106 protein-coding genes, 3 tRNA genes and 1 riboswitch (2 of these 110 only partly in view) are annotated in these 112,512 nt (G+C 70.7%); of the genes, 44 read left to right on the top strand and 65 right to left on the bottom strand.

From position 1 onward, the window contains the following. Positions 1–1,454: the 5' portion of a LuxR C-terminal-related transcriptional regulator gene (locus tag FVE25_RS54000; protein WP_181019776.1), read on the bottom strand. 955 nt of this gene lie to the left of the window's left edge; the window shows 1,454 of its 2,409 coding nt (coding positions 1–1,454); its start codon is at positions 1,452–1,454; its stop codon lies off the left edge, out of view. Positions 1,455–1,597: 143 nt separating this feature from the next. On the opposite strand from FVE25_RS54000, the gene FVE25_RS32590 reads away from it, so the two are divergent. Continuing rightward, a complete protein-coding gene (locus FVE25_RS32590) occupies positions 1,598–3,472 on the top strand; it encodes an ABC transporter ATP-binding protein (RefSeq protein ID WP_157250942.1) in 1,875 nt (624 codons plus the stop codon). Here the strand turns inward: FVE25_RS32590 and FVE25_RS32585 are convergent. Beyond that, complete coding sequence (locus tag FVE25_RS32585) at positions 3,469–4,389, bottom strand: aldo/keto reductase (protein WP_157250941.1); 921 nt, start codon at positions 4,387–4,389, stop codon at positions 3,469–3,471. The two genes, FVE25_RS32590 and FVE25_RS32585, sit on opposite strands and share 4 nt — an antisense overlap. Before the next feature lie 72 nt (positions 4,390–4,461). Here FVE25_RS32585 and FVE25_RS32580 point away from each other — a divergent pair, with 72 nt between their 5' ends. After that, the gene (locus FVE25_RS32580) at positions 4,462–4,830 is read left to right on the top strand and encodes a MerR family transcriptional regulator (RefSeq protein ID WP_157250940.1); all 369 of its coding nucleotides are present in this window, start codon (positions 4,462–4,464) and stop codon (positions 4,828–4,830) included. 36 nt (positions 4,831–4,866) lie between these two features. Further along, positions 4,867–6,345: a peptidoglycan D,D-transpeptidase FtsI family protein gene (locus FVE25_RS32575; RefSeq protein ID WP_157250939.1), complete on the top strand. Its 1,479-nt coding sequence runs from the start codon at positions 4,867–4,869 to the stop codon at positions 6,343–6,345. Between the two features lie 3 nt (positions 6,346–6,348). Here FVE25_RS32575 and FVE25_RS32570 read toward each other — a convergent pair whose 3' ends face one another. Next, entirely contained in the window at positions 6,349–6,996 is a 648-nt protein-coding gene (locus FVE25_RS32570) for a TetR/AcrR family transcriptional regulator (protein ID WP_181019775.1), read from the bottom strand. Positions 6,997–7,067: 71 nt separating this feature from the next. Here FVE25_RS32570 and FVE25_RS32565 point away from each other — a divergent pair, with 71 nt between their 5' ends. Further along, positions 7,068–8,366, top strand: a complete 1,299-nt coding sequence (locus FVE25_RS32565; protein ID WP_157250937.1) for a GH1 family beta-glucosidase — start codon at positions 7,068–7,070, stop codon at positions 8,364–8,366. Here FVE25_RS32565 and FVE25_RS32560 read toward each other — a convergent pair. The 3 genes from FVE25_RS32560 to FVE25_RS32550 are packed head-to-tail and all read right to left on the bottom strand — an operon-like array spanning position 8,348 to position 11,242. Continuing rightward, positions 8,348–9,448, bottom strand: coding sequence for an NAD(P)/FAD-dependent oxidoreductase (locus FVE25_RS32560; protein WP_157250936.1), 1,101 nt, complete (start codon positions 9,446–9,448; stop codon positions 8,348–8,350). The two genes, FVE25_RS32565 and FVE25_RS32560, sit on opposite strands and share 19 nt — an antisense overlap. Positions 9,449–9,506: 58 nt before the next feature. Next, on the bottom strand, positions 9,507–10,349 hold the full coding sequence (gene sigJ, locus FVE25_RS32555) for an RNA polymerase sigma factor SigJ (protein WP_157250935.1): 843 nt from the start codon (positions 10,347–10,349) through the stop codon (positions 9,507–9,509). Continuing rightward, complete coding sequence (locus FVE25_RS32550; protein WP_157250934.1) at positions 10,349–11,242, bottom strand: coiled-coil domain-containing protein; 894 nt, start codon at positions 11,240–11,242, stop codon at positions 10,349–10,351. Before FVE25_RS32550 ends, sigJ begins: the two co-directional genes overlap by 1 nt. Positions 11,243–11,432: 190 nt before the next feature. On the opposite strand from FVE25_RS32550, the gene FVE25_RS32545 reads away from it, so the two are divergent. Both FVE25_RS32545 and FVE25_RS32540 read left to right on the top strand, forming a co-directional pair. After that, positions 11,433–14,450 carry a M14 family metallopeptidase gene (locus FVE25_RS32545; RefSeq protein ID WP_157250933.1) on the top strand — a complete coding sequence of 1,006 codons (3,018 nt, stop codon included), beginning with the start codon at positions 11,433–11,435 and terminating at the stop codon, positions 14,448–14,450. A gap of 198 nt (positions 14,451–14,648) precedes the next feature. Further along, positions 14,649–16,082 carry an aldehyde dehydrogenase gene (locus tag FVE25_RS32540; protein ID WP_157250932.1) on the top strand — a complete coding sequence of 478 codons (1,434 nt, stop codon included), beginning with the start codon at positions 14,649–14,651 and terminating at the stop codon, positions 16,080–16,082. Between the two features lie 239 nt (positions 16,083–16,321). Here FVE25_RS32540 and FVE25_RS32535 read toward each other — a convergent pair whose 3' ends face one another. Genes FVE25_RS32535 through FVE25_RS32520 form a run of 4 tightly spaced genes read right to left on the bottom strand, consistent with a single transcriptional unit; the run spans position 16,322 to position 20,685 of the window. Continuing rightward, the gene (locus tag FVE25_RS32535) at positions 16,322–17,071 is read right to left on the bottom strand and encodes an alpha/beta hydrolase (RefSeq protein ID WP_246267750.1); all 750 of its coding nucleotides are present in this window, start codon (positions 17,069–17,071) and stop codon (positions 16,322–16,324) included. A gap of 10 nt (positions 17,072–17,081) precedes the next feature. Next, entirely contained in the window at positions 17,082–17,432 is a 351-nt protein-coding gene (locus FVE25_RS32530; protein WP_157250931.1) for an AMP-binding protein, read from the bottom strand. A 55-nt stretch (positions 17,433–17,487) separates the two neighbouring features. Continuing rightward, positions 17,488–19,905: a LuxR C-terminal-related transcriptional regulator gene (locus FVE25_RS32525; RefSeq protein WP_157250930.1), complete on the bottom strand. Its 2,418-nt coding sequence runs from the start codon at positions 19,903–19,905 to the stop codon at positions 17,488–17,490. Positions 19,906–19,947: 42 nt separating this feature from the next. After that, positions 19,948–20,685, bottom strand: coding sequence for an AMP-binding protein (locus FVE25_RS32520; RefSeq protein ID WP_157250929.1), 738 nt, complete (start codon positions 20,683–20,685; stop codon positions 19,948–19,950). A gap of 84 nt (positions 20,686–20,769) precedes the next feature. Between FVE25_RS32520 and FVE25_RS56490 the strand changes: the two genes are divergently transcribed. Then, a complete protein-coding gene (locus tag FVE25_RS56490) occupies positions 20,770–20,901 on the top strand; it encodes a hypothetical protein (protein WP_281367933.1) in 132 nt (43 codons plus the stop codon). 58 nt (positions 20,902–20,959) lie between these two features. Beyond that, positions 20,960–22,813, top strand: a complete 1,854-nt coding sequence (gene typA / locus FVE25_RS32515; RefSeq protein ID WP_157250928.1) for a translational GTPase TypA — start codon at positions 20,960–20,962, stop codon at positions 22,811–22,813. A 48-nt stretch (positions 22,814–22,861) separates the two neighbouring features. Here the strand turns inward: typA and FVE25_RS32510 are convergent, their stop codons facing one another. Then, positions 22,862–23,434 carry a hypothetical protein gene (locus FVE25_RS32510; RefSeq protein WP_157250927.1) on the bottom strand — a complete coding sequence of 191 codons (573 nt, stop codon included), beginning with the start codon at positions 23,432–23,434 and terminating at the stop codon, positions 22,862–22,864. Positions 23,435–23,612: 178 nt separating this feature from the next. Here FVE25_RS32510 and FVE25_RS32505 point away from each other — a divergent pair, with 178 nt between their 5' ends. Continuing rightward, the gene (locus FVE25_RS32505) at positions 23,613–26,093 is read left to right on the top strand and encodes a hypothetical protein (RefSeq protein WP_157250926.1); all 2,481 of its coding nucleotides are present in this window, start codon (positions 23,613–23,615) and stop codon (positions 26,091–26,093) included. A gap of 81 nt (positions 26,094–26,174) precedes the next feature. On the opposite strand, the gene FVE25_RS32500 is transcribed toward FVE25_RS32505, so the two are convergent. The 6 genes from FVE25_RS32500 to FVE25_RS32475 form a co-directional block, all read right to left on the bottom strand. Next, positions 26,175–27,626: a DUF2079 domain-containing protein gene (locus FVE25_RS32500; protein ID WP_157250925.1), complete on the bottom strand. Its 1,452-nt coding sequence runs from the start codon at positions 27,624–27,626 to the stop codon at positions 26,175–26,177. A gap of 53 nt (positions 27,627–27,679) precedes the next feature. Next, the gene (locus FVE25_RS32495) at positions 27,680–28,330 is read right to left on the bottom strand and encodes a DUF2461 domain-containing protein (RefSeq protein ID WP_157250924.1); all 651 of its coding nucleotides are present in this window, start codon (positions 28,328–28,330) and stop codon (positions 27,680–27,682) included. Positions 28,331–28,360: 30 nt separating this feature from the next. Next, positions 28,361–29,866: a helicase HerA-like domain-containing protein gene (locus FVE25_RS32490; RefSeq protein ID WP_157250923.1), complete on the bottom strand. Its 1,506-nt coding sequence runs from the start codon at positions 29,864–29,866 to the stop codon at positions 28,361–28,363. Then, a complete protein-coding gene (locus FVE25_RS32485; RefSeq protein WP_246267748.1) occupies positions 29,863–30,591 on the bottom strand; it encodes a polysaccharide deacetylase family protein in 729 nt (242 codons plus the stop codon). The genes FVE25_RS32490 and FVE25_RS32485 overlap by 4 nt, the downstream gene beginning before the upstream one ends. An 83-nt stretch (positions 30,592–30,674) precedes the next feature. Next, positions 30,675–30,980: a hypothetical protein gene (locus FVE25_RS32480; protein WP_157250921.1), complete on the bottom strand. Its 306-nt coding sequence runs from the start codon at positions 30,978–30,980 to the stop codon at positions 30,675–30,677. A gap of 147 nt (positions 30,981–31,127) precedes the next feature. After that, positions 31,128–31,703 carry a helix-turn-helix domain-containing protein gene (locus FVE25_RS32475; RefSeq protein ID WP_157250920.1) on the bottom strand — a complete coding sequence of 192 codons (576 nt, stop codon included), beginning with the start codon at positions 31,701–31,703 and terminating at the stop codon, positions 31,128–31,130. Positions 31,704–31,791: 88 nt separating this feature from the next. Here FVE25_RS32475 and FVE25_RS32470 point away from each other — a divergent pair, with 88 nt between their 5' ends. Continuing rightward, positions 31,792–32,625 (top strand): DMT family transporter, encoded by an 834-nt coding sequence (locus FVE25_RS32470; RefSeq protein WP_157250919.1) that lies wholly within the window; start codon positions 31,792–31,794, stop codon positions 32,623–32,625. A gap of 28 nt (positions 32,626–32,653) precedes the next feature. After that, positions 32,654–33,610, top strand: coding sequence for a sensor histidine kinase (locus FVE25_RS32465; protein WP_181019774.1), 957 nt, complete (start codon positions 32,654–32,656; stop codon positions 33,608–33,610). Here the strand turns inward: FVE25_RS32465 and FVE25_RS32460 are convergent. Beyond that, positions 33,587–34,171, bottom strand: coding sequence for a sigma-70 family RNA polymerase sigma factor (locus tag FVE25_RS32460; RefSeq protein ID WP_157250917.1), 585 nt, complete (start codon positions 34,169–34,171; stop codon positions 33,587–33,589). The genes FVE25_RS32465 and FVE25_RS32460 overlap by 24 nt on opposite strands. A 246-nt stretch (positions 34,172–34,417) precedes the next feature. Here FVE25_RS32460 and FVE25_RS32455 point away from each other — a divergent pair, with 246 nt between their 5' ends. Next, positions 34,418–35,503 (top strand): PLP-dependent cysteine synthase family protein, encoded by a 1,086-nt coding sequence (locus FVE25_RS32455; protein ID WP_157250916.1) that lies wholly within the window; start codon positions 34,418–34,420, stop codon positions 35,501–35,503. Here the strand turns inward: FVE25_RS32455 and FVE25_RS32450 are convergent. After that, complete coding sequence (locus FVE25_RS32450; protein WP_157250915.1) at positions 35,480–36,442, bottom strand: ABC transporter substrate-binding protein; 963 nt, start codon at positions 36,440–36,442, stop codon at positions 35,480–35,482. The genes FVE25_RS32455 and FVE25_RS32450 overlap by 24 nt on opposite strands. A 95-nt stretch (positions 36,443–36,537) precedes the next feature. On the opposite strand from FVE25_RS32450, the gene FVE25_RS32445 reads away from it, so the two are divergent. Genes FVE25_RS32445 through FVE25_RS32435 form a run of 3 tightly spaced genes read left to right on the top strand, consistent with a single transcriptional unit; the run spans position 36,538 to position 39,397 of the window. Next, the gene (locus FVE25_RS32445; RefSeq protein ID WP_157250914.1) at positions 36,538–37,569 is read left to right on the top strand and encodes a FecCD family ABC transporter permease; all 1,032 of its coding nucleotides are present in this window, start codon (positions 36,538–36,540) and stop codon (positions 37,567–37,569) included. After that, positions 37,566–38,618: a FecCD family ABC transporter permease gene (locus FVE25_RS32440; RefSeq protein ID WP_246267746.1), complete on the top strand. Its 1,053-nt coding sequence runs from the start codon at positions 37,566–37,568 to the stop codon at positions 38,616–38,618. The genes FVE25_RS32445 and FVE25_RS32440 overlap by 4 nt, the downstream gene beginning before the upstream one ends. Further along, entirely contained in the window at positions 38,615–39,397 is a 783-nt protein-coding gene (locus tag FVE25_RS32435) for an ABC transporter ATP-binding protein (protein WP_157250913.1), read from the top strand. The genes FVE25_RS32440 and FVE25_RS32435 overlap by 4 nt, the downstream gene beginning before the upstream one ends. A gap of 4 nt (positions 39,398–39,401) precedes the next feature. Here FVE25_RS32435 and FVE25_RS32430 read toward each other — a convergent pair whose 3' ends face one another. The 6 genes from FVE25_RS32430 to FVE25_RS32405 form a co-directional block, all read right to left on the bottom strand. Further along, positions 39,402–41,096: a tetratricopeptide repeat protein gene (locus FVE25_RS32430; protein ID WP_246267744.1), complete on the bottom strand. Its 1,695-nt coding sequence runs from the start codon at positions 41,094–41,096 to the stop codon at positions 39,402–39,404. Positions 41,097–41,399: 303 nt separating this feature from the next. After that, positions 41,400–42,578 (bottom strand): signal recognition particle-docking protein FtsY, encoded by a 1,179-nt coding sequence (gene ftsY / locus FVE25_RS32425; RefSeq protein WP_246267740.1) that lies wholly within the window; start codon positions 42,576–42,578, stop codon positions 41,400–41,402. 50 nt (positions 42,579–42,628) lie between these two features. Next, positions 42,629–46,414, bottom strand: coding sequence for an AAA family ATPase (locus tag FVE25_RS32420; RefSeq protein WP_157250911.1), 3,786 nt, complete (start codon positions 46,412–46,414; stop codon positions 42,629–42,631). Positions 46,415–46,633: 219 nt separating this feature from the next. After that, positions 46,634–46,828: a hypothetical protein gene (locus FVE25_RS54475; RefSeq protein ID WP_157250910.1), complete on the bottom strand. Its 195-nt coding sequence runs from the start codon at positions 46,826–46,828 to the stop codon at positions 46,634–46,636. 190 nt (positions 46,829–47,018) lie between these two features. Next, a complete protein-coding gene (locus FVE25_RS32410) occupies positions 47,019–47,297 on the bottom strand; it encodes an acylphosphatase (RefSeq protein WP_157250909.1) in 279 nt (92 codons plus the stop codon). 22 nt (positions 47,298–47,319) lie between these two features. Further along, complete coding sequence (locus FVE25_RS32405) at positions 47,320–48,210, bottom strand: LysR family transcriptional regulator (protein ID WP_157250908.1); 891 nt, start codon at positions 48,208–48,210, stop codon at positions 47,320–47,322. 118 nt (positions 48,211–48,328) lie between these two features. On the opposite strand from FVE25_RS32405, the gene FVE25_RS32400 reads away from it, so the two are divergent. Further along, positions 48,329–49,423 (top strand): MFS transporter, encoded by a 1,095-nt coding sequence (locus FVE25_RS32400; protein WP_246267738.1) that lies wholly within the window; start codon positions 48,329–48,331, stop codon positions 49,421–49,423. On the opposite strand, the gene mutM is transcribed toward FVE25_RS32400, so the two are convergent. The 8 genes from mutM to FVE25_RS32360 form a co-directional block, all read right to left on the bottom strand. Further along, positions 49,371–50,213: a bifunctional DNA-formamidopyrimidine glycosylase/DNA-(apurinic or apyrimidinic site) lyase gene (gene mutM, locus FVE25_RS32395; protein ID WP_157250906.1), complete on the bottom strand. Its 843-nt coding sequence runs from the start codon at positions 50,211–50,213 to the stop codon at positions 49,371–49,373. The genes FVE25_RS32400 and mutM overlap by 53 nt on opposite strands. Beyond that, entirely contained in the window at positions 50,214–50,933 is a 720-nt protein-coding gene (rnc, locus tag FVE25_RS32390) for a ribonuclease III (RefSeq protein ID WP_157251002.1), read from the bottom strand. It lies immediately after the preceding gene. 209 nt (positions 50,934–51,142) lie between these two features. Then, on the bottom strand, positions 51,143–51,322 hold the full coding sequence (rpmF, locus tag FVE25_RS32385; protein ID WP_157250905.1) for a 50S ribosomal protein L32: 180 nt from the start codon (positions 51,320–51,322) through the stop codon (positions 51,143–51,145). A 1-nt stretch (position 51,323) separates the two neighbouring features. Next, positions 51,324–51,842 (bottom strand): YceD family protein, encoded by a 519-nt coding sequence (locus tag FVE25_RS32380; RefSeq protein WP_425489516.1) that lies wholly within the window; start codon positions 51,840–51,842, stop codon positions 51,324–51,326. Positions 51,843–51,947: 105 nt separating this feature from the next. After that, complete coding sequence (gene coaD, locus FVE25_RS32375; protein ID WP_157250903.1) at positions 51,948–52,424, bottom strand: pantetheine-phosphate adenylyltransferase; 477 nt, start codon at positions 52,422–52,424, stop codon at positions 51,948–51,950. A gap of 15 nt (positions 52,425–52,439) precedes the next feature. Continuing rightward, positions 52,440–53,006, bottom strand: a complete 567-nt coding sequence (gene rsmD, locus FVE25_RS32370) for a 16S rRNA (guanine(966)-N(2))-methyltransferase RsmD (protein ID WP_157250902.1) — start codon at positions 53,004–53,006, stop codon at positions 52,440–52,442. Between the two features lie 1,083 nt (positions 53,007–54,089). Next, entirely contained in the window at positions 54,090–56,267 is a 2,178-nt protein-coding gene (gene recG / locus FVE25_RS32365) for an ATP-dependent DNA helicase RecG (RefSeq protein ID WP_157250901.1), read from the bottom strand. Positions 56,268–56,301: 34 nt separating this feature from the next. After that, on the bottom strand, positions 56,302–57,846 hold the full coding sequence (locus FVE25_RS32360) for a DAK2 domain-containing protein (RefSeq protein WP_157250900.1): 1,545 nt from the start codon (positions 57,844–57,846) through the stop codon (positions 56,302–56,304). A 199-nt stretch (positions 57,847–58,045) separates the two neighbouring features. On the opposite strand from FVE25_RS32360, the gene rpmB reads away from it, so the two are divergent. Continuing rightward, the gene (gene rpmB, locus FVE25_RS32355; protein ID WP_049556934.1) at positions 58,046–58,231 is read left to right on the top strand and encodes a 50S ribosomal protein L28; all 186 of its coding nucleotides are present in this window, start codon (positions 58,046–58,048) and stop codon (positions 58,229–58,231) included. 75 nt (positions 58,232–58,306) lie between these two features. Here the strand turns inward: rpmB and thiD are convergent, their stop codons facing one another. The 3 genes from thiD to FVE25_RS32340 all read right to left on the bottom strand — a co-directional run bounded on the left by thiD (position 58,307) and on the right by FVE25_RS32340 (position 62,301). After that, on the bottom strand, positions 58,307–59,137 hold the full coding sequence (thiD, locus tag FVE25_RS32350) for a bifunctional hydroxymethylpyrimidine kinase/phosphomethylpyrimidine kinase (protein ID WP_157250899.1): 831 nt from the start codon (positions 59,135–59,137) through the stop codon (positions 58,307–58,309). 16 nt (positions 59,138–59,153) lie between these two features. Further along, entirely contained in the window at positions 59,154–61,175 is a 2,022-nt protein-coding gene (locus FVE25_RS32345) for a cellulose binding domain-containing protein (RefSeq protein WP_157250898.1), read from the bottom strand. Between the two features lie 175 nt (positions 61,176–61,350). Then, positions 61,351–62,301: a thiamine-phosphate kinase gene (locus tag FVE25_RS32340; protein ID WP_157251001.1), complete on the bottom strand. Its 951-nt coding sequence runs from the start codon at positions 62,299–62,301 to the stop codon at positions 61,351–61,353. Between the two features lie 210 nt (positions 62,302–62,511). Here FVE25_RS32340 and FVE25_RS32335 point away from each other — a divergent pair, with 210 nt between their 5' ends. Together FVE25_RS32335 and FVE25_RS32330 are read left to right on the top strand one after the other, a co-directional pair. After that, the gene (locus FVE25_RS32335) at positions 62,512–62,745 is read left to right on the top strand and encodes an Lrp/AsnC family transcriptional regulator (RefSeq protein WP_157250897.1); all 234 of its coding nucleotides are present in this window, start codon (positions 62,512–62,514) and stop codon (positions 62,743–62,745) included. 14 nt (positions 62,746–62,759) lie between these two features. Continuing rightward, the gene (locus FVE25_RS32330; RefSeq protein ID WP_157250896.1) at positions 62,760–63,194 is read left to right on the top strand and encodes a DUF3515 domain-containing protein; all 435 of its coding nucleotides are present in this window, start codon (positions 62,760–62,762) and stop codon (positions 63,192–63,194) included. On the opposite strand, the gene FVE25_RS32325 is transcribed toward FVE25_RS32330, so the two are convergent. The 3 genes from FVE25_RS32325 to FVE25_RS32315 are packed head-to-tail and all read right to left on the bottom strand — an operon-like array spanning position 63,177 to position 66,025. Next, entirely contained in the window at positions 63,177–64,271 is a 1,095-nt protein-coding gene (locus FVE25_RS32325; protein ID WP_157250895.1) for a D-alanine--D-alanine ligase family protein, read from the bottom strand. The genes FVE25_RS32330 and FVE25_RS32325 overlap by 18 nt on opposite strands. Before the next feature lie 28 nt (positions 64,272–64,299). Then, the gene (locus FVE25_RS32320) at positions 64,300–65,310 is read right to left on the bottom strand and encodes an NAD(P)H-dependent glycerol-3-phosphate dehydrogenase (RefSeq protein ID WP_157250894.1); all 1,011 of its coding nucleotides are present in this window, start codon (positions 65,308–65,310) and stop codon (positions 64,300–64,302) included. Between the two features lie 4 nt (positions 65,311–65,314). Beyond that, positions 65,315–66,025 (bottom strand): lysophospholipid acyltransferase family protein, encoded by a 711-nt coding sequence (locus tag FVE25_RS32315; protein ID WP_157250893.1) that lies wholly within the window; start codon positions 66,023–66,025, stop codon positions 65,315–65,317. 79 nt (positions 66,026–66,104) lie between these two features. Between FVE25_RS32315 and cofC the strand changes: the two genes are divergently transcribed. Continuing rightward, positions 66,105–66,770, top strand: a complete 666-nt coding sequence (gene cofC / locus FVE25_RS32310; protein ID WP_157250892.1) for a 2-phospho-L-lactate guanylyltransferase — start codon at positions 66,105–66,107, stop codon at positions 66,768–66,770. A 4-nt stretch (positions 66,771–66,774) separates the two neighbouring features. Here the strand turns inward: cofC and FVE25_RS32305 are convergent, their stop codons facing one another. The 3 genes from FVE25_RS32305 to FVE25_RS32295 all read right to left on the bottom strand — a co-directional run bounded on the left by FVE25_RS32305 (position 66,775) and on the right by FVE25_RS32295 (position 69,473). Beyond that, positions 66,775–67,623, bottom strand: coding sequence for a tyrosinase family protein (locus FVE25_RS32305; protein ID WP_219825730.1), 849 nt, complete (start codon positions 67,621–67,623; stop codon positions 66,775–66,777). Continuing rightward, on the bottom strand, positions 67,611–68,009 hold the full coding sequence (locus tag FVE25_RS32300; RefSeq protein ID WP_157250891.1) for a tyrosinase family oxidase copper chaperone: 399 nt from the start codon (positions 68,007–68,009) through the stop codon (positions 67,611–67,613). The genes FVE25_RS32305 and FVE25_RS32300 overlap by 13 nt, the downstream gene beginning before the upstream one ends. 243 nt (positions 68,010–68,252) lie before the next feature. Beyond that, the gene (locus FVE25_RS32295; RefSeq protein WP_157250890.1) at positions 68,253–69,473 is read right to left on the bottom strand and encodes an MFS transporter; all 1,221 of its coding nucleotides are present in this window, start codon (positions 69,471–69,473) and stop codon (positions 68,253–68,255) included. Positions 69,474–69,528: 55 nt separating this feature from the next. Between FVE25_RS32295 and FVE25_RS32290 the strand changes: the two genes are divergently transcribed. After that, entirely contained in the window at positions 69,529–69,729 is a 201-nt protein-coding gene (locus FVE25_RS32290; RefSeq protein WP_157250889.1) for a hypothetical protein, read from the top strand. Positions 69,730–69,811: 82 nt separating this feature from the next. Here FVE25_RS32290 and FVE25_RS32285 read toward each other — a convergent pair whose 3' ends face one another. From FVE25_RS32285 to leuC, 4 genes are all read right to left on the bottom strand, one after another. Next, a complete protein-coding gene (locus FVE25_RS32285) occupies positions 69,812–70,111 on the bottom strand; it encodes an HU family DNA-binding protein (RefSeq protein ID WP_157250888.1) in 300 nt (99 codons plus the stop codon). 91 nt (positions 70,112–70,202) lie between these two features. After that, positions 70,203–70,445, bottom strand: coding sequence for an SCO5555 family protein (locus FVE25_RS32280; RefSeq protein WP_157250887.1), 243 nt, complete (start codon positions 70,443–70,445; stop codon positions 70,203–70,205). Then, positions 70,424–71,011, bottom strand: coding sequence for a 3-isopropylmalate dehydratase small subunit (gene leuD / locus FVE25_RS32275; RefSeq protein WP_157250886.1), 588 nt, complete (start codon positions 71,009–71,011; stop codon positions 70,424–70,426). Before leuD ends, FVE25_RS32280 begins: the two co-directional genes overlap by 22 nt. 12 nt (positions 71,012–71,023) lie before the next feature. Continuing rightward, on the bottom strand, positions 71,024–72,409 hold the full coding sequence (leuC, locus tag FVE25_RS32270) for a 3-isopropylmalate dehydratase large subunit (RefSeq protein ID WP_157250885.1): 1,386 nt from the start codon (positions 72,407–72,409) through the stop codon (positions 71,024–71,026). Between the two features lie 65 nt (positions 72,410–72,474). Between leuC and FVE25_RS32265 the strand changes: the two genes are divergently transcribed. Then, the gene (locus FVE25_RS32265) at positions 72,475–73,191 is read left to right on the top strand and encodes an IclR family transcriptional regulator (RefSeq protein WP_157250884.1); all 717 of its coding nucleotides are present in this window, start codon (positions 72,475–72,477) and stop codon (positions 73,189–73,191) included. Between the two features lie 92 nt (positions 73,192–73,283). Next, positions 73,284–75,011 (top strand): hypothetical protein, encoded by a 1,728-nt coding sequence (locus FVE25_RS32260; protein ID WP_157250883.1) that lies wholly within the window; start codon positions 73,284–73,286, stop codon positions 75,009–75,011. A 10-nt stretch (positions 75,012–75,021) separates the two neighbouring features. On the opposite strand, the gene FVE25_RS32255 is transcribed toward FVE25_RS32260, so the two are convergent. From FVE25_RS32255 to FVE25_RS32225, 7 genes are all read right to left on the bottom strand, one after another. Continuing rightward, the gene (locus FVE25_RS32255; protein WP_157250882.1) at positions 75,022–75,318 is read right to left on the bottom strand and encodes a hypothetical protein; all 297 of its coding nucleotides are present in this window, start codon (positions 75,316–75,318) and stop codon (positions 75,022–75,024) included. A 12-nt stretch (positions 75,319–75,330) separates the two neighbouring features. Continuing rightward, on the bottom strand, positions 75,331–76,278 hold the full coding sequence (locus tag FVE25_RS32250; RefSeq protein ID WP_157250881.1) for a heparinase II/III domain-containing protein: 948 nt from the start codon (positions 76,276–76,278) through the stop codon (positions 75,331–75,333). A gap of 260 nt (positions 76,279–76,538) precedes the next feature. Next, entirely contained in the window at positions 76,539–77,366 is an 828-nt protein-coding gene (locus tag FVE25_RS32245; protein ID WP_219825729.1) for a class I SAM-dependent methyltransferase, read from the bottom strand. A 221-nt stretch (positions 77,367–77,587) separates the two neighbouring features. Beyond that, positions 77,588–77,660 (bottom strand) — tRNA-Glu (locus FVE25_RS32240). Between the two features lie 21 nt (positions 77,661–77,681). Continuing rightward, positions 77,682–77,757, bottom strand: a tRNA-Glu gene (locus FVE25_RS32235). A 78-nt stretch (positions 77,758–77,835) separates the two neighbouring features. After that, positions 77,836–78,417: a hypothetical protein gene (locus tag FVE25_RS32230; protein WP_157250880.1), complete on the bottom strand. Its 582-nt coding sequence runs from the start codon at positions 78,415–78,417 to the stop codon at positions 77,836–77,838. A 43-nt stretch (positions 78,418–78,460) separates the two neighbouring features. Further along, a tRNA-Gln gene (locus FVE25_RS32225) sits at positions 78,461–78,532 on the bottom strand. Positions 78,533–78,696: 164 nt separating this feature from the next. Here FVE25_RS32225 and FVE25_RS32220 point away from each other — a divergent pair. Together FVE25_RS32220 and FVE25_RS32215 are read left to right on the top strand one after the other, a co-directional pair. Next, the gene (locus FVE25_RS32220) at positions 78,697–80,664 is read left to right on the top strand and encodes a M3 family metallopeptidase (protein ID WP_157250879.1); all 1,968 of its coding nucleotides are present in this window, start codon (positions 78,697–78,699) and stop codon (positions 80,662–80,664) included. Positions 80,665–80,766: 102 nt separating this feature from the next. After that, positions 80,767–81,792, top strand: a complete 1,026-nt coding sequence (locus FVE25_RS32215) for a hypothetical protein (RefSeq protein ID WP_157250878.1) — start codon at positions 80,767–80,769, stop codon at positions 81,790–81,792. Here FVE25_RS32215 and FVE25_RS32210 read toward each other — a convergent pair. Beyond that, positions 81,731–82,300: a PadR family transcriptional regulator gene (locus tag FVE25_RS32210; protein ID WP_157250877.1), complete on the bottom strand. Its 570-nt coding sequence runs from the start codon at positions 82,298–82,300 to the stop codon at positions 81,731–81,733. The two genes, FVE25_RS32215 and FVE25_RS32210, sit on opposite strands and share 62 nt — an antisense overlap. Before the next feature lie 55 nt (positions 82,301–82,355). On the opposite strand from FVE25_RS32210, the gene FVE25_RS32205 reads away from it, so the two are divergent. Beyond that, positions 82,356–83,639 carry an MATE family efflux transporter gene (locus FVE25_RS32205; protein ID WP_157250876.1) on the top strand — a complete coding sequence of 428 codons (1,284 nt, stop codon included), beginning with the start codon at positions 82,356–82,358 and terminating at the stop codon, positions 83,637–83,639. Here FVE25_RS32205 and gltX read toward each other — a convergent pair. After that, positions 83,533–84,906: a glutamate--tRNA ligase gene (gltX, locus tag FVE25_RS32200; protein WP_157250875.1), complete on the bottom strand. Its 1,374-nt coding sequence runs from the start codon at positions 84,904–84,906 to the stop codon at positions 83,533–83,535. The genes FVE25_RS32205 and gltX overlap by 107 nt on opposite strands. After that, a complete protein-coding gene (locus FVE25_RS32195) occupies positions 84,899–85,675 on the bottom strand; it encodes a fumarylacetoacetate hydrolase family protein (RefSeq protein WP_157250874.1) in 777 nt (258 codons plus the stop codon). Before FVE25_RS32195 ends, gltX begins: the two co-directional genes overlap by 8 nt. A gap of 238 nt (positions 85,676–85,913) precedes the next feature. Between FVE25_RS32195 and FVE25_RS32190 the strand changes: the two genes are divergently transcribed. The 6 genes from FVE25_RS32190 to FVE25_RS32165 all read left to right on the top strand — a co-directional run bounded on the left by FVE25_RS32190 (position 85,914) and on the right by FVE25_RS32165 (position 88,436). Beyond that, on the top strand, positions 85,914–86,321 hold the full coding sequence (locus FVE25_RS32190) for an Asp23/Gls24 family envelope stress response protein (RefSeq protein WP_157250998.1): 408 nt from the start codon (positions 85,914–85,916) through the stop codon (positions 86,319–86,321). Beyond that, positions 86,318–86,707 carry an Asp23/Gls24 family envelope stress response protein gene (locus tag FVE25_RS32185; protein WP_181019773.1) on the top strand — a complete coding sequence of 130 codons (390 nt, stop codon included), beginning with the start codon at positions 86,318–86,320 and terminating at the stop codon, positions 86,705–86,707. Before FVE25_RS32190 ends, FVE25_RS32185 begins: the two co-directional genes overlap by 4 nt. Further along, positions 86,704–86,889, top strand: a complete 186-nt coding sequence (locus FVE25_RS32180) for a hypothetical protein (RefSeq protein ID WP_157250873.1) — start codon at positions 86,704–86,706, stop codon at positions 86,887–86,889. Before FVE25_RS32185 ends, FVE25_RS32180 begins: the two co-directional genes overlap by 4 nt. Then, the gene (locus FVE25_RS32175) at positions 86,886–87,251 is read left to right on the top strand and encodes an Asp23/Gls24 family envelope stress response protein (protein ID WP_157250872.1); all 366 of its coding nucleotides are present in this window, start codon (positions 86,886–86,888) and stop codon (positions 87,249–87,251) included. The genes FVE25_RS32180 and FVE25_RS32175 overlap by 4 nt, the downstream gene beginning before the upstream one ends. Next, positions 87,248–87,805: a DUF6286 domain-containing protein gene (locus FVE25_RS32170; protein WP_157250871.1), complete on the top strand. Its 558-nt coding sequence runs from the start codon at positions 87,248–87,250 to the stop codon at positions 87,803–87,805. The genes FVE25_RS32175 and FVE25_RS32170 overlap by 4 nt, the downstream gene beginning before the upstream one ends. A 76-nt stretch (positions 87,806–87,881) precedes the next feature. Beyond that, positions 87,882–88,436 (top strand): alkaline shock response membrane anchor protein AmaP, encoded by a 555-nt coding sequence (locus FVE25_RS32165; RefSeq protein WP_157250870.1) that lies wholly within the window; start codon positions 87,882–87,884, stop codon positions 88,434–88,436. Here FVE25_RS32165 and FVE25_RS32160 read toward each other — a convergent pair. The 3 genes from FVE25_RS32160 to FVE25_RS32150 are packed head-to-tail and all read right to left on the bottom strand — an operon-like array spanning position 88,433 to position 90,191. After that, a complete protein-coding gene (locus FVE25_RS32160; RefSeq protein WP_157250869.1) occupies positions 88,433–88,783 on the bottom strand; it encodes an antibiotic biosynthesis monooxygenase family protein in 351 nt (116 codons plus the stop codon). The genes FVE25_RS32165 and FVE25_RS32160 overlap by 4 nt on opposite strands. 24 nt (positions 88,784–88,807) lie before the next feature. Continuing rightward, on the bottom strand, positions 88,808–89,581 hold the full coding sequence (locus FVE25_RS32155) for an SAM-dependent methyltransferase (RefSeq protein WP_157250868.1): 774 nt from the start codon (positions 89,579–89,581) through the stop codon (positions 88,808–88,810). Between the two features lie 10 nt (positions 89,582–89,591). Continuing rightward, the gene (locus FVE25_RS32150) at positions 89,592–90,191 is read right to left on the bottom strand and encodes an HD domain-containing protein (RefSeq protein ID WP_157250867.1); all 600 of its coding nucleotides are present in this window, start codon (positions 90,189–90,191) and stop codon (positions 89,592–89,594) included. A 111-nt stretch (positions 90,192–90,302) separates the two neighbouring features. On the opposite strand from FVE25_RS32150, the gene FVE25_RS32145 reads away from it, so the two are divergent. Together FVE25_RS32145 and FVE25_RS32140 are read left to right on the top strand one after the other, a co-directional pair. Next, positions 90,303–91,922 (top strand): heparinase II/III family protein, encoded by a 1,620-nt coding sequence (locus tag FVE25_RS32145; RefSeq protein WP_246267735.1) that lies wholly within the window; start codon positions 90,303–90,305, stop codon positions 91,920–91,922. Between the two features lie 84 nt (positions 91,923–92,006). Continuing rightward, positions 92,007–93,524, top strand: a complete 1,518-nt coding sequence (locus tag FVE25_RS32140; RefSeq protein WP_157250866.1) for a golvesin C-terminal-like domain-containing protein — start codon at positions 92,007–92,009, stop codon at positions 93,522–93,524. Positions 93,525–93,583: 59 nt separating this feature from the next. Here the strand turns inward: FVE25_RS32140 and cimA are convergent, their stop codons facing one another. Together cimA and FVE25_RS32130 are read right to left on the bottom strand one after the other, a co-directional pair. Then, the gene (cimA, locus tag FVE25_RS32135; RefSeq protein ID WP_157250865.1) at positions 93,584–95,158 is read right to left on the bottom strand and encodes a citramalate synthase; all 1,575 of its coding nucleotides are present in this window, start codon (positions 95,156–95,158) and stop codon (positions 93,584–93,586) included. A 198-nt stretch (positions 95,159–95,356) separates the two neighbouring features. Next, positions 95,357–96,004, bottom strand: a complete 648-nt coding sequence (locus FVE25_RS32130; RefSeq protein WP_157250864.1) for a DsbA family protein — start codon at positions 96,002–96,004, stop codon at positions 95,357–95,359. A 131-nt stretch (positions 96,005–96,135) separates the two neighbouring features. On the opposite strand from FVE25_RS32130, the gene FVE25_RS32125 reads away from it, so the two are divergent. Further along, positions 96,136–96,735, top strand: coding sequence for a Uma2 family endonuclease (locus FVE25_RS32125; protein WP_157250863.1), 600 nt, complete (start codon positions 96,136–96,138; stop codon positions 96,733–96,735). 14 nt (positions 96,736–96,749) lie between these two features. Then, positions 96,750–97,394 (top strand): O-methyltransferase, encoded by a 645-nt coding sequence (locus tag FVE25_RS32120; RefSeq protein WP_157250862.1) that lies wholly within the window; start codon positions 96,750–96,752, stop codon positions 97,392–97,394. A 69-nt stretch (positions 97,395–97,463) separates the two neighbouring features. Here the strand turns inward: FVE25_RS32120 and FVE25_RS32115 are convergent, their stop codons facing one another. Together FVE25_RS32115 and FVE25_RS32110 are read right to left on the bottom strand one after the other, a co-directional pair. Then, positions 97,464–98,561, bottom strand: a complete 1,098-nt coding sequence (locus FVE25_RS32115) for a branched-chain amino acid aminotransferase (protein WP_157250861.1) — start codon at positions 98,559–98,561, stop codon at positions 97,464–97,466. An 889-nt stretch (positions 98,562–99,450) separates the two neighbouring features. Further along, positions 99,451–100,506, bottom strand: a complete 1,056-nt coding sequence (locus tag FVE25_RS32110) for a 3-isopropylmalate dehydrogenase (RefSeq protein WP_157250860.1) — start codon at positions 100,504–100,506, stop codon at positions 99,451–99,453. A 97-nt stretch (positions 100,507–100,603) separates the two neighbouring features. After that, positions 100,604–100,750, top strand: a riboswitch (cyclic di-AMP (ydaO/yuaA leader). A 36-nt stretch (positions 100,751–100,786) separates the two neighbouring features. Here FVE25_RS32110 and FVE25_RS32105 point away from each other — a divergent pair. Continuing rightward, positions 100,787–101,365: a C40 family peptidase gene (locus FVE25_RS32105; protein WP_157250859.1), complete on the top strand. Its 579-nt coding sequence runs from the start codon at positions 100,787–100,789 to the stop codon at positions 101,363–101,365. 233 nt (positions 101,366–101,598) lie between these two features. Here the strand turns inward: FVE25_RS32105 and FVE25_RS32100 are convergent, their stop codons facing one another. Then, on the bottom strand, positions 101,599–102,819 hold the full coding sequence (locus FVE25_RS32100) for an ROK family transcriptional regulator (protein WP_219825728.1): 1,221 nt from the start codon (positions 102,817–102,819) through the stop codon (positions 101,599–101,601). Positions 102,820–103,034: 215 nt separating this feature from the next. Here FVE25_RS32100 and FVE25_RS32095 point away from each other — a divergent pair, with 215 nt between their 5' ends. The 4 genes from FVE25_RS32095 to FVE25_RS32080 are packed head-to-tail and all read left to right on the top strand — an operon-like array spanning position 103,035 to position 106,931. Beyond that, complete coding sequence (locus tag FVE25_RS32095) at positions 103,035–104,135, top strand: sugar ABC transporter substrate-binding protein (RefSeq protein ID WP_157250858.1); 1,101 nt, start codon at positions 103,035–103,037, stop codon at positions 104,133–104,135. Next, on the top strand, positions 104,136–104,846 hold the full coding sequence (locus tag FVE25_RS32090) for an ATP-binding cassette domain-containing protein (protein WP_157250857.1): 711 nt from the start codon (positions 104,136–104,138) through the stop codon (positions 104,844–104,846). It begins immediately after the preceding gene. A 22-nt stretch (positions 104,847–104,868) separates the two neighbouring features. After that, a complete protein-coding gene (locus FVE25_RS32085) occupies positions 104,869–106,044 on the top strand; it encodes a sugar ABC transporter permease (protein ID WP_157250856.1) in 1,176 nt (391 codons plus the stop codon). Continuing rightward, entirely contained in the window at positions 106,041–106,931 is an 891-nt protein-coding gene (locus FVE25_RS32080) for an ROK family protein (protein ID WP_157250855.1), read from the top strand. The genes FVE25_RS32085 and FVE25_RS32080 overlap by 4 nt, the downstream gene beginning before the upstream one ends. A gap of 454 nt (positions 106,932–107,385) precedes the next feature. Here FVE25_RS32080 and serA read toward each other — a convergent pair whose 3' ends face one another. Then, positions 107,386–108,975 (bottom strand): phosphoglycerate dehydrogenase, encoded by a 1,590-nt coding sequence (serA, locus tag FVE25_RS32075; protein WP_157250854.1) that lies wholly within the window; start codon positions 108,973–108,975, stop codon positions 107,386–107,388. A gap of 344 nt (positions 108,976–109,319) precedes the next feature. On the opposite strand from serA, the gene FVE25_RS32070 reads away from it, so the two are divergent. The 3 genes from FVE25_RS32070 to FVE25_RS32060 form a co-directional block, all read left to right on the top strand. Beyond that, positions 109,320–110,186, top strand: a complete 867-nt coding sequence (locus FVE25_RS32070; protein WP_157250853.1) for a hypothetical protein — start codon at positions 109,320–109,322, stop codon at positions 110,184–110,186. An 817-nt stretch (positions 110,187–111,003) separates the two neighbouring features. After that, the gene (locus tag FVE25_RS32065; RefSeq protein WP_157250852.1) at positions 111,004–112,383 is read left to right on the top strand and encodes an MFS transporter; all 1,380 of its coding nucleotides are present in this window, start codon (positions 111,004–111,006) and stop codon (positions 112,381–112,383) included. Continuing rightward, positions 112,341–112,512 carry the 5' end (the start) of a class I SAM-dependent methyltransferase gene (locus FVE25_RS32060; protein ID WP_157250851.1) on the top strand. The gene runs 584 nt beyond the window's last position, so the window shows 172 of its 756 coding nt (coding positions 1–172); it begins with the start codon at positions 112,341–112,343; the stop codon falls past the right edge of the window. The genes FVE25_RS32065 and FVE25_RS32060 overlap by 43 nt, the downstream gene beginning before the upstream one ends.

Here is a 112,512-nt window from a genome sequence, read left to right as displayed (position 1 = left end):
GCGAACGCCTCGCTGACCGGGTTGCCGCTGACCCGGCCCAGCCGGATCGCCGCCGCGCCGTTGCGCTCCACGCCGGCGACGTCGCCGCCGAAGAAGCAGACCAGCGACCGGACCGCCAGCGTGTGGGCCACCAGGTCCGGCGCGGCCGTCGCCGACTTCTCCAGCAGCGCGTCGATGTGCCTGGCCGCCTCGTCGAACCGGCCGCCCGCGACGATCACCCACTGCAGGTCGGTGCAGATGCGCATCCCCCGCTCCACCAGTCCGGTACGGCGGGCGTGCCCGAGCGCCGCATACAGGTTGGGCTGCATCGCGTCGACGATCAGCGCGCGCCGGGTGATCTCCGGCCAGTGCCGCCGGTCGCAGGTGGCGATCAGGTCGCCCAGCCGGCGGGCGACCAGCCCGATGCACTCCAGGTGGCGCAGCCTGAGCTCCTCCTCCTCGCCCGACTCCTGCAGCCGCTGCCGGGCGTAGTCGCGCACGGTGTCCAGCATCCGGTAGCGGGCCTCGCCCCCCGCCTCGCCGTCGGCCAGCACCAGCGACTTGTCGACCAGCTCCGCCATGGTCACCAGCACCTCGTCGGCGGCCAGCCCCGGGCAGGGACAGGTCAGCTCGGCGAACTCCAGCGTCCAGCCGCCGCGGAAGACGGTCAGGCGCTGCAGCAGGAGCTGGGCCGGGGCGCTGAGCATGCGGTAGCTCCACTCGACCGTGGCCAGCAGCGTGCGCTGGCGGGCGGGCGCCGAGCGCGAGCCGCTGGTCAGCAGCTTGAACCGGTCCGACAGGCGGGACCTGATCTGCTCCACCGACAGCACCCTGGTCATCGCCGCCGCCAGCTCGATCGCCAGCGGGATGCCTTCGAGCTCGGCGCAGAGCGCGCTGACCGCCGCGTCGTCCTGCGCGGTCCAGGTGAGGCCGCCGCCGGCGACAGAACGGTCCACGAACAGCCGGACCGCGTCGCTGCCGCCGCCGCCCACCGGCAGCAGCGACAGCGGCGGCACCCGCCAGACCGTCTCGCCGGCCACCCGCAGCGGCTCGCGGCTCGTGGCCAGCACCCGCAGGTCGGGGCAGGCGCCCAGCAGGTAGGTGCAGAGCTCGGCGCAGTGCTCGATCAGGTGCTCGCAGTTGTCGAGCACCAGCAGTTGCTTGCCGCCGCCGACCGCCGCCGCGACCGCCTGCGATGGGTCGCCCTCGGGCGCCACCTGCACGCCCAGCACGGACGCGACCCGCTCGGCCAGCAGGGCGCCGCTGTCGAGGTCGGCCAGCTCGACCAGCCAGACACCGTCGCTGAACACCTCGACGGCCTCGTGGGCGACGCTCAGGCACAGACGGGTCTTGCCGATGCCGCCCGTGCCGCACAGCGTCACCACGCGCACCGCCATGAGCAGGCGCAGCAGTTCGTCCAAGTCGGACTCCCTGCCGATGAACGCGTTCGGAACCGTCGGAAGGTTCGTGGGCACCGTCGTGACTCCTCGCGGGGGGTGCGGGCAACAGCACTACCGACAGTGTTACACCCGTCACACAGAATTCGCTGCCAGCAAGCGCAGGCTCGTCTGCCCCGGCGCCAGATCGGATTGTCAGTGCGGGCGCGCACACTTCTCTCATGGCCGACGAACCGCTCGAGATCGGCGAGATCACGGTCTCCGACTGGTATGCCCACACCGACAAGATGGCCGAGGCGTCCTTCCTCACCATCGCCAGGCGGCTGCCCTCGCTCATCGGGCAGGCGATGCGGCTGGCCTGGCGGGCGGGGCCGCGTGACACCGTGGCCACGATCGTGCTCAATCTGCTGGGCGGGGTGTTCACCGCGTTCGGGCTGCTGGCCACGACCGGCGTGCTGACCGCGCTGTTCAGCGAGGGTCCCACGCCCGATCGGGTGACGGCCGCGCTGCCCAGCCTCGCGCTGGTGGCCGGGGCGGCCGCGTTGCGCACCGCCGTGCAAGCCGGGGCGGGATGGGCGCAGTCGCGGCTGGACCCGCAGGTCAGCCGGCTGACCGAGGAGCGGCTCTACGGGCTGACCAGCCGCGTGGAGCTGGCCGCCTACGACGACCCCGACTTCCACGACGCGCTGCAGCGGGCCAGGCTGCGCGGCGTGTCCATGGCGGACTCGGTGGTCACCTCGGCCATCGACGTGGTGACGGCGCTGGTGGGCCTGGCCGCGGTGGCGGGGGTGCTGGGCGTGCTGCATCCGGTGCTGCTGCCGCTGTTGCTGCTGGCCGTCCTGCCCGACGCGTGGGCGGCCGTGCGCAGCGCGCGCATGCGCTACACCACGCTCTTCTCGCTGATCCCGGCCAACCGCCGCAAGTGGATCATCGCCGATCTGCTGGCCAACCGGGAGCCCGCGGCCGAGGTCCGCTCGTTCACCATGCGCGGATTCCTGCTGCGGATGTACGACGCGGTCGCCAGGGCCGAGCAGGAGGTGCTGCTGCGCCTGGCCAAGCGGCAGACGATCACCCGGCTGGCCGGCGAGGCGCTCGGCGGGCTGGGCAGCGGGCTGGTCTACGTGGCGCTGGGCGTGCTGCTGGCGGTGGGCTCGATCCCGCTGGCGGTGGCGGGCACGGCGGTGCTGGCCATCCGGCAGGGGCAGTCGTCGCTGGGCAACCTGATGTACGCCACCAACCGGCTCTACGAGGAGGGGCTGTACTTCACCGACTTCCTCGACTTCTGCGCCGACGCCGAGCGCCGCCTGTCCACGCCGCGGCCGGCCGAGCCGCCCGAGGGGTTCGCCAGGATCCGCGCCGACGACATCACGTTCAGCTATCCGGGTTCCGGCCAGCCGGCCCTGCGCGGCGTCTCGGTGGAGATCCGCGCGGGCGAGGTCATCGCCTTCGTGGGCGAGAACGGCTCGGGCAAGACCACGCTGGCCAAGATCCTGTCGGGGCTGTACGAACCCGACGGCGGCCGGGTGACCTGGGACGACGTGGATCTGCGTGACGTCGAACCTGAGGCGGTGCGCCGCCGTACCGCCGTCATCGCCCAGGACCACACGCGATGGCCGCTGACCGCCCGCTACAACATCACGATGGGCACCGAGAGAGGCGAGGAGGCGCTGGAGGCGGCGGCGCGGGTGGCCGGGGCCGACGAGGTCGTCGCCGAGCTGCCCCACGGCTACCGCACGCTGCTCGACCGGCGCTTCAAGGACGGCCAGGAGCTGTCCGGCGGGCAGTGGCAGCGCATCGCGGTCGCGCGGGGTTTCCACCGCGACGAGCCGCTGCTCATCTGCGACGAGCCCACGGCGGCGCTGGACGCCAGGGCCGAGCACGCCCTGTTCGAGCGCATCCGCGACCATTCCGACGGGCGGACCGTGCTGCTGATCACCCACCGGCTGGCCAGCGTGCGCTACGCCGACCGCATCTACGTCCTGGACCACGGAAAGGTGATCGAGGAGGGCACCCACGCCGCCCTGATGGCCCTGGACGGGCTGTACGCCGAGCTCTACACCCTGCAGGCCGCCGCCTACCAGGACTCCCGCGCCTAGGCGGCGGCGTCCAGGCGCTCTTTCTGCGCGGGGTCGAGCTTGAGGCCGGCGGCGGCGACGGCCTCCTCGAGCTGGGCGAGCCGGGTGACGCCGACGATGGGCACGTGGCCGTCGGCCAGGAGCCAGGCGAGCACGACCTGGCCGGGGGTGGCGCCGAGTTCCGCGGCGACCTCGTGGAGTACGGCGAGGCGGCGCGTGGTCCCGGGGTGGTCGTAGGACTCGGGCAGGGGGCGGTCGGCACGGGTGTAGGAGCCGGACATGAGCGTGTTGTAGGCCCACAGCTCGATCTTCTCGGCGGCGGCGTACTCCAGCGTCTCGTCACCGGCCAGGACGTGCGCGCTCTCGGCGAGCGTGGTCATGGGCCGGGGCCGTAGGTAGGTATGGCGAAGCTGCAGGTGGCTGTAGGCGATCCAGCCGTGGGCGGCCGAGAGGTTCCTGGCGCGCTCCAGGCGCCAGGTGCGCATGTTGCTGGCGCCGAGCCTGCGGATCGTGCCGGCTTCGGCCAGTGTGCCGAACGCGCCCAGCGACTCCTCGAGCGGCACGGAGGCGTCATCAATGTGCGACCAATACACATCTATGTAGTCCGTCCGCAATCTCGTCAGGCTGCCTTCCACGGCCTTCGCGATCGCCGGAGCCGACAGCCCTTCGATCGAGCCCATCGTCCGGTCCCCCGGCACGGTCGGCCGGGCGCCCGCCTTCGTGCTCAGGACGACCTGGTCGCGGTTGCCCCGGGCGGCCAGCCACGCCCCGATGACCTGCTCGCTCTCGTCGCCGGTGCAGCCGTCCACCCAGAAGGGGTAGTTGTTGGCCGTGTCGACCATCGTGCCGCCCGCCTCGGTGAAGCGGTCGAGGATGGCGAAGGTGTCGTCGGCGGAGACGGCGGTGCCGAAGCCGATCGTGCCCAGTGCGAGTCTCATGGCGACGACTGTCGGACCTGGAGTGCACTCCATGTCAAGCCGGTTGACCTGGAGTCCGCTCCAGGTGGGAGGATGACGCCCGTGAGCGTGTACACACCTGCCGAGGTCGTCGAGGAGACCGGCTTCAGCCTCGACACTCTCCGCTACTACGAGAAGATCGGCCTGCTGGTCGACATCGAGCGCAACGCCGCGGGCCAGCGCCGCTTCAGCCAGGCCGACGTGGGCTGGCTCGGGCTGATCCGCTGCCTGCGCGACACCGGGATGCCGATCGCCGAGATGTTGCGCTTCGCCGAGCTGGTGCGCCAGGGCGATCACACGGTCGCCGACCGGATCCGGCTGCTGGAGGAGCACGACCGCCGGGTCGAGGCGCAGATCGCCAATCTCGGCGAGCGGCAGCGCTACATCCACAACAAGATTTCCTACTACCGAAGCGTCCTCTAGCCCTGGCTTTGGGAACCGGTTGTTAGACCGGGAGGCATGGCCGGACCCAGGGCAAAACGGATCAACATCCCTCTGCGCCGCGTCGCACTGGTGTGCTCGGCGATGTTGTTCGCGTTGCTGGTCAACGTCACCTACATCCAGGCGTTCGGGTCCCGGAGCCTGAACGCCGATCCGCGCAACCAGCGCGCCCTGATCGCGAGGTTCGACCACCCGAGAGGCGATATTTCAACCTATGACGGTGTGGTCATCGCCCAAAGCACGCGCGCGGACGGCGGGCCGTACCTCTATCAGAGGGTTTATCCGGAGGGAGAGGTGTACGCGCCCGCGACCGGCCACGTCTCCCTCTACCAGGAGACCGGGATCGAGCAATCCGAGGACGCCGTGCTGTCCGGGACCGACCCCAAGGTCAAGGTGCGCGCCCTGGTCAGGGACGGGGCCGAGGCCGGGGCGGACGTCCGGCTGACGATCGTCGACCGGGTGCAGCGCACCGCCTACGACGCGCTGCGGGCCACCGGGCTGCGCGGCGCGGCCGTCGCGCTCAACCCGCTGACCGGGGCGATCCTCGCCATGGCGTCCTACCCGTCCTACGACCCGAACGCCTACACGGGCTTCGACGCCGGCGAACTGGCCAGGGCCCACGAACGGCTGCGCGCCGACCCCGCCCGCCCGCTGCTGAACCGCGCGCTGGCCCAGAACTACGCGCCCGGCTCCAGCTTCAAGATCGTCACTGCCGCGGCCGCGCTGAACTCCGGCGCCTACACCCCCGCCTCCCAGGTGGACGCCCCGATCCAGCTGCCGCTGCCGGGCACGTTCGGCTACCTGCGCAACAGCGGCGGCGTGGCCTGCGGCGACGGGCACCCGCCGCTGGCGTACGCCTTCCAGGCATCGTGCCACACCGCCTTCGCCAACATCGGCCTCGACCTCGGGCAGGACACCCTGCGCGAGGCGGCCGAGGACTTCGGCTTCAACGCCGACGACCTGACCGTCCCGCTCCAGGTGGCCGAGAGCGTCTATCCCAAGGGCATCGACCGCACCCAGACCGCGATGTCGGCCATCGGCCAGTTCGACGACCGGGCGACACCGCTGATGCTGGCCATGATGTCGGCGGCGGTCGCCAACCGGGGCACGCTGATGCGCCCCTACCTGGTCGAGGAGGCCCGGCTGCCGGACGGCTCCCTCATCAACCGCGCGGGGCCAGCGGAGTACCGCAGCACGATGCCCGCCCCGATCGCGGCCGACCTGACCGAGATGATGGTCTCCGTCACCCAGCCCGGCGGCTTCGGCGCGGGCGCGGCGCTGCCCGGCCTGGCGGTGGCCGCCAAGACCGGCGCCGCGGAGAGCCTGCCCGGCACTCCCGGGCACGCCGTCATCACCGCCTTCGCCCCGGCTGACGCGCCGGAGGTGGCGGTGGGGGTGGTGGTGGAAAATGCCGGGCCGGGCGGGGAAGTCGCCGCCCCGATCGCCCGTGCCGTGATCCGTTCCGCCCTCCCCCAGGGCGCCGTCCCCGTTGACTAGCGGTTAGGGCAGGTGGTCGGCCAGGTAGCGGCGGGCCAGTTGCTTGCACTCGGCGATGAGCTCCGGGTCACCGTCGGGATGCACGCGGAAGGCCAGCTTCAGCACCGCGTCCGTGGCCTCCACCGCGACCAGCAGGGCGCGGTCGAGCCCCCGGCCCGCGGGCGCGTCGAGCAGGTCGAGGGTCAGCGTACGCAGCCGGTCGGCCACGATGACGTTGTTCTCCAGGGCGGCGTCGAGCGTCCGGTTGGTGCCCTCGATGGCCGGGCCGCCCGGCGCCGAGAGCACCTCGCCGAAGTCGACCACGGCGAACCCCGGCGTGGTGCGTTTCATGGCGACGAACTCGTCGATGGCCAAGTCGACCAGGTCGGTCCAGTGTTCAAGGTCGGCATCGGCGATCCGCTCGGTCACGCGCTGGAGGAAGGCTTCCAGGTTGCGTATGGCCAGCGCCCGCACGAGGCCCTGTTTGTCGGGGAAAAACTGGTAGAACGTGCCGATCGGGACTTCCGCCCGGCGCGCGACCTCCTTGGTGGTCAACGCGTCGTACCCGACCTGGTCGAGCAGCAGCGCACACTCGTCGAGCATCCGCTCCACCCGCTCAACGCTGCGGCGTTGAGCCGGGCGGCGGCGCAAGGTACTCGTCATGTTCTCCATCCTGGCGCATTACCAGCAAGTACAGTCTTGGTCTTTCCGGCAGATGGCAACATGAGTGATACTCATCTCTCATGAGCACCTTCTTGTGGGGTACGGCTACCGCCGCCTACCAGATCGAAGGCGCCGTCACCGAGGACGGCAGGGGCCCGTCGATCTGGGACACCTTCACCCACGAGCCCGGCCGGATCCGCGACGGCCACACCGGCGACGTGGCCTGCGACCACTACCACCGCACCGCCGAGGACATCGCGCTCATGTCCGGCCTCGGCGTCAACGCCTACCGCTTCTCCCTCTCCTGGCCACGCGTCCTGCCGGCGGGCACCGGCCCGATCAACCCCCGCGGCCTGGCCTTCTACGACCGCCTCGTGGACGACCTCCTGGCCGCCGGCATCACGCCCGTCCCGACCCTGTTCCACTGGGACCTGCCCCAGCCGCTCCAGGACCGCGGCGGCTGGCTGAACAGGGACACGAGCGCCGCCTTCGCCGACTACGCCGGCGCCGTCGCCGCCCGCCTGGCCGACCGCGTCGAGACGTGGATCACCCTCAACGAGCCGTTCGTCCACATGGCCTTCGGCTACGCCCTCGGCCTCCACGCCCCCGGCCAGACCCTGCTCCTCGACGCCCTGCCCGCCGCCCACCACCAGCTCCTCGGGCACGGCCTGGCCACCCTCGCCCTCCGGGCGGCCGGGGCACGGAAGGTGCTCATCAGCAACAACCTGACCCCCGTCTGGCCCGCCTCCGCCGACCCCGCCGACCTGGCCGCCGCCGACGCCTACGACACCCTGCACAACCGCCTGTTCAACGACCCGATCCTCACCGGTGCCTATCCCGACCTGTCGGCCTTCGGCAAGGACGCCCCCGGCGACGACCTGGACGTCATCTCCACCCCCATCGACGGCCTGGGCGTCAACTACTACAACCCGACCCGCATCGCCGCCCCCACCGAACCCGGCTTCCCCTTCTCCGACGCGGGCGTCCAGGGCTACCCGGTCACCGCCTTCGGCTGGCCCGTGGTCCCCGACGGCCTGCGCGAGCTCCTGACCGGACTCAAGGACCGGTACGGCGAGCGGCTGCCGCCCCTCTACATCACCGAGAACGGCTGCTCCCAGCCCGACACCGTCGGGCCCGACGGCACCGTCCACGACCCGGAGCGCATCGCCTTCCTCGACGGCCACCTCAAAGCCGTCCAGCGGGCCCGCGACGAAGGCGTGGACGTGCGCGGCTACTTCGTGTGGTCCCTGCTGGACAACTTCGAGTGGGCCGAGGGCTACAACCAGCGCTTCGGCCTGGTCCACGTGGACTTCGCGACGCTGCGCCGTACCCCCAAGAGCTCCTACCACTGGTTCAAGGCTCACCTGGGCCAGACGTAGGAGCGCGGCAGCCGGCGGGCCAGGCGCACCGAGACGAAGGCGTAGCGGCAGACCAGCTCCTTCACCCACGCGCCGAGGCGGCCGGGCAGGACGAGCTCGATCGGCGCGTCGTCGCGGCGCACCGCCTGGATCACGCCGTCGCGCCGGCCCAGGCTCACGCACTGGACGAGGTACCGGAACCGGAACGGCGCGGCTGCCCGGCCCCGGGCGCGGGCGTTGACGGCGTCGGCGGCGTGCGCGGCTATCGGCATCCCGATCGCGCACGACATGCGCGAGACCCCGGCGCGGGGAACGTTCACCGCGGCGGCGTCGCCGACCACGTAGACGTCGGGGTGGGACACCGAGCGCATCGTCTCGTCGACCAGCGCCCGGCCGCGTTCGTCCACCGCCAGCCCGGCCCGCCGGGCCACGCCGGAGACCGCGAACGAACCCGCCCACACCACGACGTCGGCCGCGATCTCGCCCCGCGAAGTGCGCAGGCCGCCGGGGGTGACCGCCTCGGCCCGCGTGCCCATCGTGACCTCGACGCCCAGCCTGGCCAGCGTTCCGTCGACGTGCGCGCGACCCCGCCGCGAGAGCCCGGGGACGGGCCTGCCGCCCGCGACCAGGCCGACCCGCCAGTCCGGGTAGGTCTCGGCCAGCTCGGTCGCCAGCTCGACGCCGGTCAGGCCGCCGCCCACGACCGTCAGCCTGCCGCCGCCCGCGCGCAGCCGTACCGCGAGCTTGTCGGCGTCCTCGGCGGTGTAGGCGTGCTCGGCCACCCCGGGCACGCTCGTGTCGGTGAAGCTGCCCAGCGCGTAGATCAGCGTGTCGTAGCCGAGCTCCCTGCCGTCCTCCAGCACGATCCTCTTGCCCGCCGGATCGAGCTCCGTCACCCGGCCGGTGACCAGGTGGATGCCGGTGCCGCGGGTCAGCTCGGCCAGCGGCGTGCTCACCGAGGGGCGGCCGGCGGCCAGCTCGTGCAGCCTGACCCGCTCGGTGAAGTGGTCGGTGGCGCTGACCAGGGTGATCCGGTGGCGCCGGTCCAGGCGGAGGGCCGCCGTCATGCCCGCGTACCCGGCTCCGATGACGATGATGTCCATGATTGGCCTCCTAGTTCTGCAAGGGAGACCGGAGGGACGCCGGGAATGTCTGAGTGAGTTACTTCACATGCGTGAGCTTGGCCGGGTTCCTGACCACGTCGATCTCGGTGATGCGGCCGTCGGCGACGGCGAAGGCCAGCACGCAGTCCACCGTGTCACCGGCGCGCACGACCACGCCGGGCCCGCCGTTGACCTCGACGAAGTCCGCGGTCATGCCGGTGTACCACTGCTCGACCAGGCCGAGCACCAGCCTGGCCACCTTCTCCGCGCCCACGATCGGCACCAGCGCCGCGGTGACCGCGCCGCCGCCGTCGGTCCGCCAGACGACCTCGGGGTCGAGCAGGGCGAGCAGCGCGCGCAGGTCGCCGGTGGTGGCGGCGGTCGCGAACGCCTGCACCGCCGCGTCGTGCTCGCCGCGGTCGGGTGAGCGCCGCGGCGCGTAGTCGCGCACCCGCAGCCGCCCGCGCGCCGCGAGCTGGCGCACCGCCCCGGGACTGCGGCCGAGGATCCCGGCGATCTCCTCGTACGGCACCGCGAACACGTCGTGCAGCACCAGAGCCGTCCGCTCGGCCGGGCTCAGCCGTTCCTGCACGGCCAGAAGCGCCATGCCCACCGACTCGTCGATGGCCGCCCGGTCCTCGGGCCCCGGCTCCTCGACCACGGGCTCGGGCAGCCAGGGGCCGACGTAGGACTCGCGCCGGGCCCTGATCGCGCCGAGCATGTCGTAGCAGACCCGGCTGACGACGGTGGTCAGGTAGGCGCGGGGGTCGGCGACGTGCTCCCGGTCGGCCTGCCGCCAGCGCAGCCAGGTCTCCTGCACGGCGTCCTCGGCGTCGGCCACGCTGCCGAGCAGCCGGTAGGCCACGGCCCACAGGTGGCCGCGGTGCTCCTGGAAGTCCATCAGAACACGGAGACGTGCACGTGGTCCCAGTGGTTGGCCGTGACTCCGCCGCGGTCGGACATGGGGTCCCAGCCGCCGCCGGAACGGATGTCGTAGTAGCGCTGCTTCCAGATGAGGTACATGACGCCCATCCGGGAGCCGTTCTGGATGAGGAACTGGGAGATGGCGTCGCCCCACTCGGCGGCGCTGCCGCTGGCCATGGTGCCGCCGGTGGTCATCATGAAGTCGCAGGCGCGGCCCTTGCCGTGCTCGCCGGGGTCGCCGGGGCGCAGGCAGCCGACCGCCTTGACGGGGAAGTTGCGCATGATCTCGTCGCGGACGGCGACCATGCGGGGCGTGAGGCCGTCGGCGCCGCCGGGGGTCTGGAAGCCGTACTTGGCCAGCAGGCGCTCGACGTCGCGGCGCTTGCCCTTCATCTCCTTGATCTTCTTCTCCAGGTCCTTGATCTTGGCGTCCGCGGCCTTCTTCGCCGTCTCCGCCTGCTTGATCAGGGTCTGGATGCGCAGGACCCGGTTGGTGCGCTCGTCGGACATGTACTGCAGGGTCGCCGCCTGGCCGAGCAGCAGGGCCGGGTCGCCGACGCCGAACAACTGGGTGCCGTCGAGCGGCCCGGTCATGTAGGTGCTCTGGGCGATGCCGGCGACCTCGCCGCGCGCGGAGTCGAGCTGGGCGCGCAGACCGGAGGCGCTGTCGGTGGCCTTCTTGGCCAGCAGGCGGGCGTCTTCGAGAAACTCGATCTGGCCTCGGTAAAGCTTGTTGAGCTGGGCCGCCTGCTTGGTTAGCTTGCGGAGTTGGGCCGGGCCGCCGGGATCGGCGACGGCGGCCCGCGGGAGGGGTACGGCGAGCAGCGCGACGAGGGCGGCGGCACTGGCGGCGAAACGCCCGATTCTCACGCTCGTCCCTCCCCTTCTAGACGTGGCGACTATAGAAGATGATCTTGGTGCTTGCCACCGGAACCGGCGAACCCATGCACCATTGGCGAAGTATCTACCACTTTGTGAGCTGGCCCGGAACTTTGGGCCTTGCCGAGGTCACAGCGCCGGGCGAGATTTCGAGCGAATCGTCTCTGCGAAGGGGCAGACCGTGTCTCGTTCATTAGCGCTCCTCTCCGCCGTCTTACTCGGCTTAGCCACCTCCCTCGTCGCCGTGGAGGCCCAGGCGGCGGTCGTCGACCCGCTCCCGCCCGCCGACCGGATCGAGCTCTACCAGCTCGAAAGCCCCCTGGGCACCGGCGAGAAACTGAGGGAAGCCGGCTACGACGTCGTCCAGCAGCAGGTGACCGCGGGCAAGGAGCACATCGAGCTGACCGCCGACCAGGCGGGGCTCGCCGGGCTGGCCAAACTCGGCCACAAGCCCGAGCCCGTGCGCAACCAGCAGGGCCAGACACAACTGGAGGCGGCCAGGGCCCAGGCCGCCGCCGGGTACAACGTCTGGAAGTCCTACTCCGAGCCGGGCGGCATCGCCGACCAGCTCAGGGCCATCGCCGGCGCCAACAAGGACGTCGTCAAGCTGATGTCCATCGGCAAGACCGTCCAGGGCAAGGACATCCTCGCGGCCAAGGTCACCAACCTGGCCCGCATCCTGCCCGACGGCGCCAAGCCCGCGGTGCTCTACTCCGCCACCCAGCACGCCCGCGAATGGATCGCCGCCGAGGTCAACCTGCGGCTGCTGAAGCACGTGGTGGCCAACAAGAACGCGCTCAAGCGCCTGCTGGGCACCAGCGAGCTGTGGTTCCTGCCGGTGGCCAACCCCGACGGCTACGACTTCACCTTCACCGAGGGCAACCGCCTGTGGCGCAAGAACCTGCGCGACAACAACGGCGACGGCGCCATCACCCGCGGCGACGGCGTGGACCCGAACCGGAACTTCCCCACCAACTTCCACTACGACGAGGAGGGCTCCTCCTCGATCCCGAGCAGCGACACCTACCGCGGCCCCGGCCCGGCCAGCGAGCCGGAGACCAAGGCGTTCGACGGGCTGATGAAGCGCATCCGCTTCGCCTTCAACGTCAACTACCACTCCTTCGGGCCGCTGATCCTCTACCCGATGGGCGTGCAGATCGCCACGGAAACCGCGGACAACCCGATCTACGAGGCACTGTCCGGCGACGACGCCAACCCGGCCATCCCCGGCTTCGACCCCGATCTCGGCGCCGAGCTGTACATCACCAACGGCGACACCAACGACCGCGCGCACGGCGAGTACGGCACGCTGTCCTGGACCCCCGAGCTGAACGAGGGCTGTGAAGGCTGCGGCTTCGTCTTCCCCGACGACGAGGCGCTGGTCCAGGCGGAGTTCGAGAAGAACATCCCCTTCGCCCTCGACGTCGCCAAGTCCGCGCCGAACCCCGTCGAGCCGTCCAGCCACCTGGGCAACACCACTCCCGACTTCGTCCTCGACCCCTTCGAGACCAGCAACGGCCGTGACCAGGTCGTCCAGGTCAACGCCAAGCGCAAGCTGGGCCCGATCTGGATGCACTACCAGGTCAACGGCGGCAGGACCAAGATCGCCCTGGCCGGCGAGTGGAAGGGCGGCGAGCGCTACGGCAAGGGCTACAACCGCTACTACCACTGGATGCGCGGCAAGATCACCGGCACGAAGCCGGGTGACTCGGTGAAGGTCTGGTTCAGCTCGCTGACCAAGAAGAGCGACTCGTTCACCTACAAGGTCAACACCGACATCGGCGGCAAGGTGCTCGTACTGGCCGCCGAGGACGTCACCGGCATCAGCCCCGCCCAGGGCGTGACCGAGGCCAAATACGCCGACGAGTACGTGACATCACTCGACGAGGCCGGCCACAGCTCCGACGTCTACGACATCGACAAGCTCGGCCGCAAGGCCCCGCACCCGCTGGGCAACCTGAGCCACTACCGGGCCGTCGTCTGGGAGACCGGCGACGACATCATCCCGAGAAGCACGGGCCAGGTCGCCGGCACCACCTCCAAGCTCGGCGTCGACACCGAACTGGCCGTGCGCGACTACCTCAACGAGGGCGGCAAGCTGCTGCACGCCGGCAAGTACCCGTCGTTCGCCGCCAACAACAACGGCGCCTACTACTACCAGCCCAACCAGCCCGCGCTGCCCGAGTGCACGGTCCCCGACGACCCGCCGTGCATCCCGATCTTCAACGACTTCCAGCAGTACTGGCTCGGCGCCTACGTCTTCTTCGACGACGCCGGCACCGACCACGGCACCGGCAACCCCTTCGCACTCCAGGGCAAGGGCGGCGCCTTCGAGGGCTTCACCGGCACGCTGGAGCCGAGCCACACCAACTCCTACGTGGCCACCTCCGCCATCCTGCCCGCCGCGCAGTTCCCGCTGTTCGCCAGCTCCGCCCAGGTCAAGTGGGTACGGCCCGGCGGCCCGTTCGACCCGCACACCGGCGCCTGGGACGTCTACAGCGGCATCGCCGACGTCTCGTGGAAGCGCCTGACCAAGACCATCGACCTGACCGGCAAGTCCAGCGGCTCCCTGTCGTTCTGGACCTCCTTCGACACCGAGGCCGCCTGGGACTTCCTGACGGTCGAGGCCCGCACCGCCGGCCAGGACGACTGGACCACCCTGCCCGACCTCAACGGCCACACCACCCAGGACACCGGAGAGAGCTGCAAGACCGAGAACTCCGGCGGCTGGCGCGTCATCCACCCGTTCACCCAGCGCTACCAGGGACCCAACTGCGAGCCGGCCGGCTCCAGCGGCGCCTGGCACGCCGCCTCGGGCAACGGGGCCGGCTGGCAGCAGTGGAAGGTCGACCTGACCCCGTACGCGGGCAAGAAGGTCGAGCTGTCGATCTCCTCCATCAGCGACTGGGCCACCCAGGGCGCCGGCGTCTTCCTGGACGACTTCGCGGTCACCCTGGACGGCGCCACCACCGAGCAGACCTCCTTCGAGTCCGACCTGGGCGGCTGGACCGCCACCGACCCGCCGGCCGGCTCGGCGCCGTCGGTGAACACGTGGTTCCGCACCAACCAGGTCTTCGAGGAGGGCGGCGGCATCACCACCCGGGACACCGTCTACCTCGGCTTCGGCGCGGAAAGCCTGACCACGCAGGCCACCCGCACCGACCTGGTCAAGCGGGCGCTGAAGCACCTGCTCGGCTGACGGTTTCCCACCCGTGAGGGGTACGGCGCGGCGCCGCCGTACCCCTCGCTCTTTCCCGTCCCTGGCCGATCACCCTTTCCCCGCCTCTCGCCGATCCCTTGCCGATCTCCACAGAACATGGTTCGGTTTCCCTGGACACCGCTCTCCGGCGGAGCGAGACTTACCAAGCAAGCATTCGGTCGGTAGGAGGCTCACGACATGCGCCAGCACGACACGCTGTTCATCGGGGGCGAATGGGTGGCCCCCGCGGGCACCGGTGTGATCGACGTCATCTCCCCCCACACCGAAGAGGTCGTCGGCCGCGTCCCCGACGGCACCCCGGCCGACATGGACCGCGCGGTCGCCGCCGCCCGCGCGGCCTTCGACCACGGGCCCTGGCCGCGGATGACCTTCGCCGAGCGGGCCGCCGTCATCGACCGGCTCGCCGGCATCTACGCCGCCCGGCAAGGCGAGATGGCCGCGCTGATCACCGAGGAGATGGGCTCGCCCATCACGTTCTCCAACCTCGCCCAGGCGCCGCAGCCGCTCGGCATGCTGCAGTTCTACGCCGAGTACGGCAAGACCTTCGCGCAGGAGGAGCAGCGGCCCGGCCTGTTCGGCCCGACCACGGTCCGCCGCGAACCCGTCGGCGTCGTCGCCGCCATCGTCCCGTGGAACGTCCCGCAGTTCGTCGCCATGACCAAGGTCGCCCCGGCGCTGCTGGCCGGCTGCACGATCGTGCTCAAGCCCGCCCCCGAGACGCCGCTCGACTCCTACCTGTTCGCCGAGATGGTGAAGGAGGCCGGGATCCCCGACGGCGTCCTCAACATCGTCCCCGCGGGCCGCGAGGCCGGCGAACACCTCGTCTCCCACCCCGGCGTCGACAAGGTCGCCTTCACCGGCTCCACCGCCGCCGGCCGCCGCATCGCCGCCATCTGCGGCGAGCAGCTCAAGCGCGTCAGCCTCGAACTCGGCGGCAAGTCCGCCGCCATCATCCTCGACGACGCCGACCTGCCCGCCAGCATGGGCATGCTGGCCATCGCCTCCCTCATGAACAACGGCCAGGCGTGCGTCGCCCAGACCCGCATCCTCGCCTCGCGCAACCGGTACGACGAGGTCGTGGAGGCCGTCGCCGGCATGGTGACGTCCCAGCCCGTGGGCGACCCCGCCGACCCGGCCACCGGCATCGGCCCGCTGGTCGCCAAGCGGCAGCAGGAGCGCGTCGAGGGCTACATCAAGACCGGCATGGACGAGGGCGCCAAAGTGGTGGTCGGCGGCCTGTCCAGGCCCATGGACCGCGGCTGGTACGTCGCCCCGACCGTCTTCGCCGGCGCCACCAACGACATGCGCATCGCCCGCGAGGAGATCTTCGGCCCCGTCCTGACCGTCATCCCCTACGACGACGAAGCCGACGCCATCCGCCTGGCCAACGACAGCGAGTACGGCCTGTCCGGCACGGTCTGGACCGCCGACGCCGACCACGGCATGGACATCGCCCGCCAGGTCCGCACCGGGACCTACGGCGTCAACTGCCTGATGCTGGAGGCCAACGTCCCCTTCGGCGGCTACAAGGCCAGCGGCCTCGGCCGCGAACTCGGCCCCGAGGGCCTCAACGCCTACCTGGAGTACAAAACCATCGCCCGCCTCGGCTAACCCCCATCCCCCTTGGGTGTTGGGACTGGGTGAAGGGGATGGGGAATACGAAAAGGGCCCGCTTGCCAGTGCGGACCCTCTTCGCATGCCGAGATGGGCAACCCAGCGCGCCCCCGCAACGCTGGGCGACCACAGGACTACCTGAAGTATGTCCCAAGGTCCCACCGGGGATGTTTTCCTTCCCCAAGGTCTTTCTCCCGGCGGTTTCTTTCCATCCGCCCTAGGTAGACGACTATTACTCAGGAAAGGTTCGAAACAATCCACTTCCCGATCCGCCGCACCAGGTCAGGCCGGGCGGCCGACTCGGCGTGGCCGTACCCGGGCTCGACCCACAGCTCCTTGGGTTCCCGGGCGGCGGAGTGGAGTTGGTGGGCGTGGTCGAGCGGGAAGAAGGTGTCGGCGTCCCCGTGGACCACGAGCAGCGGCGTGGGCGAGATGAGGGCGGCGGCTTCGTGCGGGGGCATGGGCACGGGGTCCCACTGGCCGCGGGCGATGCGGGTGCGCTTCACCACGCGGGCGGCCATCCGGCCGATGGGGCGCTCGATCGCCCAGTGGACCTGGCGCATGGGCTTGGTGCCCCGGTAGTACCAGCGCGCCGGCCCGCTGACCGCCACGACCGCGTCCACCCCGCCGTGCAGGGCCGCATGCCGTACGGCGATGGCCGCCCCCATGGAGAAGCCGACCACGGCCACCTTGCGGTATCCGATGACCCGGGCGTGCCGTACCGCGGCCTCCACGTCCAGGACCTCCAGGTCGCCCACGGTGGTTTCGCCGCCCGAGCGGCCGTGACCGCGGAAGTCGAAGGACACCACGCCGCCGAACCGGCTGAAGACGTGGGTGATGCGCCGCGTGTCCGCGCACCGCCACGACCCGGTGAACCCGTGGGCGAGCACGATGCCGATGTCAGAGGCGCCCGGCGTGTGGGCGCCTTCGAGGCGGATGCCGTCCGTGGTTCTGAGCATGACGGGGAAATTTGCGGCAAATGGCATGAAACCGAGCTTATGCACCCAGTTCTGCGACGCTCATCACGACCCTGATCCGCGAGTCCGCGGCGGCTTCCCAGGCCCGCGGGTCGTCGGAGATCATCAGCCGGGCGGAGCTGCCGGCGATCCGTTCGCGCATGCCGTCGCCGTCGGGTGCCAGCGGCGAGACGACGGCTCCCGCGGCCATCACCGCGTCGGCGGTCACCAGAAGGTCGGACCCGACCGGCAGGCAGACCAGGACGGTGTCACCCGCCCGCACCCCTCGGCGCCGGAGCAGCGCGGCCGCCGTGGCCAGCCGCTCATCGTGCTGCTCTTCGGTGAGCGTCTGTCCCGTCCCGGGGTCGATCATGACGATCCGCTGCTCCATGCGACCACGGTAAAGACGCGGCCTTCCCGGCACATGGGGCGGATTATGCAGATCGTTATGCAGAAGGCACCCCGTGATCGGCCGCCCACACGGCGATCTGCGCCCGGGAGGTGTAGCCGAGTTTCTCCATGATGTTGGCGATGTGCCGGGCGACCGTGGCGGGGCTGATCACGAGCTCCCCGGCGATGGCCTTGTTGGACAGGCCCCGGGTGAGCAGGCCGGCGATCTCCCGCTCGCGGGTGGTCAGCAGCGCGGCCGGCGGCGCCTCCACCTGGAGCGGACCGGCGTCCACCGGCTCGGGCCGACGGCCTTCCAGCACCAGCGTGGCCACCTCGAACGCGGGCCGGGAGCGCCCGCGGGACCACAACGCGGTGGTACGGCCCTCACCGAGCTGGGCCCGGGCCGCCGCCAGCAGCTCGTCGACCTTGACCGAGCCGGTCCGCTGCCCCATCGACTCGCGCAGGGCGGCCACCGCCGCCGAGGCCAGGACGGCGCCCTCCAAGTCGCCCTCGGCCCTGGCCAGCGCGCTCAGCGACACCATGCACCGGTTGAGCGCCTGCCGCAGGCCGCACTCGCGGGCCACCGACAGCGCCTCGGCCAGTTGTTCCCTGGCGGCCTGGACGTCGCCCAGTTGCGCGCGGACCCGGCTGCTCCTGGCGAGGTTCTGGGCCAGGTCGCCGCGGTTGCCGAGTTTGCGCAGCCAGGAGATGGCCGCGCCGTACTGCTCGGCGGCCGTCTCCAGGTCGCCTCTGGTCTCGGCGGCGAGGCCGAGGTGGGAGGTGGCCATCGCGAGGATCCACGGGTGGGCGTGCGCGGTGGCCGCGGCGTGGGCCTCCTCGGCGCCGCGCTGGCCTTCGCGCTGGCGGCCGCGCTGCAGCGCCTGGATGGACCCCTCGATGAGCGCCCCGGTCTCGTTGAAGCGGTCGCCCTGCTGCCGGGCCACGGCCAGCGCGGTCTCGATGTGCCCGGCCGCCTCGTCGCCCCTGCCCATGCGCAGCAGCGCGCCGGCGGCGACGGTGTGGGCGGTGGCCAGCACGAACGGGTCGCCGGCCATGCCCGCGAGGCCCTCACGCGCGGCGTTCAGGCCGCTGTCGAGGTCGTCGCGGGTCAGCAGGCCGTAGGCCATGTACCCCTTGGCCAGCGCGACCTGCTCCGGCGGCACGTGGCTGAGGTCCTGGCCGAGCAGGCGCTCGATCCAGCCGACCACCTCCGCGGCGCTGCCGCCGAGCGAGAGCAGCCCGCTGCTGCGCATGCACAGGCGCAGGCCCATGGTGAGGTTGCCCGAGCGCAGCGCCCACTCCAGCGCCGCCCGCTGGTCGTCGAGCCGCTCGCGGCTGCCGGTGTGGGCGGCCAGGCGCTCCTGCCAGGTGAGGCCGGGGGTGAGGAACTCCGTCTCGAAGGCCCGCTCCTGGAGCTTGCACAGCACCCGCAGGTGCAGGTCGCGCACCATCCGCTCCTCGTCGGAGTCGGCCAGCCGCTCGGCGGCGAACTGCCGGATGGTGTCGAGCAGGCGAAACCGGCCCCGTCCCGCGTCGCAGATCACCAGCGACTTGTCCACGAGCGCGCCGAGCAGCGTGACGATCCGCGACTCCGACAGCGGTGGCTCCGCGCACACGCGTTCGACCAGGTCCAGGTCGAAGCCGCCGGCCAGCACCGACAACCGGCGCAGCAGCGTCCTCTCCGCCTGCGAGAGCAGGTCGTGGCTCCACTCGACCGCCGCGGCCAGCGTGCGCTGGCGGGCGGGAGCCGTACGGTCGCCCGTGGTGAGCAGGGCGAAGCGGTCGTCGATGCGGTCGGCGATCTGGCCGGGGCTGAGCATGCGGGTGCGGGCGGCGGCGAGTTCCAGGGCCAGCGGCAACCCGTCGAGGGCGTGGCAGAGCCTGGCCACGTCCCTCAGGCTCTCCTCGCCGAGCCGGGTGCCGGCGGCCCGGGCGCGGTTCAGGAACAGGCGCACGGACTCGGCCCGCGCCGGGTCGTCGCCGGGCAGGTCGAGCGGCGGCACGTGCCACATCAGCTCGCCGGGGATGCGCAACGCCTCCCGGCTGGTGGCCAGCACGCGCACGCCGGGGCAGCCGGCCAGCAGCGCCGCGGCCACATGGGCGGTGGCCTCGACCAGGTGCTCGCAGTTGTCCAGCAGGATCAGGCACCGGGCGCCGGCCAGCCGGGCGACGACGGCGTCGAGGAGGTCCTGGCCGCGCTCACTCTCCAGCCCGAACACCTCGGCGATCTCCTGCGCCACCAGCTCGGGCCGGGTGATCGAGGCCAGCTCGACCAGCCACACGCCGTCGGCGAAGCCGCCGACCAGCCGGTCGGCCACGCGCATGGCCAGCCTGGTCTTCCCGATGCCGCCGACGCCGCAGAGGGTCACCGCGCGCGTCTCGTCGAACAGCGCGCACAGGTCGGCGATGTCACGCTCCCGGCCGACGAACCTGTTGGGCTCGACGGGCAGATTGTGCCGCGGGGCATCCGCCATGCTTTCACCCTCGCTCACTTGGCGCTCTCTGTCACCGGTTTCTCACAGAGCGAGTGAGCTCACGACCGCCCGGTCGTCGATCACGCGCAGCAGCGGATCGCCCAGCAGCCGCCTGGCCAGTTCGTACGGCGCCACGACCAGCGTGGCCGCGTGCTCGCTGGCCAGCACCCGGCAGCCGATGAGCGTCGGCTCGTGCGCCACCACGACCTGCGCGCCGCAGGCGAAGACGAGGTCCATCGTCCGCAGCGCCTTGAGCGGGTCGTTGACGGCGACGAGGACCACGTCGTCCTTGACGATGTGCAGCCGGGTGGCCAGCCTGCGCAGGTCGCCGGTGAGGTCCTCGTGCGTCAGGACGTGCCGCCCGTCGAGGCTCAGGGCGGGGCCGGCGAGCGGGCCGAAGTCGACCGACGCCTCGCCGATCAGCGAGGAGAACCGGTCGGCCCCCTGGCCGGGCTCGAAGGTGAACACCTTCTCCGCCCGCGTCTCGCGCCTTCGGTTGACGATGGCCAGGCCGGCGGCGGTGCTCGTGGGGCCGAGCACCGCGACGCCGCCCGACCACGCGACGGCGTGCACGGCGCAGGGCAGCGCCGCGCCGGGCGGCAGGTCGACCAGCACGCGGTCGCCGTACCGCAGCCCGTGGCGGCGCAACCCTGCCGCCGCGTGCGTGACTCGGCGGACGAGAGTGGCATAAGTCATGACTTCACCGGTGCGCACGTCGGTGACGGCGGGCCGGTCGCCGCGCGCCGGCGCGGCCTGCATGACCATCTCTGTCCAGGTCATGCCGCCAATGTAGGGAGCATCGCGCGTCCCGGCATCATCACGAATGTGCATGCGGCTATGTATCTCTGCGTCCGCGGTAGGGAAATGACGCTCAAGGAATCAGAAGTGGTCGCCGAGATGTTCACCACAGTGACCCTGTCGTTCCTGCTCACGCCTGACGGCGCGGTTTCACTGGGCAGCGACGAGCCCGCACCTGCCATGAGCGGGATCAACTAGACTTAAACGGCCGCGGTTCGCGCGGTCAGCCTCCACGATCACAGAGCGAGACGTCATCATGCCTTTGAACAGCCGCGACGACCTGCGGAACATCGCGATCATCGCGCACGTCGACCATGGCAAGACCACGCTGGTCGACGCCATGCTCTGGCAGTCCGGGGCCTTCCGCGCCAACCAGGACGTCGACGACCGCGTCATGGACTCCAACGACCTCGAGCGCGAGAAGGGCATCACCATTCTCGCCAAGAACACCGCCGTCAAGCACGGCGACATGACCATCAACATCATCGACACCCCCGGCCACGCCGACTTCGGCGGCGAGGTCGAGCGCGGGCTGTCGATGGTCGACGGCGTGGTGCTGCTGGTGGACGCCTCCGAGGGGCCGCTGCCGCAGACCCGGTTCGTGCTGCGCAAGGCGCTGGCCGCCAAGATGCCGGTCATCCTGTGCATCAACAAGGTCGATCGGCCCGACGCCCGCATCGCCGAGGTCGTGGACGAGGTCTACGCGCTGTTCATGGACCTCGACGCGACCGACGACCAGATCGAGTTCCCGATCGTCTACGCCTCGGCCAAGGCCGGTCGCGCCTCGCTGGCGCGGCCCGCCGACGGCGGCATGCCCGACTCCGAGGACCTCGAGCCGCTGTTCGACATCATCAAGTCGACGATCCCGGCGCCCACCTACGACCCGAGCGCGCCGCTGCAGGCCCACGTCACCAACCTCGACGCCTCCTCCTACCTGGGCCGGATCGCGCTGTGCCGCATCCACCAGGGCACGATGAAGAAAGGCCAGCAGGTCGCCTGGTGCAAGACCGATGGCACGATCCAGCGTGTCAAGATCACCGAGCTGCTGATGACCGAGGCGCTGGAGCGCAAGCCCGCCGAGGAGGCGGGCCCCGGTGACATCATCGCGATCGCGGGCATCCCGGAGATCATGATCGGTGAGACCCTCGCCGACCCCGACGACCCGCGCCCGCTGCCGCTCATCACGGTGGACGAGCCGGCCATCTCGATGACCATCGGCACCAACACCTCGCCGCTGGTCGGCAAGGTCAAGGGCGCCAAGGTCACCGCCCGCATGGTCAAGGACCGCCTGGAGAAGGAGCTCGTCGGCAACGTCTCGCTGCGGGTGCTGCCCACCGAGCGCCCCGACGCGTGGGAGGTCCAGGGCCGTGGCGAGCTGGCGCTGGCCATCCTGGTCGAGCAGATGCGCCGCGAGGGCTACGAGCTGACTGTCGGCAAGCCGCAGGTCGTCACCAAGGAGATCGACGGCAAGGTGCACGAGCCGGTCGAGCGCCTGACGGTCGACTGCCCCGAGGAGTACCTCGGCGCCGTCACCCAGCTGCTGGCCGTCCGCAAGGGCCGCATGGAGCACATGACCAACCACGGCACCGGCTGGATCCGGATGGAGTTCGTGGTCCCGGCCCGCGGCCTGATCGGCTTCCGCACCGAGTTCCTCACCGAGACGCGCGGCACCGGCCTGGTGCACCACGTCTTCGAGGCGTACGAGCCGTGGTTCGGCGAGCTGCGCACCCGCAACAACGGCTCGCTGGTGGCCGACCGCTCCGGTCCGGTCACCGCGTTCGCGATGCTCAACCTGCAGGAGCGCGGCACGCTCTTCGTCTCCCCCACCACGGAGGTGTACGAAGGCATGATCGTCGGGGAGAACTCCCGCTCCGACGACATGGACGTCAACATCACCAAGGAGAAGAAGCTCACCAACATGCGCTCCTCCACGGCCGACGTCACCGAGACGCTGACGCCGCCGCGGGTGCTCTCGCTGGAGCAGGCGCTGGAGTTCATCCGCGACGACGAGTGCGTGGAGATCACGCCGGAGACGGTCCGCATCCGCAAGGTCGTCCTCGACGCGGCCACCCGCGCCCGCACCGCCGCCCGCGCCAAGCGCGGCAGCTGACACACGCACAGGGGGTACGGCGGAGCGCGCCGTACCCCCTTCGTCGTGCTATCGGAGAACCAGGCGCCGCTGCTCCCCCACGGGCGGCCGGGCCCAGGTGACCTCACCGTCGTCGATGAGCCGCTGGACCACCTCCCGCATGGGCTCACCGGCACGGTGGCGATCGGCCACCTTGCCCAGATCGATCATCAGGGTGTTCTCGTCGTCCCCGGGCGCCACCACCGACACGTAACCGAGGGCGGCGTCGCCGTACCAGCTGCCGAGCTCCCCGGTGACCTCGCGGACGGCCGCGAGGACCTCGGCGCCGACGGGTCCGCTCAGGTGCAGGACCCCGGGCTGGCCGACCTCGACCAGTACCTTCATGAGGCCCGCGACCGCGCCGGCGGGGTCGCGCAGGGCGTTGTGGCTGAGCGCGGCGAAGCGCGCGGCCAGCACGTACAGCGAGATCGCCCGGGGCGGTCCGGACAGCGTCAGGACCCCGTGTTCCCCGTGGATGGTGAGTTCGCCGCCGGCTTCGTCGTAGGCGCGCAGTCCGGCCATGAGGGCCGTCTCCGCCTGGGCGGTCAGCTGTAGTTGCCAGGCCCACTTCCGCTCGACCGGGAAGCGGCCGTCGTCAGGCACTCCCTTCTCCTTGTTGCGGCGAAGTCGCCGGGTGATCCACACGATTTCGCAGTCCCCTCTCTGCTCATCGGCACAAAGGGGGCAGACTAGTGCGATCTAGAAATCCGGCGGACCGGTGTAATCACACCGTTACCTACTCGCGTGGAACATCAGCCGCCACAGATGAATCATCCAAGGTGTGGGCCTGATCCGAATGATCGTCGCGTACGGGCTTGCCGCGATCTCGGCGGCGGCGATCATCTGGAGTACCGTCCTCGCGACGCCCGTCGACCGGCCGCTGTCCCCCGTGGTGCCGGACCCCTCGCGCCCCCTGCCCGCCGACACCGCCGGGGAGCGCAAGGTCACCACCGACGTCACCATCGCCCGGGCCACCTCCGAGGACCTGCGCCAGGTCCCCAGGGCCCGCATCGACGAACGGCTGGACCAGGCCCGGGTGACGATCACGCACACGTTCCGCATGGACGAGGAGGACCCGCTCGCCGCCTGGCTCAGGAGCGCCCAGCCCGCCGATCTGCGCACGGTGATCGACAAGGGCCTCGGCGTGACCGCGGTCAGCGGCGGCTGGCTGGCGCCCACGGTGCGTTACCCGGCCGAGCTCGTCACCTCCGCGGGCAAGACCACCGCGCGCTTCCAGGTGATCGTCCTGCGCCAGCTCGCCCGCGGCCAGGAGCTGAACCTCGAGTTCAACAGCCCGACCGCCCACCCGCTGCTGACCCCGCAGCGCACGATCACCCTGTTCCCGACCGAATGGACCGTCCTGCGCACCTCGGGCATCGAACCCGAGCGCGAGGAGGCCGAGCGGCTGCAGTTCACGGTCAACTTCCGCGTCACCGTCACCCTCGTGCACGACTCCTACGGCTTCGCCGACCAGGAGCAGGAACCCGCCTTCTCATGGGGCACCGAGCTGGCCATCGGCACCGCGCTGGCGCTCATCGCCCTCCTGCTGCGCTCGCTCGGCCCGGCGTGGTGGCGGCAGCCGCGCAACCGCGAGCTCGCCTTCGTGCTGGCCCTCGCCCTGCCCATCCTGGCCAGCCCGTTCTACGCCACGGGCCTGGAGGGCATCGCCTACGTGGTGATGTTCGGCGCCCTGCCCCTGTTCGCGCTGCGCCACGCCACCCGCGTCGTGCCCACCCCCGCGCCCTGGACCACCCGCGACGCGCTCATCGTCACGGCGCTCGGCGTGCTGCTCGCCTTCGGCATGCTCCTCTGGTCGGGCCGCCACGTCCAGCTCCCGTATCCCGTGCTGATCGCCGCCACCGCCGTCACGGTCCTGGCCGCCGCGGGCTCGGCGATCGTCTTCAGCTCCGACCTCGGCATCCGCTTCGTGGTCGTACGGCTGGCCACCGTGGCCGCCGGGACCGCCGTCGGCGCCCTGGCGCTGGCCCTGTGGTTCAAGGCGCTGCTGCACGGCGTCTACCCGCCCGACAGCATCCGCCTGGTGCTGGGCCTGTTCTGGTCGCTGATCCCGATCGCCGCGGTCGCCGTCGTGTGCCGGACCTGGTCGCGCCGCGCCGTGGCCGCCGCGGTCGTCCTCAGCCTGCTCATGCAGGGCTCGCCCACGGAATGGCTGGACGACGGCTCCTGGAGCACCGCCGCCGGCCACCCCGACCCGGTCTTCGGCTCCCTGGCGCTCACCCCGCTGGTGCGCGGCGTCCTGGGACTGCTCCTGCTCGGCTTCGCCCTGCTGGTGCTGCGCCTGCGCCGGCTCGGCGCCCGCCAGGAGGCCATCCACCACCCCTCCGCCGTGGCCGGCGTGACCGTCTGCCTCATGGTGCTCTACCTGTCCCCGCGCGGCAGCGGCGACCTGCCCGACCTCGACGTGAGCGTGCCGCTGCTGTCGATCACCTCGATCGTCGCCTGGGTCAGCGCGTGGTGGCTGCTCGGCCCCGCCCCCGAGGGCCTGGTCGAGCCGCAGACCCCGGAGGAGCACCGGGCGATGGTCAGGGCCGCCCTGCACAAGCGCCTCCTGCTCGACTCCGAGCAGGAGCTGTACCGGTCCGGCCGCGGCAGGATCGGCACCGGCGAGATGTCCATGGCCGACTTCGAACAGCAGCGCGCCGAACTCGAAACCGCCCTGGCCGACCACGGCCGCCACCCCGAGACCGCCTTCGCCACCGGCGCCGCCTGCCCGCCCTGGCACAACGGGGTGCAGGCGTTCGTGGTCTGCCTGCTGCTGAGCCTGCCGTTCGTGTTCATGTACGGCCTGCCCAACGGCCCCGACCTGGCCCACTACCTCTTCGACGCCCGCTACCTGCTGACCCTGCCCGCCTTCGGCTTCCTGTACGGCTACTTCTACCCGCGGATCAAGGGCACCCAGCCCATGACCAAGGTGCTGCACGTGATGGTGGCGGCCCTGCTCACCGGGTTGTCCGCCTACATCCCCGCCTTCGTCGAGCCGGACGTGTCCATCCCGGACAAGCTGCGGCTGCTGGCGATCGTGGTGGGACAGGTGGCGCTGGTCTTCATCGGCCTCGGCCTGTTCTGGGAGTGGCGCCACATGCACCTGGCCGGCGAGCCGTGGGCCCGGGTCAGGAACGTGCGCAGTCTGCGCAGCCTGGCCGCGCCGCTGGTGGCCGTGCTGATCGCCGTGGCCACCGCCGTGGCCACCTCGGCCGCCAGCCAGACGGTGGACCGCATCCTGACCGGCGGCGGCCCCTAGACCGCGGCTCCTAGGCTGCGGCTCCTAGACCGCGGCTCCTAGACCGCGGCTCCTAGGCCGCGGCTCCTAGGCCGCGGGACCCTAGAGCCGGGGCTCCGGCCCGGGCCGGTGCAGCACGGTGTAGCCCTCGCGGGCGAAGCGCACCTGGTAGCCGTTGGCCCGCAGCATGCGCAGCCGTTCTGACTGCTCCGCCGTACTCTTGAACGGGAAGGTGAGCCTGCCGGTGTCGGCCACCACCCAGGGCGCCCACCGGGGCGTGCGATCCCACAGCAGCACCCGGGCGCGCGCGGTCAGCTGCGGCCCCACGTAGTTGGCGCTCTCGACCAGCGCTCCGTCAGGCACCACGGCGGCCGCCTCGACGGCGGCGCGTTCCCTGGCCGACCACCGGTAGGAGTCCGGGTTCCCGAGCTCGGCCAGCGCGAAGAACGGCACGGTGGCCACCGCGAACACCACGACCCCGGCGGCCCAGACCCGGCGCAGCCGGGCGAGGCGCCGTATCCCGTCCGCCCCCGCCGCGAACAACACCACGACCAGGAAGGCGTTGTAGTGGTGATCGGGCGCCCACCAGTTGGGGAAGGAACTGGCCAGCATGCGCTCGGCCAGCAGGGGCAGCGCCATGAGCACCAGCGGGGAGGCCAGTGCCGCCAGCAGGGTGAGCGCCAGCAGGAGCAGCATCGTCACCAGCTTGATCGGCGGCGTCCCGAGCAGGCCGATCGCGGCGAGCGGGTCGGTCACGACGGTCCGGAGCGCGCTGGACACCCCGTCGCCGAGCGCCCCGTAGGCCCAGTAGTAGTCGCGCCGCCCGCCGAAGGCCGGGATGAGCACCTGGGAGGCCAGCCCGGTGAAGGCCACGCCGCCGGCCACGAAGACCGCGCCCAGCTTGACCGACCGCTGAACCAGCAGCACCAGGCCGAACCCGGCGACCAGCAGGCCCATGTCCTCCTTGACGAACAGCAGCGCCAGCGCGGCCGCCACCATGCCGAGCCTGCGCCCGGCCTGCCGGCGCTCGAGCATGACCGCGGTGAGCAGCGGCACGAACGCCACCTCGTGGAAGTCGAAGGCGACGGCCTCGGCGACCGGCCAGGACAGCGTGTAGGCCGCCGCGACCGCGTAGGCCGCCCCCGGCCCGAGCGCCCGCCGGGCGAAGACCCACAGCGGCACCGCCGCCGCCGCCATCAGCACCGCCTGCGCGACCAGCAGCGTCTCCGGCCCGTCGTGCACCCAGTACAGCGGGGCGAGCAGGGCCAGGATCGGCGACCAGTGATCTCCGAGCACCGAGAACCCGGCCCCGAAGTCGTTGTGCACGCCCTTGACGATGGCGATCGGCAGCCGGAACTCGGAGTACGACCTGATCGCCTGGTCGAAGATCACCAGGTCGTAGGAGCCGGCCTCGACGTTGCGCAGCCGCACCAGCGACAGCGCTGCGTAGACCGCCGCGGCCACGCCCGCGAGCGCCCAGATCCACGCCCATTCCCGTCGCGTCGCGGGCGAGGCGGACTCGACCGGCGCCGCCTGCTCAGCCAGCCGCACCACTGCCGCCCTCCTGCCCGTCGACCCGTTTGCCCTGAAACGGTACCGGCCCGCGGTCAGCGCCTGGGCAGCTCCGAGCCGCGCACATGGGTGGCCAGCCACTGCACCAGCGGCGCGAAGTCGCGCCAGGCCCCGCGCACCCGGCCGGCGACCTCCGGCGTGTGGACCCACGGCTCCGGCTCCGAGCGCAGGCCGGCGTAGAGCGAGCGGTGGCGCAGCAGGTCGAGCCGGGGATGGTCCTCGGGCACCCCGCGCGGCCGGGTCTTGAGCCGGTCGCCGCCGATGTCGTACCCGCTGGCCCGCAGGTCGTCGACCAGCCGCTCCAGCGGCTTGCCGGTCAGATCCTCGGCCGCCGCCTCGCGGTAGCGGGCGACCTGGTCGCTCGCCTGGGTGTAGATGCCGCCGGCCACGAACAACCCGGCGGCGCTGACCTCGACGTAGAGCCCGATGCCCGGCTGCACGTCGACGAAGGCGCCCTGGTGGGTCTTGTAGGGGGACTTGTCCTTGGCGAAGCGCACGTCACGGTAGGGGCGGAACAACTGCGCGGCGCCGAACTCCTCGGCCAGCGCGTCGGTCAGGGCGAGCATCGGCGCCCTGACCGCGTCGTCGTACAGGTGCTTGTGGCGGGTGAAGTACGCCTTGGAGTTGTCCGCCTCGAGGCCCTCGTAGAAGATGAACGCCTCGTCGGGAAAGCCGGTGAAACCCATGCGGTCCAGGGTCCCATGCCGGACCGACAGTCAGCGGCGGCGGCGGGCCGTACCGAAGATGGATCTGCTGATCTCGCGGCCGAGCGAGCTGGCCGCGGATCGGGCGAACGACTTGAAGACCGACGATCCCAGCACGCTCTCCAGCAACGACGGCTCCTCCCGCGCGGGAGGGGCGGCGGGCGGGGGCTCGTAGGAGGGCTCCGGCGGCGTGACCACCTTGGCGGCCAGGATCTCGTAGGCCGACTGCCGGTCGATCGCCTGCGCGTACTTGGGCCGCAGCGGCGAGGCCGCGATCACCCCCTGCACCACGGCCGCGTCGGCCGGGGCCATGCGCGACTGCGGCGCCCGCAACCGGGTCCAGGCGACCGGCGTGGGCACGCCCTTGTCCGACAGCACGGTCACCACCGCCTCGCCGATCCCGAGCTGCGTGAGCACCTCCTCCAGGTCGTAGCCGGAGTTGGGGAACGTCGAGACGGTCGCCTTCAGCGCCTTGGCGTCCTGCGGGGTGAAGGCGCGCAGCGCGTGCTGGACCCGCGCGCCGAGCTGGGCCAGCACGTCGGCCGGCACGTCCTTCGGGGTCTGGGTGACGAAGAAGACGCCGACGCCCTTGGACCGGATGAGACGCACGGTCTGCGTGATCGAGCGCAGGAACTCCTTCGAGGCGTCGCTGAAGAGCAGGTGGGCCTCGTCGAAGAAGAAGACCAGCTTGGGCCTGTCCGGGTCGCCCACCTCGGGCATGCCGCTGAACAGGTCCGCGAGCAGCCACATGAGGAAGGTCGAGAACATCGCCGGCCGATCCTGCAGGGCGGGCAGTTCCAGGATCGAGACCACGCCGCGCCCGTCGGGCATGACCCGGAGCAGGTCGGCGGTGTCGAACTCCGGCTCCCCGAAGAACTGGTCGGCGCCCTCGGCGGCGAAGTTGGTGAGGGCCCGCAGGATGACCCCGGCGGTCTGCTTGGACAGCCCGCCCACGCCCTTGAGCGCGTCCGGGTTGTCCAGCAGGTACTGGATGACCGCTCGCAGGTCTTTCAGGTCGAGCAGCGGCAGCGCCTGCTGGTCGGCGAAGTGGAAGATCAGCCCGAGCGAGGATTCCTGGGTCTCGTTGAGCCCGAGCACCTTCGACAGCAGCGTGGGCCCGAACGCGGTCATCGTGGCCCGCAGCGGGATGCCGTCGCCGATGCCGCCGAGCGCGTAGAACTCGGCGGGGCAGGCGGCGGGCGACCAGATCTGCCCGATGCCGGCGCAGCGTTCCATGAGCTTGTCCGAGGGGTCGCCGGGCTGGGCCATGCCCGACAGGTCGCCCTTGATGTCGGCCAGGAACACCGGCACGCCGGCGGCCGACAGCTGCTCGGCCATGACCTGCAGCGTCTTGGTCTTGCCCGTGCCAGTGGCGCCGGCGACCAGGCCGTGGCGGTTGAGCATGCGCAGCGGCAGCCGGATCTGGGTGTCCGGGCGGCCCTCGCCGTCCGCGACCAGGGCGCCGAGGTCGAGGGTGGGCTCGTTGAAGGTGTAGCCCCGGATGACGTCGTCGATCATCGTTCGGTGTACTTCCTGCCAGGTGCCGGCGGCTTGCCGTACAGCTCGGAGACGGTGACGAAGGTGAAGCCCCGGTGGGAGAAGGTGTCGAGGATCCTGGGCATGGCGTCCACGGTGGTGCGGTGGATGTCATGCATGAGGATGATCGATCCGGGTTTGGCGCTAATCGCGCGCTTGGCCACGGTCGTGGCGTCGCGGTCGCGCCAGTCGAGGGTGTCCACGTTCCAGAGGATCTGGGCCAGGCCCTCGCGCCTGGTCTCGGCGGCGACGGCGGCGTCGGTGGAGCCGTAGGGCGGGCGCATGAGCGTCATCCGCACGCCGGTCTCCCGCTCGATCACGTCCTGGGTGTGGTGGAGCTGGTAGCGCAGCCCGGTGCCGGACAGCGTGGTGAGCTGCTCGTGGCTCCAGGAGTGGTTGCCGAGCTCGTGCCCGTCGTCGACCATGTGGCGGACGTTGTGGTGTTTGTCGGCGGCGACCATCTGGCCGACGACGAAGAAGGTCGCCTTGGCCGCGTGCCTGCGGAGCATGTCGAGCAGGCGGGTGGTGTGGTCGCCCGGCCCGTCGTCGAAGGTGAGCGCGACGCACTTGGCCTTCCTGCAGTCGATCCTGGCGCGTTCCGGCCAGTCCGCCTGCATCGCGGCCAGCCGCCTGGCCAGGTGCACCGGGTCGATGGGGACGGATGGCCGCGCCGGCAGTGCCGGCGCGGCTCCGACGATCGGTTGCACCCCTCCGCAGCCTGCCGTCAGCGAGATCACCAACGGCCACCCCCACCAGCGCATGTTCCCCCCGGAACCACCACGGGGGGTTGCTACGGGTAGTCGCCGGCCGAGTTCCCCCGCAACTCCTTGGCCAGCTCATCCCACCAGGGTGGGATGTTGGCCTGGAGTTCGGTGTAGCGACGCGCCACTCTTATGGCACATCCAACCGGATCCGTACCCAAATGCCGACGTTTCACCGCTCCTTCCTGCCAGCGGTAAAAACCATCTCTCAAACGCACGACGAGGCCGATCCACACCGACACCGTCACGCCGTCGCCGATTTCGTAGGCCGTTGTCACGCCGAGACCTTGCAGTTCCGCACGGAGTTTGCCCGCGCCTTCTGGGGTCTCATTCACGCGCACCTCCCATCAGGTCCGCGCGGAGCCGGAGGAGTTATGAGACAAGTGCGTTGCACAACAGGGATGTACCCCCCAAGGACCCCCTGACCATAGGACATGGAGTAATCATGAGACTCCACACGGTGATCTGTGAGGTGTTCGCCGTTATTGGTCATGAACGATCCGAGGTTCGGCCACAACCATGATCATCCTCACGTCTTCGGTGCCCTCGTTGGCGTAGCGATGCGGCCGGTCGGCGGCGAAAAGCGCGGCATCGTCGACGCCCACGCGGTGGGGCTTGCCGTACACGGTGAGGGTCAGCTCGCCCCGCAGGACGGTGATCATCTCGCGGGTGCCGGGCGGGTGGGCGTCGCCGTCGTGATGCTCTCCGGGGGCCAGGTGCCAGTCCCAGAGTTCGAGGATCATCGGCTCGTCGGCGCCGACGAGCAGCCTGGCGCGCGAGTCTCCCATGTCGAAGCTGACCACGTCGGCGCGGTCGATGACGCGCACGACCGGCACGTCGGCCACCTCGACCAGGCGGGCCACGGTGACCCCGAGCGCGGAGGCGATCCGGGTGAGCGTGGAGACGCTGGGGTTGGTCCTGCCCTGCTCGACCTGGACCAGCATGCCCCTGCTCACGCCCGAGCGGGCGGCCAGCGCGTCGAGGGTCAGGCCCCGGTGGGCCCGCTGGGCTCGGACGTTGTTGGCGATGGCCGCGGTGATCGTCTCCGGATCTTCCATGGAGTTCATTCTAGTGAACCCTTTGTGTACCCTGTTGCACCTACTGTGTTGTACTGAGAGTGCAACCGAATGAACTGGAGGGTGTGACGTGACGGCAGTGATCCTCGCGACGGTCTGCGCGGTGGTCTACGGGACGGCCGACTTCTGCGGCGGGCTGGCCACGCGACGATCGCGCGTGTTCTCCGTCGTCGCGCTCTCCCAGATCGCCGGGCTGGTCCTCATCCTCGCCCTGCTACCCGTGCTGCCCGGCGCGCTCGACCCCCGGGCGCTGTGGTGGGGCATGGCCGCGGGCCTGGCCGGGGCCACCGGGCTGGTCCTGTTCTACCGGGCGCTGGCCACCGGGGTGATGTCCGTGGTGGCGCCCACGACCGCGGTCACCTCCGCCGCGCTGCCCGTGGTGTTCGGGCTGGCCGCCGGCGAACGCCCGGCGCCCCAGGCGCTGGTCGGCATCGTGCTGGCGCTCGCCGCGGTCATGCTGGTCAGCCGGGACCGCACCACCGGCAAGAGCGGCTCGGCCGGGTCGGTGCTGATCGCGCTGGCGGCCGGCGCCGGCTTCGGCGGCTTCTTCATCCTGCTCGCCCAGGCGCCCGGCGGCACCGGCCTGTGGCCGCTGGTCGGCGCCAGACTCTCCTCGGTCACCCTGGTCGTCCTGCTCGCGATCGTCACGAAGCGTTCCCTGCGCCCCACCGCGGGCTCGCTGCCCATCATCGCCGCCGCCGGCCTGCTCGACATGGCGGCCAACGTGCTGTTCCTGCTGGCCAAGCAGGAGGGCCTGCTCAGCCTGGTCGCCGTCCTGGTCTCGCTCTACCCGGCCAGCACCCTGCTCCTGGCCAGATACGTGCTGGGCGAGCGGCTGCGCAGCCTCCAGGTGGCGGGAGTCGCATGCGCGCTCGGCGCGGTCGCGCTCATAGCCGTTGCGTAGCGTAGCGACCGCTTGGTACGTTTCGGCTGTGCACCCTGCGCGGGCACATCCCAGTCTGGAGTCGTTACGGCACGTCGCGCTGCCCTTCGACTCCGATGCGGCCTTCCTCGGAGCCGTCCTCCCCCGCGTGCGCGCCGGCCTCGACGAGGGCCGGCAGGTGCTCGTCGTCACCGGAACCCAGCGGCTGCGCCTCCTGGCCGACGCCCTCGGCCAGGACGCCGGCCGGATCGACCAGCGCATCGCCGCCTCCTGGTACGCCCATCCGCAGCGCACCCTGGCCGCCTTCCACGACTACGCGCGGCACCGCCGTACCCTGATCGTCGGCGAGCCCGTCTGGCAGGGCAGGAGCGAGCGCGAGGTGCGCGAGTGGATCCGCTACGAGTCGGTGCTCAACGCGGCCCTCGGCCCCGCCGCCGCGGTCGTGATCTGCCTCTACGACGTGCGCACCGCCCCGGCCGCCGCGCTCACCTACCGCGCCGTGACCCACCCCTTCGTCGGCAGCCCGTACGGCGAAGCCGCCAGCCCCGCGTTCATCCAGCCGCACGAACTGGTCCTGGACGGCGACCACGGCCCGCTGCCCGACCCGATCGGCCAGGTCACCTCGGTCGGTTTCTCGGCCGACGAGCTGAAGAGGTTCCGCCAGCAGGTGAGCGACTACGCCAAGGCGGCCGGGATGGACCGCGACCTGGTCGCTTCGCTGGTGCTGAGCGTCTCGGAGATCGCCGCCAACTGCGTGGAGCACGGCTCCGGCCGTGGCTCGATCCGGATGTGGGTGACGGGCCGGGAGGTGGTCTGCGAGATCGCCGATCCGGGCGGCGTCCTGGACGATCCGTTGCCCGGCTATATACCACCGGAGCCCGAATCCCCTCGGGGATACGGGCTCTGGATCAGTCGTCAGCTGTGCGATCTGGTGGAGATGCGGGACGATGCCGGGGTGCTCCGGGTCCGCCTCCACATGGGGTTAGGCGGCGCGCTGGGCCGGTAGCCTGACGGCGCCTTCCTCGACCGCGTACTCCTCCAGCATGGTCCGCAGCTGCTTGCGGCCGCGGTGGAGGCGTGACATCACGGTGCCGATGGGCGTGCCCATCCGGTCGGCGATCTCCTTGTAGGCGAAGCCTTCGACGTCGGCCAGGTAGACGGCGACGCGGAAGTCCTCGGGCAGCGCGCGCAGCGCGTTCATCACCGCGCTGTCGGGCAGCCGCTCCAGGGCCTCGGTCTCGGCGGACTTCAGGCCGGTGGAGGTGTGGGACTCGGCGGCGTGCAGCTGCCAGTCCTCGACCTCTTCCGCGGCGGAGAGCTTGGGTGAGCGCTGCTTCTTGCGGTAGTCGTTGATGAAGTTGTTGGTGAGGATGCGGTGCAGCCACGCCTTGAGGTTGGTGCCCTCGCGGAACTGGTGGTAGGACGTGTATGCCTTGGCGACGGTCTCCTGGACGAGGTCTTCTGCGTCGGCGGTGTTGCGGGTGAGGCGCATCGCGGAGGCGAACAGCTGTGTCGTCACGGGCACGACATCGCGCTCGAACCAATCCTGACGCTGCTCTTCGGTCATTGTGATCAAATCATTCCCCCTCGTGCTATCCCCCGTTCGGCACAGGCCGCCAGACAGCAGCTCCATGCTCGCAAAGCCCTCGTAAGGGCCGCGTTAAACGGTTCTGCCTGGTCAGGGAGTCTTTTAGCCCCTCTGCTCGCGGCGTGCGTCGGCACGTCCACGGCCGGACTAGTCTCATTACCATAACACTATTCACCCATTTCCGCAGATAAAGTGGCCAGTGTCACATGGGATAGCGTATGGACCATGGAATTCGTCGACCGCCACGATCCCGGCGCCCGGCACTGGGTGGCCGAGGCCGTCCGCACGGTGGAGGCCGACACCAATCGCAGCAGTGACACTCACCTCCATGTCTTCCCGCTGCCCCCACGCTGGGGCGTGAACCTCTATATGAAAGACGAGTCGGTGCACCCGACGGGTTCGCTCAAGCACCGGCTCGCCCGCTCGTTGTTCCTCTACGGCCTGGCCAACGGCTGGATCGGCCCCGGCACCACGATCGTCGAGGCGTCCAGCGGGTCCACCGCGGTCAGCGAGGCGTACTTCGCCCGGCTGATCGGCCTGCCGTTCATCGCCGTCATGCCGGCCGCCACCTCGCCCGAGAAGATCGCGCTCATCGAGTTCTACGGCGGCAAGTGTCATCTGGTTCAGGACCCGGCGGCCATCTACGAGGAATCGCACCGCCTGGCCGCCGAGACCGGCGGCCACTTCATGGACCAGTTCACCTACGCCGAGCGGGCCACCGACTGGCGCGGCAACAACAACATCGCCGAGTCGATCTTCGGTCAGCTCGCCCTGGAAACACACCCGGAGCCCGCCTGGATCGTGGTCGGCGCCGGCACCGGCGGCACCTCGGCCACGATCGGCCGCTACATCCGCTACCGCCGCCACCACACCCGCCTGGCCGTCGCCGACCCCGAGGGCTCGGCCTTCTACCCGGCGTGGAAGGCGGGCGACTGGGCCACCACGGGCGCCGGCTCGCGCATCGAGGGCATCGGCCGCCCGCGGGTGGAGCCGTCGTTCCAGCCGGACGTCATCGACCGCATGATCCACGTTCCGGACGCCCGGTCGATCGCCGGCATGCGCTGGGTGCGGGAGGTCACCGGCCGCCCGGTCGGCGCGTCCACGGGCACCAACGTCGCCGCCTGCGTCGATCTCATCAGGGAGATGCGCGCGGAGGGCGACCAGGGCAGCGTGGTGACGCTGATCTGCGACGGCGCCGAGCGCTACACCGGCACCTACGGCAACGACGCATGGCTCGAGGCCCAGGGTCTGGACATCCAGCCGCATCTCGACGACCTCCGCGCTTTCCTAGGCCCTGACGGGGTCCACTGAGAAGATCTTCGCCACGTCGTCCAGCATCGCGTGCGCGCCCTGGACGCCGACCGCGCTCATCCAGATCAGGTCGGCCACGTCGTGCTTGGCGCCCTTGAGCTTGTTCCACAGCGGGTTGGCCAGGAACTTCTTCTTCGGCTCCTCGGCCGACGGGTCGGCGTAGGTGGAGACGAAGATGTGGTCGGCTTCCAGCTCGGCGATGCGCTCCTGGCTGATCGGGACCATGATCTGGCTCGGGTCCTTCGGCTGGCTCTCGGGACGGGTGAAGCCCACGTCCTTCAGCACGATGCCGGAGTAGGAGTTCTCGTTGTAGGAGCGGACCTCGGGCTCGCCGGCGAAGCGCACCACGGAGATCGTGGGCATCTTGCCCTCCTTCTCCTTGACCGCCGCGCCGATCTTGCCCGCGCGCTCCTCGAACTTCTTGAGCGTCTCGTCGGCCAGCGCCTCCTTGCCCAGCGACTGGCCCATGAGGCGCAGGTTCTCCTTCCAGATCGCGCCGGTGGTCTCGGTGAACACGGTCGGGGCGATCTTGGCGAGCTTGTCGTAGAGGTCCTTGTGCCGGACCTTCGCCGAGACGATCAGGTCGGGCTTGAGCGCCATGATCTTCTCCAGGCTCGGCTGCTCCAGCGTGCCGACCGCCGTGGCCTCCTTGCCGTACTGCCCGGCGACGGCGCCCAGGTACTCGGGCAGCTTGTCGTCGATGGAGCGGTAGGTGGTGTACCCCACGACCGGCGTCTGCAGGGTCAGCACCGCGTCCACGAAGCTCTGGTCGAGCGCGACCACGCGCTTCGGCTGCACCGGGATCCTGGTCTCGCCCATGGCGTGCTTGATGACCCGGAAGGGTTTGGCCTCGGCCGCCGGGGTGGCGGTCGTCCCGCCGCCGCACGCCGCCAGGCCCATCGCCAGTACGGCTACCGCGACCGCACGGAACGTTCTCATGTTTCCCTCTCATGGGTAAGGCAACCCTAAATTAGGTTAGCCCTGCCTAAGCTGGCATACTTCACCCGGATCGGGCAAACGCTGAGGAGGCTTGCATGGTGGCGACTACCGCCGTGAAGCTTCCCCGAATCCGTCAGCGCCGCCTCACCTGGCTCACCGCCCTCACCTGTTCCCTGGCGATCGCGGTCGTCCTGAGCGTCACCGTCGGGGCCAAGGCCGTGCCCCTGCTCGACGCCTGGCACGCGCTGACCGCGCCCACCGGCACCGAGAGCGACATCATCATCCGCTCGCTGCGCGTCCCGCGCACCGTGCTCGGCATCCTGGCCGGCATCGCGCTGGGCGTCGCCGGCGCGCTCATGCAGGGCCACACCCGCAATCCGCTCGCCGACCCCGGCCTGCTCGGCGTCACCCAGGGCGCCGCCTTCGCCATGGTCGCCTCGATCATCCTCCTGGGCACCTCCAGCCTCCTCGCCTACATCTGGTTCGGCCTGGCCGGCGCGCTCATCGCCAGCGCCGGCGTCTTCGCCCTCGGCATGGCCGGCGGCCGCGGCGGCCCCACCCCCGTCACGCTGGCCCTGGCCGGCACCGCCGTCAGCGCCTTCCTCTACGCCCTCACCTCGGCCATCGTCCTGCTGGACGAGCAGGCCATGGACGTCTTCCGCTTCTGGCAGTCCGGCTCCATCGCCGCCCGCGGCGCCGACGTGGTCTGGCAGGTGCTGCCGTTCATCGCCGCCGGCCTCCTCCTGGCCCTGGCCAACGCGCCCGGCCTCAACGCCCTGTCCCTCGGCGAGGACGTCGCCCGCAGCCTCGGCCAGAACATCGCCCTCACCCGGGGCGTCGGCATCGCCGCGGTCACCCTGCTGACCGGCGCCGCCGTCGCCGCCTGCGGCTCGCTGTCGTTCATCGGCCTGATCGTGCCGCACCTGGCCCGCCGCGTGTCCGGGACCGACCACCGGTGGCTGCTGCCGTACTCGGGACTGATCGGCGCCACGCTCCTCCTCCTCGGCGACGTGATCGGCCGCGTCGTGGCCCCGCCCGGCGAGCTGGAGGTCGGCGTGGTGCTCGCGCTGCTCGGCGCCCCGTTCTTCGTGGCGCTGGTCCGGCGCAGGAAGCCGGTGCGCCTGTGACCACCTTCCCCATGCGCGTGGCGGGCCTGTCCTGGCAGGTACGGCTGCGCGGCGTCACCGTCACCTTCGGCGGCGGCATCCTGCTCATCCTGCTGATGGCGCTCAACATGCGCATCGGCGACCTGCCCATGACCCTGGCCGACGTCGTCCGGGGCACCCTCGACGCGAGCAGCCCGCTCAACTTCGTCATCATGGAGCTGCGCCTGCCACGCGCGCTCACCGGCGCCCTGGTCGGCGCCGCGCTCGCGCTGTCCGGCGCGATCATCCAGTCCATCGCCCGCAACCCGCTGGCCAGCCCCGAGATCCTCGGCGTCACCACCGGCGCCTCGGTCACCGTGGTCGCCGGCGTGGTGCTCAGCGGCAGCGTGCACGGCGGCGTCAGCGGGCTGCTGTCCACCGTCGGCATGCCCGTGCTGGCCCTGCTCGGCGGCCTGCTCGGCGCGGCGATCGTGTACGGCCTGGCCTGGCGGCGCGGCCTGGACGGCTACCGCCTCGTGCTCGTCGGCATCGGCGTGGCCGCCGTCTTCACCAACGTCAAGTACTGGCTGATGACCGTCGGCGACGTCAACGACACCGCCCAGGCCATGGTGTGGATCAGCGGCTCGCTCAACGGCCGCGGCTGGGAGCACGTGATCCCGGTCGCGCTCGCGCTGGCCGTGCTGATCCCGCTCACCCTGGTCGGCACCCGCTCCCTCAACGCCCTGCGCTTCAGCGACGACACCGTCACCGCGCTCGGCGTGCGCATGAACCTGTCCAGAGCCCTGATGATCCTGGCCGCCGTCCTGCTGGCCGCCGTCGCCACCGCCTCCGCCGGCCCGGTCGCCTTCGTCGCGCTGGCCGCCCCGCAGATCGCGCTGCGGCTCATCCGCTCGCCGCAGCCGCCGCTGCTGTCATCGGCCGTCGTCGGCGCCCTGCTCACCGCCGGAGCCGACCTTCTGTCACGCACCGCCTTCTCCCCCGTCGAACTGCCCGTCGGCGTCGTCACGGCGGTGCTCGGCGCGCCATATCTGATCTACCTGCTGATCCGCATCCGTAAGGGGCGCACATGAGACTCCAGGCCGTCGACGTCAAGCTCGGATACGGCGACCGCGTCATCGTCAACGGGCTCGACCTGGGCATCGAGGCCGGCACCGTCACCACGATCATCGGTCCCAACGGATGCGGCAAGTCCACGCTGCTGCGCGCCCTCGGCCGCCTGCTCAAGCCCTCGGGCGGCGAGGTGCTGCTCGACGGCAAGAAGATCTCCTCGATCTCCACCAAGGAGGTCGCGCGCGTCCTGACCGTCCTGCCCCAGTCGCCCTCCGCCCCCGAAGGGCTGACCGTGGCCGACCTCGTGGCCAGGGGCCGCCACCCGCACCAGACCTGGTACCGCCAGTGGTCTTCCGACGACGAGAAGGCCGTGGGCACCGCCCTGCACATGACCGGGCTGTCCGACCTGGCCGAGCGGCCCCTGGACGAGCTGTCCGGCGGGCAGCGGCAGCGGGCGTGGATCTCCATGGCACTGGCCCAGGGCACCGACCTGCTGCTGCTGGACGAGCCCACGACCTTCCTCGACCTGGCCCATCAGGTGGAGGTGCTGGAGCTGGTGCGCCACCTGCACGTGCAGGCCGGCCGTACGATCGTGATGGTCCTGCACGACCTCAACCTCGCCGCACGCTACGCCGACCGGCTGGTGGCCATGCGCGACGGCCGCGTGATCGCCGCCGGGACGCCGCACGAGGTGCTGACCGAGGAGCTGATCCGGGACGTGTTCGACCTGGACTCCAAGGTGATCCCCGACCCGGTGGCCGGGACGCCGCTGGTCGTGCCCATCGGGGCGCACCGCTAGCGCGTCAGCCGCGCCCCAGTTCGCGGCGGACGTCCTCGTCGCCGGGAGCCAGCTCCGCCGCCCGGACCAGGTCCCGCCGCGCCTCCTCGCTCCGCCCCGCCGCCCGCAGCGCCAGCGCCCGGTTGAACAGCAGCTCGGCGGTCTGCGACGTCTCCAGCGCCCGGGTCAGATCGGCCACCGCCGCCTCGTGCGCGCCCTCCTCGAACGACAGCGCCGCACGGCCCGCCCACGCCGCCACCAGCCCGCCGTCCAGCGCCAGCGCGCCGTCGTAGGCCGCCCGCGCCGCCTCCCGCCGCCCCTCGGCCTGCTCCACCTGCCCCAGCACACACCACAGGTACGGCTCCCGCGGCGTCAGCGCCAGCCCCGCCTCGGCATCCCGCCTGGCCTGGCCCGTCTCCCCCATGGCCGCGTGCAACCCGGCGCGGTTGACGTAGGCGGGGGCGAAACCCGGGTCGAGCTCCAGGGCGTAGTCCAGGTCGGCCAGCGCTCCGGCCAGGTCGCCGCGCGCATAGCGGGCCTCGGCGCGGTTGTAGTACGGCTCGGGGAAGGGCGGGCTGACCCGCATCGCGCTCTCGTAGTCGGCCACCGCCTCCTCCAGGCGGCCCAGCCGGTGCAGCAGCGTGCCGCGGTCCAGGTAGTAGTCCGGGTAGCCGGGGTCGGCGGCGATGGCCGCCGCGTAGTCGGCCAGCGCCTCCCTCGTACGGCCGGCCGCCCCCAGCAGCTGGGCGCGGTTGGCCCGCAGGACCAGCCGGTGGATCGGGTGCTCATCCGGGGCCAGGTCGCGATCGGCCAGGTCGAGGGCGCTCTCGACGAGGGTCAGCGCCTGGGCGGGACGGCCCCGCCGTACCTCGATCAGGGCTTTGGCGTTGAGGTCGAAACCCAGGTGGAAGGCGCGTTCGCGGGGGTCGGGCAGCAGGGAGGTGATGGTGATCGCCTCGTTGATCCAGGCCAGCGCCTCCTCCGGGTCGCGCCGGGCGGGGTCGTGGTGGCGGACCAGCAGCGTCGCCAGCGAGCAGGCCACGGTGGCGCGGTGACGGGGCTCGGTGGCCACGCGCCGGGCCGTCTCGTACAGCTCGCGGGCCTCGGGTTCGCGGGCGATGGCCTCCAGGGCGGCGGTGGTGCGGTGCAGGAGCGTCCACCAGCGGTCCGGGTCGTCGTCGTGGGTCAGGCGGGACAGTTCCGCCGTGCCGGCCTCGGCCATGGCGTGGTGGAATCCCTCGTCGCGGAAGCGGTCGTAGTCGGCGGCCGGCGGCCCCTGCCGCGGGACGCCCTCGACCTCGGTGATCTCCAGCTCGGGCACGCGGCGGCGCAGCACCTCCACGAGCTGCGTGTCGGTGGGGTCGGCCGCGGCGAGGTTGGCCACCGTCACCCGCAGCGGCCCGGCGCCGGCCAGCCGGTCGCGGACGAACTCGGCCAGGCCGTTGGCGATCCGCCGCGTGCGCCCGGCGCCCGGGATGAGGATGCGCTGCTCACGGGGCAGGTCGTCGGCCCGCGACCGGCGGCGTCGCGGCACCCGGGAGGCCAGGTGCGGAGCGGCGGCCCTGATCTCGATGTCGTGCGCGGCCAGCAACTCCGTCCTCGCCCCGGGGACGAGGACGTCGAGGAGCGCCGCGCCTAACGTGTAGGGGCCGTGCAGATGCCGGTCAGCGTCGAGCGTCAGGACGTCCACCAGGTCCTTTCCAAGCCGAAGGGCGGCCATGCCTCCCCTGGCGAGGAGATTCGGCCGCCCTCAGAGCTCAGTTCTTGTGCCGCGGCGCGTCGGCGCCTGCGGGCTTGACCGTTCCCGGCTTGTGAACGACGACCTTTTTCATGCTTGCCCTTCCGCTCCGCACACCCCGGACGCGGACGCTCCGAATACGCCCGCGGTCTCTAGGTGACCGACTCATGTGACCACAGGGCCAAGTGGGAGATCAAGCGTTGCGAGATAAGGGACATTCCCCAACAAATAAGGAGATGCCCCATGGAACTCCATGGGGCATCCGAAAAGGTGTCAAAGGGACGATCAGTCCTCACCGAGGATGGCGTCGACGAACACCTCAGGGTCGAAAGGAGCCAGATCGTCCGGCCCCTCACCCAGGCCCGCCAGCTTCACCGGCACACCCAGCTCACGCTGCACCGAGATCACGATGCCGCCCTTGGCCGTGCCGTCGAGCTTGGTCAGCGCGATGCCCGTGATGTTGACCACCTCGGCGAACACCTGCGCCTGCCGCATGCCGTTCTGCCCGGTCGTGGCGTCGAGCACGAGCAGCACCTCGTCGACCGTGGCCTTCTTCTCGATGACCCGCTTGACCTTGCCCAGCTCGTCCATCAGGCCGGTCTTGGTATGGAGGCGACCGGCGGTGTCGACGATCACGACGTCCGCCTTCTGCTCGATGCCCTTGGCCGTCGCGTCGAAGGCCACCGAGGCCGGGTCGCCGCCCTCGGGCCCGCGCACCACCTCGGCGCCGACCCGGTCGCCCCAGGTCTGCAGCTGGTCGGCCGCGGCCGCGCGGAAGGTGTCGGCCGCACCCAGCACGACCTGCTTCCCGTCACCCACGAGCGAACGGGCGAGCTTGCCGGTCGTCGTGGTCTTGCCGGTGCCGTTGACGCCGACCACGAGCACCACCGCGGGCCGCTCGCCGTGCTTGGCGATGCGCAGGCCGCGGTCGAGATCGGGGTTGACCTGGGCCAGCAGCTGCTCACGCAGCAGGCCGCGCACCTCCGCCGGCGTGCGGCTGCCCAGCACCTTGACCTTGGTCCTCAGCTCCTCGACCATCGCCTGCGTCGGCGCGACGCCGACGTCGGCCGAGATCAGGCTCTCCTCGATCTCATCCCACACCTCGTCGTCGAGCCGGTCGCGGGACAGCAGCTCCAGCAGGCCCCGGCCCAGCGCGCTCTGCGAGCGGGCCAGCCGCGAGCGCAGGCGCACCATGCGGCCCGCCGACGGCGGCGGCACCTCGATCTCGGGCGCCGGCTTCACGGCCGGAGCGGGCGGCGGCGGAACCGTCGTCGTGGCGGCGCCCTCGGACTCCTCGCCGGCCCCGGCGGGCCGCGGCTCCTTCTCCTCCGGCAGCGGGGCCGGCGCCGGCGGCTCAACCGGAGGAGCGGCCTTGCCTCCCGGCCTGAACAGCAGGAAGAGGCCGCCCGCCGCCACCAGGGCGACGACGACCACGATCAGGATGATGCCGAGATAACCTTCCACAAGATGCCAGTTTTCCAGATGACCCGGCATGCTCGCGCCCGAGGCACGGCTCAGGCGTGCTCACGCTCGCGCAACCGCTGGCTGACCACCTGGGTCACGCCGTCACCGCGCATCGAGACGCCGTAGAGCGCATCGGCGATCTCCATCGTCCGCTTGTTGTGCGTGATGACGATCAGCTGCGAACTCTGCCGCAGCTCCTCGAAGAGCGTCAGCAGCCGCTGCGTGTTCGTGTCGTCGAGCGCCGCCTCGACCTCGTCCATCACGTAGAACGGCGACGGCCGCGCCTTGAAGATCGAGATCAGGAACGCCACCGCCGTCAGCGACCGCTCCCCGCCCGACAGCAGCGACAACCGCTTGACCTTCTTGCCCGGCGGTCTGGCCTCCACCTCGATGCCGGTGGTCAGCATGTCGCTGGGGTCGGTCAGCACGAGCCTGCCGTCGCCGCCGGGGAAGACCCGGGTGAAGATCTGCTCGAACTCGCGGGCCACGTCCTCGTAGGCGGAGGCGAACATCGCCTCCACCCGGTTGTCGACCTCCTGCACGACCGTCATCAGCTCGCGCCGGGTCTTCTTCAGATCCTCGAGCTGGCTGTTGAGGAAGGCGTGCCGCTCCTCCAGCGCCGCGAACTCCTCCAGCGCCAGCGGATTGACCTTGCCGAGCTGGTTCATCTGCTTCTCGGCGATCCGGGCGCGCTTCTCCTGCTCCTCCCGGTGGTACGGCACGGGCGGATCGCCGGGAACCGGAACCCCGGGACCGTACTCGGCGATCAGCGCCTCCGCCTCCACGCCGAACTCGTCCAACGCCCGCTGCTCCATCTGCTCCAGGCGCAGCCGCTGCTCGGTGCGGGCCATCTCGCTGCCGTGCACCCGGTTGACCAGCTTGTCCAGCTCCTGGGTGAGCTCGCGCACCCGCAGGCGCACCTGCTTCAGCTCGGCGTCGATCGCCACCCTGGCCAGATCGGCCTCGTCACGCTCGCGGGCGGCCAACTCGATCGAGGCGGCCAGCGCCCCGAGCACCCGCTTGGCGCCCTTGGCCACGGCCTCGGCCACCACCGCCTGCCGGCGGCGCCTGGCCCGCTGGGCGGCGGCCTGGGCACGTTCCTGCCGCTCCCGCTGCGCCGCCCGGATCAGGCCGTCGGCCTTGCCCTCGATGCCCTTGACCCGCTCCTCCGCCGTGCGCACCTGCAGGCGGGACTCCATCTCGCGCTGCCTGGCCAGGTTCGTGGCCTCGGCCAGCTCGTCACGAGCGTCCGTGGTGGGCTCCGCCTCCAGCTCCCCGGCGTACTCGGCCTCGGCCAGGCGCACCTCCAGCTCGGCCACCTCTTCCAGCGCCTCGGCGCGCGCCTCCTCGGCGGCGGCGACGCTTCTGGCCAGGCGGGCGGCCTCGTCGGCGGCGGCCTGGGCGGCGGCTTCGAGCTGGGCCAGCCGCTTGGCGGCGGCGGCGTTGCGCTGATCGGCCTCGCGCTGGCGGGTCCTGACCTGGTCGAGGGCGCCCTGGGCGGAGCTGAGGCCCGCCTGGGCGGTGCTGACGGCGCTCTGGACCTCGCTCACGTGCGCCTGAGCCGCCTCCAGGCCGGACTGCGCCGCGTGCTCGGCCTCCATGGCCTGCTCGAAACGCCCGGCGCTCTCCTCGGCGGTGCGCCGCGCCGCCTCCAGGTCGGCCGTGGCCTGGTCGAGGGCCGAGCGCATCTGCAGCACGGAAGAGCCGCCCGCCGCTCCGCCGCCGGCCAGGTGGGCGCCGAGCAGGTCGCCGTCCTTGGTGACGGCCCGCAGGTCGGGGTGGCGCTCCACGATCTCCCGGGCGGTCGCGAGGTCGTCGACCACGACGACGCCGGCCAGCAGGTGGTCCAGCGCGGCCCGGAGGTGATCGGGCACGGTCACCAGCTCCGTGGCCCACGTGCCCGCGGTGAGCGGAGGCCGAACCCCGGCCTGCCCGCCTGCGCCGCTTGCACCCGCGCCGCTTGCACCCGCGCCCGCGCCGCGTACACCTGCTCCCGCGACGCTCTCTCCTGCTCCCGTGCCGCCTTCTCCCGGTCCCGTGCCGCCCTCGCCGGCCACCAGGACGGTTGCCCGGCCGCCCTCGCCGGCCCTGAGCAGCTCGAAGGCTTCCACCACGGTGTCCAGCGACTTCACCACGACCGCCTCGGCCACCGGGCCCAGCACGGCGGCGATGGCGTGCTCGGCGCCCGGGGCGACGGTCAGTTCGGCGGCCAGCGGGCCCAGCACCCCGGCCAGGTCCGCCTCCAGCAGCGTGGCCCCGCCGTCCGCGCCCTTGGCCAGGCCCAGTTCCAGGGCCTCCCTGCGCGCCTGGAGACCGGCGACGGCACGCTGGGCCTCCTGGTCGGCCGCGCGTGCCGTACCGACTGCGGACTTGGCGGCCTGCAGGGCCGCGCGAGGGGCGTCGAGGCCGGCCTTGGCCTCCTCCACCGCGGCGCGCGCCTCGTCGGCGGCCGCCTTGGCCTCCTCGACCAGCGCCTGTGCGGTGGCCAGCTCCTCGGCGAGGGCCGGGTCGGCCTCCGGCTCGGCACGCCGCCGCTCCTCCAGCTCCAGCCGGCCGGTGCGCTCGCGCTCGGCGGCGTCGAACACGGACTGCGCGAGGCGGCCGATCTCCTCGTCGGCCGCGCGGGCGCGGCTGCGCGCGGAGTCGACCTGGCCGCGCAGCCTGGCCAGCCCTTCGCGGCGGTCGGCCTGGGCGCGGGCGGCCATGGCCAGGCGCTGCTCCTCGCCGCTGAGCGCGGCCTCGGCCTCGGCCCGCCGCTGGACGGCCTCCTCCAGCAGGTCCTGGGCCTGCTCCAGCTCGGCGCCCAGGATCAGCTCCTGCTCGCGCACCTCGGCGGCCTCGCGTTCGAGGTCTTCCGGGTCGCGGCCACGGCGCTCGATGGCGGCGGCGTCCACGGCGTGGCGATGGCGTTCCGTGGCCAGCTGCTCCAGGCCGGTGATGCGCTCGCGCAGCGACGACAGGCGGTAGTAGGTCTCCTGGGCGGCCGACAGGCGGGGCTGGGCCTCGGTCTCGGCGTTCTCCAGTGCGGCCTCGCGCTGCTGGCCCTCGGCGAGATCCCTCTCGACCTGGGCGCGCCGGGTCAGGATCGCGGCCTCGTCGGCGGCCTCGCGTTCCAGCGTGGCGCGCAGGATGCCGACGTCGTCGGCGAGCAGGCGCAGGCGGGCATCGCGCAGGTCGGCTTGGATGACGGCGGCCTTGCGGGCGATCTCGGCCTGGCGGCCGAGCGGCTTGAGCTGGCGGCGCAGCTCGGTGGCGAGGTCCTGGACGCGGGTGAGGTTGGCCTGCATCGCATCCAGCTTGCGCAGCGCCTTCTCCTTGCGCTTGCGGTGCTTGAGCACGCCGGCGGCCTCTTCGATGAAGGCGCGGCGGTCCTCGGGCCCGGCGTGCAGGACGGCGTCGAGCTGGCCCTGGCCGACGATGACGTGCATCTCACGCCCGATGCCGGAGTCGGAGAGCAGCTCCTGGATGTCGAGCAGCCGGCAGGTGTCGCCGTTGATGGCGTACTCGCTCTGCCCGCTGCGGAACATGAGGCGGCTGATCGTCACCTCGGTGTAGTCGATCGGCAGCGCCCCGTCGGAGTTGTCGATGGTCAGCGTGACCTCGGCGCGGCCCAGCGGCGCCCGGTTGGCGGTGCCGGCGAAGATGACGTCTTCCATCTTGCCGCCGCGCAGCGACTTGGCGCTGTGCTCGCCCATGACCCAGGCGAGGGCGTCCACGACGTTGGACTTGCCGGAGCCGTTGGGCCCGACCACGCAGGTGATGCCTGGCTCGAGGCGCAGCAGCGTGGCCGAGGCGAACGACTTGAATCCGCGCAGGGTGAGGGTCTTCAGGTACACCCGATGACCCCCTCCCGTGGACGACGTTCCGGAAAGCCTACTGGTCTCTGCCCTTGTGCTCGGGCTAGCAACCAGTCTGCGGTACGGCGCGGCGGGCTCGGGTGGTTATGCGATGGGCGCTTGAATAGCCAGCGAACAATTGGTAGATAGTGTGAAATTTCCGGACAAATGACAAGGGACGCCTCGCCGAGACGTCCCTGGATGTAGCGCTCCGATCACTCAGGTGAGTGCCGGCTCGCGCTCCTGCATACGGCCCCGTGCCTCGTCACGGGTTTGCGCCGCAAGAGCGTCATTCTGGGCCTGGAGCCGGATGAGTTCTGCCTCCAGATCCCGAATACGCTGCTGCAGACGGCGCATCTCCGAGACCATCCGAGGGTCAGGACCGCCGACGTGGCCGAGTAGAGCCTTCGCCATGGTTAAGGGTCCTCCACGCTGAGTGACCAGACTGGTTCGCGCACTTCTATTCCGCGGGAGGGGTGCGCGTGGTACCTAACAAGAGTCGCACCGGCAGTGTGGGCGGTCAAGTCGAACGCACCGCAGAGACCTACCCGTGGGCACTCCCGACATACAAATATACCCTATTTGAGGGGTTTAACGAAAGGGGCTACCTCTCCAGAAACCCGCCCAAACTACCTCGGGCTTCGCTCCAACGTTCCACTACTCTCGTCACCTTGCCCGGCGTGTCGCAACCTCGCAGCAGTTCAAGCAGCTTGACGCACGCCTCCCGCGATCCCTCCGCGACGACCTCGACCCGGCCGTCGTCCATGTTGCGCGCCCACCCGGTGAGACCGAGCTCGAGGGCCCGCGCGCGGGTCCACCACCGGAAGCCGACGCCCTGGACACGGCCCTTCACCCAGGCCGTCAGTCGGGTGTCCTCACCCATCTTCCGATCACACTCCGTAAGTTTAAGACCAGTTTTCCGCATTTTGGACAGCGGTTTCGTTGAACGCCCTGACCGTCGCCGTCATCCCCGACCGCGACCAGACCAGGCCCAGCTCCGACGCCGGCAACCCGGTCACGGGCACGAACACCACGTCGTCACGGCCGTGGTAGGCGGCGGTCGGCGTGCAGAAGAGCATCCCGCCCCGGCTCAACGCCACCTGCGTGAGCCCCTCCTGGGTGGTGGCCACCCGGCAGCCTACGGGAATCGGCGTGCCGTCCGGCGTGGCCTCGGGCGCGATGAGCGTCTTCCAGCGGCGCGGAGCGGGCCCCTCCAGGCCGACCAGCGGGATCCCGGCCAGTTCCTCCGCCTCGATGGCCGCCCGCCGCGCCAGCGGGTGCCTGGGCGACAGCGCGAGCTTCATCCCCTCCCGGTTGAGCGGGTCTCCGGTCTGCAGGTCGGGCTCGTCCACCGGCAGCAGCGTGAAGGCCACGTCCACCAGGCCCGCGCGGACCTTGGTGAACGGGTCGGACAACGGGATCTCCACCATCTCGACCGCGCACTCCGGGTAGCCCTTCTCGAAGGCGGCGACCGTGCGCGTCACCACCTCCGACGGCGTGCCCAGGAATCCGACCCTGAGCAGGCCGTACACACACTTGGCCGCCGAGCGGGCCCGGCCGACCGCCTCGTTCAGCCCGTCGTAGGCGGGACGCAGATCGGTGAGGAAACGCTCGCCGAGCGGCGTCAGCCGTACCTGGCGGCTGGTGCGGTCGAACAGCCGCGCGCCGATCGACTGCTCCAGCGAGCGCACGATCTGGCTGACCCGGCCCGGGGACAGGAACAAACGCTCGGCCGCCCGCGCGAAGTGGAGCTCCTCGCTCACCACGACGAACGTCTCCAGCTCACGAAACTCCATCCACACTCCTTAGCCCAGCTAAACCAAGGATTCGAGCTCCGTCATTGTTCCCGGGCCGCCTGGTCCAGAGGCTGTGACCATGACGACACTTGCGATGACAAGGGCATATTGGCCAGCCGTGGTCACGGTCTCGGTCGGCACATTCACCGTGGTGACCAGTGAGATGTTGCCCGTCGGCCTCCTGACGCCCATGGGCGCCGCCCTGGACGTCTCCGACGGCACGGCCGGATTGACCATGTCCGCGCCCGGCCTGATCGCCGCGATCGCCGCCCCGGCCATCGCGGCGGGCGCCGGGCGCGTGGACCGGCGGAGGCTGCTGTCCGGGTTGATGGCCCTGATGGTGGTGGCCAACCTCGCCGCCGCCCTGGCGCCGAGCTTCTGGGTGCTGATGGCCGCCCGGGTGGTCACCGGCGTGGGCATCGGCGGGTTCTGGGCCTTCGCCGGGACGCTGGCCGTCCGGCTGGTGCCCCACGCCTCCGTGGGCCGGGCCACCGCGATGATCGCCGGAGGCGTCTCCGTGGCCTCCGTGGCCGGCGTGCCGGCCGGCACCCTGATCGCCTCCATGGCCGACTGGCGCTGGGCCTTCGGCGTGATCGCCCTGCTCGCGCTGGCCGTCATGGTCGCCCTGCTGATCGCGCTGCCGCCGCTGCCCGCCACCGGCGCCCTCCGCCTCGGCGGCGTCTGGCGCGACCCCGCCCTGCGCGGCGTCCTCATCACCACCGGCCTGCTCGTGATCGGCCACTTCGCCGCCTACACCTACGTCCGGCCGTTCCTCGAGCTCAGCGGCGCCGCCATCAGCCTCACCCTGCTCGTGTACGGCCTCGGCGGCGTCGCCGGCAACTTCGCCTCCGGCTGGCTGGCCCCGCGCAACCCCCGTCTCACCCTGATCGGGCTCGGCATCCTCATCGCCGTCGCCACCGTCACGCTGCCGCTGGCCGGCGACCCGTTCCTGCTCGTGGTGCTGTGGGGCGTCTCCTACGGCGGCGTCTCCGTCACCGCCCAGCTCTGGATGATCAAGTCCAACGGCGGAGAAGCCGGCATGGCGTGGCTGTCATCGGTGTTCAACGCCACCATCGCCACCGGCGCGCTCATCGGCGGCCAGGTCGTCGATCACGTCTCGATCCCGGCCGTCATGTGGCTCGGGGCCGCCCTGGCCCTGGTCAGCGCGGCTTTCGCTGGCAAGTGGGGCAGGAGTACGACGACCGGTTCATGAACGGGTCACGCCTGATCGGGGTGCCGCAGCGGGAACACGGCAGGTCACGCCGGCCGTACACCTCGAGGGAACGCTCGAAGTAGCCGCTCTCACCGTTGACGTTGACGTAGAGGCTGTCGAACGAGGTGCCGCCCTGGGCCAGGGCGGAGCTCATGACCGCGCGGACCCCGGCCAGCAACTCGCCGATCTTGGGCCGGGTGAGCGCGCGGGTCGAACGGGCCCAGTGCAGCCTGGCCAGCCACAGCGCCTCGTCGGCATAGATGTTGCCGACGCCGCTGATCAGCGACTGATCCAGCAGGGCCCGCTTGACCTCGGTGTTCCTGGCCCTGAGCCTGCGGGTGAAGACCTCGTCGGAGAACGCCGCCTCGAACGGGTCCGGCGCGATGTGCGTGATCGGCTCAGGGACGCCGCCGGTCATCGGGGTGACCATGACGTGGCCGAACGTGCGCTGGTCGACGAAGCGCAGGTCGGGGCCGCCGTCGGCGAAGCGCAGCCGTACCCGCAGATGCTTCTCCATCGGCGAGTCCGGCGGCACCACGAGCAGCTGGCCGCTCATCCCCAGATGCGCCAGGAGCGCGTCACCGGAGCCGAGCGGCAGCCACAGGTACTTGCCGCGGCGCTCGGCCGCGGTGATCGTGCGGCCCTTCAGCCGGGCGGCGAACTCGTCCGCGCCCGGGACATGCCGCCTGATGGCACGCGGATGCAGCACCTCGGCCGCGGCGATCTCCCGCCCGGTGACCCACTCCGCGAGGCCGCGGCGGACGACCTCTACCTCAGGCAGTTCGGGCATCTAGCCGGCCGGCTGGCTCTCGCGCTGCTCGCGACGGGCCCGGATCCGGGTCCAGGCCGCCTCGGCCGCCTGCTGCTCGGCTTCCTTCTTGCTGCGGCCGGTGCCGGAACCGTAGGACTCGCCGCCCACGCGGACCACCGCGGTGAACGACTTGGCGTGGTCGGGGCCGCTCTCCTCGACGTGGTACTCGGGCACGCCGAGCGCCTCGGAGGCGGTCAGCTCCTGCAACGAGGTCTTCCAGTCGAGCCCGGCGCCCAGCGACGCCGAACGCACGATCAGCGGGTCGAACAACAGGTGCACGACGCGGAACGCCTCTTCCAGGCCCTTGTCCACGTAGATCGCGCCGATCAGCGCCTCGAGGGTGTCGGCCAGGATCGAGGACTTGTCCCGCCCGCCGGTGCCCTCCTCGCCCCGGCCCAGCCGCAGGAAGCGGCCCAGCACGAGGGAACGGGCCACGTCGGCCAGCGCGCGCATGTTGACCACCGCCGCCCGCAGCTTGGCCAGCTGGCCCTCGGGCAGATCGGGGTGGTTGCGATACAGCGTGTCGGTGACCACCAGGCCCAGCACCGAGTCGCCCAGGAACTCCAGGCGCTCGTTGGTGGGCAGGCCGCCGTTCTCGTACGCGTAGGAGCGGTGCGTCAGCGCCCGCTCGAGAATGTCGGAGTCGAGCCTCGTCGAAAGGACTTTCTCCAGCTCGTCTCTGGCGACCTCCACGGCCACCGGCTTAGGACCTGCGCCCACGTGTTTCCTCCTCGGACATCTTCACATGGCGCGATGGCTGTGAAAGATGCCCGAAAACGTGGTGGGCGTCGGGGATGGTGTCCCGGCGTCCACCACGGCCGCGGGCGAACCGCCACCGCACGCATCTCAGACGTTAACGCCGACCGGGGCACAATTGCACCCGGTCGGCATCACGTCAACTCTGCGAATCAGGCAGACGGCTCGATGACCTGACGGCGGTTGTAGGTGCCGCAGCTCGGGCAGGCGATGTGCGGCTGCTTCGGCGAACGGCACTGCGGGCAGCTCACCAGCGCGACAGCAGTCGTCTTCCACTGGGAGCGACGGGCGCGGGTGTTGCTCCGCGACATCTTTCGCTTCGGGACGGCCACGTCACTTCTCCTGATCGTTATCGTTCTCGGTAACCAGACCTTGCAACGACGCCCAGCGGGCGTCGATCTTCTCGTGCCGGTGATCCGGGCCGGCGTCAGCCAGCCTGATCCCGCACTCCACGCACAGCCCCTGGCAGTCGTCGCTGCACACCGGGCTCAACGGCAGTGCGAGCACCGCCGCGTCGCGGAACGTCGGCTCGAGGTCCAGCAGCTCACCGTCGAGCAGCGAATCCTCCTCCGAGGCGTCCTCGTCGGAGTAGAAGAACAGCTCCTGCAGCCCGACTTCGATCTCATCGGAGATCGGGTCGAGGCACCGCGCGCACTCCCCGGCAAGGGGGGCCCGCGCCGTGCCACTGACGAGCACGCCTTCCATCACTGCTTCGAACCGGAGATCCAGCTCGACTTCGGCGTCCTTGGGGACACCGATCATGTCGACGCCGAGATCCACCGGTGCCGGCAGCGAAAGGTGGCGCTCCAGCATCGAGCCCGGCCGCCTGCCCAGGTCATGGGTGGAGATCACCCATGGGGAGCGGGGGTCTAGGTGCTGAGTCATCCTTGCTCTCGCTAGGCATGGCGAAACGATCGCCGTCGTACAAGGCCGAATAGAAAGAATACCAGGCCCCGGTCAGCCTCTGAGCCGCTCGATGAGCAGCTTGTGCACCAGGTCCGGGACCAGGCCGGATACATCGCCGCCGTAGCGGGCGATCTCCTTTACCCGGCTGGACGAGAGGAAAGAGTACTCGGGGTTGGTCGGCATGAACAACGTCTCCACCCCCGACAACCGGTAGTTGAGCTGGGCCATCTGCAACTCGTAGTCGAAGTCGCTGACCACCCGGATGCCCTTGACGATGGCCGGGATGTCGTTCTGCTTGCAGAAGTCGACCAGCAGGCCGTGGAACTTCCGCACCTTGACGTTGGGGAACTCCTTGGTCACGGTCTGCAGGATGTCGATCCGTTCGTCGACCGTGAACAGGCTGCTCTTCTCGAGGTTGATGAGCACCGCGACGGTCACCTCGTCATACAGCCGGGCGGACCGGATGATGATGTCGAGATGACCGTTGGTGATGGGGTCGAACGACCCCGGGCAGACAACGCGACGCAAGACGCCCTCCCAGTCTTACGGGTCCTTGGCGGCGCGACCGTACCAAACGGCCGCTTCGCCGTAACGACGGACCCTCTCCTCAACGTAGCCTTCCGGCCATATCACGGCATTTCCCCGACTCTCGCGTTCAACCGCGATCAGCGCATCCTCCGCCAGCCAGCCGTTGTCCCTAAGCCCGACCAGAACCTCCCGCACCTCGTCATCGGACACGGCGTAGGGCGGATCGGCGAACACGATGTCGTACGCCGCCTCCGCGGGCTTGGCCAGCACCCGCTCCACCCGATCCGGCACCACCTGCGCCCCCGCCAGCCCTAGCGACGCCACATTCGCCCGAATAGTCCGCACAGCCTTGGCATCCGCCTCGACCAGCAGCGCATGCACGGCCCCGCGCGACAACGCCTCCAGCCCGACCGCCCCCGACCCCGCGAACAGATCCATCACCCGGGCGCCCGCCAACCCGTGCAGCGAGTCAAGGGTAGAGAAGATCCCTTCCCTTGCCCTGTCGCTGGTAGGTCGCGTATTCCGCCCCGGCGGCACACTCAACCGGCGCCCACCCGCGCTCCCCGCGATGATCCGAGTCATGGACGCCATTCTTCCCCATGTCACCGCAGGTCAAGAGTGGACAAGTGTCGGCCTCGACTGCGCAAGGGTGATTCACATCGGGCGGACGGGCCCCCATGATGATGACTGCGGCCTTCGAGGTGACCCAAATGGAGGCCGACCGGCGTGATCGTGAGCCCTTCCGCACGCCGGGTCCCTCGGCACCTGACCCGAGGGTGGGCCCAGCCGGGGACGGCATTCGGGGGGAGGCCGTCCCCGCCGCTGGGCCCAATACTCATGTAAGGATCTTCTCCCCCAGACTCTTCTCACCCCTCAAACGCCCCATCTCTTACGGCGCGGCCAGCTCTCTCTTCTCACCCTTCAGACGCCCCACCCTTTACGGCGCAGCCAGCTCTCTCTTCTCGCCCCTCAAACGCCCCACCCTTTACGGCGCAGCCAGCTCTCTCTTCTCGCCCTTCAGACGCCCCATCTCTTACGGCGCAGCCAGCCTGCCCCCACCCGCCGTCGTGGGTTTCCGCCGATCGTGGGGGTCGCTTCTCACGTCGGACGTGGTCCCCGCCGCAACGGCCATCCGCAGACCACCCGCCATGGCCCACCTCGCTCACCGCCCAAGGGCGCCGATCCCCGCCGCACCACACCCCACCGCGCGGCGCCCAACACCCCGCTTCGCCGCCCGGAAGCCAGTCCACCCCGGAAGCCAGTCCACCCCGGAATCCAGTCCGCCCGGAAAGACTGCTGCCCGGAAACACTGCTGCCCGGAAGCCAGTCCGCCCGGAAACACTGCCGCCCGGGATCCCCGGCCGACGCTCCACCCGGCAAGCCCTCATCCGGCCGCCCAACTCCTACTCCGCCGAACCCAGCGGCTCACCACCTGGCCAGCCATCACAAGACCACCGCACCGCCAAAGCCAGTAACCCCAATCAAGCCACCCCACCCCCGCCCAGCTACCCCAGCCCAGCCGTGCCCGGCTCCCCCAGCGCACCTCTGCCCAGCTACCCCAGCCCAGCCCTGCCCGGCTGCCTCAGCCCTGCCGTCTCAGCTCAAAGCCCAGTCAGGCGGCCGGGCCGGCCAGGGGTAGCCGAGCGTGCCGGGGGCTCTCGGCGGTTAGGTTTTCTCCAGGTAGTCGGCCTTTTCGTCGGCCAGCAAGCGGGTGATCTCCGCCCGCAAGCCCGGGTGGGATGTGAGGTCCGGGTCGGCGTCCAGGAGGGCGGCGGCCTCGGTGCGGGCGGCCTCGATGACGTCCTCGTCGCGCAGCAACTGGAGCATCTTCAGCGATGACCGCTTGCCCGACTGCGCCGCCCCCAGCACGTCGCCCTCCCGGCGTTGTTCCAGGTCGACCCGGGACAGTTCGAACCCGTCCAGGGTCGCGGCGACGGCGTCCAGGCGGGCGCGGGCCGGAGTGCCCTCGGGGAATTCCGAGACCAGCAGGCACAGGCCGGGCAGGCCGCCCCGGCCCACGCGGCCGCGGAGCTGGTGGAGCTGGGAGACGCCGAAGCGGTCGGCGTCCATGATGATCATGACGGAGGAGTTGGGCACGTCCACGCCGACCTCGATGACCGTGGTGGCCACCAGGACGTCCACCTCGCCGCGGGTGAAGGCGCGCATGACCGCGTCCTTGTCCTCCGGCGGGAGCTTGCCGTGCAGGACCGCCAGGCGCAGGCCGTGCAGCGGGCCCTCGGCCAGCATCTCGGCCACCTCCAGCACGGCCAGGGGCGGGCGGCGTTCGTCGTCGGCCGGCTCGGCGGCCAGGTCGCCCTCGTCTCCCTCGAGGTCGCCGATGCGCGGGCAGACGATGTACGCCTGACGGCCCAGCGCGACCTCCTCCCGCACCCGTTGCCAGGTGCGGTCCAGGAAGTGGGGCTTTTCCGCGGCCGGGACCACGTGGCTGGTGATGGGGGCGCGGCCGGACGGGAGCTGGGACAGCGTGGAGACCTCGAGGTCGCCGAAGACGGTCATGGCGACCGTGCGCGGGATCGGGGTGGCGGTCATGACCAGGACGTGGGGGCGTCCGCCGCCGGCCTTCTCGCGCAGGGCGTCGCGCTGCTCGACGCCGAAGCGGTGCTGCTCGTCCACGACCACCAGGCCCAGGTCGGCGAACTGCACGTGCTCCTGCAGGAGGGCGTGCGTGCCCACGACGATGCCAGCCGTACCGGAGGCGGCGTCGAGCAGGGCCGCGCGGCGGGCGGGGGTGCCCATCGAGCCGGTGAGCAGAGTGACGGCGGTGCCGCCGAACATGCCGCCGGTGGCGAGGTCGCCGAGCATGGCGGTGATCGAGCGGTGGTGCTGCTGGGCCAGGACTTCGGTGGGCGCGAGGAGGACGGCCTGGCCGCCGGCGTCGACGACCTGGAGCATCGCGCGCAGCGCGACCACGGTCTTGCCGGCGCCGACCTCGCCCTGGAGCAGGCGATGCATGGGGTGGGCCAGGCCCAGGTCGGCGGCGATCTCCTCGCCCACCGCGGCCTGGCCTTCGGTCAGGGAGAAGGGCAGGCGGGCGTCGAAGTCGTCGAGCATGCCGCCGGCGCGGCGGGGCCGGGGGCGGGCGGGCCAGGCGGTGGCGGCCTGCCTGCGCTGCAGCAGGACGGCCTGCAGCACGAACGCCTCGTCGAACTTCAGCCGCTCGCGGGCCCGCTGCACGTCGCCGAAGTCCTTGGGGCGGTGGACGGCGACCAGGGCGTCGGCCAGATCGGCCAGGCCGCGGCGGCGGCGCAGCTCGGCGGGGAGGGGGTCGTCGAGGGGGCCGAGCGTGTCGAGGACGATGCCGATGGCCCGCCTGATCGCCCAGGGCGTGAGGTCCTTGCCCGCCGGATAGACCGGGACCGGCGCGGTGGAGAACTCCTCGGCGCTGGTCTCGCTCTCGTCGAACAGCTCGAACTCGGGATGGCTGAGCTGCCAGCGCGGGGTGGCGCGGGCGCCGTACATGCCGACCTTGCCGGCGAACATGCCGCGCTTGCCGGGTTTGAGGCGGTTTTCCGCGACGTGGGAGCCCTTGCCGAAGAACGACAGGTAGATCTTCTTGCCGGTGCCGTCGACGACCTCGACCTCCAGCCAGGTGCCGCCGCGGTTGCGCATGGGCTTGCGCATCGCCCGGGTGACCTCGCCGGACACGGTGACGTGCTCGTCGACCTCCAGCATGTCGAGCGCGGTCAGCTCGCCGCGCTCGGCGTAGCGGCGCGGGTAGTGGCGCAGCAGGTCGCCGACCGTCTCCAGGCCCAGCACGCTGTGCAGGAGCTTGGCGGTCTTCGGGTCGAGCGCCTTGGTCAGCGGCTCGTCGAATCGACTCACGACACTAAGTTCTACCGCTTGTCACCGACAGGAATCACTCCACGCCGATGAGCAGCGGATAGCCGCCCTGGCCGCCGTCGTAGACGACCAGGTCCACGTCGGGGCGGCCTGCGGACAAATGCCGCTCGACGTGCGGCGTCAGCCGTACCGGGACGTCCTTGCCCTTCACCAGGGTGACGAGCTCGCCGCCGCCCGCCAGCATCCGGTCCACGACCAGCGTGGCGACCTCCTCCAGGGCGTCGCCGATGTGGACCACGTCCCCGTCGATGAGGCCGAGCACGTCGCCGGGACGGCACAGCCCGGCGCTGGTCACGGCCTCGCGGTCGGCGACCGTCACGTGGCCGTAGCGGGTGTGGCCGGCGGCGTCGGTCATGGCGACCACGTCGTCGTCGAAGCGGCGCAGCGGGTCGTGCACGGCCAGAGCGGCCAGTCCCTGCACGGTGGCCTTCGTGGGGAGCACGCTGACGGCCACGCCGTCCTCGCGGGCGATCTCCGCCGCGGCGGCGGCCACGTCGCGCACGCCCTCGTCGTTCGGCAGCACCGCCACCTCGCCGCCCGCCTCGCGGATCGCGGCCAGCATCTCGGGCAGCGCCGGGCTGGTGCCGGGCGCCCGCCGTACCACGACGGCCCCGCACTCCTCGAACAGCGCCGCGATGCCGTCGCCCGCCGCCACGGCCACCACGCCCCGGCCGGTGTCCGCCCGATGCGTGCGCTCCGCGAGGTACGTCACCCTGATCCGGTGCGGGCGCCCCGCCTTCAGCGCCGCCTCGATCGCCGGGCCGGCCTCGTCCACGTGCACGTGCACGTTCCACAGCCCGTCGCCGCCGACCACCACCAGCGAGTCGCCCATCGCGTCGAGCTCGGCGCGCAGCCCGGCCACCGCCGCGTCCTCGGCGTCCAGCAGGTACATCACCTCGTACCCCGCGCCCACCTCGGCCATCGGCGTCACCCTGGCCGTCGGCGCGGGCACCTCGAAGCGCCTGCTGTAGGAGCCGGTGACCACCGCCTCCAGTGCGTCCAGGATGATCGCCAGCCCGGCGCCGCCCGCGTCCACGACCCCGCTGCGGGCCAGCACGTCGAGCTGCTCGGGCGTGCGCCGCAGTGCCGACCGCGCCTGCCCGGCCGCCGACCGCGCGACCTCTTCGAGGTCTCCGTCCAGATCGTGTACGGCTCCCGCCACGGCCGTCAGCACGCTGAGCACGGTCCCCTCGACGGGCCTGGCCACGGCCTGCCTGGCCAGCTCGGCCGCCCGGATCAGCCCGGCCCGCAGGTCGGAGCCGCCCTTCAGCACCTCGGCCAGGCCGCGCAGCGCCTGGCTGACGATGACACCGGAGTTGCCCCGGGCGCCGACGAGGGCGCCGTAGGAGAGCGTCTGCCAGACCACGGCCGCGTCCACGTCGTCGGGCAGCGACTCGACCGCCTCGGCGGCGGCCAGCATGGTCAGATGGAGGTTGGTGCCGGTGTCGCCGTCGGCGACCGGGAAGACGTTGAGCGCGTCGATCTCCGCTCTGGCCCGGCCCAGCGAGTCCGCCGCCAGCCGCGCCCACCGCCGCACCGCGGGCGGTTCCAAGACCTGCATGTGCGCGCTCCGACCTCCCCGAATGCGCTACCGTTAATGGAGGAGAATATCCCCGTTCGCCGGGCCGTCCAGTGCTGGGATTCGCACCCACTGGTGCGGATCAGATATTCTCGTCTGGCTAGCCGGTTGTCCCGGCATGCCCTCCGCCCGGAAAGCATCAGCGGACAGGGCTACATCGACTGTTTTAAGGAGCGATACCGTGGCTTCCGTCTGCGATGTCTGCCGCAAGGGGCCGACCTTCGGCAACAACGTGTCCCACTCGCACCGCCGTACCCGTCGTCGTTGGAACCCCAACATCCAGACGGTCCGCGCGGTCATCGGCGGCACGCCGAAGAAGCTGAACGTGTGCACCTCGTGCATCAAGGCGGGCAAGGTCACCCGCTAGTCCCGACTTTTCCGCGAAGCCCGGCGCGCCCCGAGAGCGCCGGGCTTTCGTGGTGCCCCGGGACTCGCCGTACTCCTAGCGCCAGTGCCAGGCGTGGTCGACGCGCCAGTGCCAGGCGTGGTCGACCGGGCCGATGCCGTCGCCCAGGGGGAAGCCGCGGGCGATCGCGCCCGTGACGTACTCCTTGGCCTTCCCCACCGCCGTCGGCACGTCGTCGCCCTGGGCGAGATGGGAGGCTACGGCCGAGGCCAGGGTGCAGCCGGTGCCGTGGGTGTGGCGGTTGTCGTGGCGTTCGGCGCGGAAGCGGTGTTCGACGGTGCCGTCGGTGAGCAGGTCCACCGGCTCGCCCGGCAGGTGACCGCCCTTGATCAGCGCCCAGGCGGGGCCGAGTTCCAGGATCGCGTCGGCGGCGCGGCGCAGGCCGGACTCGTCCTCGACCTTGACCGAGGTGAGCTGCTCGACCTCCCACAGGTTGGGTGTGACCACGGTGGCCACGGGCAGCAGGCGCGAGCGCAGCGTCTCCACGGCCTCGGGAGCGAGCAGCGCGTCGCCGTGCTTGGAGACGCCCACCGGGTCCACGACCACAGGAGCGCTGTAGGCGCCCAGAACCTCGGCCACGACCTCGACCAGCACAGGGGAGGCCAGCATGCCGGTCTTGACCGCCTGGGCGCCGATGTCGCCCAGCACGGACTCGAGCTGCGCGCGCACCGCCTCCGGCGGCAGCTCCCAGTAGCCCTGGACGCCCAGGGAGTTCTGCGCCGTGACCGCGGCGATGACGCTCATGCCGTGCACGCCGAGGGCGAGCATGGTCTTGAGATCGGCCTGGATACCCGCGCCGCCGCCGGAGTCGGAGCCGGCGACGGTCAGCACACGGGGTGGGGTACGCGGAGGGGTCGAATCCGTCATATCCCCATCCAACCACTCAGCTCAGCGAGCACTCCCCACCGACCAGCCCGCAGTTCTCCGGCGTCTGCCCCTTGCCGGTGGCCGTGAACGAGATGTCGGCCACCGCGCCCGTCGCCATCGACTGGGACAGGTCGATGATCAGGAGCTGGCCGTCCTGGGTCCAGTCGGCGCCGCTCACGTGCGTGACCCGGCCGGAGACCGGCAGCGACAGCGTCATGCTGCTCATCGTCTGGGCCGAGGAGTTGGTCACCTCGAGGCTCGCGCGGTAGCCGGTGATGCCCTGATTGGTCACGCCGAACTTCACGTTCACCGAACTCACGTTGGGCGCCTGCCTGACGCCGGACGACGGGGAGTTCTGCGGGTTCGGCACGGCGTCCGTCGGGAACGTGCCCGAGGTCGGCTCCGCGGTGCCCATCGGCTCGTCGGTCGGCTCCTCCGTGGCGCTCGACGTCGGCGTCGGCGCGGGCGGCTGCACGGTGGGCTTGCCGGTGTTGCGCTCCTTGGTCTTGGTCGGCGTCGGCTTCGGCGTGGGAGTGCTGCGCCTGGGCGCCCGGACCGTCGCCGAGGGCGACGGCTTGGCCGACTCCGACGGGACCGGCTCCTCCGACTCCGTCTCCACCGGCTCCTCGTCCGGCTCGCCCTCGCCCGGTCCCGTCTCACTGACCGACGGCGGGGCGGGCTGTCCGCTTCCTGCTGTCTGTACGGCGGAGCAGTTCCCCTGCGGGCAGTCGCGGGAGGAGCTCATCATGTTGACCCCCGCCACGGTGCCGCCGAGCACCACGGCCACGGCTGCCACCGACAGCAGGGCCACCCGGGCCTTGCCGCCGCCCGACGTGCCGCCGGGGAGATCGCCGTCCCGTCCGCCCTGCTTGCGACGGCCGCGCCTGCGGCTGCCCGCGGCCTCGTCCGGCCCGCCGTCGTCGGAGGACCAGCCGGCGCCCATGAAGCCGTCGTTGCCCTCGGCCCAGGCGGGCACCGGGGAGACCACGGTCGGGGAGCCGGCCACCTTCACGTCACCGGGTTCGGGCGGGAAGCCACCCGTCTCCGCCTGGGCGGCGAAGTCGCCGGTGCCGGGCGGCTGGGCGGCGAACGGGTCGGAAGGAGCACCGCCGGGGCGGGTCGCGAACGGGTCGGGCGGAGGACCGCCGGGGCGGGTCGCGAAGGGGTCGGACGGAGGACCGGGGGCCTGCGCCGCGAACGGGTCGGACGGAGCGCCCGGAGCCTGCGCGGCGAACGGGGCCGCCGAAGCTCCCGGAGCCTGCGCCGCGAACGGGTCGGACGGGGCGCCCGGGGTCTGCGCCGTCACGGGACCGGACGGGTTCCCGGGGAACGGGTCGTTCCCCTGGACGGGAGCGTCGCCGGGCCGCGTGGCGAAGGGGCCGGCGGAGAAGGCCGCGGTGGCTCCGTCGGCCACCGGCTCGCCGAAGCGCTGGGTCTCCTCCGGCGAGCGGCCGGCCGGGCCCGCGCCGAAGGCGCCCGCGGCAGGAGGCTCGAAGGCGCCGGGGCCACCCGCCACAGGACGGTCGCCGGGGCCGCCCGCGACCGGGCGGTCGAACGGACCCCTCGGACGGTCGAACGCCTCAGGCCGGTCGAGCGCACCCTCAGGACGTCTGAAGGCGCCACCCGCTACGGGACGGTCGGCGGCCCCGCCCGGCGCCGGACGGTCCTTGGGCCCGGCCCCCTGAGGTTGCGGGGGTGGGGCGAAGGCGCCCGTGGTCTCGAAGGGCTCAGGGGCGCGCGGTCCCCCCGGAGGCGCGTCGTAGGACTCGGGCCGGGCGAAGGCCCCGGTCGTCTCGAACGGGTCCGAATCCGCGGGCCCGGGGTCCGGGGCGTCGCCGGTGAGGCGGGCGCCCGGGCGCGGGGCCCACTGGCCCGTCACCTCGATCTGGTCGGGCGGTGCCGGCCAGCCGGGTTCCCGGTCGTCCCCGACGGCGAAGAAGGAGCTGGTGGCCGTAGGATCCGGGGCGGCTGACCAGGCGGCGGCTGGATCGGCGGTGAACCTTTGGTCCTCCTCCTGAGAGTCTCCGGACCTGTCCATCCCCCAATCGTCGCCGTCATCGGATCCACCTGTGCCGTGGCGGCCCATCTGGCTGCCCTTTCTGCCGGTTACAGAGGCCGCCAATCTTCATAACACCTTTACTACGCCTTTGTCACAGCTTTCCCGGCAGTCACGCTGTAATCCCTGAAAATTTTACATAAATCGGGACAAGTCGTCACTGGAAGTGGTCCCACCCACGCGGCCCCTCGTCACGCCCTGTAACCAGAACGCCCTCCCCCGTCTCGATCCGGCCCACGATCCGCCACTCCGGCGGCAGCCGTACCGCTGAAGGGAAGACCGCGACCAGGGCGTGGTCCTCACCCCCGCCCAGCACCCAGTCGAGCGGGTCGGCCCCGAGTTCCTCGGCCGCGGCCAGCACCGGCTCGGCCACCTCGAAGGCGTCCGGGTCCAGGATCACCCGCACCCCGCTGGCCCCCGCGATGTGCCCGAGGTCCTGCAGGAGCCCGTCGCTGACGTCCAGCATCGCCACGGCGCCGAGCCGCGCCGCCTCGGGCCCCTGCGCGTACGGCGGGCGCGGCCGGCGATGTCCTTCCACCGCGGCCGCCAGCGGCCCGGACTCCGGCGCCTTCCCTCCCGACCCGAGCAGAGCCAGCCCGGCGGCGGAGTAGCCGAGCCGCCCGGCCACGGCGACCACCTGCCCGGGACGGGCGCCGGATCGGGTCACCGGCGGCGAACCGGCCAGGTCCCCCAGCGCGGTGACCCCGATGACCACGAGGTCCGCCCGCGCCAGGTCGCCGCCGACGACCGAGGCCCCGACCAGCGCGCACTCCTCACGCAGGCCGTCCGCCAGGCCGTCCACCCAGTCCACGGGCAGGTCGGCCGGCATGGACAGGCCCACGACCAGGGAGGTCGGCCGGGCGCCCATGGCGGCGACGTCGGCGAGGTTCTGGGCGGCGGCCTTGCGGCCGACGTCGTAGGGCGTGGACCAGTCGCGGCGGAAGTGGTTGCCCTCCACCAGGAGGTCCGTGGAGACGACGACCCGGCCGTCGGGGGCGGCCACCACGGCGGCGTCGTCCCCGGGGCCGAGCAGCACGCCCGCCCCCTGCGGCAGCCGCCGGGAGATCCGGGATATCACCCCGAACTCTCCGAAATTTCCGACGTTGATGGTGCACCTCCTGTGAGAACTAACGTATGCGGAAAGCCGCCCGAGCCCCCCGCCAGGGTGCCTGCGCACGGCATACGTATGCTGAATCACACGCAGGACACGCCGGGTCACGCAGGTGCGAACCCGGGCGACCGGCCACACTCCCGCACACCGGCCGGGAAACGGTACGGTGGCCCTTCGGCGCTGATCCAATTCGCCCGGGAGGACGTCATGGTGCAGGCCTACATCCTTATTCAGACCGAAGTGGGCAAGGCCGCGACCGTGGCCCGCGAGATCTCCGGAATCCCCGGTGTCACGCAGGCCGAGGACGTGACCGGTCCCTACGACGTGATCGTGCGTGCGGAGGCGCGCAACGTCGATGAGCTCGGCAAGCTCGTGGTGGCCCAGATTCAGGCCGTGGAGGGGATCACGCGTACGCTCACGTGCCCGATCGTCCACATCTGAGAGAGACCTTGGTCATGCGTGCCGCCGCCGTCCTCCTCGTCCTGCTCGCTCTCGCCGGATGCGGCGGCGCCGTACAAGTGGAACCACCCGCGCCCCAGGGCGCGGCGGCGGAGGCGTGCACGAAGCTCGCCCCGCTGCTGCCGCAGACCCTGGACGGAGTGAAGCGGACCACGTCGAGCCCCGAGTCGCCTTATGTCGCCGTCTGGGGCGCCGGCATGATGGCGTTGCGCTGCGGCGTCGGCCGGCCCGTCCGCATGGCGCCGACCGACCGGTTGCAGGAGATCAACGGGGTCGGCTGGTTCGCCGACCCCGACCGCTCCACGTTGTTCACCGCGGTCTCCGACGTGGTCTACGTCGAGGTGACGATCGCCGCCGGGCACAACGCCGCCGAGGTCCTGGCGGAGCTGTCGGGGCCGATCGGCAAGGTCACCTCAGCGAAGGCCGGGTGAGCGGCGCAGCGCCAGCTGCACGAGCCGCTCGACCAGGGCCGGGTAGTCGAGGCCCGAGGCCGCCCAGAGCTGCGGCGCGACCGACAGCGAGGTGAAGCCGGGCATGGTGTTGATCTCGTTGAAGATCAGCTTGCCCTCGGGGGTGTAGAAGAAGTCGACCCGGGACAGCCCCTCGCACTCCAGCGTCTCGAAGGCGCGCACGGCCAGCCCGCGTAGTTCCTCGGCGACGTCCTGGGGAATGTCGGCGGGCACGGTCAGCGACATCTGGTCCGCGTAGTACTTGGCCTCGAAGTCGAAGAACTCCTGGCCGCCCTCGACCTGCACCTCGCCGGGCATCGAGGCCGCGGGCGGCTCGTCGCCCAGCGACTCCAGCACCGCGCACTCGATCTCCCGGCCGGCGATGGCCGCCTCGACGAGCACCTTCGGGTCGTGGGCGCGGGCGGCCTCGACCGCCGCCTCCAGCTCGGCGCGGCTGCTCGCCTTGGAGATGCCCTGGGAGGAGCCGGCGCGGGCCGGCTTGACGAAGACCGGATAGCCGAGCTCCTCGGCCTCCTTGAGCACGCGCTCGCGTTCGAGCCGCCAGTCGCGGTCGCGCACCACGACATACCGCCCGACGGGCAGCCCCGCGGCGGCCATGACCGTCTTCATGTACGCCTTGTCCATGCCGACCGCGCTGGCCAGCACACCGGAGCCGACGTAGCGGACGCCGGCCATCTCCAGCAGCCCCTGGATCGTGCCGTCCTCGGCGAACGGGCCGTGCATGACCGGGAAGACCACGTCCACCGCGCCCAGCTCGACCGGGATCGCGCCCGGGTCGTAGGCCACCAGCGAACCGCCGTCCGCGGGCAGCGCCAGCGCGGCGCCGGAGGTGTCGACCACGGGCAGTTCGCCGTCCTCGATGGCGAAGCGCTGGTCCCCCGCGGCGAGCACCCACCTGCCGTCCTGCGCGATCCCGATCGGGACCACCTCGTACTTGTCTTTGTCGATCGCGTCCAGAACACTGCCCGCTCCCATGAGGGAGACGGCGTGCTCCGAATTACGACCCCCGAACACGACGGCGACGCGTGGCTTGCTCATGGTGTCCGAATCTACCGGAGACAGCCGGTCAGACGCCGTAACGCTCGGGTTTGGGGGAACGCGACATCAGCAACATCCCCGCCTCGCGCGGAGACATGCCGTCGTGCACGACCCCCACGACGACCTCGGTGATCGGCATCTCCACGTCGTGCTTGCGGGCCAGCTCCAGCACCGACTCGCACGACTTGACGCCTTCCGCGGTCTGGCGCGTCGCGGCCACGACCTCCTCGAGCGTCATGCCGCGGCCGAGGTTCTCGCCGAAGGTGCGGTTGCGCGACAGCGGCGAGGTGCACGTGGCCACCAGGTCGCCCATCCCGGCCAGGCCGGAGAAGGTGTGGGGGTCGGCGCCGAGGGCCGCGCCCAGGCGGGAGATCTCGGCCAGCCCGCGGGTGATCATCATGGCGGCCACGTTGTCGCCCATGCCCATGCCCACGGCGACACCGACGGCCAGCGCGATGACGTTCTTGACCGCGCCGCCCAGCTCGACGCCGACCACGTCGAGGTTGGTGTAGGGGCGGAACCACGGCGGCAGGTGGCAGGCTTCCTGAAGCCGCTTGGCGACCGCCTCGTCGGTGCAGGCCACGACCGTGGCGGCGGGCTGGCGCTGGGCGATCTCCTTGGCCAGGTTGGGACCGGAGACGACGGCCACCCGCTCCTCGGGCACCCCGGCGACCTCGCGGATCACCTCGCTCATCCGCTTGGTCGTGCCGAGTTCGACCCCCTTCATGAGGCTGACCAGCACCGCGTCGCCCGGGATGTGCTCGCGCCAGCCGGCCAGGCTCCCGCGCAGCGTCTGCGACGGTACGGCCAGCACCACGAAGTCGGCCCCGGCCAGCGCCTCCTCGGCCGAGGCGGTGGCCCGCAGCCGCTCGGGCAGCCGGATGCCGGGCAGGTAGTCGGGGTTCTCGCCGGTGGCGTTGATCGTCTCGACCAGCTCGGGGCGGCGCCCCCACAGCACGGTCTCGTTGCCCGCCTCGGCCAGGATCATGGCGAACGTGGTCCCCCACGATCCCGTGCCGAACACCGCGGTCTTGGTCATGCGTTCACCGCCCGGCGGGGTCGTAGGGGGTCTCGGGCGCCTTCTCGCCGCGCAGCTCGGCCAGCTGCACAGTGATGGCCGCCATGATGTCGGCCGTGGCGTCGCGCAGCACGTCGGCGTGCATGGGCTTGCCCGCGTACTTCGTGAGGTCCACCGGCGGTCCCACCGAGACCCGGAAGGTCTTGCGCGGGAACAGCCGCGGCCACTTCTCCCCGTAGGGCAGCAGCTCCTGCGCCCCCCAGTGCGCCACGGGGATGACCGGCGCGCCGCTCTCCAGAGCCAGCCGGGCCGCGCCGGTCTTGCCGGTCATCGGCCACAGGCCGGGGTCGCGCGTGCAGGTGCCCTCCGGGTAGAAGAGCACGGCCGCGCCGTCGTGCAGCCGCTGCGCGCCGTCGCTCAGCGACCTGGCCGCCTCGCTGCTGCCGCGGTAGACGGGGATGGCCAGCAGCCCGCGCACGGCCGCGCCGAGCCCGGGCACCCTGAACAACGCCGCCTTGGCCAGGATGACCGGCCAGCGCCCGTGGTTGAACAGGAAGTGCGAGATCAGCACCGGGTCGGTCCACGACAGGTGGTTGACCGCGATGATCACGCCGCCCTTGCGCGGAAGGCGCTCGCCGTGCCGCCAGTCCTTCTTGACCAGGAGCCACGACAGTGGTTTCACGATCACCACCGCCAGGGTTTCCCAGAAACGCGATGGTCGCACGGGGCGGCTCATGGTCTCCTCCAACGGATACGAATGCGCCTCAAGTCTCCCGGTTGGCCGCGCGGGATGTCGAGGCACGAGACTTAAGCCTATGAGCATCCGCTGGTCACTGGTCATCCCGGTGAAGACGCTGGTCGCGGCGAAGACCCGGCTGGCCGCCGCCACGGGGCCGCACCGCACCCGCCTGGCGGTGGCGGTCGCCTGCGACACCGTCTCCGCGGCGCTCTCCTGCCCGCTCGTGGCGCGGGTCATCGTGGTCACGGCGGATCCCGCCGCCGCCGGCCCGCTCGCCGCCCTGGGCGCCGACGTGGTGCACGACCCCGACCGCGGGCTCAACACCGCCCTGCGCACGGGCGCGGCCCATGCCGTACGGCTGGCGCCGGACGCGCCCGTCGGCGCGCTGCAGGCGGACCTGCCGACGCTGCGCCCGGCGGAGCTGGCGGCGGTCCTGACGGCGGCGGCCGAGCACGACCAGGCGTTCGTCCCCGACGCGCTCGACGTCGGCACGACCTTCTACGGCGTACGGCCCGGCGTCCCGTTCACCCCGCGCTTCGGCGGCGAGTCACGGGCCAAGCACCTGGCCGGGGGCGCGAAGGAGCTCGATCTGGCCGGGATCGACTCGGTCCGCAGGGACGTGGACACCCCCGGCGACCTCCGTGCCGCCGTCGCGCTCGGCCTGGGCCGCCACACCGCCGCCGTCGTCGCCGACCTGCGGCTGAGCCCGGCCTCCCGCGATGGAGAGGCCGGGCCCGGTTAGCCGATCACTGGTAGGTGTACCACTTCGTCCAGTCCAGCAGCGAGGCCGGAGTGGAGTCCGCGTCGTTCCACGGACGCATCCGCTCGTTCAGGTCCACCACCGTGGAGCCGCCGGCGCCGGTCGGCTGGTAGTGGTCGATGCCGGGGTGGGCGCTCTGCCAGTCCGCCCACAGCTTGTCGACGAAACAGTGGTGCAGCCAGAACACCGGGTCGTTCGTCGAGGACGTCGTCGGCATGGTCCCGCCGACCCAGTTGTGCACCCGGTTGTGCAGGTTGGGGCCGCGGAAGCCCTCCGACTGGTTGCGGTAGCCGGTGGAGGTGGTGCCGTAGGCCGTGTCGTACGGGGTGACGGCCTGCACCGTGGTGACCTGGGCGGCGGTCGGCAGCGTGACGATGCCGTTGTCGCCGCCCAGGGCCCGGCGGATGTAGGTGAGCCCGGACTGGTCGTTGTTCGGGTCCACGTTCCAGACGCCTCTGCGGAACGGTCCAGAGGTGACCGGGCCGGCCGCCGTGTAGCGGCCGAGGAAGTCGTCGGTCCACGGGAAGGCGCTGGTCGATCGGGCCGCGGTCCAGTCCCAGTACGGCAGGCTGACGGTGGGGTCGATGGACTGCAGCGACCGTTCGAACTCCAGCAGGTAGCGCCGGTGCCAGGGCAGGAACGTGGGCGCCTGGTGGGCCCAGTTGATGCCGGTGGACGGGTCGCGCCCGAAGAAGTCGACGTGCGTCTTCACGAACGGCTCGTAGCGGTCGGTGCCCCCGTTCTTCAGGGTCACCACGGCCTCGGTGAAGCGCTTGCGCTCGTCGGCGGTCAGGCTGGTGATGTTCTTGCGCACGCCCATGGTCACCGCCTCCACGGGTGCAGCTTGCCGTCCTGCCCGATGTTGTCGACCGCGGCGCGGGCGGCGAGCTGCAGGGTGGGCTGCGGGTTGTAGTGCGACTGGGCGGTGATGAACTGGCCGTCGTCCAGGACCATGACGTGCAGTTCGACCCCGTCGATCAGAGCTTTCCTGTCGAGGCCGTGGTGGCTGTCCTTCTTCGCGAAGTCGGCCACGACCTCGATCTTGTGGCCTTTGTAGATCTCTTCCGAGATGGGCGCCGGGGCTGCCGCGGCGCCGGTCGCCCTGGCGACGCCCAGTCCTCCGATGCCTACGGCGACTACGCCGACTGCGGTTCCTTGTAAGAACTTCCTGCGGGCCACGCCGTGGCCCTGGGTTTCCTTCGAGGTGGGTCCGTTCGTCACCGAACCATTTCCCTTTCCCGCATTTGGGCAGGGCTCAGCATCAGGGGTGGGTAGTCCGGTATCGCCCCCGATCCGAGTGCGGCCCTAGGTCCCCCCATGAGACCGTGCCCCTCTTGTGGGCCGCCCGTGCGTCGCGCACGCCGGGAACGACGTTATGTAGCAAGATCCATCTCTTTCTAGAGGCGCCATATGTGGCAATAGCCACAAAGATCACGACAATGTGCGGGAAGAGTGATCTTTACATTACAAAGATCGAACTTTCGTAACCCTCCAAATGGGCGTCATAACGGCGGGTAGATGGGCGATCGCCACCAGCAGCACCCCGATCACAAAGAGCGGTCGCGCGCCCGCCCACTCCCCCAGCGCGCCGCCCAGAAGCCCGCCGATCGGCAACGCGCTCCACATGAGAAAGCGCATGCTCGCGTTGACCCGGCCGAGCAGATGCTCCGGCGTGGTCCGCTGGCGGTAGCTGAGCTGGTTGATGCCGAACACCACACCGGCCATCCCGGCGACCGCGTAGGAGACGGGCAGGATCACCAGCGTCCAGCCGCCGGCGACCAGGGTCGCGGGCAGGTAGGCCGCCATGACGACCAAGCAGGAGCCGGCCATCGCGCGCCCGGGCCCGAACCTCGCGGTCACACGGGGGGTGATCACGGCGCCCAGCAGCCCACCGGCGGCCGCCACCGACAGGATGAGACCGTAGACGCCCGCGCCCACCCCGAGATCCTTGATCAGATAGAGCGGCTGCCCGACGTTGAGCACCCCGTTGCCCAGCTGGACCAGCGCGCCGAGGACGGCGATGACCCGCAGCACCGGCTCACGCGCGACGTACCCGAGTCCCTCGGCCACCTCCTGGCGCAGCCTGCGGCGCTCCCCCTTCGGCGCGGGCCGCTCCTGGGCGCGCACCCGCGACAGCAGCGCGCCGGACAGCAGATAGCTGACCGCGTCGGCCAGCAGCGCGAACGGCGCGGTCAGCCACTGGACGGCCACGCCGCCGAGCCCGGGCCCGGCCAGCATGGACACCCTGCTGGTCACCTCGATCACACTGTTGCCGCGCTCGAGCCGATCCCTGCTGATGACCGCCGGCAGGAAGCTCATGTGGGCGACGTCGAAGAAGACCGTGCAGAACCCGATGACCAGCGCGACGAGGTAGAGCTGGACCAGCGTGAGCACGCCGAGCAGGGCGGCGGCCGGGACGCTCAGCAGCGCGAGGCCGCGGACCAGGTCAGTCCAGACGAGGATCGGGCGGCGGCGCAGCCGGTCCACCCAGACGCCGGCGGGCAGCCCGACGATCAGGAAGGCGGCCATCTCGGCCGCGGTCAGCAGGCCGAGCTCCCAGGAACCCGCGCTCAGCGTGAGAACCGCGGCCAGCGGCAACGCCACCAGCGTGACCTGGGTGCCGGCCTGCGTCACGGCGTTGGCCACGGCGAACCGGGCGAAATCCGCGTTGCCCCTGAGCTGCATGGCCGTCGATCCTCGTGGGCTCGCCCACCGGGGTCAAACGATTTACGCTGGTCGCGTGCAGGCGACAGTGCGTACCTATGACCCCGCCACCCGCTCAGGCACGGTCTTCCTCGACGACGGCACGGTGCTCGACTTCCCGGCGAAGGCGTTCGACGCCGGGCCGCTGCTGCTTCTGCGTTCCGGCCAGCGCGTGAACCTCGCCGTGACCGACGGGGAGGTCACCTACATCACGTTGTCGACCTTCCCGCTTCCCTAAAAGGCCGAGTAAAAGAATTCTTGGAAAACACGATGGCCCGGGTCCGCCGCAATGGCGAACCCGGGCCACCCCGCAGAAGTGGTTACTTCTTCTTCGACGCCTTCTTGCCGCCGGCGTTCACCAGCTCCTTGAAGTCGGAGCCGGGACGGAACTTCGGCGCCCAGCTCTCGGCGACCTTGATCTCCGCACCGGTCGAAGGGTTCCTGGCCGTCCGAGCCGGCTTGTGAACCATCTCGAAAGCGCCGAAGCCCGTGATCGAGACCTTGTCGCCGCTGGCGACAGCCTTCTGGACGGCGTCGATAATCGCGTTGACGGCCTCGGTGGCCGTCTTCTTGTCGCCCACCCGGTCAGCGATGGCGTCGACGAGTTCCCGCTTGTTCATCTATCCCCCTGTTACGGCTCGGGGTTCCAGCACACTCGCCTTACGGAGAAACCCCTTACGCGCTCGAAATTAAGGGGCTTTCCGGGGGAACTCAATCACCCGACGTGTTTTCTTGACCGCGTGGCGTGTCGCCGAGGCCCTCGAGGAAGGTCTCCAGACGGCTCGCGGCGCGCTCGGGATCACGCTTGGCCAGGTCGCAGATCGCCAGATATTTCCGGGCGAACCGCTCCTTTTCCTCGGTCGGCAGCATGCGGACGCGGCGGTGCGCCTCGCGCAACCGCCACGCCAGCTCGTCATCTTTGATGTCGTCGTCTAGACGGTCGTCGGCAGCCATGGCTGCCGACCATTCTCGTACGCGGCGATGTCGTCGGCGTGACGCAGGGTCAGCCCGATGTCGTCCAGGCCCTCCATGAGCCGCCAGCGGGTGTAGTCGTCGATCTCGAAGCTCCAGGCGGCCTCGCCCAGGCGCACCTCGCGCTCGCCCAGGTCCACGGTGATCTCGGCCTTCGGGTCGGCCTCGACCGCCGCCTGCAGTTCCTCGACCACCTTGGCGTCCAGGACGACCGGCAGCAGGCCCATCTTGGTGGAGTTGTTGCGGAAGATGTCGCCGAAGCGGGCGGCGATCACGACGCGGAAGCCGTACTGCTGGATGGCCCAGACGGCGTGCTCGCGCGAGGAGCCGGTGCCGAAGTCGGGCCCCGCCAGCAGGATCGTGGCGCCGTCGTAGACCGGGTTGTTCAGCACGAACGCCGGGTCCTCGCGCCAGGCAGAGAACAGGCCCTTCTCGAAGCCCGTGCGGCTGACCTGCTTGAGCCAGACGGCCGGGATGATCTGGTCGGTGTCCACGTTGCTGCGGCGCAGCGGCACCGCCGTACCGGTGTGGGTGGTGAAAGCGTCCATGGTCGTCTTCTCCTAGAGGTCGGCGGGCGCGGTCAGGCGGCCGGTCACGGCGGTGGCGGCGGCCACCTGCGGCGAGACCAGATGCGTGCGGCCGCCCTTGCCCTGGCGGCCCTCGAAGTTGCGGTTGGAGGTCGAGGCGCTGCGCTCGCCCGGCTGGAGCGTGTCGGGGTTCATGCCCAGGCACATCGAGCAGCCCGCCTGCCGCCACTCGGCGCCGGCGGCCTCGAAGACCTTGTCCAGGCCCTCCTTCTCGGCCTCCAGCTTGACCAGCATCGAGCCGGGGACGATCAGCGTGCGCGTCTTGACCGTGCGCCCGCGCAGGATCTCGGCGGCGGCGCGCAGGTCCTCGATGCGACCGTTGGTGCACGAGCCGACGAAGACGGTGTCCACCTCGATCTCGCGCAGCGGCGTGCCCGCGGTCAGGCCCATGTACTCAAGGGCCCGCTCGGCGGCGGACCGCTCGGTCGGGTCCGCCATCTCCTCGGGGTCCGGTACGGCGGCGCCGAGCGGCAGGCCCTGTCCCGGGTTGGTGCCCCACGTGACGAACGGGGTGAGCGCGCCGGCGTCGATCTCCACGACCTTGTCGAAGACCGCGTCGTCGTCGGTCTTCAGCGTCCTCCAGTGCTCCACCGCACGGTCCCAGGCGGCGCCCTGCGGGGCGTGCTTACGGCCCTTGAGGTAGGCGAAGGTGGTCTCGTCCGGGGCGATCATGCCCGCGCGGGCGCCGGCCTCGATCGACATGTTGCAGACGGTCATCCGGCCCTCCATGGAGAGCTTGCGGATGGCCTCGCCGCGGTACTCCACGATGTAGCCCTGGCCGCCGCCGGTGCCGATCTTGGCGATGATGGCCAGGATGAGGTCCTTGGCCGTCACGCCCACGGGCAGCTCGCCCGAGACCTCGATCGCCATCGTCTTCGGCCGGTAGGCGGGCAGCGTCTGGGTGGCCAGCACGTGCTCGACCTCGGAGGTGCCGATGCCGAACGCGATGCCGCCGAAGGCGCCGTGGGTGGAGGTGTGAGAATCCCCACACACGATCGTCATGCCCGGCTGGGTCAGGCCGAACTGAGGGCCGATGATGTGCACCACGCCCTGCCCGGCGTCGCCCATCGGGTGCAGCCGGATGCCGAACTCGGCGGCGTTCTTGCGCAGGGTCTCCACCTGCGTCTTCGAGACCGGGTCACTGATCGGGCCCAGCACGGTGGGCACGTTGTGGTCCTCGGTGGCGATGGTGAGATCGGGCCTGCGCACCTGGCGCGCGGCCATGCGAAGGCCGTCGAACGCCTGCGGGCTGGTCACCTCGTGAATGAGGTGCAGGTCGATGAAGAGCAGGTCGGGTTCGCCTTCCGCGCGCCGTACGACGTGTTGCTCCCAGACCTTCTCCGCCAGTGTGCGGCCCATTGATCTCCTCCTTGAGACTCCGCGCCGACTTGCTTTCTCATATGTCGAGACGGCAGTATCGGTGTATGGACAACTCTAGCGGAGTCGGCGTACTGGACAAGGCCGTTCTCGTGCTCAATGCCCTGGAGGCCGGACCCGCCTCGCTCGCGCAGCTCGTCCAGGCCACCGGACTGGCCCGGCCCACGGCCCACCGGCTGGCCGTGGCGCTGGAGCACCACCGCATCGTCACCCGCGACACCCAGGGCAGGTTCGTCCTGGGCCCGCGGCTGTCGGAGTTGTCCACCGCCGCCGGAGAGGACCGGCTGCTGGCCGTGGCCGCCCCCGTCCTGACCCAGCTGCGCGACCTGACCGGCGAGAGCGCCCAGCTCTACCGCCGCCAGGGCGACGAGCGCGTCTGCGTCGCCGCCGCGGAACGCGCCAGCGGCCTGCGTGACACCGTTCCCGTCGGCTCGGCCCTGCCCATGACCGCCGGCTCGGCCGCCCAGATACTGCTCGCCTGGGAGGAGCCCGACCGCCTGCACCGCGGCCTGCGCGGCGCCAAGTTCACCGCCGCCACTCTCGCCAGCGTACGGCGGCGCGGCTGGGCCCACAGCGTGGGCGAGCGCGAGCAGGGCGTGGCCAGCGTCTCGGCGCCCATCAGGGGCAGCGGCGGCAAGGTCATCGCCGCCGTCTCGGTCTCCGGCCCCATCGAGCGCCTCACCCGCGCACCCGGCCGCCTGCACGCCGTTCCGGTCATGGCCGCCGCCGAAAGGATCACGGAGTCTATGCGCAGATCATCCTGATGGGCCATGGATTGTGAGTTGGCATCAGTCATGATCAGCTAAACCGCGTATTTGGGGAGCCGAGTGCGTCCCAGGCGCACTAGCCTGAGTGCGTGACAGATCGCATCGAGGTAGCCGCCGCTGAGCTGCGACCCCTGCTGGAAGAGTTCATCGTCTGGGCGCGCACCAACGCGCCCGACAGCTCCCCCGAACTGGTGGGACCGGCCGCTCTGTGGCACCGCATCTCCTTCTCCTCCCATGTCGGCACGTGGACCCGCGCCGACGTGCGGGGGGTCATGATCGAGCAGATGCCCAAGGTGGTGGACGACCCCGATGCCGCCGCCGACGGGATGGCCTCCGCGCTCGACGCCTACCTCACGTTCCTGTCGAAGACCGGCCGCCTCAGCGATCGCTCCGACTCCCTGGCCGACCTGCTCGGCGAGCTCTCCGACCTCGAAGAGGAGTTCATCGACCTGATGGAGGACCTCATCGGCGAGGAGGAGGACGACGACGGTGACGACGAGGGGGAGGACGAGGAAGGCGGCGACCTGGGCGACTTCGAGCCGTTCGCCGACCGGCTGGCCGACCTCGACACCATCCGGCTCAGCCCCGACACCGAGCTGGCCGAGGCGGCGCGAGCCGTACCTCTGATCGCCAAGGCCCGCGACCTGTCCGTCTGGGTCGGGACCGGTCGCCGCGTCGGCGAGGAGACGCTCCTTTCCGAGGCCGAGGTCGGCGAGGCGCTCGACGTCATCGGCCTGCCCAGGCCCGAGGCGGGCGAAGACGTCCCCCAGCTGTGGAACATCTGGAACCTCGCCGTGGACCTCGAGTTCATCGAGCCGGACGGCGAGGACACCGTCAGCGTGGACGAGGACACCGCCGGGTGGCCCTTCGACGACGACGAGGACGTGCTCGACGCCTGGATGCTGGGCCTGCACTCCGTCGACTACGGCGACCCCGAGTTGCAGGACGACGACCTCACCATGGCCCTGTCCGGCCTCACCCGGGGTCTGCTCATCCGCCTGCTGCTGGCCGGAGGCGCCCGCGAGCTGGACGGCCTGCGCGCCGAGCTCGCCGAGGCCGCGGCCGACATCGACGAGCTGGGCGCCGAGGCGTGGACCGCCGCCGCCGAGCACTACGGCGACCCGCTGGCGCCCGTCCTCGACTGGCTGGTCGGCTACGGCATGGTCAGCGTCTCCGGCGACGTCGCCCTCACCCCGCTGGGCATGGAGGGCGTCGTCCACCTCGCCGACGACGCCGACATCGAAGTGGACGCGCGCCCCGCGATCGAGTCCATGTCGGCCCTCGACCTGCTGACCCTCTCCGCCGAACTCCCCGAGGACGAGGCCGACGCGGAGTTCGCCGCGTGGATGGAGCTGCGCGAGCCCGCCCAGGCGGCCGCGGAACTCCTCGACGCCGCCGCGGAGGACGACAACGACGCCCTGGTCCGCGTCCAGGCGGCCAGCGTGGTGGGGACGCTCGGCGAGGCCGCGGTGCCCGCCTGGCAGGAGGCGCTGAACCACCCCGCCCTCCGCCCGTACGCCGCCACCCACCTGAGCCAGCTCGAAGTCCCCGACGCCCCCGAACCCACCCAGGACGACACCCACTGGCTGATCCTGGACATGTGGACCATCTCCGCAGGGCTGGGGCGCGCGGAGTTCGTCAGCAGCCTGCGGGACATCGGCCCCGACCTGCTCAACAACCTGCTCGAGGTCATCTGGAAGATCCCGCACGCGCACGTGGAGGAACTCCTCGACCTGATCTCCCAGGTGCACCCGGACAAGCAGGTGGCCAAGGCGGCCAAGCGCGCGTTGTTCAAGGCCCGGTCCACCTCGTCCTGAGCCTGGGCGGCTACTTCCAGTTGTAGCTGAAGTAGCTGCCCAGCGCCTTGAGGGCGTCGTCGGTGAGATCGGGGTGGCGGGCGCCCATCTCGTCCTTGGCCTGCGCGGTGCCGGATTCCAAGGTCTGGTTCTCCCAGCTCACCGGGATGGTCAGCATCTCCTCGGCCAACGCGTCCAGCGCCGGGAGCAGGTCGGCCGCCTCGTCGGCGCCCACTGCCGCCGCCAGGGCGGCCGGATCCTTGCGGGGCCACGGAGAGGGGCCACCGGTCAAGTAGGCAACGAGTGCCAGGCTGATCGACTCGGTCACCCTTCCAGGATCTCAGGTCGAACCCCAGCATGGGGCCGTTCCTTCGGGGGTGGTCACACTTACTCCCCCGTCGGCGACGGCTATCTCCGGGGCGGCGCAGCCCGGGACGATCAGCGTCAGCAGCCTGGTGGCCGCCGGCGAGACGACGATCTCCACCCCGGCGGTACGGCGGGCGGCGGGCGAGACGAGGCCACGCCGTACCTCGGGATCGTGAGCAGGGGCGCCGTCAGGCAGCGTGAACTGCGCCAGCGTCACCTGCCAGCCGTCCTCGTCCCCCAGGACCACCAGGCCCTTCCCGCGGGTCAGCACCCGCAGCGCCGGGGCGAAGTGCCACAGGCTGCGGGCCGTCGCCCCGCCCTCCACCCGATCCTGTACGGCCAGCACGTCGGGACCGTGGTGGACCACGACCTCGCGGATCCTGCGTACCCCGTAGGCGGTGTCGTCGAGGGTGAACGACTGGCGCCGGGCGGTGATGCCGGCGGCGCGCAGGTGAGTGGCGGTGCCGGGACGGAAGCGGGCGCCCTCGACCACCGGGAGGTTGTGCGCCTCCGGCAGCCGGGTCCAGGTGGTGAAGGGGGTCTTCTCGTAGGAGTGGAAGCCGGCTTCGACCAGGATGGGACGGCCGTGGGCGTAGTAGGTGACGCCGAGGTGGTCCTCGTGGCCGTGGAGCTTGCGGCCGGGGCCGAACCTGATCGAGTAGTGGGCGGAGCCGGGATCGTTCCAGGCGGTGCGGCCCGAAGACGTAGCCGCCGTCGGCCGGGCCGTCCCCGATGGGGAGCAGGTAGCCGTCGGGGCGGGTGGCGTGCTGGATGTGCTCCCGGTACAACGCCGGATCGGCCAGCAGGTGCGCGTGGCGGGCCAGGCTGTTCGCCCTCCGGGTTGGCGGCGATCCAGTCGTGCGCGACGGCCAGGGCGCGGTCCAGGTAGCGGGCCTCGCCGGTCCGTTCGCGCAGATGCCAATACCGCTTCCCCGCCCGGGCAGAGGTCGCCCCGGCGGAGGAGGCGGCGGCGAAGACCTGTGGGTCGCCGATCTTCCCCGTATTTCCTGGCATGTGGTGTATCCCCCGATACGCGAGCCTACGTTCACGCCCTTGCGGCGGACATCTGGGGATCGAGCGTGCCCGGCTGCCCGGCGAACCAGCTCGACGGCCGACTCGCCCACGACTACGACCGGGATGGAACGCCTGCTCCAGGACAGGCCACTGGCGCCCCTCCTGGACTCATCCGGGGCGCTGTCCCACACGGAGGACGCTGAGATAGCGGCGTGACGCTCGGTCGCCCATCCGTGTGCGAATGCGCTCGGCGACGGCGTCGAGCAGGGGCTCACGGACGTCGTGGTCGAGTCTGCGGTACAACGACGTCGAGCGAAGGAGGTCGGCGAAGCCGTCCCCGTTGAACCATTGAACGGTCGGGTACCAGCGCACGATCGTCGGGCCGAACAAGCCGCCGGGATCGTCGACCAGACCCCAACCCTCGTCGGTGGTGCGCACGTCCTCCTCCAGCGGCGGATGACCCCAACCAGGGTTCCCCGGGCAGAACCGCTCGTGGAGATCGGCGGTCTCCGCGTACACCTCGGGCTCTCCCGGTCTGCGGATGACGACGTTGCCGAGCAACGCCATCCAGCCTCTGGGACGGAGCACGTCATGCGCGCGCCGCCAGCCGATCGACGGGTCGACCCAGTGCCACGACGATGCGGCCACGAGGACGTCGAAGCGTCGGCCGCGGTCGTCCCAGTCCTCAAATGTCGATCTCTCGACATTGACGTTACGGAACCCGGCGAGCCGCCCGCACGCGAGTGCGGCCATGTGCGTGCCCGGTTCGACCGCGGTCACCGGGCATCCGAGCGCCGCCAGCGAGCGTGTCGCCTGACCGGTCCCGCAGCCCACCTCCAGCACCGACGACGTTTCGGCCAACCCGGTGACGCTGACGAGGTCCGCGAACAACTCGTCGGGGTATCCCGGCCGGACCCGGTCGTAGAGCTCCGGCACCTCGTTGAACACCCGACCGAGGTCACGTCGCTCCAGGCGCATTCCCGGATCATCAGCCACGAGCGCCCACGCTATGAGACCCGTCGACGGAACGCCACCGGTTAACGGCAGCCGTTGCTGCAACCACCCGGCCCTGACGCCTCATGTCTCAAGGACTCATGCCAGCCGGGGCGCAAGCGTGGTGGGATCCACTTGATCGGGTAACGGGCGGGGCTGGAAAGGCGGCCCGACAGGAGCCGAGCTTCAGCTCGACTGGAGAAGCGTGCCAAGCACATTGCTTGTAGTCCCGACCGGATTCGAACCGGCGCTACCGCCTTGAGAGGGCGGCGTCCTGGGCCACTAGACGACGGGACCTTATCGGCTGACTTGTGACAGTGGTAGTCCCGACCGGATTCGAACCGGCGCTACCGCCTTGAGAGGGCGGCGTCCTGGGCCACTAGACGACGGGACCCTGACCACAAGTGATTTCGCCGGGTCTCCCCGGCGACGCAGGTAACTCTACCGCACCCCGAGGAGCACTCCAAACCGCTTATCCACCCAGGAGATCGGGCCGATACCGCCGAATCCAGGCCCCCATGGCCCCCTGTTCCCATGCCGGATCGAACTCGCCCAACGGGATGGCCACTTCCGGCATTCCGGTCACCGGGTGGACCGGGGCGGCGTCGAGCCGGGTTCGCATCCAGCCGGGGATGCGGGCGGGCACGCGGCGGGTTCCCCAGCCGATGAGGCCGGTGGCGCGTAGCGGCTGGGTTCGGACGCGCAGGCCACCCGGGCGGCCCAATCGGCGGGGGCCGGCGGGCTGGGTGTCGACCGTGCCGATGCGGGTGATGTCGGGCCAGCGCAGGGTCACGATGAAGCCCTGGGTGTCGATCAGCTCCACGCTCGACGGCGAGAACCTGACCACGGTGCCGTGGGCCATCCTGCGGTGTTTCACCAGCAGCACGGCGGCCAGGGCAGCCACGGCCAGCAGTCCGATCAGGATCCCGGCCGGGGTGCTGCCGGTCAGGATGGCGCCCAGCAGCAGGCACACGAGGAAGAACAGCAGCAGCGGCCCGGCGAAGGCCAGGGCGAACCGGGCGAAGGATCCCGGCCGGATCCGAAACTCTTCCATAACCACAAAACGGATGCCCTCATCAAAGGACATCCGTCAAGAGCTGGGGTACCAGGACTCGAACCTAGACTAACTGAACCAGAATCAGTCGTGCTGCCAATTACACCATACCCCACCGTAGCGGGCCCCTTGGAGCTCGCTTGGCGACGTCCGAAAGAATAGCTCAGCTTGGCGGTGAGCACCAAAACGATTGCCGAACCGCCCGCCACCGAAGCGCGGCGACCCCGGTGACATGCCAAGCTGAAGGTGGACAAAACCGCCGCATGAGGAGCTCGACCGTTGGCAGAGAACCCGTTCTTTTCACCCAGCAGCCTGCCGTACCAGCTGCCTGACTTCGCTGCCATCAGGGAGGAGCACTACCTCCCCGCGTTCGAGCGCGGCATGAGCGAGCACCTGGCCGAGGTCGCGGCGATCGCGGGCAACGACGAGTCGCCCACCTTCGACAACACCATCGCGGCGCTCGAGCGGTCGGGGCGGATCCTGGGCCGCACGAGCATGGTGTTCTTCAGCATCACCTCCTCCGACTCCACCGACGGCATCATGGCGATCGAGAAGGAGGTCTCGCCGCGGCTGACCAAGCACAGCGACGCGATCCGGCTCGACCGGGCGCTGTGGGCGCGGATCAAGCAGGTGGCCACCGCGGACCCGGAGGAGTCGTGGCTGCTGGAGAAGTACCGCGAGGACTTCATCCGGGCCGGCGCGGACCTGGACGAAGCCGATCAGGAGCGGCTCAAGCTGCTCAACGAGGAGCTGTCCAAGCTCTCCACCGAGTTCGCGCAGAACCTGCTCAAGGCGAGCACCGAGTCGGCGCTGGTGACCGAGGATCGCGCCGAGCTCGACGGCCTGGGCGAGGCGCAGCTCAAGGCGATCGAGAAGGACGGCAAGTGGGTCCTGCCGCTGCTCAACTTCACCAACCAGCCGGCGCTGGCGCAGCTGACCGACCGGGAGACGCGCCGCAAGCTGTACACGCTGTCGGCGGAGCGGGCGCCGGAGAACTTCGGGCTGGCCGTGAAGATGGCCACGCTGCGGGCCGAGCGGGCCGAGCTGCTGGGCTTCCCGAACCACGCCGCCTACAGCGTGGCCGACCAGACGGCCAAGACCGTCGAGGCCGTCGAGGAGATGCTCGGCCAGCTCGTCGGCCCCGCCGTACGCAATGCCGGCAGGGAGGCGGAGGCGCTGGCCGAGCAGGCGGGGTTCGCGCTCGAGCCGTGGGACTGGTCGTTCTACACCGAGAAGGTGCGCCAGGCGACGTATGACCTCGATGCCGACGCCATGCGGCCCTACTTCGAGATCGACCGGGTCTTCCGCGACGGCATCTTCTACGCGGCCGGGCGGCTGTACGGGCTCAGCATCACCGAGCGGCCCGACCTCAAGGGCTACCACGAGGACGTCTCGGTGTGGGAGGTGTTCAACGAGGACGGCTCGCCGCTCGGGCTGTTCCTGCTGGACCCGTATGCGCGCCCGACCAAGCGTGGCGGCGCGTGGATGAACAACCTGGTCGACCAGTCGTACCTGTTCGGCGAGCTGCCGGTGGTCATGAACAACCTGAACGTCACCAAGCCGGCCGACGGGCCGACGCTGATGACGTACGACGAGGTCAACACGGCCTTCCACGAGTTCGGGCACGCGCTGCACGGGTTGTTCTCGGCGGTGCGCTTCCCCCGCGTCTCCGGCACGAACGTGCCGCGTGACTTCGTCGAGTACCCCTCGCAGGTCAACGAGATGTGGGCCACCTGGCCGGAGATCCTGGCGAACTACGCCAAGCACTACGAGACGGGCGAGCCGATGCCCGCCGATCTCGTGGAGAAGATGCAGGCGACGCAGAAGTTCAACCAGGGCTTCATGACGGTGGAGTACCTCGCGGCGACGCTGCTCGACTGGTCCTGGCACAAGCTGGCGGCCGGTGAGCAGGTGGAGGACGCCGAGGCGTTCGAGGCTCGGGCCCTGGAGGCGGCCCGGATCGCCGTCGCGCTGGTGCGCCCGCGCTACCGCACCAACTACTTCGCGCACATCTTCGCCGGCGGCTACAGCGCCGGGTACTACTCCTACATCTGGAGCGAGGTGCTCGACGCCGAGAGCGTGGAGTGGTTCAAGGAGAACGGCGGGCTGAAGCGGGAGAACGGCGACCACTTCCGCCGCGAGCTCCTGTCGAAGGGCGGCAGCCTGGACGCGCTGACCGCCTTCCGCAATTTCCGCGGCCGCGAGCCGGGCATCCGCCCGCTGCTCGAGCGCCGGGGCCTGGTGTAGCAAGTCCCTTCTGAGGGGGTACGGCGGAGCCTGCCGTACCCCCTCAGCCTTTTCTCAGCCCGGCTCAGGGCCGTCACAGGGCGGCGGGCTCATGCTCTGAACATGTTCAAGAGATGGCCTGAAGCCGCCGGATACGGGGCGGCGCTGTGGTCGGCCGGATACGCAGTCCTCGGTCTCACCTGGTTGCTGGGGTGGGACACCTACCCGTGGGGCGCCGCGGCGGAGGATCCGCTCGACCCGGGCGACGACCGCAATTTCTTCGTGACGCTCCAGCCCGGCGAGGCCGCGGCGCCGGTGATCGTGTTCGGGCTGGCGGGGATGCTCGCCGGGCTGGCCGTGGCCCGCGGATTCACCCGGTTCAGGTGGCCGGTCGTCGCCTTCGGCGCCTTGGCCGCGCCGGCGCTGGCGGTGATTCTGCCCGATGGGCGGGCGCTGACCTTACTCGGCTACCTGCCGATGATCATCGGCGGGCTGCCGTTCGGCTGGCCGCCCGCCGACTGGGACTCGGTGCTGAGCTGGTCGCTGATCTACCAGTTCCTGCTGCTGGTCGGCGGGCTGCTGTGGGCCGCCGCCACGCTGGGCCACGCCCGGCGCGCCCGTGGGGTGTGCGTGCACTGCGGCGGCGAGGGACGCTGGTCGCGGGAGCGGCTGCTGCGCTGGGGCCGGGTCTTCGCCTACACCGGCGCGCTCATCCCGCTGGGCTACGCGGTCACCCGCTGGGCGTGGGGTCTCGGCATCCCGCTCGGCATCGGGCCGGAGTACCTGGCCGAGATGCACCAGAGCGGGCTGGTGTGGGCGGGCGTCGGGCTGGCGACCTTCAGCGGGGTGGGCGCGGTGCTGACGCTCGGGCTGGTGCAGCGGTGGGGCGAGGTGTTCCCGCGCTGGATCCCGGTGCTGGCGGGCCGGGCGGTGCCGGTCTGGCTGGCGGTGGCCCCGGCCACGCTGGTGTCGGTGGTGTTGTTCAACGCGGGCTGGCAGATTCTCCAGGGCCATTTCGTGACCATGGATCTGTCGAACCCCATGACCTGGTGGCCGCTGTGGGCGCTGGCGCTGGCGGGGGCGACCTTCACGTACTGGCTGCGCCGGAGGCCGGCCTGCCGGCACTGTGTCCGGCCAGTTCTTGTCTGAGCCATGCGCGTTCGGCGGTGCCGGTGGCGCGGGCGATGAGCAGGATGCCGCGGCGGTAGGGGTCCTGTTCCTCTTCTGCGCGCACCGGCCGGCCGTCGTCGTAGAAGAAGCTGGCCGGGGTCTCGAGGAAGTCCAGCCGGCGCCTCAGCACGCGGAGGCGGTCGGCGGGGTCGGGCAGCGCCGACAGGAACGTCAGCAGGGCGAAGAACCTGGTCTGGTCGCTGATCTCGATGTCGCTCGGCTCCCGGAGCCTTCTCAGCAGTTCCCCGCGTCCCGCCTCGGTCAGCGTCAGGACCAGGCGCCTGGCCGCCGCGGCGCCCGGCTCCTCGTGCCGTTCGAGCAGGCCCTTGGCCTCCAGGCGGGAGATGGCCGGGTACAGCGCGCCGTCGCTGAGCGGGCGCAGGTGGCCGGTCAGCGCGTTGAGCCGGGCTTTGAGCTCGTAGCCGTGCATGGGCCGCTCGTGCAGGAATCCCAGGATGGTGAGGGTCAGGTCACCGCCGGTTGCCATGGGCGCATCGTATCGCTATACCTCTAAACGAGATATAGCGAATCGAGGTATCCAGATGTTCAGGCTGGCCTTCCCCATCTACGTGGAACTGCTCACCGCGGTCGTCGCGGTGAGCGTCATCGACCTGCTCTGGGTCTCCGGCCTGGGCGAGAGCGCGGTCGCGGCGGTCACCGTGGCCACGAGCACCGAATACCTGGCGCTCGGCCTCTTCCTGGCCGTCCAGACCGGCCTCACCGTGCTCGTCGGCCGCCGCGACGGCCACGCCCCGCTCGCGCCGCTGATCAGGACCGGCTGGCTGCTCTGGGCGGCCGTCAGCCTCGCGGTGGCCGTCCCCGGCGTGCTGCTGCGCGAGCCGCTGGCCGCCCTGTTCGCCGCCGACGCCGGGACCGCGGCGCTGACCGCCGACTTCTATCTCGTCTCGCTCGCCGGGCTGCCGGTCTTCTTCGCCCAGGGCCTGGTCGACGGCGTGCTCAAGGGCAAGGGCAACACCAGGCTCCCGATGCGCCACGCGCTGATCTGCAACGTCCTGGTCATCGGCCTGGATCCGCTGTTCATCTACGGCCTCGGCCTGGGCGTCCAGGGCGCCGCGCTGGCGACCGTCCTCGCGCGGCTGGCCACGCTCGGCGTCGCCCTCCTGGCTCTGGTACGGCACGCGCCCTCGGACGGCCCGGGCCGGGCCTCCGCGGGGGAGCTCGTGCGCCTCGGGCTGCCCATGTCCGGAGATTTCCTGGCTCGTGCCCTGGCCGGGATGGTCCTGGTGGACGTCGTGGCCGGGTTCGGGGTGGCCGCGCAGGCCGGATACGGCATCGGGTCGAAGATCATGCTGGCCGGGGTCATGGCCTTCTACGCGCTGCGCCAGGCCACGATGATCAGGACCGCCCGGTCGGAGCCGGTCGGCCGGCCCCTGCTGCTCGGGCTCGGCGCCGGGGTGGCCGTGGCGGCGGTGCTCAACCTGGTGGCCGCGCCGGTCGCCGGATGGTTCACCGGCGGCCCCGGGCCGGCGGTGGAGTTTCTGCGCTGGATGACGCTCTACCTGGTGCCGTTCGGGGGGCTCATCGCCGTCGGCGGCGTCATGCAGGCCAGTGGCAGGGGCGGCCGCCTGCTGGGCGTCACCCTGGCCGGCTTCGCCGTACAGCTGCCCCTCGCCTACGCGCTGAGCGCGTGGGCCGGTGTCACCGGGGTGTGGTGGTCGATGGCCGCCGGGGCCCTGGTGAGCCTCGGCGGCGCCGTACTCATGCCTGGAGCCGGGCCAGGGCGGCGCGCAGGCGGTCCTGGGCGCGCTCGCGGCCGAGGACCTCGATCGACTCGAACAGCGGCAGGCCCACGGTCCGGCCGGTGATCGCCACGCGGACCGGCGCCTGCGCCTTGCCCAGCTTGAGCCCGTGGGCGGTGCCGACCTCCTCCAGGGCGACCTTCAGGGACTCCGGGTCCCAGCTGACGCTCTCCAGGCGGTCGAGGTAGCCGGAGAGGATCGCGGCCGGCTCGTTCTTCATCGCCTTGTCCCAGGACGCCTGGTCGAAGACGGGCTCGTCGAGGAAGAGGAAGTCGACGTTCTGCCGGATCTCCGACAGCACCCCGATGCGGGTCTGGGCCAGCGGGGCGACTTTGCTGAAGGTCTCGCGGTCCCAGCTCGCGTCGAGGTAGCCGGCGCAGCGCTCCTCGAAGGTCTCCAGCGGCAGGGCGCGGATGTACTCGCCGTTGAAGGCGCGCAGCTTCTTCTCGTCGAAGAAGGCGCTGGCGGAGTTGACGTTGTCCAGCTTGAACAGCGGCATCATCTCCGACCACGGCATGATCTCGCGGTCGTCGCCGGGGCCCCAGCCGAGCAGCATGAGGTAGTTGACCATGGCCTCGGCCAGGTAGCCCTCCTCACGGTAGGACTCCAGGGCCACCTTGTCGCGGCGCTTGGACAGCTTCTTGCGCTGTTCGTTGACGATCACCGGCAGGTGCGCCCAGACCGGCGGCCGGGCGCCGAGGGCGGGCCAGAGCATGACCTGCTTGGCGGCGTTGCCCAGGTGCTCCTCGCCGCGCACGACGTGGGTGATGCTCTGGGTGATGTCGTCGACCGCGTTGGCCAGCACGTACAGCGGGGAGCCGTCGGTGCGGGCGATGACGAAGTCCTCCTGCGCGTCGTTGGGGAACTCGACCCGGCCGCGGATGACGTCCTCGACCACGGTGACGCCCTCGTCGGGGGTGCGGAAACGCACCGCGCCCGCGGTCAGGCCGCGCCCGCGGCAGTGGCCGTCGTAGCCCTTGTGCTCGGAGCCGGTGCGGGCGACCAGGTCCTCGCGGGTGCAGTCGCAGTAGTAGGCGCGCCCGTCGGCCAGCAGTTTGGCGACGGCCTCGCGGTGCTGCGGCTCGAAGGCCGACTGGAAGTAGGGGCCTTCGAAGGCCGGGTTGGTGCCGTTGACGCCGATCCAGTCGAGCGCGGAGATGATGCCCTCGGTCCACTCCGGCTGGTTGCGCGAGGCGTCGGTGTCCTCGATGCGCAGCACGAAGGTGCCGCCCGACTGTTCGGCCAGCGCCCAGTTGAACAGCGCGGTGCGGGCGCCGCCCACGTGGAACATGCCGGTCGGTGAGGGCGCGAACCGCACCCGCAGATCAGTCACGGGAAACCACCTTGTTCGTGAGTGTGCCGATGCCCTCGATGCCGACGCTGACCTCGTCGCCGACCTCCAGCGGGCCCACGCCCGCCGGGGTTCCGGTGAGGATCACGTCGCCGGGGATCAGCGTCATGATGGCGCTGACGTAGGCCACCAGCGCGGGGATGTCGTTGATGAGCTGGTTCGTGCGCCCGCTCTGGCGCACGTCGCCGTTGACCGTGGTGGTCAGTGCGAGGTCGGCCGGGTCGAGGTCGGTCTGGATCCAGGGGCCCAGCGGGCAGAAGGTGTCGAACCCCTTGGCCCGGGTGAACTGCCCGTCCTTCTTCTGCAGGTCGCGGGCGGTGACGTCGTTGGCGCAGGTGTAGCCGAAGATGACGTCCTTGACGCGCTCGACCGGGACCTCGCGGCACAGCCGGCCGATGACGACGGCCAGCTCACCCTCGTAGTCGACGCGGTGGGACAGCGACGTCGGGTAGGCGATCGGCTGACCGTGGCCGATGACCGAGGTCGAGGGCTTGAGGAAGATGAGCGGCTCCTCCGGCACCTCGTTGCCCAGTTCGGCGGCGTGCTCGGCGTAGTTGCGGCCGATGGCGATGACCTTGCTCGGCAGCATCGGGGCCAGCAGCTTGACCTGGGCCAGCGGGTACCGCTCGCCGGTGAACTGCACCTGGTTGAAGGGATGGCCGGCGATCGTGGAGACGAACTCCTCGCCCGGGCCGCCTTCGACCACGCCGAATACGGGATCGTCGCCTGTGGAGAACCTCGCTATACGCACCTGACAAGGCTAGCGCCGACGTGCCGGAGCTCGCCCCACGTGGGCCGATGGCGGCCAGCAGCAAGTCATGACTTGTCCATGAATGCAGGTCAGGCCGCATTTTTCTGGATTTGTCGGTTATGTAACAAGAAACAGTTACTTATGGTGACGAATCAATTCTCGGGGGTGACGGATCGTGTCGGAAGCCACGGTCAAGGAGACGCCGGCCGTACCACGGGCACGGACCCAGAACGGGACCATGACCGGCGCGCTCACCAGCGACATGGGCACCACGACCATCGACGACGGAGTCGTCGCCAAGATCGCCGGGCTGGCCGCCCGTGAGGTCAGCGGCGTCTTCGACATGGGCGGCGGCGCCGCGCGGGCCATGGGGACCGTGCGCGGCTTCGTCGGCGCCGACAAGAGCGTCGCGCAGGGCGTCTCCGTCGAGGTCGGCGAACGTCAGGCCGCCGTCGATCTCGACCTCGTCGTCGAGTACGGCAGCGCCATCCCCGACCTGGCCTCGGCCGTGCGCAAGAACGTGATCTCGGCCATCGAGCGCATGTGCGGCCTGGAGGTGACCGAGGTCAACATCAAGGTCGACGACGTTCACCTGCCCGGTCAGAAGTCCGAGGACGCGCCCAAGAAGGAACCCCGGGTCCAATGACCGACGCCCGGGCGATCGCGGACGAGGCGCTCCGCGTCCCCGGGGTGGCCGGGCTGACCGGCGGCCCCTTCGGGACCGTCGCCACCTACCTCCCCGGCGAACGGCTGGCCGGGGTGGCGGTGCGCGACGACGGCGTCGAGATCTCGATCGCCGCCCGGGCCGGGCACCCGCTGCCGGACCTCGCCGACGACGTACGGCGGGCGGTGGCGGGCCTCGTCGGCCCCCTGCCGGTGAACATCCGCATCGACGACCTCGTCGAAGACCCGCCCACCGAAGTCCCGCCCGCCGAAGTCCCGCCCGCCGAAGTCCCGCTCGTCGACAACCCGCCCGTCGAAGGCCCGCTCGTCGTGGACCTGATCGTCGAGGATCTGGAGGAGATCCCATGAGCTACCACCCGCTGGCACTGATCGGCATGGCCGTCGGCATGGTGCTCGGCCTGGCCGGCGCCTTCGGCGGCATCGGCGCGTTCGTGCTCGTGCTGCTGCTCGGCGCGCTCGGCTTCCTGATCGGCCGCATCGCCGAAGGCGGCGAGGTGAGCGTGGCCCACCTGACCGTGAGGCGCAAGTGAGCACGACGTCCGCCGAGCCGGTCCGCCTGCCCGCCCAGCGCGTGCCGGCGGAGCTGCGCGGCCGTACCTCGATCACCGACCGGGCGGCCACCCGCATCACCTGCCGGCTCGCCGAGTCGCTGGCCGGCGTCCGCGCGGTGACCGCGCACGACGGGCTGCCGTGGACGCGCACCACGGCCGCCCGGGTGGACGGCGACCAGGTCCGGGTCCGGCTGTTCGTGACCGTCGGGTACCCGGCGCCGTTGCGGGCCGCCACCCGGCGCATCCGGGAGGAACTGGCCGGCGAACTGGGCAGGCTGACCGGGCTGAGGGTGTCCGAGGTGGACGTCGTCGTGACCCATCTCGCGCCGGGTGCGCCATGAGCGCCGGGGATCGGGCGGCGCTGGGCGCGTTCCGGCCGGGCCGGACGGTGCCCGCGGTGATCGTCGCGGCACTGCTGGCGGTCCTGGGCACGGTCGTGGCCGCAGAGGTGATCGCGCGGCTGTTCGGCCGGTCGCTCGGCTGGCTGCCCGGCCCGGCGTTGCTCGCGTGGGGGCGCGGCACGATGTGGCAGAGCCCGGCCGTGCTGATCGGGGCCGCCCTCGTGACGCTGATCGGCCTGGCGCTCCTGCTCACGGCGTTCCTGCCGGGACGGCCCCGGCTCGTGCCGCTGCGCACCGGGGACCCGGACCTCGTCATCGGTATGCGCCGGCAGAGCTTCACCACCGCGCTGGCCCGGGCCGCCGCCGAGGTGCCCGGTGTCCGGTCGGCCCGTGCCGTGACGCGCCGCCGTACCGTGACCGTCACCGCGACCACCAGCGGCTGGAACGACGCCGCCACCGGCGACGCGGTCCGTGAGGCCGTCCTGGCACGGCTGGCCGCGCTCGGCCCCGTCCAGGAGCACCGGGTGGCGATCCGCCTGAAGGAGCGTCCATGAGCACCCTGTTTGAAGGAACGGCCGTGAGCACTCTGCCTGAAGGAGCGGCCGTGACACTTTTCCCGAAGGAGCGTCGATGAACACGGCCACACGGCGCGGAAACCGGCTCGGCCTGGCCCTGGTCGGGCTGCTGCTGACCGTCCTGGGCGGCGCGGCCGTGGCCAGAAGCCTCGGCCTGCTCCCCCAGAACTGGGCCCCGGCCGCGGAACCGCTGGTCAACGGCCCGGTCCTCGCGTTCTTCTCGCGGTCGTGGGCGTGGTGGGCGGTGGCCGCGGGCGCGGTGGTGCTGGCCGTACTGGCGCTGCGGTGGTTGCTCGTGCAGGGACGGCGGGCCACGGTGTCGTCGCTGCGGCTGGAGACAGGCCCCGGCGGCGTCACCGAGATCACCGCGAACGGCGTCGCGGAGGCCGTCACCGCGGAGATCACCGCCAGCCCCGCCGTCCTGAGCGCCACCGCCGACCTGACCGGCTCGCCTCACGCTCCCGAGGTACGGCTGCGCCTGGTCGCCGGCGAGGACGCCCGGATCGGCGAGATCAAGGAACACCTGGCCGGGGTGGCGATCCCGCACATGCGCGACGCCCTGGAGACCGACCGGCTGCCCGCCGTGGCCCGCGTGACGCTGAAGGGTTAGTCCTTGGGCGCGGCGCTCTGCACGACCTCGAAGGACCACACCTGGGAGCCGGTGGCCGCGGGACCGTGCCCGTGCCCGTGGTCCTGTCCCTGGGCCTTGGCGGCCTCGGCCGCCTGGGCGTGGCCGCGCTGGAACGCCTGGCTCTGCTGCCAGGTCTGGAAGTCCTCCTCACTGCGCCAGCGGGTGTAGACGAGGTACTGGTCGGTGCCCTCGAGGGGGCGCAGCAGCTCGAACCACTCGAACCCGTCGGCCGATTCGACCATGCCCGCCCGGTTGGCGAACCTCTTCTCCAGTTCCTCGCGCATCTCGGCGGGAACGGTCAGCGCATTGATCTTCACGACAGCCATGTGCCAACCCTATGCGGACACCTTCTAGGGCTTGCGGGCCACCGCGCAGAACTCGTCCACCACCGGCTGCGGGGTGCCCTGCGGCCGCCAGTCGGGGCAGGAGACGACGCCGGGCTCGAGAATGTCCAGGCCGTCGAGGAAGGAGCCGATCTGCTCCGGGCTGCGCAGGTGGTAGGGGACGGAGCCGCTCTGGTTCCAGATGGCGATGGCCGCCTCGAACTCGGGGCCCTTGATGACGTTGGTGCCGTCGGCCACGGCCACGTAGCTGCCGGAGGGCAGGGCGGCGACCAGGGCGGCGACGATCTGCCTGGCCTGGTCGTAGTCGGGGATGTGGCCCAGGATGTTGAGCAGCATCAGCGCGACGGGGCGGCTGAAGTCCAGCGTGGTCTCGGTGGCGGCGGCCAGGATCGCCCGCGGCTCGCGCAGGTCGGCGTCGATGTACTCGGTCAGGCCCTCGGGGCTGCCGACCAGCAGGGCGCGGGCGTGGGCCAGCACGATGGGGTCGTTGTCCACGTACACCACGCGGGAGTCCGGGGCGACGCGCTGGGCGACCTCGTGGGTGTTGTTGACCGTGGGCAGGCCGGTGCCGATGTCGAGGAACTGGCGAATCCCGGCCTCGCCGGCGAGGAAGGTGACGGCGCGGGTGAGGAAGGCCCGCGACTCCTTGGCGATCGGCACGATCTCGGGGAAGACGCGGGCGAACTGGTCACCGATCTCACGATCGATCTCGTAGTTGTCCTTGCCCCCGAGCCAGTAGTTCCAGATTCTCGGCGAATGGGACACCGTGGTATCGATCATGCGACCAACCTCAGGAGTTCAGCGGATTCCTGGCCAGTTTGTCAGCAATACCCCCTCGGACGAAACCCGCCGCGATGCTGTCGGGTTTGCGGGTTCCCTGCTCGGTCACACAGGCGGCGAACTCCTTGACCAGGTCCAGCCGCGGGTGGCGGGCCAGCACCTCGCTCCTGAGCGGCTCGGGGATCTCCTCGGTCTGGCGGCCGGAGATGTCCATGGCGGTGGAGAGCTCCAGCAGGCGCCCTTCCGGATCGTCCTCCGGGACGTCGGCGGCGTCCCACATGTGGCGGACGATCACCTCGGCCGCGCGCCTCCTGCGCTCGGCCGGCCAGCCCGCGCCGGCCCCGAAGACCCACGCCACGTGCCCGCCGGCCTCCTCGAACGGCACCGTGTGGCTGTCGAACTCCTTCGTCAGCCCGATGTCGTGCAGCATCGAGGCGACGTAGAGCAGTTCGGCGTCGAAGGCGATCCCGTGCCCCTGCCCGTGGGCGGCGGCGAACAGATAGGCGCGGATGGAGTGGTTGAGCAGGGAAGGCGAGTGAAACTCGGTCGCGACCTCGAGGGCGAGGCGGCAGGCGGCGGTGTCCGGCACCACGATGTCGTCGTATTTCACGAAGACAGCATGGCATCAGGCCGCTAACAATCGCGCACCCGGCTTGACCTCTTGATCGCGAGTCCGAAAACATGACTCGCTCTGAGTTCCATCCCCGGAAGGACCACCGGCGTGCGCCGCCTCGCGATACCCCTTGCCCTCATGCTCGCCGTCACCGGGCTCGGGGCCCCCGCTCAGGCAGCGGACAAGGTCAAGCGCACCGCCGAGTGCCAGGGCGACTGGATCCCCGGCACGCCCACCGCCGAGGAGGTCATGGGCGGCGAGATCTCGCTGGTGGGACAGCCGCCGTACAAGATCGGCCAGAAGATCGACTGGGGCGCCAGCCCGTACCGGAACCGCTCCTGGGAGTTCGTGTTCCACTCGCTGCGCTGGGTCGGCACGCTCGTCGTCGCCTACGAGAACACCGGCGAGGAGCGCTTCCTCAAGCGGGCCAAGGAGATCACCAAGGACTGGGCGGCCGGCAACAAGCGGGGCGCCGGCCGTACCAAGCCCTATGTCTGGAAAGACCACCCGACCTCGCTGCGCACGCAGGCGCTGGTCTGCCTGAGCATGCACGTGAAGGACGGCTGGCTCAAGGACAGCCTGAAGGAGCACGCCAAGCTGCTGGCCGACCCCCGCCTGTACAAGAAGGGCCACAACCACGGCATCGACCAGGACATCGCGCTCATGGGCATCGGCTGCAGGCTGAACCGGCGCGATTGGACCTCGCTGGCGATCAAGCGGCTGACGGGCACGGTCAAGCTCGACGTGGACTCCCAGGGCGCGCTGATGGAGCAGGCGCCGCGGTACGCCGTCTATGTGTACGGCCGGCTCCAGGTCGCGATGACCAACATGCGCGACTGCGAGCGGAAGGTACCCGGCGAGATCGCCAAGCGGACCGAGGCCATGAAGGCGTTCGTCGCCCATGCCACCGAGCCCAGCGGGTACATGGTGCCGATCGGCGACGGCAGCGCCGAGACCGAGCCGAAGATGGAGACCGGCACCCCGAAGGAGAAGGTCAAGGTCTACCGCGCCGGGTACGCCTTCGGGCGCACCGACTGGACGAAGGACGCGGCCTACTACTCGCTGCGGTTCGGGCCCGGGATGAAGTTCCACGGGCACGAGGACCACATGGGCGTCACCTACTACGCCGACGGGCGCGACATCCTGGTCGACGCCGGGTTCCACTCCTACGAGAAGAGCTCCTACCGCTACTGGACGCTCTCCCCCGAGGCGCACAACGTCCCCATGGTCGAGGGCGCGCGGTTCCGGCCGCGCACCGCCACCAAGCTCACGAAGACGGCGTACGGCGCCGGCCGCCAGACCTTCCGGGTCACGGACAAGGCGTATGGCGTCAGCCGTACCAGGTCGTTGTTCGTCAACCACGGCGAGGACGTGATGGCGGTGCGCGACACCGCGGCCGGCGGGAAGAAGGTGCGCAACCTGTGGCGGTTCGACCCCGCGCTGAACGTGGTCTCCAACGCGGGCGGCCGGGTCGTGCTGGGCGATGGGAAGTACAGGGTCACGCTGGTGCAGTTGGCCGGGTGCGCGCCGGTCGGCGGGCAGAAGGTGGAGCGGGGCGGCGGGCGCGGCTGGGTGTCGCCGACGTATCTGGGGAAGAAGGCGGCCAGCGTGGTGGTCTCGCCTGCGGCCAAGGAGCTGGTGACGGTGATCGTGCCGGGTACCGACGCGCCGAAGGTGTCGTGTTCCGGGGGAAAGGTGAAGGTGAACGGGGTGTCGGTGGTTTTCTGAACAGGGATACGACGGAAAGTTTCAAGTAAACCCAGAGTGATGTCAATTATCGACATCTGTCAGGGTTAGTCGTATCTTGCGGCCATGAGGGCAACTCGAACCCCCCGATTAACGCTTCTCGCCACGAGCATCCTCGCCATGCTCACCCTCGTCCTCCCCACCGCCGCCAACGCCACCACCCGCACCGGCCCCCTGACCGCGGCCTTCGACCAGGCGGCCGAGACCTATCGGGTCCCCCGCGACCTGCTGGTCACCATCGCCTACGCGGAGACCCACTTCGACGGCCACGCCGGTCAGCCCTCCGCCAGCGGCGGCTACGGCGTCATGCACCTGGTCAGCAACCCCACCGCCAAGGTCCTGGAGAAGGCCGCCGGCCTCACCGGGCTGTCCAAGCGGGCCCTCAGGAACGACTCCGGCGCCAACGTCAAGGGCGGCGCCGCCGTCCTGCGCGCCTACGCCGACGAACTCGGCCTCCCGGCCGACGCCGGGCTCGGCGCCTGGTACCCGGTCGTGGCCAAGTACAGCAACGCCGCCGACCCGGCCACCGCGCGCCTGTACGCCGACACCGTCTACGACTTCCTCGGCAAGGGCCTGACCGGCGCCGCGGGCGCCGAGCAGATCAGCGTCGCCGCCCAGAACGTCACCGCGGAACGCGGCGCCTACGCGGAAGCCCAGGACCTGACCGCCATGGCCGCCATGAGCCCCGACTACCCGCCGGCCGCCTGGGTCGCCGCCAACTCGGGCAACTACACCGCCTCCAGCCGCGAGAGCAGCTACAACATCGACCGCGTGATCATCCACGTCACGCAGGGCTCCTACGCCGGGACCATCTCCTGGTTCCAGAACCCGAGCGCCAACGTCTCCGCCCACTACGTGATCCGCAGCTCCGACGGCGCGGTCACCCAGATGGTGCGCGACAAGGACGTCGCCTGGCACGCCGGGAACTGGAGCTACAACACGCGCTCCATCGGCATCGAGCACGAGGGCTTCGTCGACAACCCCTCGTGGTTCACCGACGCCATGTACCGCAGCTCCGCCGCGCTGACCGCCTACCTGTGCAACAAGTACGGCATCCCGAAGACCCGCACCGGAATCATCGGGCACAACGAGGTCCCCGGTGCCACCCACACCGACCCCGGCCGGTACTGGGACTGGAACAAGTACATGCAGTACGTGACCGGAGGCGGCGGCACCACCTGGTCCACCATCGTGGACAACGCCACCGACGGCCGGTTCACCGCCAGCGCCAACTGGGGCACCTCCACCTACTCCACCCAGCGCCACGGGGCCGACTACCGGTTCGCCGACCCCGTCGCCGCCAGCGACGCCGCCTGGTTCAAGGCGAGCATCCCCAGCTCGGGCACCTACAACGTCGAGGTCTGGTATCCGGCGCTGCCGGGATACAACAGCTCGGCGCCCTACATCGTGGCCACCTCCAGCGGGAACCAGACGGTCTACGTCGACCAGCGTTCCGGCGGGGGCGGGTGGCGAAGCATCGGGACGTTCTCGCTCAACGCCGGTGACTACAACGTGGTCGGGGTGAGCCGGTGGACATCCGGCACCGGCCTCGTGATCGCCGACGCTGTGCGCATCAGTAAGTAGCTCCTGGCCTTCGTTCGGGTACGGCGGCGCCGTACCCGAACCCTCTCCACCGCGCCTTCCTACAGGTCGCGGCCCGCGCGCAGGAGGCCGTAGGTGACCGCCTGCTCGAGGGCCTGCCAGGAGGCGTCGATGATGTTCTCGTCCACGCCGACCGTCGCCCACTCGCCCGTGGCGTCGCTGGTCGTGATGAGGACGCGGGTGACGGCGTCGGTGCCGTGGGTGCCCTCGAGTATGCGCACCTTGAAGTCGATCAGCTCGACCTCGGCCAGCTCCGGGTAGAGCTTCTCCAGGCCCAGCCGTACCGCCTTGTCGAGGGCGTTGACCGGGCCGTTGCCCTCGCCCGTGGCCACGATGCGCTCGCCCTTGGCGTGCAGCTTGACCGTGGCCTCGCTGACCAGTTCGCCGCCCTTGGTGCGCTCGACGATCACCCGCCAGGACTCCACCTCGAAGTGCCGCCTGCGCTCGCCCTTGAGCGTGTCGCGCAGCAGGAGCTCGAAGGAGGCGTCCGCGGCCTCGAACGTGTAGCCCTTGGCCTCCAGGTCCTTGACCCGGTCCACGAGTTCCTTGGAGATCTCGGGGGTCAGCTGGTAGCCGAGCTCGCGGCCCTTCAGCTCGACGCTGGCCCGGCCCGCCATGTCGGAGACCAGCATGCGCATGTCGTTGCCGACCGCCGCCGGGTCGATGTGCTGGTAGAGGTTCGGGTCCACCTTGATGGCGCTGGCGTGCAGGCCCGCCTTGTGCGCGAAGGCGGACATGCCCACGTACGGGGCGTGGGAGTTCGGGGTGACGTTGGTGACCTCGGTGATCGCGTGGGCGATCCGGGTCATGTCCGCCAGCGCCGCGTCCGGGACCAGGTCGAAGCCCCGCTTGAGCTGCAGGTTGGCCACGACGGTGAACAGGTTCGCGTTGCCGGAGCGCTCGCCGTACCCGTTGGCGCAGCCCTGCACGTGCGTGGCGCCCGCCTTCACCGCGGCCAGCGTGTTGGCCACCGCGCAGCCGGTGTCGTCGTGACAGTGGATGCCGACGCGGGCGCTGGTCTGCACCGCCTCGTAGACGACCTCGGCCAGTTCGTCGGGGAGCATGCCGCCGTTCGTGTCACACAGGGCGATCACGTCGGCGCCGGCTTCGGCCGCGGTCCTGACGACCTCCAGAGCGTAGGCTGGATTGGACGCGAAGCCGTCGAAGAAGTGCTCGGCGTCGAGGAAGACCCGCTGGCCCTCCGCTTTCAGATGAGAGACGGTGTCGCGGATCATCGCGAGATTCTCATCGAGGGTCGTGCGGAGGGCCAGCTCCACGTGCCGGTCGTGACTCTTGGCGACAAGGGTCACGACCGGCGCGCCGGATTCGCGCAAAGCGGCAACCAGAGGGTCATCTGCTGCCTTCATGCCTGCCCGGCGGGTCGCGCCGAACGCGGCAAGCTGCGCGTGCTTCAGGTCCAGCTCTGTTTGAGCCCGCCTGAAGAACTCTGTGTCCTTGGGGTTGGCGCCCGGCCAGCCCCCTTCGATGAAACCGACGCCCAGGCTGTCCAGGTGGCGCGCGATGGACAGCTTGTCGGCCACCGTCAGGTTGAGGCCTTCCTGCTGTGCGCCATCGCGCAGCGTGGTGTCGTACACGTGGAAGCGGTCGTCGGCCATCTGATTGGTCTCCCGTGGAAATGAAAAAGACCCCTCACGGACGTGAGAGGTCTGCGCGCTGGCGGTGTCCCGTTTGTTAGCCAGCGCGCCTGCCGATAATGAGCAGACCGTAGAACATGGTGAGATGGAGTCTGCCACATGGATTCACCATCTGGCACACCGGTCTCACGTTCTGGGACAACCCTTTAGACGCCGCAGTCAGATGGTGACGCCGTCGCCGCCGGTGATGAGCCGCTCCAGCGCCTTCGGGTCGAACGCCTCCTCGCCGAGCATCCGGCCGTTGAGCAGGACCGTCGGGGTGCCTTCGAGGCGGATCCCGGCGCTCTGGCGCAGGTGCTGGTTGGCATGGGTCAGGCTGGAGACGCACTCGTCCACCGAGGCGCCCGCCTTGCGGGCCGCGCCCACGAGTTCCCGCGGGGTGAAGCCGCTCGCGGAGCCGTGCGGGGCGGGCTGGATCGCGTACAGCTCGTCGCGGAAGGCCAGCCAGTTCGCCTCCGGGACGCATCGGGCGGCGGCGGCCGCGCGGATGCTGTTGGAGCGCATCGGCTCATCCTGGAAGATCGTCACCGGGTGGAACACCACGCGCACCGCCCCCTGCTTGGCCAGGCGCTGGATCGTGGGGTCCACGGCGTCGTGCAGGCGCTTGCAGACGGGGCAGTCGAAGTCTTCGTAGAGGTCGAGGACCGGGGCGGTCACGCCGGGCTTGACCAGGACCATCGAACCGTCCGGCTGACGGGTCAGCTGGTAGGTGCCCTGGCTGCCGGACGGCTCCGTGAAGGCCACGACAGCGAGTACGGCAAGAACGACACACGCGACCACCAGGGCCGCCACCAGCCTCATTTTCATCGGGGCGACCCTATCATTTGCGACATATTGGTCAGGTATTCGAACAAGGTTGCGATGACTTTGAGGTGGCATTACCTTGGGTCGTGCTGTCATCACATTGCGTTCATCTCTCTGGAGGGGATGATGGAACCATGGCCAAACTTCTCGCGCGTCCTACCGCCGCCGAGGACGATCTGCTGGCGCAGTATCGAACGGTGTGCACGCACTTCGACCCGCAGCGTGTCGAGCTCATCCACGGCCGGATCGTGGTGAGCCCCATGCCGACCGGACTCCACAACAACATCATCGCGCTGCTGCTCTTCCAGCTCACCGGCTTCCTGATGGAGCGTGACTGGCGGCCGTGGACCAACATCAAGCTGTTCATGGGCACCCAGACCGACAGATTCATCCCCGACCTCGTGGTCGTCTCCAAGCGCCCGCGCATGTGGGGCCAAGACGAGGTTTACGCCGACGACACCCACCTCGTCGTCGAGGTCGTCTCCCCCAGCAGCGTCAACGACGATTACCACGACAAACCTGCCGCCTACGCCGCCGCCGGGGTCCCCCTCTTCCTCCGCATCGACCCCATCAAATCCACCGCCGACCTGTTCGCCCTTCCTGCCGAGGGGGCCTTCACCCACCACACCGAGGTCACGTTCGGCGCCGGGCTAGCGCTCCCCGCCCCTTGGAACCTCACCCTCGACACCGCCGTGTTCAACGACGCCGAACCCACCGAAGACCAGCCCGGCTGATCGACAATGGCGCCATGAAGAACTTCGTCCTCGACCAGCCGATCGCCCAGTACATCCACGAGCACACCACCCACCCGGACGCACTCCTGGAGCAACTGGCCATCGAGACCCGCGAAGCCACCGGCGACGAGGCCAGCATGCAGATCTCCGCCTCCCAGGGCCGCCTGCTGACCATGCTCACCCAGTTCGTCAATCCGGCCGTGGTGGTCGAGCTGGGCACGTTCACCGGCTACTCGTCCCTGTGCCTGGCAAGAGGACTGTCGGGCGGCCACCTGTACTGCTACGACGTCAGCGACGAATGGACGGCCATCGCCAAGCGCTACTGGGAGGCGGCGGGCGTGGCCGACCGCATCACCCTGACCCTCGGCCCCGCCACCGAGACCCTCCCGGCCCTGGACGCCCAGGTGGACCTGGCCTTCGTCGACGCGGACAAGGAAGGCTATCCCGCCTACTACGAACTGCTGATGGAACGCCTGCGACCGGGCGGACTGATCATGGTGGACAACACGCTGTGGACGGGCTACGTAGTCGACCCGGCCAGGAACGACGCGACGACGGTGGCGATGCGCGAGTTCAACGACATGGTGATGGAAGATCCCCGCGTGACCACGACCATCCTGCCGATCTCCGACGGGCTCACGCTGATCCGCAAGAACTGACGGCCCTGAGTGGGGTCGCGCCTGCCCCCGGTTGAGGGGAGAGGGCAGGCGCGACGCGAAGCCGTACCGTCAGCCGATCTTGTGGACCCAGCCGTGCTGGTCGGGGCGGTTGCCGTACTGGATGCCGACCAGTTCGTCGCGGATGCGCATGGTGACCGGGCCGGGGGTGCCGTCGCCGATGGTCCAGGCGCGGTCGGCGCCCTTCACGGAGCCGACCGGGGTGACCACGGCCGCGGTGCCGCAGGCGAAGACCTCGGTGAGCTCGCCGGACTCGCAGCCGGCCTGCCACTCCTCGATGGACAGGCGGCCCTCCTCGGCCTCCAGGCCGAGGTCGGCGGCGAGGGTGAGGATGGAGTCGCGGGTGATGCCGGGCAGAAGCGTGCCGGTGAGCGCCGGGGTGAGCAGTTTGTTGCCGTAGACGAAGAAGAGATTCATGCCGCCCATCTCCTCGACGTACCGATGCTCGTGGGCGTCGAGCCAGACCACCTGGTCGCAGCCCTTCTCGACCGCCTCACGCTGGGCGACGAACGCCGCGGCGTAGTTGCCGCCGCACTTGGCGGCGCCGGTGCCACCGGGCGCGGCGCGGGTGTACTCGGTCGAGAGCCACACGGAGACGGGCTTGACGCCGCCGCTGAAGTAGGAGGCCGCGGGAGAGGCGATGGCCATGTAGCGGTAGCTCTTCGACGGATAGTTGACGCCGAGACCGACCTGGGTGGCGATGATGAACGGGCGCAGGTAGAGGCTGTGGCCCTCGGTGGTCGGCACCCACTCGCGATCGGTGTGCACGAGAAGCTCGAGCGACTCGACGAAGGCGTCTTCCGGCAGTTCGGGCATGGCCATGCGCACACAGGAACGATTGAAACGGGCGGCGTTGGCATAGGGGCGGAACGTGACGATGGAGCCGTTCGCGTGACGGTACGCCTTCAGGCCCTCGAACAGCTCCTGCGCGTAGTGGAAGACGGCGGTGGCCGGGTCGAAGGTGAGCGGTCCGTACGGCGTGAGCCTGGCGTCGTGCCAGCCAGTGCCTTCGGTGTAGTCGATCGAGATCATGTGATCGGTGAAGGCCTGCCCGAAACCGGGGTTCGCCAGTACCGCCTCGCGCTCTGCCGCGGTGCGAGCGTGGTCGGATAGCTGCACGTCGAAGCTGAGCTTCTGAGCGGTGGTCATGACGGAGATCCTTCTCTTTCTCTGAGGACTACCCTGAATCCATTCTGCGCCGGATCGGGTAACGGGAACTTACTGCATCCAATTGGACGACCGTTAGGGCGCGACGAAAACGCCCGATAGCTCTCGCGAGCCACCGGGCGTTGGGTGGGCAGGCGGCCGCGAGAGCGCTGGGGGCGCCTGGGCCGCGTACTCGGTCGGTTACGTGGGCTTCACGTTGCGCCGTTGGGGCGAAGATCTGAAGACCTTGTGCGGGGGGTTTCCGCTGGTCGTCGTCGAGGTCCTCGGGGTCCGGTCAGGGGTTCCCGGGGGTCTCGGGTCAAGATCTTCGCTCTCCTTGCGAACCTCCTCGCCGACCGGTCCCTGCCCTTGGGGGCTGGGAGGGATCGGCCGAGGGCCGTGGTCAGCTTGGGACCCGGGTCCGGGTTCCTGGAGCTCCCGTTCGGATCCTGAGGCTCCGCTCGGAGTTCCGGCGGGTCCCGCCCCAGGTTCCGGCGGGCTGCGCTCGGGGCGCCGGGCCCGGTCAGGGTTCCGGCGGATCCCGGCCAGGCTCCCGGCGGGTCCCGGTCAGGGCTCCGGTGCGCCCCGGTGGGGTCCACTCAGAATCCTGGCGGCTCCGCTCGGCATCCCGGCGGCTCCTGTTCCCCTCGACCCGGGGTATCCAACGGCCCGTGGTTCGCAACCGTCCACGCGTTCGGCGGATCACCTGGTGACGTGGCACCCATGGGTGGGGTGCGCCTTGCGTGGACTGCGGAGGACGGCGGGGCCGGCGGGACTCGCAGGTCGCTGTCCGTGCCCTGGGGCGCGGACTCTGCGGGGTTGAGCTGACGACGGATGGGGTCGGTTCGCGGTGGTACGGCGCGCTGCTCGTGAACCGGTGTGACCGGCGGCGTCAGGCGCCGCCGGATACTCGGGCGGCGATGTCGTCGCCGATTTCGTGGGTGGTGCGGCTGCCCCAGCCGGCCAGCCGTTCCACGATGTCGTCGGCCACCGCCTGCTCGACGCGCGCGGCCTCCTGGGTGAGGCCGAGGTGGTCCAGGAGCATGGCGACCGAGAGGATGGTGGCGGTGGGGTCGGCCTTGTTCTGGCCGGCGATGTCGGGCGCGCTGCCGTGCACCGGCTCGAACATGCTGGGCGCGGCCCCCTCGGGGTTGATGTTGCCGCTGGCGGCCAGGCCGATGCCGCCGGCGACGGCGGCGCCAAGGTCGGTGATGATGTCGCCGAAGAGGTTGTCGGTGACGATCACGTCGAAGCGCTCGGGCTGGTTGACGAAGTACATGGTGGCCGCGTCGATGTGCACGTAGTCGGTGGTGACCTCGGGGTATTCCTCGGCCACGCGGTCGAAGGTGCGCTGCCAGAGGTCGCCGGCGTAGGCGAGCACGTTGGTCTTGTGGACGAGCGTGAGCTTCTTGCGCGGCCGGGTCTTCGCCTTGGCGAAGGCGTAGCGGACGACGCGCTCGACGCCGTAGGCGGTGTTGATGGACTCCTGTGTGGCGACCTCGTACGGCGTGCCCTTGCGCATGGCGCCACCGGTGCCGGCGTAGAGGGATTCGGTGCCCTCGCGGACGACGACGATGTCGATGTTCTCGGCCGGGGTGTCGGCGAGCGGGGTTTCGACACCGGGCAGCAGCTTGACCGGGCGCAGGTTGACGTAGTGGTCGAAGTCAAAGCGGATGCGCAGCAGCAGGTCGCGCTCCAGCAGGCCGGGCGGCACCTTGCGGGGGTCGCCGACGGCGCCGAGGAGGATGGCGTCGTAGCCGCGTAGCTCCTGGAGTACGGAGTCGGGCAGGACCTCGCCGGTCCTGGCGTAGCGGTCCGCGCCAAGGTCGTAGTGCGTGATGTCGAACTTGGGGCCGACGGCCTCGAGAACCTTGAGACCTTCGGTGACGACTTCGGTACCGATGCCGTCCCCGGGGATGACGGCCAGGCGAATGCTGCGCGACTCCATGGGTGCACCTTACCGGGTGTCTCGCCTGACGAGCACACCATCTCATTTTTCGGACAATCCGTTTTGACCGATTTGCCACGCTTTGACTGTTTCGTTAAAGTCCCAGACGCCTAATCCACGCAACCGAGCGTGGAGCCGGGGACCCACCTTTCTCCATGGGGCGAATCGGCGTTTCCCCACGCCGTAGGGCCACTTCCAGGCCCGAGCCCGACAGCTAACCCGGCCGGCCGTATGGAAGGACAGACCCCTGTCTCGCATCATCGCGACCGCCGCTCTCTTCGTGATCACGGGAGCCACGGCGGCCACCATCACCTCCCCCGCATCCGCCACGCCGAACACCCCCACCACCCCCGCACCCACCACGCCGAGCACCCCCGTCACCCCCGACGACCAGACCGTCCAGCAGGAGCCGGCCGAGAAGCCCGCCTGGAAGCAGGCCCTCTCCTACGCCATGGACAAGCGCGGCACCCCCTACGTCTGGGGCGGTGCCAGCAAGCGCGGCTATGACTGCTCGGGCCTCATGCTGCGGGCCTACGAATCCGCCGGCATCGAACTCCCGCGCACCGCCGCGCAGCAGTACCGGGCGTTCGACAAGAAGATCACCTGGAAGAACCTGAAGCCCGGCGACCTGGTCTTCTTCTCCGGCCTGGGCCACGTGGGCATGATCTCCAAGCGCGGTTTCATGGTTCACTCGCCGCGTTCGGGCGACGTGGTCAAGGAGGAACGCCTCAGTTCCTGGCGCCGCCAGTCCTTCGTCGGCGCCGTCCGCCCCGACCCGAAGGGCGTCAAGCACACGGCCCAGCTGAAGAAGCTCGGCCGCGCGCCCGCCCCATCCCTGCCGATCGCAACGCTGCTCTAGTCAGTACGGCTCAGGTCAGTGCCGCTCTAGTCAGTACGGCGAAGCCGGCGTAACGCCACCCACCGCACGCGGATCCGCCCGTCCAGGAAACGGTCGTCCAGCGGGGGTGGCGTGCCGCCGTTACGAGCGCCCCGCCGGCCGGCCAAGGCAATCCCCTCAGCCACACAAGCTCCCGGCCAAGGCACCCCCTAGCCACCCGGTTGCCCGATCAGCGCCTGCCGGAAGACCGCCGGTCACGCCATGCGGGCAGTGAAGATCAGGTCCCAGGCGCGGGCCTGGGCGTGGGCCACGGCGCCCAGGAGGACCCCACTGTCCCCCAAAGCGCTGGCCACGACCGTGGGCCGGAGGGGGCCGAGTTCGGCTATCCGGGTTTCGAGGGCGGTGCCGAGGAGGTCCAGGTTGTGGCCTACGCCGCCGGTCAGCACGATCACCTCCGGGTCGAGGACGGCGGCCACGGCCACCAGGAGTCCGCCGATCCGGCGCCCCTCCGCCGTGACCACCGAGAGGGCGGCGGCGTCCCCGCGCTCGGCGGCGGCGAAGATCTCCTTGGCCGTGCCCAGCGACAGCCCGGCCGCCCGGGCCGCGCGCACCACGCCGGGGGCGGCGGCGACGGTTTCGGTCGCCCCGTGTTCCCGCATGTCGGCGTCGGCCGGACGGGGCCCGGGCCCGCCGGCGGCGTGCTGGGCGGTGTCGTCGGCGGAGTGCGGGGTGGCGTCGTCGGTGGCGGGCAGGTAGGACACTTCGCCGGCCGCCCCTCGTGCCCCGACGTACAACTCGCCGTTGACCACGATCCCCATCCCGACGCCGGTGCCGATGGACACCAGCGCGAAGTTGGACTTACCCCGCCCTTCCCCATAAACATGCTCGCCCACGGCGGCCAGGTTGATGTCGTTCTCGATGACCAGATCGACGGCGAGCGCCGCCCGCAGCCGGTCGGCCAGGTCCGGGCCGGGCAGGTTCGGCGCGAAGTCCAGCCGCCCGGCCCCCGGGTCGTACACACCGGGCGAACCCACGACGGCGCAGGTGATCGCCGACCAGTCCAGCTCGGCTTCCCTGGCCGCCGCCCGCGCGAGTTCGCCGACCAGCTCACCGAGTTCGGCCGAGGTCCGCGCGGTGTTCCGCCCGTCGGTACGGCCGGCGAACGCCCCCCGGAGGTCGGCCACCGCCACCCTGATCCAGTCGTGCCCGATGTCGATCCCGGCCACGTGGGCGGAAGCGGCGTTGACGTCGTAGAGCGAGGTGATGGGCCCCGGTCGCCCGGACACCTCTCCGACCAGGTGAACCAGCCCGTCCTCCGCCAGCCCGGCGAGCGCGGCGGAGACCGTGGGCTTGGACAGCCCGGTGACCTTGGCGAGGTCGGCCCTGGAGGCGGGGCCCTCGCGATGGAGCTGATCAAGTAGCCGTCGTTCGTTCATGACCCGCAACAGACGCGGGTTTCCCAGCTCGCTTCGCACCGTGACCTCCCCTTCCCGGCAGACTCTAGCCAACGCGGCGGATAGTAAATTACCTTTCTTACCAACTAGCCCCTTGATCCACCACGGACGTCCAGCCGGTTCCCCGGGCGAGCCAAGAGATCACACCCCAACCCGGAAGCAGCCGCGCCGGCCCTCTCCGCCCGGACGGAGACCAAGGCCCCGGCCCGAAGGCTGCACGAGAGGAACGATGCGCGATGCACCGAGCAGTGATGGCCCCCGTCGCCGCCGCGATCATGCTGCTGGCCGGATGCGGCACCGGCGGGGGTACCACGGCCAGCGCCCAACCATCCACCGCCGGACAACCCGCCCAGTCCGCCAAGAAGATCGCCCTCTTCTTACCCGAGTCGAAGACCACCCGCTACGAGGCGTTCGACCGCCCGCTGTTCGAGGCCAAGGTGAAGGAGCTCTGCGCCGCCTGCGAGATCCTTTACAGCAACGCCGACCAGGATGCCGCCAAGCAGCAGCAACAGGTCGAAGCGGCCATCACGCAGGGCGCGAACGTGCTGGTTCTGGACGCGGTGGACGCGGCCGCCGTGGCGCCGCTGGTCAACCAGGCGAAGCAGAAGCAGATCCCGGTCATCGCCTATGACCGGTTGATCTCGGGCATCGACTACGCGTACTACGTGTCGTTCAACAATGTCCGGGTCGGCGAGATGCAGGGCCAGGCGCTGCTGGACGCGCTCGACGCCCGGGGGACGACGGCCAAGGGCGAGATCGTGATGATCCACGGCTCGCCGACGGACCCGAGTTCGGCCGACTACAAGAAGGGCGCCAAGAGCGTCCTGGACGGCAAGGTCACGGTGGGCCGGGAGTTCGACACGCCGGACTGGAGCCCGGACAAGGCGCAGCAGCAGATGGAGCAGGCGATCACCGCGCTGGGCCGGGACAAGATCGTGGGTGTGCTCAGCGCCAACGACGGAATGGCGGGCGGCGCGATCGCGGCGATGAAGCGAGCCGGGTACAAGACGCTGCCGCCGATCACCGGGCAGGACGCGGAACTCGCCGCCATTCACCGCATTCTCACCGGCGAGCAGCACATGACCATATATCTGAACATCAGGGCCGAAGCCGAAAAGTCCGCCGAACTCGCCGTCGCCCTCGTCAACGGCCAGTCCCCCACGGCTCCGGCCAAGGTCAGCAACGGCACCGCCGACATCCCGGCCTTCCTCCTCGACCCGATCCCGGTCACCGCCGACAAGGTCAAGGACACGATCGTGAAGGACAAGTTCTACACCGTCGACCAGATCTGCACCGCCGAGGTCAAGGCGGCCTGCGAGAAGAACGGCATCCAGTAGATGATCTCAGCCTCGGGGATCACCAAGCGGTACGGCGCGGTCCAGGCCCTCGACGGAGCGAGCCTGGACCTGCGCCCCGGCGAAGTCGTCGCGCTCATGGGCGACAACGGCGCGGGCAAGTCCACCCTGGTCAAGGCCATCTCGGGCGTGGTGCTCCCGGACGCCGGCTCGATCACGATGGACGGCCGGCAGGTGCGGATCACTGGCCCCCGCGACGCGCAGGCGCTCGGCATCGCCACCGTCTACCAGGACCTGGCGCTCTGCGAGAACCTCGACGTCGTCGGCAACCTCTTCCTCGGCAACGAAAGCCGCCTCCTCCGCCACATCAGCATGGAACGCCGCACCCGCGACCTTCTTTCCCAGCTCGACGTGCGCATCCGCGACATCCGGGTGCCGGTGGCGATGCTCTCGGGCGGCCAGCGCCAGTCGGTGGCGATCGCGCGGGCCCTGCTGGGCGAGCCGCGCCTGGTCATCCTGGACGAGCCGACCGCCGCGCTGGGCGTGGAGCAGACCGCGCAGGTGCTCGCGCTCATCGGCCGCCTGCGCGAGCGCGGGCTGGCGGTGCTGGTCATCTCGCACAACCTCGCCGACGTGCGGGCGGTGAGCGACCGGGTCGTGGTGCTGCGCCTGGGACGCAACGCCGGAGTCTTCGGTACGGCTACCGCCACCCGGGAAGAGATCGTCGCCGCCATCACAGGAGCGAACGCATGACCACCTCCACAGAAGGCACCGCATGAACCCGGACACCACACTGCGCAAGCCGTACTCCCCGATCACGCTCACGCAGGGCGACATCGGCGCCTGGCCGGTGGTCGGTGCGCTCATCGCGATCGCGATCATCTTCAGCACCCTCAACGACCGTTTCCTGTCCGCGCAGAACCTCACCACGCTGGCCCTCCAGATGGCCGCCACCGGCACGATCGCGCTCGGCATCGTCATGGTGCTGCTGCTGGGCGAGATCGACCTGTCGGCCGGGTCGGTCAGCGGCCTCTGCGCGACGATCATGACGATCGTCAGCGTGAAGCAGGGCTGGCATCCGCTCCCGGCGATCCTGGTGGCGCTGCTGGCGGGGACGGCGATCGGCCTGCTGCACGGGCTGATGCTGACCCGGCTGCGGATGCCGTCGTTCGTGATCACGCTGGCCGGGCTCATGGGCTGGCAGGGCCTGCTGCTCTACCTGCTGCGGGAGGGCGGGACGATCAACCTGCCGTTCACCGGATTCATCTCCAAGCTGAGCGACACCTGGTTGCCGGGCTGGCTGTCGTGGCTGGTCGTGGCCGGGCTGGTGATCGTCTCCGGCGGGGCGGGCCTGCTGAACCGGGCCGCCCGCGTCAAGGCCGGGCTGCCGGCGCCGCCCGCGTGGTGGCCGCCGGTCCGCGCCGCCGGGCTCGGGGTGCTGCTGGGCGCCGCCGTACTGATCATGTCGGCCGATCGCGGCGTGCCGTTGCTGCTGGTCATCTTCGGCACGCTGGTCGCCGGCTTCGACCTCGTGCTCCGGCACACGGCCTTCGGCCGCCACGTCTACGCGGTCGGCGGCAACGCCGAGGCGGCGCGGCGGGCCGGCATCAACGTGGCCAGGATCCGGGTGCTGGCGTTCATGCTGGCATCGACGCTCGCGGCGGCGGGCGGGATCCTGGCCGCCAGCCGCCTGTCCGCGGTCAACCAGCAGTCGGGCGGCAGCGACGTGCTGCTCATGGCCATCGCGGCGGCGGTGATCGGCGGCACCTCGCTGTTCGGCGGGCGCGGACGGGCCTACGCCGCGCTGCTGGGGGTCCTGGTGATCCAGTCGATCACCAGCGGTATGTTCCTGCTCAGCGTGGACTCCTCGGTCCGCCTCATGGTCACGGCCGCGGTGCTCGCCCTGGCCGTCGCCATCGACTCACTCGCCAGAAAGGGTCCCATCAGGTGAGCCAGGTGCTGGGCATCGACATCGGCGGCACGAAGATCGCGGTGGGGGTCTCGGGCGCCGACGGGCCCGAGATCGCCGCGCGCGAACGCCTGGACACCGGCCCCGGCACGCTCGCGCGCGCCCTGGCCGCGGGCCGCCGCCTCGACAGCGCCCCGGCCGCGGTGGGTTTCTCCACCACGGGGGTGATCCGCGATGGTGTGGTACGGCTGTCGCCGAACGTCCCGGGCTGGGATGGTCTGGAGCTCCCGAGGCTGCTGGCCGAGGAGTACGGCGACATTCCGGTGGCCATCGACAACGACGTCAACGCCGCGGCCGCCGCCGAACTGCGCTGGGGCGCGCTGCGCGGCGTGTCCACCGCCGTCTACCTGAACCTGGGCACGGGTCTGGCGGCCGCCCTGATCGTCGGCGGCCAGGTGATCCCGGGCGCGCACGGCGCCGCGGGCGAAATCGGCTACCTCCAGGTGGAACCCGGCGAACCCGCCTTCGCCGACGGCCACGTGCCGCTGGAGGAGCGCGTCTCGGGCAGCGGCCTCGCGCGTCGCGCCGCGGCCCTCCTCGGCCGCCCCACCACCACCGCCGAACTCCTGACCCGCTACGCGCCGACGGCGGCCAACGGGCATGTGTCAGGCCCGGATGCGGCGGTGCGCGACCTGGTCGCCGGAACTCTGCGGCTGCTGGCGGCCAGCGTGGCCAACCTGTGCGTCACCCTGGATCCCGAACGCCTGGTGATCGGAGGCGGCATGATGGGCGCCGCCGACGTGATCATGCCGGGCATCCTGGCAGAGGTACGGCGGGCCGTACCCTTTGCTCCCGAGGTGCGGCAGGCGCGGTTCACCGACGACGCGCCGCTGCTGGGCGCCCTCGCCCTGGCGCACGCGGCGCTCTAGCGAGGGCGAGGCCCAGAGGGGTTCAGCGGGAGGGGGCGCCACCGTTGTCGCGGCGGTCGAGGGCGAACTGCACGGCCTCGGCCGCCTCGTCCTCGTGCTCGTCGGTACCGTTCCAGGGATACATCTCGTACATGGTGCGACTCGTCTCATGTTCGCGGGCGGACTACTCCAGGGGAGTCAGATCCCGGTCACGGACCCGACCGGGCCTGCTCTCGCCGATCCGGGTCGCGGATCTGGCGGACAGGGACTTACCGGCCGACGCAACGCCGCTCACCACGACGGGGAGTCGACCTGCCCTAACAGGCCCCGCCGCGGCAGGTAATAAGTACGAGAACCTGGCGCATCATCGACAGCCTAACCCGAGGATCTGCTTGGATGTCCTAGCTTCTCGCATGCTGAGACGGAAAATGCGGCTGCCATGGAATGTCCACGGCAGCCGCATTCAGGCGGCGGGTCAGTCCTCGAGGTCCACCGAGCGGCCGCTGTCGGCGCCGATCTCCTCGACGATCTGCTCCACGACGTCGGCCGGGATGCCCGAGTCGACGGTCAGCGCGATGAGCGCCTTGCCGCCCTTGGCGTCCCGGGCCACCTGCATCGAGGCGATGTTGATGCCCTGCTCGCCGAGGATGCGGCCGACCACGCCGACGATGCCGGGGCGGTCGGTGTAGGTGAAGAACGACAGGTGCGCGGTCGGCTCGATCTCCATCTCGTAGCCGTTGACCTCGACGATCTTCGTGACCTGGCGCGGGCCGGACAGCGTGCCCGAGACCGAGACCTGGCGGCCGTCGGCCAGGACGCCGCGCACGGTGATGACGTTGCGCCAGTCGGGGCTCTCGGCGCTGGTGACCAGCTCGACGTGGATGCCGCGGTCCTTGGCCAGCAGCGGGGCGTTGACGTAGGTGACCTGCTCCTCGATCACGTCGGCGAAGACGCCCTTGAGCGCGGCCAGCTCGACCACCCGCACGTCCTGGGCGGCGATCTCACCGCGCACCTCGACGTCGAGCTTGGTGGCCACCTCGCCGGCCAGCGCCGTGAACACGCGGCCCAGCTTCTCGGCCAGCGGCAGGCCCGGCTTGACGTCCTCGGCCACCGCGCCGCCCTGGACGTTGACCGCGTCCGGCACGAACTCGCCCGCCAGCGCCAGCTTCACGCTGCGCGCGACCTGCGTGCCCGCCTTCTCCTGCGCCTCGTGCGTGGAGGCGCCGAGGTGCGGGGTGGCGACGACCTGGTCCAGCTCGAACAGCGGGCTGTCGGTGCACGGCTCCTTGGCGAACACGTCGAGGCCGGCGCCCGCCACCCGCCCCTCCTTGATCGCGGAGTAGAGGGCGCCCTCGTCCACGATGCCGCCGCGGGCCACGTTGATGATCCGCACGCTCGGCTTGACCTCGTGCAGCTCCTTGTCGCCGATGAGACCGAGCGTCTCCTTCGACTTCGGCAGGTGCACGGTGATGAAGTCGGCCTGCTTGATCGCCTCATCCAGGCTGACCAGCTTCACACCCATCTGGGCGGCGCGGGCCGGCGGCAGGTACGGGTCGTAGGCGATCAGCTCGACGCCGAACGGCTGCAGCCGCTGCGCCACGAGCTGGCCGATCTTGCCGAGGCCCAGGATGGCCACGACCTTCTCGTCGAGCTCGACACCGGTGTACTTGGAACGTTTCCACTCGCCGTTCTTCAGCGCGGCGTGGGCCTGGGCGGTGTTGCGGGCGCTGGCCAGGATGAGCGCGATCGTCTGCTCGGCGGCGCTGGTGATGTTGGAGGTCGGCGCGTTGACCACCATGACACCGGCCTTGGTGGCCGACTCCACGTCCACGTTGTCGAGGCCGACCCCGGCGCGGGCGACCACGCGCAGCTTGGGCGCGGCGGCGATGGCCTCGGCGTCCACCTGGGTGGCGGACCTCACGATGAGCGCGTCCACATCGGCGATGGCGGGCAGAAGCTGGGAGCGATCGGCGCCGTCGGTGTGGCGGACCTCGAAGTCCGCAGCGAGTACGGCGAGGCCGGCTTCGGACAGCTCCTCAGCGACCAGGACGACGGGCTTGTTCACAGTGGATCCTTAGGGGCATGCGGCGGGCTCGGGGAGGGGCACGGCAGCGGGCCCCTCGGGATCCCTCAGAGTGTATCCGCGCTTGTGAACGCGTTCACGAGGGTCCCGCGATCTGAGACGTACGGCACGCCGTACCAACAAGTGAGGACCCCAGCTTGGGCCCCACGCATCCCCGTCCGGAGCGGGAAAGGCGAGGTGAATGGGGACAAAGGGCCGGCACGGCACCCGGGACGAGTACCCCGCCGAGGGCAAAGTCATCCATGCCGGGCACATCTTTGTCTTGATCGGGAGATTTATTCGCTATTAGCCTGATAAGCCGTGGCCAACTACCTATGGTTCGTCATATGAGCATCGGGAACCCCGCTCTCGCCGACGTGCTCGCCCGGCATGGCAGTCCGCATCGCCTGCTCGGCGCCCTCGCTGACAGTGGAGTCCTGGTTGCCGTGCGGCCAGACCGATCGGTCGTGCTCGGCACGACGCAGGCAGGTGACCGAGTGCTGCTCGGGTACACCAGCCCGATGACCTACGCCCGGCATCGAGGCAGCCACTCTCTGTCGGCGTGCGACGCCGACACCATCCTGGACATCCAGCGGGTCACCGGAGTACGGGAGATCGTGATCGATGCCGCCGGGCCAGCGGCGGCAGCCGTACCGATCGACGATCTTCAACGCTTCCTCCGCACCACCAGAACAGGGCCCACCCCCGTGCTGTCGGCGGCCGTTCCCGCGGCCTACGCGACCGGGGCGATGGCGACGGTCTCACGCGGCGGCGACATGTTCCGTCCCGCGCCCAAGACCTCCCCGCTGATGCCGGAAACACCCGTCCAGCCGTGGATCCCCGCGCCGCGCCCGCACCTGTCGGGCCCCATGCAACAGGTGGACCCCGGCTACCGGCGCTGCACCCATCCCATCCTGCCCGCCCTGCGCCAGGCGATCGCGCAACTGCTGGCCGACTACCCGCTGGTTCACCACGTGTGGATCTCGGAGGCGCGCACCGCGTCCGGGGTGCCGGGGATCATGTTGCACGTGAAGGTGCACATGTCGGCGGCCGAGGACGTGGTACGCGACCTGCACCGGGGAGCTCGCGCCCGCCTGCCGCAGTTCGCCGCCAGCGGGGCGCCGATCCTGATGGCGCGGGTGGCGGACGCGCGCAGCGAACAACGCATGGTGGAAATCGGCGCCCACGTGGTCTGCGCCGACGTCACCGACTAACCCACCCGACACTGGCTCAACCCCGCCGCCCGGGACCCTCACCAACAGGTCCCCGGGCGCCACGGTCCTTCCGGCCCGGACCCGCCAATGTCCCGGACGCCTCGGTCCTCCATGCCGTCAACCCCGCACTCACCCCAGGCTCCCCCGCACCACCGCCCATCCCGCGCACCCCTTTCGGGCGGCAACTTCCCCCGGCAGGTTCCCCTGGGGGAGGTGCCCGCGGGGCAGGTGCCCCCGAGGCAGGGCGCCCCCGGGAAAGGTGCCCGAGGTGGCGCCCGGCGACTGCGGCCGGGAGTTCCGGGCGGTCCGGCGGCAGGCCGCCTTCCAGGCGCCGAAGGCATGCCTAGCCAGGCTGCCCACCCTAAAGTGGCCAACCCCCAGAGGCCCAACCCCAGACGCCCACCCTCAAGCACCCGCCCTCAGGCGCCCAACCCCAGGCGCCCAACCCCAGACGCCCACCCTCAGGCGGCCAGCCTCAGACGCCCACCCTCAAGCACCCGCCCTCAGGCGCCCAACCCCAGACGCCCAACCCCAGACGCCCAACCCCAGACGCCCACCCTCAGGCGGCCAGCCTCAGACGCCCACCCTCAAGCACCCGCCCTCAGGCGGCCAGCCTCAGGCGGCCACTTCTCCGGGGCAGGTGCCCGAGAGGGCGTCCGGCGGCTGGCGGACGGGGGTGGCGGGGCATCCGGCGGCGGGCCGGTCTCTCGATGCCAGAGGTGCCCCTTGCCAAGGTGGGCCGGGGCTCCCGGGTTGGTTGAGGTGGACTCGTGTTTGGGTCTTATCGAGCAAGGGCTCGGTAGGTTTGAATGAGGGCATGATCGCACCGGTGGTGAATGCCCCCACGGTCTCGCGTGGCGTGCGGCTGGGGTATGGCGTCGGGTCGTTCTGTACCGCCACGTTCGCCGCCGTGCCCGGTCTCCTCCTGCTCTACTACATGACCAACTTCATGGCGGTGCCCGCCTGGCTGGCGGGGGCGATCGTGGCCGGGCCGAAGGTGTGGGATCTGGTCATCAACCCGCTGGTCGGCCGCTGGTCGGACCGGACGCGTTCGCGCATGGGACCGCGCCGCCCGTGGCTGCTGGCCGGGGCCGTCACGCTGCCGGTGGCGTTCGTCGCCGTCTTCGCCGGACCGCCGCTGCGCGGGGTGCCCGCCGCCCTCTACATCGGCGTCTGCTTCCTGGTCGCCGCCACCGCCTACGCCCTGTTCGAAGTCCCGTACAAGGCCATGCCGGCCGAGATGACCGACGACTACCACGAGCGCACCTCCCTGCTGCAGTGGCGGATGGTCTTCATCGGCGCCGCCACCGCCGTCAGCGGCATCCTGGCCCCGGCGATCGCCACCGGCGAGGGCGCCAACGGCACGCTGAACAGCTATCGCCTCATGGCGGTGACGATCGCGGTGATCATGCTGGCGGCGATGCTCGGCTCCTTCTTCGGTACGGCCCGCGCCCCCATGACCGGCGCCCCGGAACCCGACGGCGGCAGGCTGTGGGAGCAGTTCGGGGCGGTGCGCAAGAACACGCCCTTCGTCTGGCTCCTCGCGCTGAGTTCCACCCAGATGCTGGCCGTCAGCATGATGCTGGCCGCCGCGCCGTACTTCGCCGGCTACACCCTCGGCAACCCCAAGGCCACCACCACGCTTTTCGCCGTGCTGGTCGGGCCGATGCTGCTGACGATGCCGATCTGGGTGGCGCTGTCGAAGCGGTTGGACAAGCGGGGCGCGATGGTGCTGGGCGCGCTGGTGTACGCGGGCGGGACGGCGCTGGCCGCCGCCACGCCGATCTTCGGCGCCGTCTACGCGCATCTGACCCTGCTGCTGGTCGGGGCGGGCATCGCGGGGGTGCAACTGCTGCAGTTCTCCATGCTGGCCGATGTCGTGGCGGTGGACGCCGCGGTCACCGGCAAGCGGCGAGCGGGGATGTTCACCGGTGTGTGGACCGCGATCGAGAGCGGCGTGGCCTCCTTCGGTGCGTTGATCTTCGGCGTAGTGTTGTCGATCGGCGGGTTCATCGAGTCGGAGCCGAGCCGCCCGGTCGAACAACCGGACGGCGCGATCACCGCGGTGCTCATCGGACAGACCGCCCTGCCTGCCGTGGTCATACTCCTGTCGGTCTTCATGACGCTGAAGTACCGCTTGCCCAAGGATGTCCCGTGGACCGATCAAGCATCCGGCACCAAGCCCGCTACGCGCTGACCCACCCGGACCGGATCCTGCCCCACCTGCGGCGGGTGGCCCGAGACACCTGGCTGCGCCTGCGCACCCACGACCACGTCGGTTACTACCGGGCGGTCATGAAGTCGGACGCCGCCCGCAGCCCCGAGG

It is taken from the genome of Nonomuraea typhae (assembly GCF_009760925.1).
In the GTDB taxonomy this organism is placed as follows: Bacteria; Actinomycetota; Actinomycetes; order Streptosporangiales; family Streptosporangiaceae; genus Nonomuraea; species Nonomuraea typhae.
The sequence above is the reverse complement of the archived record's forward strand: the minus strand, read 5'-3'. Positions and strand labels throughout refer to the sequence as shown.

What these genes read in the sequence shown, in the direction of transcription:
- FVE25_RS32590 (WP_157250942.1), top strand. Translation starts at nt 1,598, where the DNA reads ATGGCCGACGAACCGCTCGAGATCGGCGAGATCACGGTCTCCGACTGG.
- FVE25_RS32585 (WP_157250941.1), bottom strand. Translation starts at nt 4,389, where the DNA reads ATGAGACTCGCACTGGGCACGATCGGCTTCGGCACCGCCGTCTCCGCC.
- FVE25_RS32580 (WP_157250940.1), top strand. Translation starts at nt 4,462, where the DNA reads ATGACGCCCGTGAGCGTGTACACACCTGCCGAGGTCGTCGAGGAGACC.
- FVE25_RS32575 (WP_157250939.1), top strand. Translation starts at nt 4,867, where the DNA reads ATGGCCGGACCCAGGGCAAAACGGATCAACATCCCTCTGCGCCGCGTC.
- FVE25_RS32570 (WP_181019775.1), bottom strand. Translation starts at nt 6,996, where the DNA reads ATGGAGAACATGACGAGTACCTTGCGCCGCCGCCCGGCTCAACGCCGC.
- FVE25_RS32565 (WP_157250937.1), top strand. Translation starts at nt 7,068, where the DNA reads ATGAGCACCTTCTTGTGGGGTACGGCTACCGCCGCCTACCAGATCGAA.
- FVE25_RS32560 (WP_157250936.1), bottom strand. Translation starts at nt 9,448, where the DNA reads ATGGACATCATCGTCATCGGAGCCGGGTACGCGGGCATGACGGCGGCC.
- sigJ (WP_157250935.1), bottom strand. Translation starts at nt 10,349, where the DNA reads ATGGACTTCCAGGAGCACCGCGGCCACCTGTGGGCCGTGGCCTACCGG.
- FVE25_RS32540 (WP_157250932.1), top strand. Translation starts at nt 14,649, where the DNA reads ATGCGCCAGCACGACACGCTGTTCATCGGGGGCGAATGGGTGGCCCCC.
- FVE25_RS32535 (WP_246267750.1), bottom strand. Translation starts at nt 17,071, where the DNA reads ATGCCATTTGCCGCAAATTTCCCCGTCATGCTCAGAACCACGGACGGC.
- FVE25_RS32530 (WP_157250931.1), bottom strand. Translation starts at nt 17,432, where the DNA reads ATGGAGCAGCGGATCGTCATGATCGACCCCGGGACGGGACAGACGCTC.
- FVE25_RS32525 (WP_157250930.1), bottom strand. Translation starts at nt 19,905, where the DNA reads ATGGCGGATGCCCCGCGGCACAATCTGCCCGTCGAGCCCAACAGGTTC.
- FVE25_RS32520 (WP_157250929.1), bottom strand. Translation starts at nt 20,685, where the DNA reads ATGACCTGGACAGAGATGGTCATGCAGGCCGCGCCGGCGCGCGGCGAC.
- FVE25_RS56490 (WP_281367933.1), top strand. Translation starts at nt 20,770, where the DNA reads ATGACGCTCAAGGAATCAGAAGTGGTCGCCGAGATGTTCACCACAGTG.
- typA (WP_157250928.1), top strand. Translation starts at nt 20,960, where the DNA reads ATGCCTTTGAACAGCCGCGACGACCTGCGGAACATCGCGATCATCGCG.
- FVE25_RS32495 (WP_157250924.1), bottom strand. Translation starts at nt 28,330, where the DNA reads ATGGGTTTCACCGGCTTTCCCGACGAGGCGTTCATCTTCTACGAGGGC.
- FVE25_RS32490 (WP_157250923.1), bottom strand. Translation starts at nt 29,866, where the DNA reads ATGATCGACGACGTCATCCGGGGCTACACCTTCAACGAGCCCACCCTC.
- FVE25_RS32475 (WP_157250920.1), bottom strand. Translation starts at nt 31,703, where the DNA reads ATGGAAGATCCGGAGACGATCACCGCGGCCATCGCCAACAACGTCCGA.
- FVE25_RS32460 (WP_157250917.1), bottom strand. Translation starts at nt 34,171, where the DNA reads ATGACCGAAGAGCAGCGTCAGGATTGGTTCGAGCGCGATGTCGTGCCC.
- FVE25_RS32455 (WP_157250916.1), top strand. Translation starts at nt 34,418, where the DNA reads ATGGAATTCGTCGACCGCCACGATCCCGGCGCCCGGCACTGGGTGGCC.
- FVE25_RS32450 (WP_157250915.1), bottom strand. Translation starts at nt 36,442, where the DNA reads ATGAGAACGTTCCGTGCGGTCGCGGTAGCCGTACTGGCGATGGGCCTG.
- FVE25_RS32445 (WP_157250914.1), top strand. Translation starts at nt 36,538, where the DNA reads ATGGTGGCGACTACCGCCGTGAAGCTTCCCCGAATCCGTCAGCGCCGC.
- FVE25_RS32435 (WP_157250913.1), top strand. Translation starts at nt 38,615, where the DNA reads ATGAGACTCCAGGCCGTCGACGTCAAGCTCGGATACGGCGACCGCGTC.
- FVE25_RS32430 (WP_246267744.1), bottom strand. Translation starts at nt 41,096, where the DNA reads ATGGCCGCCCTTCGGCTTGGAAAGGACCTGGTGGACGTCCTGACGCTC.
- FVE25_RS54475 (WP_157250910.1), bottom strand. Translation starts at nt 46,828, where the DNA reads ATGGCGAAGGCTCTACTCGGCCACGTCGGCGGTCCTGACCCTCGGATG.
- FVE25_RS32410 (WP_157250909.1), bottom strand. Translation starts at nt 47,297, where the DNA reads ATGGGTGAGGACACCCGACTGACGGCCTGGGTGAAGGGCCGTGTCCAG.
- FVE25_RS32405 (WP_157250908.1), bottom strand. Translation starts at nt 48,210, where the DNA reads ATGGAGTTTCGTGAGCTGGAGACGTTCGTCGTGGTGAGCGAGGAGCTC.
- mutM (WP_157250906.1), bottom strand. Translation starts at nt 50,213, where the DNA reads ATGCCCGAACTGCCTGAGGTAGAGGTCGTCCGCCGCGGCCTCGCGGAG.
- rsmD (WP_157250902.1), bottom strand. Translation starts at nt 53,006, where the DNA reads ATGACTCGGATCATCGCGGGGAGCGCGGGTGGGCGCCGGTTGAGTGTG.
- FVE25_RS32360 (WP_157250900.1), bottom strand. Translation starts at nt 57,846, where the DNA reads ATGCAGGTCTTGGAACCGCCCGCGGTGCGGCGGTGGGCGCGGCTGGCG.
- thiD (WP_157250899.1), bottom strand. Translation starts at nt 59,137, where the DNA reads ATGACGGATTCGACCCCTCCGCGTACCCCACCCCGTGTGCTGACCGTC.
- FVE25_RS32345 (WP_157250898.1), bottom strand. Translation starts at nt 61,175, where the DNA reads ATGGACAGGTCCGGAGACTCTCAGGAGGAGGACCAAAGGTTCACCGCC.
- FVE25_RS32335 (WP_157250897.1), top strand. Translation starts at nt 62,512, where the DNA reads ATGGTGCAGGCCTACATCCTTATTCAGACCGAAGTGGGCAAGGCCGCG.
- FVE25_RS32330 (WP_157250896.1), top strand. Translation starts at nt 62,760, where the DNA reads ATGCGTGCCGCCGCCGTCCTCCTCGTCCTGCTCGCTCTCGCCGGATGC.
- FVE25_RS32325 (WP_157250895.1), bottom strand. Translation starts at nt 64,271, where the DNA reads ATGAGCAAGCCACGCGTCGCCGTCGTGTTCGGGGGTCGTAATTCGGAG.
- FVE25_RS32320 (WP_157250894.1), bottom strand. Translation starts at nt 65,310, where the DNA reads ATGACCAAGACCGCGGTGTTCGGCACGGGATCGTGGGGGACCACGTTC.
- FVE25_RS32315 (WP_157250893.1), bottom strand. Translation starts at nt 66,025, where the DNA reads ATGAGCCGCCCCGTGCGACCATCGCGTTTCTGGGAAACCCTGGCGGTG.
- cofC (WP_157250892.1), top strand. Translation starts at nt 66,105, where the DNA reads ATGAGCATCCGCTGGTCACTGGTCATCCCGGTGAAGACGCTGGTCGCG.
- FVE25_RS32295 (WP_157250890.1), bottom strand. Translation starts at nt 69,473, where the DNA reads ATGCAGCTCAGGGGCAACGCGGATTTCGCCCGGTTCGCCGTGGCCAAC.
- FVE25_RS32285 (WP_157250888.1), bottom strand. Translation starts at nt 70,111, where the DNA reads ATGAACAAGCGGGAACTCGTCGACGCCATCGCTGACCGGGTGGGCGAC.
- FVE25_RS32280 (WP_157250887.1), bottom strand. Translation starts at nt 70,445, where the DNA reads ATGGCTGCCGACGACCGTCTAGACGACGACATCAAAGATGACGAGCTG.
- leuD (WP_157250886.1), bottom strand. Translation starts at nt 71,011, where the DNA reads ATGGACGCTTTCACCACCCACACCGGTACGGCGGTGCCGCTGCGCCGC.
- leuC (WP_157250885.1), bottom strand. Translation starts at nt 72,409, where the DNA reads ATGGGCCGCACACTGGCGGAGAAGGTCTGGGAGCAACACGTCGTACGG.
- FVE25_RS32265 (WP_157250884.1), top strand. Translation starts at nt 72,475, where the DNA reads ATGGACAACTCTAGCGGAGTCGGCGTACTGGACAAGGCCGTTCTCGTG.
- FVE25_RS32230 (WP_157250880.1), bottom strand. Translation starts at nt 78,417, where the DNA reads ATGGAAGAGTTTCGGATCCGGCCGGGATCCTTCGCCCGGTTCGCCCTG.
- FVE25_RS32215 (WP_157250878.1), top strand. Translation starts at nt 80,767, where the DNA reads ATGTTCAAGAGATGGCCTGAAGCCGCCGGATACGGGGCGGCGCTGTGG.
- FVE25_RS32210 (WP_157250877.1), bottom strand. Translation starts at nt 82,300, where the DNA reads ATGGCAACCGGCGGTGACCTGACCCTCACCATCCTGGGATTCCTGCAC.
- FVE25_RS32205 (WP_157250876.1), top strand. Translation starts at nt 82,356, where the DNA reads ATGTTCAGGCTGGCCTTCCCCATCTACGTGGAACTGCTCACCGCGGTC.
- FVE25_RS32190 (WP_157250998.1), top strand. Translation starts at nt 85,914, where the DNA reads ATGACCGGCGCGCTCACCAGCGACATGGGCACCACGACCATCGACGAC.
- FVE25_RS32185 (WP_181019773.1), top strand. Translation starts at nt 86,318, where the DNA reads ATGACCGACGCCCGGGCGATCGCGGACGAGGCGCTCCGCGTCCCCGGG.
- FVE25_RS32180 (WP_157250873.1), top strand. Translation starts at nt 86,704, where the DNA reads ATGAGCTACCACCCGCTGGCACTGATCGGCATGGCCGTCGGCATGGTG.
- FVE25_RS32170 (WP_157250871.1), top strand. Translation starts at nt 87,248, where the DNA reads ATGAGCGCCGGGGATCGGGCGGCGCTGGGCGCGTTCCGGCCGGGCCGG.
- FVE25_RS32165 (WP_157250870.1), top strand. Translation starts at nt 87,882, where the DNA reads ATGAACACGGCCACACGGCGCGGAAACCGGCTCGGCCTGGCCCTGGTC.
- FVE25_RS32160 (WP_157250869.1), bottom strand. Translation starts at nt 88,783, where the DNA reads ATGGCTGTCGTGAAGATCAATGCGCTGACCGTTCCCGCCGAGATGCGC.
- FVE25_RS32155 (WP_157250868.1), bottom strand. Translation starts at nt 89,581, where the DNA reads ATGATCGATACCACGGTGTCCCATTCGCCGAGAATCTGGAACTACTGG.
- FVE25_RS32140 (WP_157250866.1), top strand. Translation starts at nt 92,007, where the DNA reads ATGAGGGCAACTCGAACCCCCCGATTAACGCTTCTCGCCACGAGCATC.
- cimA (WP_157250865.1), bottom strand. Translation starts at nt 95,158, where the DNA reads ATGGCCGACGACCGCTTCCACGTGTACGACACCACGCTGCGCGATGGC.
- FVE25_RS32130 (WP_157250864.1), bottom strand. Translation starts at nt 96,004, where the DNA reads ATGAAAATGAGGCTGGTGGCGGCCCTGGTGGTCGCGTGTGTCGTTCTT.
- FVE25_RS32125 (WP_157250863.1), top strand. Translation starts at nt 96,136, where the DNA reads ATGGCCAAACTTCTCGCGCGTCCTACCGCCGCCGAGGACGATCTGCTG.
- FVE25_RS32120 (WP_157250862.1), top strand. Translation starts at nt 96,750, where the DNA reads ATGAAGAACTTCGTCCTCGACCAGCCGATCGCCCAGTACATCCACGAG.
- FVE25_RS32115 (WP_157250861.1), bottom strand. Translation starts at nt 98,561, where the DNA reads ATGACCACCGCTCAGAAGCTCAGCTTCGACGTGCAGCTATCCGACCAC.
- FVE25_RS32110 (WP_157250860.1), bottom strand. Translation starts at nt 100,506, where the DNA reads ATGGAGTCGCGCAGCATTCGCCTGGCCGTCATCCCCGGGGACGGCATC.
- FVE25_RS32095 (WP_157250858.1), top strand. Translation starts at nt 103,035, where the DNA reads ATGCACCGAGCAGTGATGGCCCCCGTCGCCGCCGCGATCATGCTGCTG.
- FVE25_RS32090 (WP_157250857.1), top strand. Translation starts at nt 104,136, where the DNA reads ATGATCTCAGCCTCGGGGATCACCAAGCGGTACGGCGCGGTCCAGGCC.
- FVE25_RS32085 (WP_157250856.1), top strand. Translation starts at nt 104,869, where the DNA reads ATGAACCCGGACACCACACTGCGCAAGCCGTACTCCCCGATCACGCTC.
- FVE25_RS32070 (WP_157250853.1), top strand. Translation starts at nt 109,320, where the DNA reads ATGAGCATCGGGAACCCCGCTCTCGCCGACGTGCTCGCCCGGCATGGC.
- FVE25_RS32065 (WP_157250852.1), top strand. Translation starts at nt 111,004, where the DNA reads ATGATCGCACCGGTGGTGAATGCCCCCACGGTCTCGCGTGGCGTGCGG.